90 protein-coding genes and 14 pseudogenes (1 of these 104 running past the window's edge) are annotated in these 115,343 nt (G+C 67.2%); 62 read left to right on the forward strand and 42 right to left on the reverse strand.

Going from position 1 to position 115,343, the window contains the following annotated elements:
• Positions 1-149: 149 nt before the first annotated feature.
• The 9 genes from Atro_RS08590 to Atro_RS08630 all read right to left on the reverse strand — a co-directional run bounded on the left by Atro_RS08590 (position 150) and on the right by Atro_RS08630 (position 11,470).
• Complete coding sequence (locus tag Atro_RS08590) at positions 150-1,355, reverse strand: hypothetical protein (RefSeq protein ID WP_497927241.1); 1,206 nt, start codon at positions 1,353-1,355, stop codon at positions 150-152.
• A gap of 20 nt (positions 1,356-1,375) precedes the next feature.
• The gene (gene pqqF, locus Atro_RS08595) at positions 1,376-4,015 is read right to left on the reverse strand and encodes a pyrroloquinoline quinone biosynthesis protein PqqF (protein ID WP_497927242.1); all 2,640 of its coding nucleotides are present in this window, start codon (positions 4,013-4,015) and stop codon (positions 1,376-1,378) included.
• 11 nt (positions 4,016-4,026) lie between these two features.
• Complete coding sequence (locus Atro_RS08600; protein ID WP_497927645.1) at positions 4,027-5,967, reverse strand: alpha/beta hydrolase family protein; 1,941 nt, start codon at positions 5,965-5,967, stop codon at positions 4,027-4,029.
• 116 nt (positions 5,968-6,083) lie between these two features.
• Complete coding sequence (gene pqqE / locus Atro_RS08605; protein WP_497927243.1) at positions 6,084-7,238, reverse strand: pyrroloquinoline quinone biosynthesis protein PqqE; 1,155 nt, start codon at positions 7,236-7,238, stop codon at positions 6,084-6,086.
• Positions 7,210-7,488 carry a pyrroloquinoline quinone biosynthesis peptide chaperone PqqD gene (pqqD, locus tag Atro_RS08610; protein ID WP_497927244.1) on the reverse strand — a complete coding sequence of 93 codons (279 nt, stop codon included), beginning with the start codon at positions 7,486-7,488 and terminating at the stop codon, positions 7,210-7,212. The genes pqqE and pqqD overlap by 29 nt, the downstream gene beginning before the upstream one ends.
• Positions 7,489-7,600: 112 nt before the next feature.
• A complete protein-coding gene (gene pqqC / locus Atro_RS08615) occupies positions 7,601-8,353 on the reverse strand; it encodes a pyrroloquinoline-quinone synthase PqqC (protein WP_497927245.1) in 753 nt (250 codons plus the stop codon).
• Positions 8,354-8,385: 32 nt separating this feature from the next.
• Complete coding sequence (gene pqqB / locus Atro_RS08620; RefSeq protein WP_497927246.1) at positions 8,386-9,294, reverse strand: pyrroloquinoline quinone biosynthesis protein PqqB; 909 nt, start codon at positions 9,292-9,294, stop codon at positions 8,386-8,388.
• A 40-nt stretch (positions 9,295-9,334) separates the two neighbouring features.
• On the reverse strand, positions 9,335-9,406 hold the full coding sequence (gene pqqA, locus Atro_RS08625; protein ID WP_072432761.1) for a pyrroloquinoline quinone precursor peptide PqqA: 72 nt from the start codon (positions 9,404-9,406) through the stop codon (positions 9,335-9,337).
• A 177-nt stretch (positions 9,407-9,583) separates the two neighbouring features.
• Positions 9,584-11,470, reverse strand: coding sequence for a sigma-54-dependent Fis family transcriptional regulator (locus Atro_RS08630; RefSeq protein ID WP_497927247.1), 1,887 nt, complete (start codon positions 11,468-11,470; stop codon positions 9,584-9,586).
• Between the two features lie 308 nt (positions 11,471-11,778).
• Between Atro_RS08630 and Atro_RS08635 the strand changes: the two genes are divergently transcribed.
• The 6 genes from Atro_RS08635 (at position 11,779) to Atro_RS08660 (ending at position 17,957) form a co-directional block, all read left to right on the forward strand.
• Positions 11,779-12,573, forward strand: coding sequence for an SDR family NAD(P)-dependent oxidoreductase (locus Atro_RS08635; RefSeq protein ID WP_497927248.1), 795 nt, complete (start codon positions 11,779-11,781; stop codon positions 12,571-12,573).
• A gap of 17 nt (positions 12,574-12,590) precedes the next feature.
• Positions 12,591-13,649, forward strand: a complete 1,059-nt coding sequence (locus Atro_RS08640; RefSeq protein WP_349616092.1) for an ATP-NAD kinase family protein — start codon at positions 12,591-12,593, stop codon at positions 13,647-13,649.
• A gap of 22 nt (positions 13,650-13,671) precedes the next feature.
• Positions 13,672-14,649, forward strand: a complete 978-nt coding sequence (locus tag Atro_RS08645) for a thiamine pyrophosphate-dependent dehydrogenase E1 component subunit alpha (RefSeq protein WP_497927249.1) — start codon at positions 13,672-13,674, stop codon at positions 14,647-14,649.
• A gap of 29 nt (positions 14,650-14,678) precedes the next feature.
• Positions 14,679-15,698 (forward strand): alpha-ketoacid dehydrogenase subunit beta, encoded by a 1,020-nt coding sequence (locus Atro_RS08650; RefSeq protein WP_090730683.1) that lies wholly within the window; start codon positions 14,679-14,681, stop codon positions 15,696-15,698.
• Positions 15,695-16,807 carry an acetoin dehydrogenase dihydrolipoyllysine-residue acetyltransferase subunit gene (locus Atro_RS08655; protein WP_497927250.1) on the forward strand — a complete coding sequence of 371 codons (1,113 nt, stop codon included), beginning with the start codon at positions 15,695-15,697 and terminating at the stop codon, positions 16,805-16,807. The genes Atro_RS08650 and Atro_RS08655 overlap by 4 nt, the downstream gene beginning before the upstream one ends.
• Before the next feature lie 91 nt (positions 16,808-16,898).
• Complete coding sequence (locus Atro_RS08660) at positions 16,899-17,957, forward strand: 2,3-butanediol dehydrogenase (protein WP_497927646.1); 1,059 nt, start codon at positions 16,899-16,901, stop codon at positions 17,955-17,957.
• 73 nt (positions 17,958-18,030) lie between these two features.
• On the opposite strand, the pseudogene Atro_RS08665 reads toward Atro_RS08660, so the two are convergent.
• Both Atro_RS08665 and Atro_RS08670 read right to left on the reverse strand, forming a co-directional pair.
• Positions 18,031-19,254 (reverse strand): annotated as a pseudogene (locus tag Atro_RS08665) (IS3 family transposase).
• Positions 19,255-19,362: 108 nt separating this feature from the next.
• On the reverse strand, positions 19,363-19,638 hold the full coding sequence (locus Atro_RS08670; protein WP_497927251.1) for a hypothetical protein: 276 nt from the start codon (positions 19,636-19,638) through the stop codon (positions 19,363-19,365).
• Between the two features lie 213 nt (positions 19,639-19,851).
• Here Atro_RS08670 and Atro_RS08675 point away from each other — a divergent pair, with 213 nt between their 5' ends.
• Complete coding sequence (locus tag Atro_RS08675; RefSeq protein ID WP_497927252.1) at positions 19,852-20,880, forward strand: IS5 family transposase; 1,029 nt, start codon at positions 19,852-19,854, stop codon at positions 20,878-20,880.
• A 207-nt stretch (positions 20,881-21,087) separates the two neighbouring features.
• On the opposite strand, the gene Atro_RS08680 is transcribed toward Atro_RS08675, so the two are convergent.
• Positions 21,088-21,420 carry a DUF2790 domain-containing protein gene (locus Atro_RS08680; protein ID WP_497927253.1) on the reverse strand — a complete coding sequence of 111 codons (333 nt, stop codon included), beginning with the start codon at positions 21,418-21,420 and terminating at the stop codon, positions 21,088-21,090.
• 1,144 nt (positions 21,421-22,564) lie between these two features.
• Here Atro_RS08680 and Atro_RS08685 point away from each other — a divergent pair.
• Positions 22,565-22,777, forward strand: coding sequence for a cold-shock protein (locus tag Atro_RS08685; RefSeq protein WP_012699820.1), 213 nt, complete (start codon positions 22,565-22,567; stop codon positions 22,775-22,777).
• A 96-nt stretch (positions 22,778-22,873) separates the two neighbouring features.
• A pseudogene (locus Atro_RS08690) lies at positions 22,874-23,350 on the forward strand (RDD family protein); the annotation flags it as partial.
• Between the two features lie 69 nt (positions 23,351-23,419).
• Here the strand turns inward: Atro_RS08690 and lptG are convergent.
• Positions 23,420-24,480, reverse strand: a pseudogene (gene lptG, locus Atro_RS08695) (LPS export ABC transporter permease LptG).
• Positions 24,473-25,594, reverse strand: coding sequence for an LPS export ABC transporter permease LptF (gene lptF / locus Atro_RS08700; protein ID WP_497927254.1), 1,122 nt, complete (start codon positions 25,592-25,594; stop codon positions 24,473-24,475). Before lptF ends, lptG begins: the two are co-directional and overlap by 8 nt.
• A 273-nt stretch (positions 25,595-25,867) precedes the next feature.
• Here lptF and Atro_RS08705 point away from each other — a divergent pair, with 273 nt between their 5' ends.
• The 7 genes from Atro_RS08705 to rlmF all read left to right on the forward strand — a co-directional run bounded on the left by Atro_RS08705 (position 25,868) and on the right by rlmF (position 34,362).
• Positions 25,868-27,358 carry a leucyl aminopeptidase gene (locus Atro_RS08705; RefSeq protein ID WP_497927255.1) on the forward strand — a complete coding sequence of 497 codons (1,491 nt, stop codon included), beginning with the start codon at positions 25,868-25,870 and terminating at the stop codon, positions 27,356-27,358.
• Positions 27,359-27,404: 46 nt separating this feature from the next.
• Positions 27,405-27,833 (forward strand): DNA polymerase III subunit chi, encoded by a 429-nt coding sequence (locus Atro_RS08710; protein WP_497927256.1) that lies wholly within the window; start codon positions 27,405-27,407, stop codon positions 27,831-27,833.
• 4 nt (positions 27,834-27,837) lie between these two features.
• A complete protein-coding gene (locus Atro_RS08715) occupies positions 27,838-28,173 on the forward strand; it encodes a DNA polymerase III subunit chi (protein WP_497927257.1) in 336 nt (111 codons plus the stop codon).
• A gap of 134 nt (positions 28,174-28,307) precedes the next feature.
• Positions 28,308-31,142: a valine--tRNA ligase gene (locus Atro_RS08720; RefSeq protein ID WP_497927258.1), complete on the forward strand. Its 2,835-nt coding sequence runs from the start codon at positions 28,308-28,310 to the stop codon at positions 31,140-31,142.
• Positions 31,143-31,543: 401 nt separating this feature from the next.
• Positions 31,544-32,113 (forward strand): PAS domain-containing protein, encoded by a 570-nt coding sequence (locus tag Atro_RS08725; RefSeq protein ID WP_497927259.1) that lies wholly within the window; start codon positions 31,544-31,546, stop codon positions 32,111-32,113.
• Between the two features lie 17 nt (positions 32,114-32,130).
• Positions 32,131-33,303, forward strand: a complete 1,173-nt coding sequence (locus Atro_RS08730; protein ID WP_497927647.1) for a putative bifunctional diguanylate cyclase/phosphodiesterase — start codon at positions 32,131-32,133, stop codon at positions 33,301-33,303.
• A gap of 69 nt (positions 33,304-33,372) precedes the next feature.
• A complete protein-coding gene (gene rlmF, locus Atro_RS08735; protein WP_497927260.1) occupies positions 33,373-34,362 on the forward strand; it encodes a 23S rRNA (adenine(1618)-N(6))-methyltransferase RlmF in 990 nt (329 codons plus the stop codon).
• A 65-nt stretch (positions 34,363-34,427) separates the two neighbouring features.
• Here the strand turns inward: rlmF and Atro_RS08740 are convergent, their stop codons facing one another.
• Entirely contained in the window at positions 34,428-35,138 is a 711-nt protein-coding gene (locus Atro_RS08740) for a GNAT family N-acetyltransferase (RefSeq protein ID WP_497927261.1), read from the reverse strand.
• 1,266 nt (positions 35,139-36,404) lie between these two features.
• Here Atro_RS08740 and Atro_RS08745 point away from each other — a divergent pair.
• On the forward strand, positions 36,405-37,961 hold the full coding sequence (locus tag Atro_RS08745; RefSeq protein WP_497927262.1) for a TerC family protein: 1,557 nt from the start codon (positions 36,405-36,407) through the stop codon (positions 37,959-37,961).
• Positions 37,962-37,965: 4 nt separating this feature from the next.
• On the opposite strand, the gene Atro_RS08750 is transcribed toward Atro_RS08745, so the two are convergent.
• From Atro_RS08750 to Atro_RS08775, 6 genes and pseudogenes are all read right to left on the reverse strand, one after another.
• Positions 37,966-38,196, reverse strand: a complete 231-nt coding sequence (locus Atro_RS08750) for a hypothetical protein (RefSeq protein ID WP_497927263.1) — start codon at positions 38,194-38,196, stop codon at positions 37,966-37,968.
• Between the two features lie 167 nt (positions 38,197-38,363).
• A pseudogene (locus tag Atro_RS08755) lies at positions 38,364-41,785 on the reverse strand (AAA family ATPase).
• A pseudogene (gene sbcD, locus Atro_RS08760) lies at positions 41,782-43,001 on the reverse strand (exonuclease subunit SbcD). The pseudogenes Atro_RS08755 and sbcD overlap by 4 nt, the downstream one beginning before the upstream one ends.
• Positions 43,002-43,083: 82 nt before the next feature.
• Complete coding sequence (locus Atro_RS08765) at positions 43,084-43,392, reverse strand: DUF2218 domain-containing protein (protein ID WP_497927264.1); 309 nt, start codon at positions 43,390-43,392, stop codon at positions 43,084-43,086.
• Between the two features lie 49 nt (positions 43,393-43,441).
• Positions 43,442-44,236 carry an SDR family NAD(P)-dependent oxidoreductase gene (locus Atro_RS08770; protein WP_497927265.1) on the reverse strand — a complete coding sequence of 265 codons (795 nt, stop codon included), beginning with the start codon at positions 44,234-44,236 and terminating at the stop codon, positions 43,442-43,444.
• Positions 44,237-44,261: 25 nt separating this feature from the next.
• Positions 44,262-45,074 carry a DODA-type extradiol aromatic ring-opening family dioxygenase gene (locus Atro_RS08775; RefSeq protein ID WP_497927266.1) on the reverse strand — a complete coding sequence of 271 codons (813 nt, stop codon included), beginning with the start codon at positions 45,072-45,074 and terminating at the stop codon, positions 44,262-44,264.
• Between the two features lie 105 nt (positions 45,075-45,179).
• Between Atro_RS08775 and Atro_RS08780 the strand changes: the two genes are divergently transcribed.
• The 5 genes from Atro_RS08780 to yejK all read left to right on the forward strand — a co-directional run bounded on the left by Atro_RS08780 (position 45,180) and on the right by yejK (position 49,887).
• Positions 45,180-46,091 (forward strand): LysR family transcriptional regulator, encoded by a 912-nt coding sequence (locus tag Atro_RS08780; RefSeq protein WP_497927267.1) that lies wholly within the window; start codon positions 45,180-45,182, stop codon positions 46,089-46,091.
• A gap of 72 nt (positions 46,092-46,163) precedes the next feature.
• Entirely contained in the window at positions 46,164-47,501 is a 1,338-nt protein-coding gene (locus Atro_RS08785; RefSeq protein ID WP_497927268.1) for a TAXI family TRAP transporter solute-binding subunit, read from the forward strand.
• A gap of 111 nt (positions 47,502-47,612) precedes the next feature.
• Positions 47,613-48,314 carry an HAD-IA family hydrolase gene (locus Atro_RS08790; RefSeq protein WP_497927269.1) on the forward strand — a complete coding sequence of 234 codons (702 nt, stop codon included), beginning with the start codon at positions 47,613-47,615 and terminating at the stop codon, positions 48,312-48,314.
• Between the two features lie 138 nt (positions 48,315-48,452).
• A complete protein-coding gene (locus Atro_RS08795) occupies positions 48,453-48,671 on the forward strand; it encodes a hypothetical protein (protein WP_497927270.1) in 219 nt (72 codons plus the stop codon).
• A 205-nt stretch (positions 48,672-48,876) separates the two neighbouring features.
• Positions 48,877-49,887, forward strand: a complete 1,011-nt coding sequence (gene yejK, locus Atro_RS08800; protein WP_497927271.1) for a nucleoid-associated protein YejK — start codon at positions 48,877-48,879, stop codon at positions 49,885-49,887.
• A gap of 15 nt (positions 49,888-49,902) precedes the next feature.
• Here the strand turns inward: yejK and Atro_RS08805 are convergent, their stop codons facing one another.
• Both Atro_RS08805 and Atro_RS08810 read right to left on the reverse strand, forming a co-directional pair.
• The gene (locus Atro_RS08805) at positions 49,903-50,838 is read right to left on the reverse strand and encodes a glutathione S-transferase family protein (RefSeq protein ID WP_497927272.1); all 936 of its coding nucleotides are present in this window, start codon (positions 50,836-50,838) and stop codon (positions 49,903-49,905) included.
• A 22-nt stretch (positions 50,839-50,860) separates the two neighbouring features.
• Positions 50,861-51,142 carry a GIY-YIG nuclease family protein gene (locus Atro_RS08810; RefSeq protein ID WP_497927273.1) on the reverse strand — a complete coding sequence of 94 codons (282 nt, stop codon included), beginning with the start codon at positions 51,140-51,142 and terminating at the stop codon, positions 50,861-50,863.
• Between the two features lie 264 nt (positions 51,143-51,406).
• Here Atro_RS08810 and Atro_RS08815 point away from each other — a divergent pair, with 264 nt between their 5' ends.
• From Atro_RS08815 to rhlB, 3 genes and pseudogenes are all read left to right on the forward strand, one after another.
• Positions 51,407-52,066, forward strand: a complete 660-nt coding sequence (locus Atro_RS08815) for an alpha/beta hydrolase (protein WP_497927648.1) — start codon at positions 51,407-51,409, stop codon at positions 52,064-52,066.
• Between the two features lie 26 nt (positions 52,067-52,092).
• Positions 52,093-53,250: a dipeptidase gene (locus tag Atro_RS08820; protein ID WP_497927274.1), complete on the forward strand. Its 1,158-nt coding sequence runs from the start codon at positions 52,093-52,095 to the stop codon at positions 53,248-53,250.
• A 100-nt stretch (positions 53,251-53,350) separates the two neighbouring features.
• Positions 53,351-54,830, forward strand: a pseudogene (gene rhlB, locus Atro_RS08825) (ATP-dependent RNA helicase RhlB).
• A 68-nt stretch (positions 54,831-54,898) separates the two neighbouring features.
• On the opposite strand, the gene moaE reads toward rhlB, so the two are convergent.
• From moaE to dmeF, 5 genes are all read right to left on the reverse strand, one after another.
• On the reverse strand, positions 54,899-55,345 hold the full coding sequence (gene moaE / locus Atro_RS08830; protein ID WP_497927275.1) for a molybdopterin synthase catalytic subunit MoaE: 447 nt from the start codon (positions 55,343-55,345) through the stop codon (positions 54,899-54,901).
• A gap of 1 nt (position 55,346) precedes the next feature.
• Entirely contained in the window at positions 55,347-55,595 is a 249-nt protein-coding gene (locus Atro_RS08835; RefSeq protein ID WP_497927276.1) for a MoaD/ThiS family protein, read from the reverse strand.
• Positions 55,596-55,618: 23 nt separating this feature from the next.
• Positions 55,619-56,089: a cyclic pyranopterin monophosphate synthase MoaC gene (moaC, locus tag Atro_RS08840; RefSeq protein ID WP_497927277.1), complete on the reverse strand. Its 471-nt coding sequence runs from the start codon at positions 56,087-56,089 to the stop codon at positions 55,619-55,621.
• Positions 56,090-56,188: 99 nt separating this feature from the next.
• Positions 56,189-57,583, reverse strand: coding sequence for a PhoH family protein (locus tag Atro_RS08845; protein ID WP_497927278.1), 1,395 nt, complete (start codon positions 57,581-57,583; stop codon positions 56,189-56,191).
• A gap of 326 nt (positions 57,584-57,909) precedes the next feature.
• The gene (gene dmeF / locus Atro_RS08850) at positions 57,910-58,893 is read right to left on the reverse strand and encodes a CDF family Co(II)/Ni(II) efflux transporter DmeF (RefSeq protein WP_497927279.1); all 984 of its coding nucleotides are present in this window, start codon (positions 58,891-58,893) and stop codon (positions 57,910-57,912) included.
• A 73-nt stretch (positions 58,894-58,966) separates the two neighbouring features.
• Between dmeF and yaaA the strand changes: the two genes are divergently transcribed.
• Entirely contained in the window at positions 58,967-59,746 is a 780-nt protein-coding gene (gene yaaA, locus Atro_RS08855; RefSeq protein WP_497927280.1) for a peroxide stress protein YaaA, read from the forward strand.
• A gap of 6 nt (positions 59,747-59,752) precedes the next feature.
• Here the strand turns inward: yaaA and Atro_RS08860 are convergent, their stop codons facing one another.
• The 4 genes and pseudogenes from Atro_RS08860 to coxB form a co-directional block, all read right to left on the reverse strand.
• A complete protein-coding gene (locus Atro_RS08860) occupies positions 59,753-60,577 on the reverse strand; it encodes a cytochrome c oxidase assembly protein (protein WP_497927281.1) in 825 nt (274 codons plus the stop codon).
• Entirely contained in the window at positions 60,568-60,903 is a 336-nt protein-coding gene (locus Atro_RS08865) for a hypothetical protein (protein ID WP_497927282.1), read from the reverse strand. The genes Atro_RS08860 and Atro_RS08865 overlap by 10 nt, the downstream gene beginning before the upstream one ends.
• Positions 60,900-63,412: pseudogene (ctaD, locus tag Atro_RS08870) on the reverse strand (cytochrome c oxidase subunit I). The gene Atro_RS08865 and the pseudogene ctaD overlap by 4 nt, the downstream one beginning before the upstream one ends.
• The gene (gene coxB / locus Atro_RS08875; protein WP_497927649.1) at positions 63,409-64,356 is read right to left on the reverse strand and encodes a cytochrome c oxidase subunit II; all 948 of its coding nucleotides are present in this window, start codon (positions 64,354-64,356) and stop codon (positions 63,409-63,411) included. The pseudogene ctaD and the gene coxB overlap by 4 nt, the downstream one beginning before the upstream one ends.
• A 63-nt stretch (positions 64,357-64,419) precedes the next feature.
• Between coxB and Atro_RS08880 the strand changes: the two genes are divergently transcribed.
• On the forward strand, positions 64,420-64,872 hold the full coding sequence (locus tag Atro_RS08880) for a DUF2231 domain-containing protein (RefSeq protein WP_497927283.1): 453 nt from the start codon (positions 64,420-64,422) through the stop codon (positions 64,870-64,872).
• A gap of 23 nt (positions 64,873-64,895) precedes the next feature.
• Here Atro_RS08880 and Atro_RS08885 read toward each other — a convergent pair whose 3' ends face one another.
• Complete coding sequence (locus tag Atro_RS08885; RefSeq protein ID WP_497927284.1) at positions 64,896-65,327, reverse strand: CopD family protein; 432 nt, start codon at positions 65,325-65,327, stop codon at positions 64,896-64,898.
• 260 nt (positions 65,328-65,587) lie between these two features.
• Here Atro_RS08885 and Atro_RS08890 point away from each other — a divergent pair, with 260 nt between their 5' ends.
• Positions 65,588-65,767 (forward strand): con-10 family general stress protein, encoded by a 180-nt coding sequence (locus Atro_RS08890; RefSeq protein ID WP_497927285.1) that lies wholly within the window; start codon positions 65,588-65,590, stop codon positions 65,765-65,767.
• 94 nt (positions 65,768-65,861) lie between these two features.
• Here Atro_RS08890 and algB read toward each other — a convergent pair whose 3' ends face one another.
• Both algB and Atro_RS08900 read right to left on the reverse strand, forming a co-directional pair.
• Positions 65,862-67,208 carry a sigma-54-dependent response regulator transcription factor AlgB gene (algB, locus tag Atro_RS08895; protein ID WP_497927286.1) on the reverse strand — a complete coding sequence of 449 codons (1,347 nt, stop codon included), beginning with the start codon at positions 67,206-67,208 and terminating at the stop codon, positions 65,862-65,864.
• Positions 67,209-67,635: 427 nt separating this feature from the next.
• The gene (locus Atro_RS08900) at positions 67,636-68,148 is read right to left on the reverse strand and encodes a DUF4142 domain-containing protein (RefSeq protein WP_497927287.1); all 513 of its coding nucleotides are present in this window, start codon (positions 68,146-68,148) and stop codon (positions 67,636-67,638) included.
• A gap of 262 nt (positions 68,149-68,410) precedes the next feature.
• Between Atro_RS08900 and Atro_RS08905 the strand changes: the two genes are divergently transcribed.
• On the forward strand, positions 68,411-68,920 hold the full coding sequence (locus Atro_RS08905) for a ferritin-like domain-containing protein (RefSeq protein ID WP_497927288.1): 510 nt from the start codon (positions 68,411-68,413) through the stop codon (positions 68,918-68,920).
• A gap of 88 nt (positions 68,921-69,008) precedes the next feature.
• On the opposite strand, the gene Atro_RS08910 is transcribed toward Atro_RS08905, so the two are convergent.
• Complete coding sequence (locus Atro_RS08910) at positions 69,009-69,869, reverse strand: SDR family oxidoreductase (RefSeq protein WP_497927289.1); 861 nt, start codon at positions 69,867-69,869, stop codon at positions 69,009-69,011.
• 771 nt (positions 69,870-70,640) lie between these two features.
• Between Atro_RS08910 and Atro_RS08915 the strand changes: the two genes are divergently transcribed.
• The 22 genes and pseudogenes from Atro_RS08915 to Atro_RS09020 all read left to right on the forward strand — a co-directional run bounded on the left by Atro_RS08915 (position 70,641) and on the right by Atro_RS09020 (position 97,942).
• A complete protein-coding gene (locus Atro_RS08915; protein WP_497927650.1) occupies positions 70,641-71,090 on the forward strand; it encodes a DUF421 domain-containing protein in 450 nt (149 codons plus the stop codon).
• 110 nt (positions 71,091-71,200) lie between these two features.
• Positions 71,201-72,633: pseudogene (locus tag Atro_RS08920) on the forward strand (cytochrome ubiquinol oxidase subunit I).
• A gap of 3 nt (positions 72,634-72,636) precedes the next feature.
• Positions 72,637-73,644, forward strand: coding sequence for a cytochrome d ubiquinol oxidase subunit II (cydB, locus tag Atro_RS08925; protein WP_497927290.1), 1,008 nt, complete (start codon positions 72,637-72,639; stop codon positions 73,642-73,644).
• Between the two features lie 422 nt (positions 73,645-74,066).
• Positions 74,067-74,243 (forward strand): hypothetical protein, encoded by a 177-nt coding sequence (locus Atro_RS08930; RefSeq protein ID WP_497927291.1) that lies wholly within the window; start codon positions 74,067-74,069, stop codon positions 74,241-74,243.
• Between the two features lie 16 nt (positions 74,244-74,259).
• The gene (locus Atro_RS08935; protein WP_152388792.1) at positions 74,260-74,427 is read left to right on the forward strand and encodes an Em GEA1 (EM1); all 168 of its coding nucleotides are present in this window, start codon (positions 74,260-74,262) and stop codon (positions 74,425-74,427) included.
• Positions 74,428-74,621: 194 nt separating this feature from the next.
• Complete coding sequence (locus tag Atro_RS08940) at positions 74,622-75,050, forward strand: KGG domain-containing protein (protein ID WP_497927292.1); 429 nt, start codon at positions 74,622-74,624, stop codon at positions 75,048-75,050.
• Positions 75,051-75,394: 344 nt separating this feature from the next.
• On the forward strand, positions 75,395-76,444 hold the full coding sequence (locus tag Atro_RS08945; RefSeq protein WP_497927651.1) for an AI-2E family transporter: 1,050 nt from the start codon (positions 75,395-75,397) through the stop codon (positions 76,442-76,444).
• 534 nt (positions 76,445-76,978) lie between these two features.
• A complete protein-coding gene (locus Atro_RS08950; protein ID WP_152388788.1) occupies positions 76,979-77,137 on the forward strand; it encodes a DUF1328 domain-containing protein in 159 nt (52 codons plus the stop codon).
• Between the two features lie 861 nt (positions 77,138-77,998).
• Positions 77,999-79,308, forward strand: a pseudogene (locus Atro_RS08955) (nucleotide sugar dehydrogenase).
• Between the two features lie 117 nt (positions 79,309-79,425).
• Positions 79,426-80,907, forward strand: a complete 1,482-nt coding sequence (gene alg8, locus Atro_RS08960) for a mannuronan synthase (protein WP_497927293.1) — start codon at positions 79,426-79,428, stop codon at positions 80,905-80,907.
• Between the two features lie 36 nt (positions 80,908-80,943).
• A complete protein-coding gene (locus Atro_RS08965) occupies positions 80,944-82,110 on the forward strand; it encodes a PilZ domain-containing protein (protein ID WP_497927294.1) in 1,167 nt (388 codons plus the stop codon).
• Positions 82,111-82,123: 13 nt separating this feature from the next.
• Positions 82,124-83,509: an alginate biosynthesis protein AlgK gene (locus Atro_RS08970; RefSeq protein ID WP_497927295.1), complete on the forward strand. Its 1,386-nt coding sequence runs from the start codon at positions 82,124-82,126 to the stop codon at positions 83,507-83,509.
• A pseudogene (locus Atro_RS08975) lies at positions 83,506-84,992 on the forward strand (alginate export family protein). Before Atro_RS08970 ends, Atro_RS08975 begins: the two are co-directional and overlap by 4 nt.
• Positions 84,993-85,288: 296 nt before the next feature.
• A pseudogene (gene algG / locus Atro_RS08980) lies at positions 85,289-86,862 on the forward strand (mannuronan 5-epimerase AlgG).
• A 19-nt stretch (positions 86,863-86,881) separates the two neighbouring features.
• A complete protein-coding gene (locus tag Atro_RS08985) occupies positions 86,882-88,333 on the forward strand; it encodes an alginate O-acetyltransferase AlgX-related protein (protein WP_497927296.1) in 1,452 nt (483 codons plus the stop codon).
• Positions 88,334-88,340: 7 nt separating this feature from the next.
• A pseudogene (locus Atro_RS08990) lies at positions 88,341-89,458 on the forward strand (mannuronate-specific alginate lyase).
• A 194-nt stretch (positions 89,459-89,652) separates the two neighbouring features.
• On the forward strand, positions 89,653-91,158 hold the full coding sequence (locus Atro_RS08995) for an MBOAT family O-acyltransferase (RefSeq protein ID WP_497927297.1): 1,506 nt from the start codon (positions 89,653-89,655) through the stop codon (positions 91,156-91,158).
• 12 nt (positions 91,159-91,170) lie between these two features.
• Positions 91,171-92,337 carry an alginate O-acetyltransferase gene (locus Atro_RS09000; RefSeq protein WP_497927298.1) on the forward strand — a complete coding sequence of 389 codons (1,167 nt, stop codon included), beginning with the start codon at positions 91,171-91,173 and terminating at the stop codon, positions 92,335-92,337.
• A 38-nt stretch (positions 92,338-92,375) separates the two neighbouring features.
• On the forward strand, positions 92,376-93,020 hold the full coding sequence (locus Atro_RS09005) for an alginate O-acetyltransferase AlgF (protein WP_497927299.1): 645 nt from the start codon (positions 92,376-92,378) through the stop codon (positions 93,018-93,020).
• Positions 93,021-93,114: 94 nt separating this feature from the next.
• Positions 93,115-94,560, forward strand: coding sequence for a mannose-1-phosphate guanylyltransferase/mannose-6-phosphate isomerase (locus tag Atro_RS09010; RefSeq protein WP_497927300.1), 1,446 nt, complete (start codon positions 93,115-93,117; stop codon positions 94,558-94,560).
• Positions 94,561-94,712: 152 nt separating this feature from the next.
• Positions 94,713-95,177 (forward strand): multidrug transporter, encoded by a 465-nt coding sequence (locus Atro_RS09015; protein ID WP_497927301.1) that lies wholly within the window; start codon positions 94,713-94,715, stop codon positions 95,175-95,177.
• 147 nt (positions 95,178-95,324) lie between these two features.
• A pseudogene (locus Atro_RS09020) lies at positions 95,325-97,942 on the forward strand (DEAD/DEAH box helicase).
• 110 nt (positions 97,943-98,052) lie between these two features.
• On the opposite strand, the gene Atro_RS09025 reads toward Atro_RS09020, so the two are convergent.
• Positions 98,053-98,550: a phosphate-starvation-inducible protein PsiE gene (locus Atro_RS09025; protein ID WP_497927302.1), complete on the reverse strand. Its 498-nt coding sequence runs from the start codon at positions 98,548-98,550 to the stop codon at positions 98,053-98,055.
• Between the two features lie 281 nt (positions 98,551-98,831).
• Between Atro_RS09025 and Atro_RS09030 the strand changes: the two genes are divergently transcribed.
• From Atro_RS09030 to Atro_RS09045, 4 genes are all read left to right on the forward strand, one after another.
• Positions 98,832-99,047, forward strand: coding sequence for a DUF3509 domain-containing protein (locus Atro_RS09030; RefSeq protein ID WP_497927303.1), 216 nt, complete (start codon positions 98,832-98,834; stop codon positions 99,045-99,047).
• A gap of 325 nt (positions 99,048-99,372) precedes the next feature.
• The gene (locus Atro_RS09035; protein WP_497927304.1) at positions 99,373-100,332 is read left to right on the forward strand and encodes a Bug family tripartite tricarboxylate transporter substrate binding protein; all 960 of its coding nucleotides are present in this window, start codon (positions 99,373-99,375) and stop codon (positions 100,330-100,332) included.
• Position 100,333: 1 nt separating this feature from the next.
• Positions 100,334-100,822 (forward strand): tripartite tricarboxylate transporter TctB family protein, encoded by a 489-nt coding sequence (locus Atro_RS09040; protein WP_497927305.1) that lies wholly within the window; start codon positions 100,334-100,336, stop codon positions 100,820-100,822.
• A 21-nt stretch (positions 100,823-100,843) separates the two neighbouring features.
• Positions 100,844-102,355: a tripartite tricarboxylate transporter permease gene (locus Atro_RS09045; RefSeq protein WP_497927306.1), complete on the forward strand. Its 1,512-nt coding sequence runs from the start codon at positions 100,844-100,846 to the stop codon at positions 102,353-102,355.
• A 54-nt stretch (positions 102,356-102,409) separates the two neighbouring features.
• Here the strand turns inward: Atro_RS09045 and Atro_RS09050 are convergent, their stop codons facing one another.
• The 4 genes from Atro_RS09050 to Atro_RS09065 all read right to left on the reverse strand — a co-directional run bounded on the left by Atro_RS09050 (position 102,410) and on the right by Atro_RS09065 (position 106,811).
• A complete protein-coding gene (locus Atro_RS09050; protein ID WP_497927307.1) occupies positions 102,410-103,513 on the reverse strand; it encodes a dihydrolipoamide acetyltransferase family protein in 1,104 nt (367 codons plus the stop codon).
• Positions 103,514-103,592: 79 nt separating this feature from the next.
• Positions 103,593-104,579, reverse strand: coding sequence for an alpha-ketoacid dehydrogenase subunit beta (locus Atro_RS09055; RefSeq protein ID WP_497927308.1), 987 nt, complete (start codon positions 104,577-104,579; stop codon positions 103,593-103,595).
• On the reverse strand, positions 104,572-105,660 hold the full coding sequence (pdhA, locus tag Atro_RS09060) for a pyruvate dehydrogenase (acetyl-transferring) E1 component subunit alpha (protein ID WP_497927309.1): 1,089 nt from the start codon (positions 105,658-105,660) through the stop codon (positions 104,572-104,574). Before pdhA ends, Atro_RS09055 begins: the two co-directional genes overlap by 8 nt.
• Positions 105,661-105,791: 131 nt before the next feature.
• Entirely contained in the window at positions 105,792-106,811 is a 1,020-nt protein-coding gene (locus Atro_RS09065) for a Leu/Phe/Val dehydrogenase (protein ID WP_497927310.1), read from the reverse strand.
• A 125-nt stretch (positions 106,812-106,936) separates the two neighbouring features.
• On the opposite strand from Atro_RS09065, the gene Atro_RS09070 reads away from it, so the two are divergent.
• Positions 106,937-107,740 carry a transglutaminase family protein gene (locus Atro_RS09070; RefSeq protein ID WP_497927311.1) on the forward strand — a complete coding sequence of 268 codons (804 nt, stop codon included), beginning with the start codon at positions 106,937-106,939 and terminating at the stop codon, positions 107,738-107,740.
• A gap of 137 nt (positions 107,741-107,877) precedes the next feature.
• On the opposite strand, the gene Atro_RS09075 is transcribed toward Atro_RS09070, so the two are convergent.
• Positions 107,878-108,636, reverse strand: coding sequence for a carbonic anhydrase (locus Atro_RS09075; protein ID WP_497927312.1), 759 nt, complete (start codon positions 108,634-108,636; stop codon positions 107,878-107,880).
• 372 nt (positions 108,637-109,008) lie between these two features.
• Between Atro_RS09075 and Atro_RS09080 the strand changes: the two genes are divergently transcribed.
• The 6 genes and pseudogenes from Atro_RS09080 to Atro_RS09105 form a co-directional block, all read left to right on the forward strand.
• Positions 109,009-110,004: a ribonuclease T2 gene (locus Atro_RS09080; RefSeq protein WP_497927313.1), complete on the forward strand. Its 996-nt coding sequence runs from the start codon at positions 109,009-109,011 to the stop codon at positions 110,002-110,004.
• 104 nt (positions 110,005-110,108) lie between these two features.
• A complete protein-coding gene (locus Atro_RS09085; protein WP_497927314.1) occupies positions 110,109-111,044 on the forward strand; it encodes a LysR family transcriptional regulator in 936 nt (311 codons plus the stop codon).
• Positions 111,045-111,234: 190 nt separating this feature from the next.
• Positions 111,235-112,739 (forward strand): annotated as a pseudogene (locus Atro_RS09090) (CoA-acylating methylmalonate-semialdehyde dehydrogenase).
• Positions 112,740-112,795: 56 nt separating this feature from the next.
• Positions 112,796-113,572 carry an enoyl-CoA hydratase gene (locus tag Atro_RS09095; protein WP_497927315.1) on the forward strand — a complete coding sequence of 259 codons (777 nt, stop codon included), beginning with the start codon at positions 112,796-112,798 and terminating at the stop codon, positions 113,570-113,572.
• Positions 113,573-113,615: 43 nt separating this feature from the next.
• Entirely contained in the window at positions 113,616-114,512 is an 897-nt protein-coding gene (gene mmsB, locus Atro_RS09100; protein ID WP_497927316.1) for a 3-hydroxyisobutyrate dehydrogenase, read from the forward strand.
• Positions 114,509-115,343 carry the 5' portion of an enoyl-CoA hydratase/isomerase family protein gene (locus tag Atro_RS09105; RefSeq protein WP_497927317.1) on the forward strand. 248 nt of this gene lie beyond the right edge of the window, so the window shows 835 of its 1,083 coding nt (coding positions 1-835); it begins with the start codon at positions 114,509-114,511; its stop codon lies beyond the right edge, outside the window. Before mmsB ends, Atro_RS09105 begins: the two co-directional genes overlap by 4 nt.

Consider the following 115,343-nt stretch of genomic DNA (forward strand, 5'->3'; position numbering starts at 1 on the left):
CCCCGGCCCCGGGCTCCCACGCAGGAGCGCGGGAGCCATCAAAGGACTACATCGTCAAGGATGGCGACGTGATGCACTTCCGCTTCAACGTCTGATCGCTCCCCGCTCAGCCAAGGCTCCAAATCCGGGGCCTTGGCCCGCTCTCCGCCTCACCCCCGCCCTACCAGCCCGGCCAACTGCCAGCCCAGCGACACCAGCGCCAGGCCGACGGCCATCAGGGTCAGGCGGTGGCGTCCAGCACCCTTATCCTGCGCCTCCTCCAGAAACTGCAGACGCGCCTCCGCGCTGTCCAGCGCCTCGGCCCTGGCCTTCAGCTCGCCCTCCAGGCGCACCAGCACCTTGCGCTGCACCTCCAGGACCCGGGCCTGCTCCTGCTGCCAGGCGCCCTGGCGCTGTTCGACAGTGCCGAACGCCTTGCGCAGCGGCAGGACGTTCTGCTCCAGCGTGACGACGACCTCCTGGCGAAACTGCGTCAGCCGCTCCGAGAGCGCCTCGCGCAGTTGCCGGGCCGCCGCTTCCTGGGCCTCGATGCGTGCCTGGCCGGCCTGCGCCTGCTGCTGCAGCTTCCGCTCCAGCGCTACCGCACCGGCGGCGGACCTGTCCGCAGCGGCCTCCAATTCGATCCGTACCTGATCGATATGGTCGCGGAACTCGTCGAACAGCTTCCTCTCCAGCCCGGCCTGACGCTGCGTGAAGTCGCGGCCCAGGTCGTCGAGTCGGATACGCCAGTCGCTGACCACGGTGACCAGATCCTCGGCCACGCAGACGACCATCTGCTGGTTGAGCGCCTCCATCTGCGACTCGGCCTGCTCCAGGCGCCTCACGCTGCTCACCAACTGGTCGGTCTGCTCCGCCGTGACGTCCCGGGCCTCCAACAATCCCCGGTTGGCCAGGTCGATCTCCTGCTGCTGCTGCTCGAGCGCCCGCTGCTGGCCGAGGATCTTGCGGTTCTGCTCCTCGAGGATGTCGGCCTGCTGCTTGAGCATGTTCTGCTGGTGCAGGAGCACCCGCTGCTGGTCGCTCAGGACCTTGGAGATCGCCGCATTGACGATCAGCAGTTGCGAGGACTTCTGCGACAGGCTGCCGATCGACTTCTGCAGATCGATCTGGGCGTCCTGCAGCTTGTCGTCGCGGTCCTTCCACCAGTTGCCGATCAGGCTGCCGCCCTTCTTCTCCTGGCGTGCCCGCTCCAGCTCCTCGGCGCTCCGGCCGACCTCGTCCTGGGCGGACAGCATGCCGCCGACCAGTTCCTTGATGTCGGCCGAGCGGATGATCTGCTCGGAAACCTCCACGGAGGAGAAGGCCTGCACGATCTGCAGCTCCTGTCCGCTCCGCTTGTCCGCGTCGTGTTCCACAAAAATCGCCTCGGAAAAGCTCAATGGTTACCGGTATTGTCCAGAAAACCACCGCTGCCTTTGCCCGGCCCGTTGGCAAATTCGTCACGTCGCGCGGCAGCCGGCCGGCCAGAATGTCGCACGGGCCGGTCCTCTCGACGGGACAGCAGCCACTGCCGGCCGATGTCCGCTCCCGCCAACGCCGCCAGCAGGTCGCCCACCTGCAGCGACTCCAGCTCGGCGCGCAGCCGCTGCGGCCAGTCGTCCGGCCGGGCGCCGAGCCAGGCCGTGGCGGCACGCTGCAAACGCGCCGGGCGACTGCTCTCGTCGAGCGCCTCCAGCACCGCCCGGCGGGCCGAAGCCAGTCGCCCGGCATCCAGATCGGCGAGGCGCTGCCGCTGCACGACGAGAAACTCCCGGATCGCCTGCTGCAGGCGCACGGCCGGAACGTGCGGCGATTGCACGCCCAACTGCAGCTCGGCGCCCTCCTCGGTCTCGACGAAACGGCAGAACAGCGCATAGCCCAGCCCCTGCTCGACGCGCAGGGCCTGATGGAAGGCGCCCGGCCAGAGGACCGCCAGCAAGCGCCACGCTGCCTCTCGGCGCGGCTCACCGGGCGGTGCCAGCAGACGCAGCAGGACTGCCTGCTCGCTCCCCGCGATCCCCAGATGCAGCTCGTGCTCGCCGCCCAGGAGCTGCACCTGCGATTGCATGGCCGCAGGACGGCCGAGCCCCTGCAGCAGCGGCAACACGGCCGAAGGCACCTCGCCCATGCACCAGCCGCACAGACCGGCACCGGCCAGGTAATCGCCAACCAGGTCTGCCAGACCGGCGCTATCCAGCGTCGTCAGCTGCCGGGCGAGGCCATCCTCATCCACCACCGGCACACGCGTCCGCGCTGCCGGATGCGCCACTAGACGGCGCAGCAGGATCTGCTGCGCCTGTGCATCGCGGCGCCGCTGCCAGGCAGCGCGCCAGCACGCCGCGTCGCCCTCGCGCAGCGCTGCCAGCAGAGGCGCCAGCACCGAAGGCAGCGCGGCCGGCGGCCCGCTCAGGCACAGGCTCAGGCGTCCAGCGTGGCTCGATACCTGGCAGTCGACGCCGAACGGCTGCGCTGCGCCGGCCAGCGTGTCCCAGCACTCGGCCAGCGCCAGCTCCGCCAGCTCGGCCGCCAGCTGCGCCTCCGGCCCCGGCGCTGCCGCCTGCCAGGCGAGCAGCAGTGCGGCGTGACCGGGACGCAGCAGCTCCGTGCCCGTGCTGCGCCACTCCGCCGGCCAGTCTCCCGCAGCGGCCTGAGGCGCTGGCGCCTGGAAAGGATTGATCGCCGCAAGCTGCCACACCTCCTGCACCGGCGGCAGCTCGGCCAGCGGCGTCACCAACCGGCGCACCGGAAAGCGCGGGGTGAACTCGCCCTGCGCCAGGGCAGCACGGCAGCACTGCAGGACCAGCGGCGGCTGTGCCAGCGGGCTCAGCCAGTCGCCCAGCACGGCGTTCGCCGCTGGCGCCGGCCACAACGCCGGCACGGCGCCGCCCTGGCGCTGCCAGCGCTCCAGCCAGCGCGCGGCACGCTCCAGCGGCGCCTGTTCGTACTCGTCCCAGGCCTGGCTGATGCGCAGGTTCTCGATCAGGGTCAGAGTGCCGATCCGCTCCGGCGCAGCCTGCAGCCAAGCCAGCCAGTCACGACAGAGGGCAGCGACCTGCGCCTCGCGGCCACTGCCCTCGTCCAGCAGCTCCAGATGCAAGGCCAGCAGCGCCTGCCCGGCATCCGCCGGATGCAGCTCCAGGCGAGCCGACCGGGCCAGACCGCGGGCGCGCAGCACGCCGAGCAGGCTGCCGAAATCGCTGCGCTGCAGCGCCTGGCGCAGCTGCTCCAGGGCCGGGTCGTCGCGCGCGGGGACATGCGCCAGCGCCCACCACAGACTCATGCGCCGCCGTGCCGGCTGCTCCAGCTCCAGACGCAGAGGGCCCTGTCCTGCCGGCCAGGGCGATGGCCAGGCGGGCGCCGGCACAGGGACGCCACCCGGCAGCGCGCCGGCGACGGCGCGGACCTGCGTCTCCAGCTCGTCCAGGGACTGCGGCCCGCAGACCAGCAGGCGCAGGCTCTCGCCCCGGTAATGCCGGGCATGCCAGGCACGCAGCTCGGCGAGAAAGGTTGGCGACTGCGGATCGAGGCTGTCGCGCGCGCCGGCATGAAAATGCGCCAGCGGATGGGCCGGATCGAGCAGTCCGGCCAGCGCGCCGAGCAGCTGGCTGTCGCCGTCCTGACAGCGCGCCAGATACTCGGCATGCAGCACCTCGCGCTCGGCGAGCAGTCGCTCGGGCAGCAGCAGCGGCCGCGCCAGCAGATCGCAGAACCGCTCGAGTGCCGGGGTCAGCTCGCCCGCCGGCACCTCCAGGTAGTACTGGGTGCAGAGACCAAGGGTGCGGGCGTTGTAGCGCCCGCCCTGGCCGTGCACGTACCCGGCGAAGGCGCCGACTTCGGCGAAGCCCTCGCTGCCGAGGAACAGGCAATGTTCGAGAAAGTGCGCCAGTCCCGGCCAGGACTCGGATTCGTGCAGGCTGCCGGCGTCCACCCCGGCGGCCAGGGCCACGCGGCGGGCTTGCGGGTCGTGCAGCAGGATCGCCTGCACGCCGTTGTCCAGGCGCAGGCTGCGCTGCTGCAGCGGCGGCAGTTCATGCATGGCCCGGCGCCTCAATCCAGCAGGCGCCGATAGAAGCGCCATTCGCGCTCCAGCGCATCGGCCAGATGGGCGGCCTGGCGAAAACCATGGCGCTCGTCGGGATAGAGCCGGTACTCGACCGACACCCCGTGCGCGCGCAGGGCGGCGACCATCGCCTCGGTCTGCTGCGGCACCACCACCGCATCCAGGCCGCCCTGGAAGAAGATCACCGGCGCCTGGATGCGCCCGGCGTGCAGCAGCGGCGTGCGCTGCCGGTAGCGTTCGGCGTCGCGCTCGGGATCGCCGATCAACCAGTCGAGGTAGTCGCCCTCGAACTTGTGGGTGACCCGGCGCAGGCTCAGGGGGTCGCTGACCCCGTACAGGCTGGCGCCGCCGCGGAACAGGTCGCGGAAGGCCAGGGCGCACAGCGCGGTGTAGCCGCCGGCGCTGGCGCCGCGGATGAAGGCCCGCGCCGGGTCGATCGCCCTCGCATCGCCCAGGTCGCGGACCAGGGCGCAGGCGTCCTCCACGTCGATCCGCCCCCACTCGCCCGCCAGGCGCAGCCGATAGGCGCGCCCGAAGCCGCTGGAGCCGCGGTAGTTGAGGTCGGCCACGGCGAAGCCGCGCTGGGTCCAGAACTGGATGCGCGGATCGAACACCGGATAGCAGGCCGAGGTCGGCCCGCCGTGGACGAACACCAGCAGCGGCGGCCGCCCGTGCTCGGGCTCCGGGCAGGCGGCATTGCGCGGCGGATAGAAGAAGGCCTGGGCCGACTCGCCCTCGCCGGTGGCGAAGCGCAGCGATTGCGGCCAGGACAACTCGACCTCGGCCAGCGGCGCGTCGCCCCCGGCGAGCCGGCGCACCGCCCCGCCGGCCCGCTCGATCGCCAGGACCGCCGGCAGCCGCGTCGGCGAACCGGCGATGCAGTAGAAATACCCCTCGTCCGCCGCCAGCTGGCGAAAGCGGCTGAACTCGGTCGCCAGATAGCGCTCGCGGCCCGCGGCATCGCGCTCGATCAGAAAGCCCCAGCCCTCCTCCTGGCAGGTGAGCAGCAGGCCGCCGTCCGCCAGCAGCAGGTAGCTGACCGTGCCCAGCAGCCAGGGCGCCGGGGCATGGTCGGCGGCGGCCAGGGGGCGCGGCTCGCTCCAGTCCACACCGCGGGTGGACAAGGCTGCGCCGTTGTCCACCCTATGTCCTGCGTCCTCGCCCACACGGTCAACAACCTGCAACCGGCCATCCAGCTCCACCCAGGGCTGCCACCAGCCGGCGCGGTCGGAGAGGCACCACAGGCGCCCGTCGGCGGCGAAGCAGGGCTGCTGCAGCGCCTCGTCGCCGTCGAGGCCGGCCAGGGTCACGGGCTGGCCGAGCGGGCCATCGGTCTCCACCTCGGCCAGGCACAGGCGAGTGGCGGTCCACGGCAGCTCGGGGCGGTCCCACTCGATCCAGGCCAGGCGGCGGCCGTCGGCGCTCAGCCGCGGCGCGCTGTAGAAGTCGGCGCCCTCGGCCAGCACCCGGCGCGTGCCGTCGTGCAGCGACAGGGCGACCAGCCGGTGCACCACCGCCTGTGCCGCGTGGCTTTCCTCGACCGCCAGCACCGCGCTCCAGCCCGGTGCGTAGTGCAGGTCGCCGTAGCGGCAGTCGGCCTGGGCGCTCAGCGCTTCGGCAGCGAGTGCATCGACGATGCGCGTGCGATAGACCTGCTGGTCGGCCTCGTCGACCCAGGCCACGCCGTCCTCGACGACGCAGAAGGCCCCGCCGCCGTATTCGTAGACCCGGCTGCGCACCGAGCGGCCCGGCGGGGTCAGGCACTGCACGGCGCCGTCGCGCCACAGCCACAGGCGGCAGCGTCCGTCGTCCGGGCGGTATTCCAGCCAGAGCAGGCCGCCGAGGCCGGCCTGCAGCCCGGCGAAGTCGCAGCTGGCCGCGGCGGCATCCGCCGCCAACCAGCGGCTGGGCCAGGAACCGTAGGGCATGGGTTGCGTGGACACGGGCAAACCTCCCGGAAAATGGCCAATCGAGGGCCGATGGCGAAGCCCATCGGCCGCCGGGTGGAGAGCCGCCGGCGCGGCCTCCCTCCTGACTCTGACCCCTACCCCTTGCAGATGATCTTCGAGGTCCGGGCATTGCGCCAGATCAGCCGCTCCAGGCCGAGCGGCGCCTCCTCCGCCTGGCGGCGGGCGTCGAGGATCAGGCCGTGCTGGGCCGACTTGCCGCACACCGGGTCGGTCGCCTCCGCGTCGCCGGTGAGCAGGAAGGCCTGGCAGCGGCAACCGCCGAAGTCGCGGCCCTTCTCGTCGCAGGAGCGGCACGGCTCGGGCAGCCAGTCGTCGCCGCGAAAGCGATTGAAGCCGAAGGAGTCGAACCAGATGTACCGCAGGCTGTGCTCGCGCACGTTGGGAAATTGCACCGGCAGCATCTTCGCGCTGTGGCAGGGCAGCGCCGTGCCGTCCGGGGCGATGTCGAGGAACAGGCTGCCCCAGCCGCCCATGCAGGCCTTGGGGCGCTCCTCGTAGTAGTCCGGGGTGACGAAGATCAGCTTGCACGGGTGCCTCTGCGCGGCGAGCTTCTCGCGCCATTCGTTGGTGATGCGCTCGGCGCGCGCCAGCTGCGCCTTGGTCGGCAGCAGCCCGGCGCGGTTCAGCTCGGCCCAGCCGTAGAACTGGCAGGTCGCCAGCTCGACGAAGTCCGCCTCCAGCTCGAGGCACAGTTCGATGATCCGCTCGATGTGGTCGATGTTGTGCCGGTGGGTGACGAAGTTGAGCACCATCGGATAGCCCTGGGCCTTGACCGCGCGGGCCATCGCCAGCTTCTGGGCGAAGGCCTTGCCGGAGCCGGCCAGCAGGTCGTTCACCTGCGCGTCGGCGGCCTGGAAGCTGACCTGGATATGGTCGAGGCCGGCCGCGGCGAATTCGGCGATGCGCGCCTCGCTGAGGCCGATGCCGGAGGTGATCAGATTGGTGTAGTAGCCCATGCCGCGGGCGGCGCGGATCAGCTCGGTCAGGTCCTGGCGCACCAGCGGCTCGCCGCCGGAGAAGCCGAGCTGGGCGGCGCCCAGTTCGCGGGCCTGGCGGAACACCTCGACCCACTCGGCGGTGGACAGCTCCTCGCCCTGCTTGGCGAAGTCCAGCGGGTTGGAGCAGTACGGGCACTGCAGCGGGCAGCGGTAGGTCAGCTCGGCGAGCAGCCACAGCGGCGGGCCGGGCACGAAACCGGGCTTAGCGAAGCTCGATCCAGAATCGCTCACGCGCCACCTCCAGAAACTCCAGGATGTCCGTCTCGATGTCCTCGGCCTCCGGGAAGCGCTCGCGCAGGCCGGCGACGATCGCGGCGACGCTGCGCACCCCGTCGACCTCGGCGAGGATCGCCCCGGCGCTGCCGTTGAGCTTGATCATCCCTTCGGGATAGAGCAGCACGTGGCAGTCCTGCGCCGGCTCCCACTGGAAACGGAAGCCACGGCGCAGCGCCGGGATCTTGTTCAGGACTTCGTCGCTCATCGGCACACCTCCGTAGGGTGGGAAACGCGCGCAGCGCTTTCCCACCAGGATGCGTGACGGTGGAAAAGACCTGCGGTCGTTTTCCACCCTACCGGAACCGCCTGCCGCGCGATCACAGCGCGATTCCCCGGTGCCAGACCCGCTCGCCGGTCACTGTGTGGTACGGCGGGCGGTTCAGCTCGTAGGCCATGCTCATGGCGTCGAGCATGCTCCAGAGGATGTCCAGCTTGAACTGCAGGATCTCCAGCATGCGCTCCTGGGCCTCGCGGGTGGTGTAGTGCGCGAGGGTGATGCGCAGGCCGTGCTCGACGTCGCGGCGCGCCTCGCTCAGGCGCTTGCGGAAGTAGTCGTAGCCGCCGGCCTCGATCCAGGGGTAGTGCTGCGGCCAGGTGTCGAGGCGCGACTGGTGGATGGTCGGGGCGAACAGCTCGGTCAGCGAGCTGCTCGCCGCCTCCTGCCAGCTGGCGCGGCGGGCGAAGTTGACGTAGGCGTCCACCGCGAAGCGCACCCCGGGCAGCACCAGTTCCTGGGAGAGCAGTTGCTCGCGCGGCAGGCCGACCGCCTCGCCGAGACGCAGCCAGGCCTCGATGCCGCCCTCCTCGCCCGGCGCGCCGTCGTGGTCGAGGATGCGCTGGATCCACTCGCGGCGGGTCTCGCGGTCCGGGCAGTTGGCCAGGATCGCGGCATCCTTGAGCGGGATGTTCACCTGGTAGTAGAAGCGGTTGGCCACCCAGCCCCGGATCTGCTCGCGGGTCGAGCGGCCCTCGTACATGGCGACGTGGAACGGGTGGTGGATGTGGTAGTAGGCGCCCTTGGCGCGCAGCGCCTGCTCGAATTCGGCAGAGCTCATGGCTGGCTCGGTCATCGTGGCTCCTCGAAGAGGCAGGCGAAAGCGCCCTACAGTTCGATATCCATCCCGTCCCGGGCGACCTCGACGCCGCGCGCGGTCAGCTCGGCGCGCTCGGGCGAGTCCTCGTCGAGGATCGGGTTGGTGTTGTTGATGTGGATGAGCACCTTGCGCCCGGCCAGACCGTCGAGCACCTCGAGCATGCCGCCCGCGCCGCTCTGCGGCAGGTGGCCCATCTCGCTGCCCAGCCTGCTGCCGCAGCCGGCGTGGATCAGCTCGTCGTCGCGCCACAGGGTGCCGTCGACCAGCAGGCAGTCGGCGCGGCGCATCCAGTCGAGCAGCGCCTCATCCACCTGGCCGAGGCCGGGGGCGTAGAACAGCACGCCGCCGGTGCGGCTGTCCTCGACCAGCAGGCCGATGTTGTCGCCCGGATGCGGGTCGTGGCGGTGCGGCGAGTACGGCGGCGCGGCGCTGCGCAGCGGAATCGGGGTGAAGCGCAGGGCCGGGCAGGCGTCGATCGCGAACGGCCGGTCCAGGCCGATGGGCTTCCACGCTAGTCCGCCGTTCCAGTGCTCGAGCATGTCGAACAGCGGGAAATCGGTGGTCAGGTCCTGGTGGACCATCGCCGTGCACCAGACCTCGTGCGGGCAGCCCTCGCGCAGGCTGAGCAGGCCGGTGGTGTGGTCGATCTGGCTGTCCAGCAGGATCAGCGCGCGGATCGCCGTGTCGCGCACCGCGCGGGCCGGCTGCAGGGCCGGGAAGGCCTCGATCTGCGCGCGGATGTCCGGCGAGGCGTTGCAGAGGATCCAGTTCTCCCCGTCGTCGGACAGGGCGATGGACGACTGGCTGCGCGGCGTGGCGCGCAGGCGGCCCTCGCGCAGACCGCGGCAGTTGCGGCAGTTGCAGTTCCACTGGGGAAAACCGCCGCCGGCGGCCGAGCCGAGAATTCGGATGTGCATGGGCGCATGGAAAGGCCCCGGCACGCCGGGGCCGGATCGCTCAGCGGTTGGCGAAGTACAGCGTCACTTCGAAACCGATGCGCAGGTCAGTGAAGGCGGGTTTGGTCCACATGACAGACTCCTTGCAGGTGCGTGCTGGTGAATGATTGATCCGGCGCCGCTTGTTTCGACGGGATCTGCAACGATCCGTTCGGAACAGTGCGCAGGAAACTCCCCGCGAGCGGCCTTGGCAGCCACGGCCCTTCCTTCCATTAAAGAAGAAAAGGCCCTGGGCAGCCGGCCCCCACCCTCAGCCGCGCCTTTTCCCCGGCATCTCGATGCCGTGCTGGTTCACCCGGCGGTACAGGGTGGCGCGGGAGATGCCGAGGGACTCGGCCGCCGGCCCCGGTTTCCAGCGGTGGCGGACCAGCGCGTCGAGCAGCGCCTGGCGCTCCGGATCGTCGGCCAGCGCGGCGGCGTCCTCGCCGGTGGCCAGGCGCCCGCCGCGCAGCTCGGCCGGCAGGTCGCCGGGCTGGACCACCCCGCCGGCGCACACCGCGCAGGCGTAGCGCAGGGCGTGGCGGAGCTGGCGCACGTTGCCCGGCCAGCGGTAGCCGAGCAGGCATTCCAGCGCCGCGCCGCTCAGGCCGACGGGCTCGCCGCAGGACTCCGCCTCCTCCTCCAGCACGCGGTTGATCAGCGCCAGACGGTCGCTGCGTTCGCGCAGCGGCGGCAGCTCGAAGCGCGCGCCGCCGATGCGGAAATACAGGTCCTCGCGGAAGCTGCCGTCCGCCACCATCCCCTTCAGGTCGCGGTGGGTGGCGCAGATCACCTGGATGTCCACCGCCTGCCGCCGCGCCGCGCCCAGGGGCGCCACCTCGCCCTCGGCGAGCACGCGCAGCAGGCGGGTCTGCAGGGTCAGCGGCATGTCGCCGATCTCGTCGAGGAACAGGGTGCCGCCGTCGGCCTGCTGCAAGAGGCCGCGCATGCCCTTGCTGGAGGCGCCGGTAAAGGCGCCGGCGGCATAGCCGAACAGCTCGCTCTCGATCAGGCTCTCGGGGATCGCCGCGCAGTTCAGGGCGACGAAAGGCTTGCCGCGGCGGGCGCTGGCCTCGTGCACCTGGCGGGCGAAGACCTCCTTGCCGGCGCCGGTCTCGCCCTGGATCAGCACCGGCAGGTTGCGGTCCTTGACCCGCACGGCCAGGCGCAGGTTCTCGGCGATCCGCGGATCGAGCTCGCTGGCGCACGGCGTACTGCGCAGCGCCACCCGCTGCGGGCGCTGCGGCACGCTCAGCCGGACGTGCAGGGCGAGGCTGTCGCCGCGTCCGCGCAACTGGCAGGTGGAGCCGTCCTCGGCGGCGTGCAGGGCGTCCGGGTCGAACACCTCGGCGACATGGGTCGGCACCTCGCCGAAGCGCTGGCCCAGGTAGCGGCGCGCCGCCGGGTTGAGCGCCAGCAGGCGGCCGTCGGCGTCCCAGGCGAACAGGTAGTCGGGCTGGCTGTCGACGTAGCCCGGCGCGGCGTGGGCGCGCAGTATCCAGTGCCCGCAGGCACTGTGCATGAAGAAGGCGTTCTCGATCTGCCGGGCGCTCTGCGCCACCAGTTGGCGGACCAGGGTCTGGCTGCGGCGGTCGTCGGGCGACTGCACCGCCGAGACGTCGAGCACGCCGAGCAGTTCGCCCTGCGGGTCGAAGACCGGCGCCGCCGAGCAGGTCAGGCCGATGAAGGCGGCGCGGAAATGGTCGCGCTTGTGCACCGTCAGCGGCATCCGGCTGGCCAGCACGGTGGCCACCCCGCAGGTGCCCTCCTCGCCTTCCGACCACCAGGTGCCGAGGTCGAGGCCGGCCTTGCGGCAGTCGCTGCGGATCGCCGAATCGACCCGGTAGTCGATGGTCCGCCCCTGGGCGTCGGCGAGCAGCACGCAGTAGTCGGCGTCGCGCACCTGGCCGTGCAGGCGCGAGACCTCCTCGCTGGCGATGCGCAGGAACAGCTCGGCGCGCTCGCGGCACTCCCTGAGCAGGATCTGGTCGAGGATGCGCGGCCCCTGCAGGGAGCCGGGATCGAGCCGGTGCTGCTCCAGCGAGCGGCGCCAGGAATCGAGGATGGGTGCGGGAACCGGCGCCTGGGGCAGGCGGGCGGCGTTCTTCACCACGCGACTGACACAGTCCACGTGGGCCTTCGAGTGTGCGGAAAGCATACCGTCTCCGTCTCTCGTCTCTTGTTGTTGTCTTCCCATTAAGCACCTTCCCCCACCCCGCGACAAGCGCCGGGACGGAGAAGTCCGGCGCTGAGACGGAGCGTCTCAGCGTCTCGCCGCCGCCGCCGCCGCGCTGACACCCGACGTCTCGCCGAGGCCTTCGCCAGGCTCGCCACCTCACCGGAAAAACCGCTCTAGAACGAGGCATACAGCCTGATTCCGACACTCTGGCACCGCCCTTGCTCTGTCCCCTGGCAGAAGCGGCCGGCAACGCAAGCCCGGCCCATAACAACAAGCACAGGTGCCCCATGTCCGAGTCACTCCTTCCCGAATTCTCCCTGTCCGGCAAAGTCGCCCTGGTCACCGGTGCCGGTCGCGGCCTCGGCCAGGGCATCGCCCTGAGCCTGGCCCGTGCCGGCGCCGACGTGGCGGTGGCCGACCTCGCCGGCGCCGAGGAAACCGCCGAGCAAGTCCAGGCCCTCGGCCGGCGCAGCCTGGCGCTGACGGTCGACGTCGCCCGCCAGGACAGCGTGCAGGCCATGGTCGCCCGGATCGTCGAGGAGTTCGGCCGCCTCGACGTGGCGGTCAACAACGCCGGGGTGATCGGCATCCACAAGGTCGGCGAACTGACCGTCGAGGAATGGGACCGGGTGCTGAACGTCAACGCCCGCGGCGTGTTCCTCTGCTGCCAGGCCGAGCTGGAGCCGATGCGCGCGCAGCGCTGGGGGCGGATCATCAACGTCGCCTCGATCGCCGGCAAGGTCGGCTTTCCCGACCTGTCCCACTACTGCGCCTCGAAGTTCGCCGTGGTCGGCTTCAGCAACGCCCTGGCCAAGGAGGTCGCCCGCGAGGGCATCACCGTCAACGCGCTCTGCCCCGGCATCGTCGGCACCGGCATGTGGCGCGGCGAGCAGGGCCTGGCCAGCCGCTGGCGGCAGGCCGGCGAGAGCGAGGCGCAGTCCTGGGAACGCCACCAGGCCAGCCTGCTGCCGCAGGGCGAGGCGCAGACCGCCGAAGACATGGGCCAGCTCGCCGTCTACCTGGCCTGCGCCCCGCACGTCACCGGCCAGGCCATCGCCGTCGACGGCGGCTTCTCGCTGTGAGTCCGCGGAGTCCCGTCATGAACCGTCCTCCGCTGACCGTGGGGATCATCCCCAACCCGGCCTCCGGCCGCGACCTGCGCCGCCTGACCGCCAACGCCGGGCTGTTCTCCAGCACCGACAAGGCCTCGGTGGTGCAACGCCTGCTCGGCGCCTTCGGCGCCACCGGCGTCCAGCGCGTGCTGCTGCCGACCGACATGACCGGCATCGCCGCCATGGTGCTCAAGGCCAGCCGCGGCCGCCACGCCCAAGACAACCGCTGGCCGGAGCTGGAGATCCTCGATATCCGCCTGCGCCAGACCGTCGAGGACACCCGCCAGACGGCGCGGCTGATGGCCGAGCGCGGCGTCGCGCTGATCGCCGTGCTCGGCGGCGACGGCACCCACAAGGCGGTGGCCGCCGAGGTCGGCGACATCCCCCTCCTGACCCTGTCCACCGGCACCAACAACGCCTTTCCCGAGCTGCGCGAGGCGACCGGCGCCGGGCTCGCCGGCGGGCTCTTCGCCAGCGGGCGGATTCCGCCGGAGATCGGCCTGCGCCGCAACAAGCGCCTGCTGGTGCGCGAGGCGCGCCGCGGCCTCTGCGAATGGGCGCTGGTGGACGTGGCGGTGTCGCCGCTGCGCTTCGTCGGCGGCCGGGCGATCAGCCGCGCCGAGGACCTCGCCGAAGTCTTCGTGACCTTCGCCGAACCCCACGCCATCGGCCTGTCGGCGCTCTGCGGGCTGTGGTGCCCGGTTTCCCGGCAGGCCCCCGAAGGCGCCTGGATGCGTCTGCACCCGCAGGCCCGCGACGCCCTACTGGCGCCGCTCGCCCCCGGCCTGCTGCAGGGCTGCGGAGTGGTCGCCGCCGGCACCCTGGAGCCGGGCGTACCCCATGCGCCCAGCCTGAGCGCCGGCACCCTGGCGCTGGACGGCGAACGCGAGATCGAGTTCGCCGCCGGCGACCGGCCGACCGTCACCCTCGATTCCCACGGCCCGCTGAGCATCGACGTGGAGGCCGCCCTCGCCTACGCGGCGCGCCACCGTCTGCTGTCCATCGGCCGCGAACACCCGCAACACCCCGTGAACCTTTCGTGTTGAAACAACCCAGGAGAACAACAAGATGACCTCCCACCTGTCAGCCGAGCAGCTGCTGCATGCCTACCGGGTGATGCGCACCATCCGCGTCTTCGAGGAACGCCTGCACATCGAATTCGCCACTGGCGAGATTCCCGGCTTCGTCCACCTCTACGCCGGCGAGGAAGCCTCCGCCGCCGGGGTCATGGCCCACCTGCGCGACGACGACTGCATTGCCTCCACCCACCGCGGCCACGGCCACTGCATCGCCAAGGGCGTGGACGTGCACGGGATGATGGCCGAGATCTACGGCAAGAAGACCGGCGTCTGCCAGGGCAAGGGCGGCTCCATGCACATCGCCGACCTGTCCAAGGGCATGCTCGGCGCCAACGGCATCGTCGGCGCCGGCGCGCCGCTGGTCGCCGGCGCGGCGCTGGCCGCCAAGCTCAAGGGCACCGACGCGGTCGCCGTGGTCTTCTTCGGCGACGGCGCCTCCAACGAGGGCGCGGTGTTCGAGGCGATGAACCTCGCCGCGATCATGAACCTGCCGTGCATCTTCGTCGCCGAGAACAACGGCTATGCCGAGGCCACCGCCTCCAACTGGTCGGTGGCCTGCGACCACATCGCCGACCGCGCCGCCGGCTTCGGCATGCCCGGGGTGACGGTGGACGGCTTCGACTTCTTCGCCGTCTACGAGGCCGCCGGCGCCGCCGTGGCCCGCGCCCGCGCCGGCGAAGGCCCGTCGCTGATCGAAGTGAAGCTGACCCGCTACTACGGCCACTTCGAGGGCGACGCCCAGACCTACCGCGACATGGACGAGCTCAAGGAAATGCGCGAGGTGCGCGACTGCATGAAGCAGTTCCGCGACGCCACCATCGCCGCCGGCCTGCTCGACGCCTCGCAGCTCGACGACATCGACGGCGAGGTCGAGCGGCTGATCGAGGACAGCGTGATCAAGGCCAAGAGCGATCCCAAGCCGCCGGCCGCCGATCTGCTCGCCGACGTCTACGTCTCCTATCCCTGAGCCCCATTCCAACAAGAAGGAAACCCATCATGGCGAGAAAAATCAGCTACCAGCAGGCCATCAACGAAGCCATGGCCCAGGAAATGCGCCGCGACGAAACCGTCTTCCTGATCGGCCAGGACATCGCCGGCGGCGCCGGCGCACCGGGCGAGCAGGACGCCTGGGGCGGCGTGCTCGGCGTCACCAAGGGGCTCTACCACCAGTTCCCCGGCCGGGTGCTCGACGCCCCGCTGTCGGAGATCGGCTATGTCGGCGCGGCGGTCGGCGCCGCCACCCGCGGCATGCGCCCGGTGTGCGAACTGATGTTCGTCGACTTCGCCGGCTGCTGCCTGGACCAGATCCTCAACCAGGCGGCGAAATTCCGCTACATGTTCGGCGGCAAGGCGGTCACCCCCTTCGTGCTGCGCGCCATGTACGGCGCCGGCCTGCGCGCCGCCGCCCAGCACTCGCAGATGCTCACCTCGCTGTGGACCCACATCCCCGGCCTCAAGGTGGTCTGCCCCGCCTCGCCCTACGACGCCAAGGGCCTGTTGATCCAGGCGATCCGCGACAACGACCCGGTGATCTTCCTTGAGCACAAGATGCTCTACGGCATGCAGGGCGAGGTGCCCGAAGAACTCTATACCGTGCCCTTCGGCGAGGCCAACTTCCTGCGCGAGGGCGACGACGTGACCCTGGTCACCTACGGCCGCATGGTCCACCTGGCCATGGACGCCGCCGCCAGCCTAGCCCGCCAGGGCATCGGCTGCGAGGTGCTCGACCTGCGCACCACCAGCCCGCTGGACGAGGACAGCATCCTTGAGAGCGTCGAGAAGACCGGCCGTCTGGTGGTGATCGACGAGGCCAACCCGCGCTGCTCGGTGGCCACCGACATCTCCGCGCTGGTCGCGCAGAAGGCCTTCGCCGCCCTCAAGGCGCCGATCGAGATGGTCACCGCGCCGCACACCCCGGTGCCCTTCACCGACTCCCTGGAAGACCTGTACATCCCCAACGCGGCGAAGATCGAAGCCGCGGTCCTGAAGATCGTCGACAAGAGGAAGGTTGCATGAGCCAGATCCATACCCTGACCATGCCGAAGTGGGGTCTGTCGATGACCGAGGGCAAGGTCAACGCCTGGCTCAAGGAAGAAGGCGCCCGCATCGCCAAGGGCGACGACGTGCTCGACGTGGAAACCGACAAGATCTCCAGCAGCGTCGAGGCGCCCTTCTCCGGCGTGTTGCGGCGCATCGTCGCCAAGGAAGACGAAACCCTGCCGGTCGGCGCGCTGCTCGCCGTGGTGGTGGAAGGCGAGGCCTCCGAAGAAGAGATCGACGCCGTGGTGCAGCGCTTCCAGGCCGAGTTCGTGCCCGGCGGCGAAGACGAGGAGGCCAGCGGCCCGGCGCCGCAGAAGGTCGAGCTGGACGGCCGTACTATCCGCTTCCTCGACCGCGGCGAGGGCGGCGCCCCGCTGCTGCTGATCCACGGCTTCGGCGGCGACCTGAACAACTGGCTGTTCAACCACGAGGCGCTGGCTGCCGGCCGCCGGGTGATCGCCCTCGACCTGCCGGGCCACGGCGAGTCGGGCAAGACGCTGAAGAGCGGCGACCTCGACGAGCTGAGCCGGGCCGCACTGGCCCTGCTCGACCACCTGGACATCCAGCGCGCGCACATCGCCGGCCACTCGATGGGCGGCGCGGTGTCGCTGAACCTGGCGCGCTTGACGCCCGAGCGGGTGCTCTCGCTGACCCTGATCTGCAGCGCCGGCCTCGGCGCGGAGATCAACGGCGACTACCTGCGCGGCTTCGTCGAGGCAAGCAACCGCAACGCCCTCAAGCCGCAACTGGTGCAGCTGTTCTCCGACCCCGCGCTGGTCACCCGGCAGATGCTGGAAGACATGCTCAAGTACAAGCGCCTGGAGGGCGTCGAGGCGGCGCTGCGCCAGCTGGTCGAGCGGCTGTCCGCCGATGGCCGCCAGCAGATCGACCTGCGCGGCGTGCTGGAACAGGGCCGCCATCCGGCGCTGGTGATCTGGGGCAGCGACGACGCCATCATCCCCGCCGCCCATGCCCAGGGCCTGCCGGCGCAGGTGGAGATCCTGTCCGGCCAGGCGCACATGGTGCAGATGGAAGCGGCCGACGAGGTCAACAAGCTGATCCAGGCCTTCCTCGCCAAACACTGAAACCGGCGGCGACCGGTCCCCGAGATCGGTCGCCCGCTCATCGCAAGCCCTGAAGGAGAAAAGAACAATGACAACATCCCTTGGCGAAACCATGCGCGCCGCCGTCTGGCACGGCCGTCAGGACATCCGCGTCGAAGACGTGCCGCTGCCCGCCGACCCGCCGCCCGGCTGGGTGCAGATCCGCGTCGACTGGTGCGGCATCTGCGGCTCGGACCTGCACGAATACGTCGCCGGCCCGGTATTCATCCCGGTCGAAAAGCCCCACCCGCTCACCGGCATCCAGGGCCAGTGCATCCTCGGCCACGAATTCAGCGGCGAGATCGTCAAGCTCGGCGCCGGCGTGAGCGGCTTCGCCCTTGGCGAGCGGATCGCCGCCGACGCCTGCCAGCACTGCGGCACCTGCTACTACTGCCGCAGCGGCCTGTACAACCTCTGCGAAAAGCTGGCCTTCACCGGGCTGATGAACAACGGCGCCTTCGCCGAACTGGTGAACGTGCCGGCCGAACTGCTCTACAAGCTGCCGGCCGGCTTCCCCGTCGAGGCCGGCGCGCTGATCGAACCGCTGGCGGTGGGCATGCACGCGGTGAAGAAGGCCGGCAGCCTGCTCGGCCAGAACGTGGTGGTGGTCGGCGCCGGCACCATCGGCCTGTGCACCATCATGTGCGCCAAGGCGGCCGGCGCGGCCCAGGTGATCGCCCTGGAAATGTCCTCGGCGCGCAAGGCCAAGGCGCTGGAAGTGGGCGCGAGCCTGGTGCTCGATCCCAAGGAATGCGACGCGCTGGCGGAAATCCGCGCCCGCACCCACGGCCTCGGCGCCGACGTCAGCTTCGAGTGCATCGGCAACAAGCACACCGCCAAACTGGCCATCGACGTCATCCGCAACGCCGGCAAGAGCGTACTGGTCGGCATCTTCGAGGAACCCAGCTCGTTCAACTTCTTCGAGCTGGTTTCCACCGAGAAGCAGGTCATCGGCGCCCTCGCCTACAACGGCGAATTCGCCGACGTGATCGCCTTCATCGCCGACGGCCGCCTGGACGTCAAACCACTGATCACCGGCCGCATCGGCCTGGAGGACATCGTCGGCCGCGGCTTCGAGGAACTGGTCAACAACAAGGAACACAACGTGAAGATCATCGTTTCGCCGCATTGAGGGCGGGGCCGGCGCGGGGCGGCGGGGGCCGCTTCGCGTGGACTTGCCCCTATCAAACCGGACACCGCCCCCGTTAAGTTGATGTTGCGGTCATCCGCCTGAACTCCCGCGGCAAGCGGTAGTTCAAGGCACTGTGCGGATGCTCCTCGTTGTAATGCTCGAAGGCAATCTCCAGGTTGCGTAGCGCCGTCAGGCGGTCCGGCCTGGGCATGTGGGCGATGTAATCGCGCTTCATTCATTTTCAAGAAGCTTTCCGCCATGCCGTTGCTCTGTCGGCTGCAGACCGGCGCGGTCAGCGGCAGCAAGCCAATCTCCCGGGCGAAGGCCTGGGTCTGCTCGGCGGTGTAAGCCGAACCGTTGTCGCTCAACCATTGGATCGGTGCGGGCGGCAACGTCTGGCCGAAGCGCCTCTCGACGGCCTCGAGCATGGCATCGCGAACATCGTCACCACGGTAGCGGTGAGGGCTGGTCACCCAACTGATGGCCTCCCGGTCGCAGCCATCCAGGGCGAAGGTTATGCGCAGGCGATCGCCATCGTCGCAGCGAAATTCGAAGCCATCCGAGCACCAGCGGGTATTGCTCGTCTCGACCGCCACGCGACCGTCATGGCGACGCGCGACGCCCGGCTGCTTGCGGCGCCGTCCCAGCAGCAACCCGTGATCACGCATTACCCGGTACACCCGCTTTGCGTTGACGGCCGGCTGAGCCTGTTGCTCGGCCTGTCGACGCCGAAGCGTCCACACTCGGCGGTAGCCGTAACTGGGCAAGTTGGAAACCGTGCCCCTGATCCAATCCGCCAATGCCGCATCGTCGAGCGTCTGTTGGGAACGAGGTCTCCGTTCCTCAAGAGCCTGGTTGATTCGAGCCGTCAGTTGCGAGCGCGACACACCGAGACTTCGTCTGACCCGCTTCACTGGTCGTCCCCCGGCAACCAGGGTGAGTGCGCAATCCATTTTCGCGAGCGGGCCGCCTCGACAGCTTCCTTGAGGATTTCCGCCTCCATCGTCTTCTTGCCCAGCAGCCGTTGCAACTCGCGAATCTGCTTCAACGCATCGACCAATTCGGAAGCCGGAACCACCGCCTCGCCAGCACTGACTGCCGACAGGCTGCTGTCCTGGTGAAGCTTGCGCCAATGGAACAGCTGGTTGGGGTTGATGCCGTTGCGCCTGGCCACCACCGAGACGCTTTGTCCCGGTTCCAGGCTCTCGCGCACCATGGCGAGCTTCTCCTCGACACCCCAGCGGCGACGCCGCTCCTGGCCGAGCACTTCGATGTGTCTGTCTTTGCTGGTAGTCATAAACACGACCGTTTGCCTATCCCTTATGGTAAGGGGGAAACGGTGTCCGGTGTTTCAGGGGGCTTGTTCAGGCCATTAGAGCCGGTTTTTTGTAGCGACCTACGATGCCTAGCCCTTTGCGTACTCTCTCAGGCGGGCCTGCAACCAAGCCCGTTCCTGCTCGGCAATCCGAGCCCGCACACGTCGCTGGTACATCGCCAACCGCTTCTTGCGCTCAATGACGGAAAGTGCATCCCATCCACAGAACAGGCCGGCATCATCCACCGTCTCCTCAAGCTCTGCCTCCGGCTTCGCCGAAGGACGCATCCAGCTTCCTAAATACAACCCGGCCGCAAACAGGCCGCAGCATGTGAGGACAAGAGAAAGAATCGAATTGATAGTCATCGGCTGCCCTTCCTGGCGTCGATCCCATACAGGGTTATGGTGGTTGCCGTTGTGACCGCACAACACACGCAAAGTGCCATTCGATTCATGCCTTCTCTTTCATCTTCATGGGGGGTGATTTAGAGGCGGGATCGTCATAGCGAGACCGGGCCATAACCCACCAAGGGGCACCTCTAAAAACCAGCCCGGCCGCCGGGTAAGATCATCCGCCTGTTGATCACCCGGAGCCTGCTGATGTTCAGCCTGTTTGCCGACCAGGAGCGAGAAGCCAAGCTCGATAGCCTGGGCGATCCACTGGCTCTACTGGACAAGCATGTGGACTTTGCCGCCCTGGCAGCCGAGATCGACCGCAGAGCGCCTCGCCCCAGCCGCGCCAAGGGCGGTCGGCCTCCCTATCCGACAGAGCTGATGACGCGCCTGCTGGTGCTCCAGCAGCTGTTCAACCTGTCCGACGAGCAGATGGAGTTCCAGGTGCTCGACCGCATGAGTTTCCAGCGTTTTGCCGGATTGAAGCACTCCGGCCGAGTGCCGGATCGCAACACGATCTGGGTCTTTCGCGAGCGCCTGGTACAGGCCAACGCCGAGCATCGGATCTTTGCCGAGGTGCAGCGTCAGTTGCAGGAGCACGGCTTGCGGGCCCGCGAGGGGCAGATCATCGATGCCAGCATTATCCGGACACCGATCCAGCACAACACGGCCGATGAGCGGGCCATGGTGAAGGCGCAGGCCGTACCGGTCGAATGGTCGCCCGCCAAGCGCCGACAAAAGGATGTCGAGGCGCGCTGGACGAAGAAGCACGGCAAGTCGTACTTCGGCTACAAGCTGTCGGTCAGCGTGGATCGCCGGCACAAGCTGATCCGCTGCGTGAAGGTGAGCGATGCCAGCGAGGCCGACACCCTGCATCTGGTGGATGTGCTCGACCGGGGCAACAGCAGCCGGGACTTCTGGGCGGATCGCGGGTATCACGACAGACCCCGGGAGCGCTGGCTCCAACTGATCGGCTGGAGGCCATCTATCCAGCGCAAGGGCCAGGCCGGCAAGCCGATCGGTGAACGGGACAAGGCACGAAACAAACGCATAGCCAGTCCCCGAGCCCGGGTCGAACATGTCTTTGCCAGCCTGGCCCAGATGGGCGGCAAGGCCGTCCGCAGCATCGGCCTGGCACGGGCTGAGTTTTGTCTGACGCTCAAATCGGCGGTGTACAACCTGAAAAGGATGAGCAGTCTGCTGGAAATGGCCTGATCCAGGCCTTTGGCCGGGCTGCCTCGGGCCGCTTTACCGTGTGAGCGTCGAGCCTGACGGGTAGCTCTGCTGCGAGCACGAGCGTATTTCATCGCTCAGCGTGATTCGGAGGGCGGTTTTTAGAGGTGCCCCAAGGGAGATAGAATTTGCCAATGCCCCACCCCGCCCCCGCCAGCAGCACTCACATGCTGCCACCTCGGCTCACCCCTAATTGTCATGGCATCCTGCAGTCTCTGGATATAAATACCGAATGGTATTGAGCTCACCCATAGAGTCCTCATAAGTCATTTGCGCTGGAATAACTCCACAAAAATCCGGTTCAGGAGGGAAATATTCCATTGCTACGACCTCAGCAATATCCAAGCGCATGCCATAGTGATAATCTTGAGCTTGGGGCATCTGCGAATAAACAACCATTTCCTCCAATTCTGTCGAACCCGCGGCAGGACGGCTTTCACTCTCAGCCATAGCCAAAGACGCCGGCAAAACTACTGCTCCCGCACAGATCAGCTTTACACACCTCAGACTAAAAAGAATCACGGAACATTCCTCCACAGAAGAAGAATTTAAAACGCACAACTTAGAATATTGGCTCGATATTTGACCTGCAGGTAGTCATAGAAAGCGGTACCGAATAAAAGCCGACTTAGTCAGTCAGTCGCCCAACTGGCAAAGATCTTATGAGAACTGCTTTTTTCGCATCATTAACGATAAGCTACTCGCCTCTAGTTGCTATGAAACCGCTACGATCAGAGTACATTCCCTCCTGCCAGCCCCCTCACCTCATCCCACTTCACGATAGCTACCCTAGCCGATAGTCGAAGCTCAGGCGCCGAAGACTTGAGGTAAATGCTTTACCAACCCACAAAGGCCCTACCATACCCACAGCCCAAGAAAAACCCTCATCTATCTACAACTAGTTACAAGCAAAGCCCCCCTCAACATCAGGGTCAAGGTAATATTTATTAATTAGAGATATTTCTATTCAGCCTCTTAAGATAAAAATCATCATATACAAACCCGCTGAGTCAAAATAAGAATAAAAAATAAATATTTAGAACATTCAAATCTAATTGACTGCATCATTCACTCTATTTTCAGAGCACAGATTACTTATAGATCTCACCTTAATTAAACTAAGGCTTGATCAATCAGCAAAATTCTTAAAATTTTGGCATTCTTTGAAAAATCATTTCAATCTTCGGAAAATTGGGGAAGCATCCTTCCTCTTAGATTACGGTAAAAGCAGTTCACCTCTCCCATAACCACATCATCAAAACGAAACGATGCGCTGCTACCGACCAAGGGCGCATGAAATGCCATCTAGGAACACCCAACCTATGGACAAGCCTCACTACGCCCCAGTCGAGAAAAGGACCGCAACCCGCCTCGCAAAAATGCTAAAAAATCAGCAAAAAAAGCCAATTTTGGAGAAAATAGTAGCAATTCTCCCACACAACCCTCCGCCACAAAAACCTTCCGCTCTAGGGCTTGGCTTTTTCTGCGAACTTGGCGTACAGTATCTAAACTGTGTTTGCGTGGGTCGCTGTTGAATCTTGACTTGGTGGCAGTAGGTCCTACAGGTCCGCTACATCCCGCTCGACTTCTCTTACTCTCTGCAACCAGTTCCAGCTCTCTGTTGTCACAGGGACTGCCATCAACTCCAGTTTCAAGGAAATAAGACATGTCGAATCGTCAAACCGGCACCGTCAAGTGGTTCAACGACGAGAAGGGCTTTGGTTTCATCACCCCCGAGAGCGGTCCGGACCTGTTCGTCCACTTCCGTGCCATCGAAGGTACTGGCTTCAAGAGCCTGAAAGAAGGCCAGAAAGTCAGCTTCGAAGCGGTACAAGGCCAGAAAGGCATGCAGGCTGACAAGGTTCAGATCCTGGGCTGAGTTAGGTCTGCCGAGAGCCCCTGATGGCGACATCAGGGGCTTTTTTATGCCTAATATCCCTTAGAATGCCGGCCTTTGCCTTATCGCGAGTCCGTCATGCCCAAACGAGCCCTGAACCCCCAAGGCAACTTTCCCACTGCGGGACTGCTCCGCCGTCTAGCAGCGATGTTCTATGACTTCTTGCTCTGCGCTGCCCTTCTAATCATCGTCACCTTTCTCTATAAGCTGGCCCAGATGACCATTATCGGCAGCGAGCGACTCAGACAACTGTCCGACGCCGGCGCCTTGGACGGTGATCCGCTGCTTTCCACTCTGCTGCTCTTCTGTCTGTTCGGCTTTTTCGCGAAATTCTGGACGCACAACGGCCAGACCCTCGGCATGCAGGTCTGGGGACTGCGCATCCAGAACAGTGACGGCACCGCCATCGACCTCTGGCAGGCCTTGCTGCGCTTCTTGATCGCTATCGTCTCTTGGCTATGTTTCGGTCTGGGCTATCTCTGGACACTCAAGGACAAGCAGGGGCGTACCTGGCAAGACATGTACTCCAATAGCCAGGTAGTCCGGCTACCGAAGAACACCCCAAGAAGCAGTAGCCGCCCTGCTCTCTTTCCCGACCTCGGACAAGGGGGCGACCTTGTCGCCCTATCCCGCCCGACGCAGCAAGTAGATCCCCAGCAGAGCACAGAATCCGGCCGGCAGCGCTACCGCCAGCAGAGGCGAGAAGCCGAACACCTGGCTAGAGGGACCCAGCAGATCCTGAAGGATACGGAAGACGAAGCCAACCAGCACCCCGGTGAAAAGCCGTTGACCGAGGGTAACCGAGCGCAACGGGCCGAAGATGAAGGAAATCGCCATCAGCACTAGTCCCGCAGTCACCAGGGGCTGCAGCACCTTGGTCCAGAAGGCCAGCCAGTAGCGTGCATTGTTCAGTCCCTGCTCATCCAGATAATGGATGTAGCGCCACAGCCCGCTCATCGACAGGGCATCCGGCTCCATTACAACGGTCCCGAGCAACTGCGGGTTCAGCTGGACATCCCACTGCTCGCCGGCCGCGTTGACGACCTCCGTGCGGCGCTCGAGGAAACGAGTAGTCGTCACCCCCTCCAGCTGCCAGTATCCGTCCCGATACTGCGCCCGCCTGGCGAAGCTGGAAGACAGCAGATGGCGCTGATCATCGAAGCGGTAGCGTGTCACCCCGTACAGCACCCCCCCGGCTGCACTGCGTTGATATGCACGAACTCATCGCCCTGACGATGCCAGAGACCGTGCTTGCTGGTTTGCGCTTCACCGCCCCCTTGGGCGAGGGAGCGATGGGCTTCGGCCTTGTTCTCCGTCCAAGGCGCCAGGTACTCGCCAAGCAGCACACCGAGCAGCATCAGCACCAACATGGGCTTCATCACCGCCCAAACAATGCGTCCGAGCGAAACGCCGGAAGCACGCATGACCGTCAGCTCGCTGCTGCTGGCCAGAGTGCCAAGACCGATCAGGCAACCAATCAGCGCCGCCATTGGCAGCATTTCATAAGTGCGCTGCGGTACGGTCAGAATGACGTACCAGGCTGCGGCGGCCAGATCGTAATTGCCCCGAACGTCGCCCAACTCGTCGACGAAGGCAAACAGCAGTGCCAGGCTAACGATCACCCCAAGCACCGCCAGGATGGCGAGGAACACACTGGCGCCGATATATCTGTCCAGCTTACCCATGTTTCAGACTCCGCATGGCACGCCGCTCTGCCAACCGCAGACACAAGGGCTCCCAGAACAACAATCCCAGGCCGATCAGCAAGAAGACCCCATGGACCCACCAGAGCCCGACCAGCATCGGGATCTTGCCCTTGTCCAGTTGCCCGCGTACGGCGATCAGCGTCGCCAGATACGCCATGTAGAGCAGGATCGCCGGCAGCAGCTTGAGGAAACGCCCCTGGCGGGGGTTGACCCTGGCCAGCGGCACCGCCAGCAGGGTGACCACGAACACCAGCAGGGGCAGGGAGAGACGCCACTGCAGCTCGGCCTGATGGCGCGGCTGCTCGCTGCCGATCAGCTCGCGGGTGGGAATCGCCTCGCGCTCGTTGATTTCGCTGCTTACCGCCGGTCGGGCCAGCAGCACGCCATAGGTGTCGTAGCGAATCACCCGATAGTTGGCCTGTCCAGGATTGCCGTCATAGCGATAGCCGTTCTGCAGGATCAGGTAGCGGCTGCCATCGGCCTGCACCTCTTGGCGACCACCTTCCGCCACCAGCACGGCAATGCCGCGCTCCTTCACACCATCGCGGGACATCCGCTTCTCACTGATGAACACGTTGGAAAGCTGGGTGCGATCGTCGGCCAGGTCCTCGACATAGGTCACTCGCGAGCCGTCCTTCATGGTCTGGAAACGGCCTGGTACCAAGGTGTCGAATTCGGTCAGAGCCTTCTGCTCGTTGAGCAGCTGCTCGACCATCCGAATCCCCTGGGGCGCCAGCCCGAGGCTCATCCAGGCGACCAACAGGGCGACCGGAATGGCCGGCACCAGGGTATACACGGCCAGACGCTGCGGACTCATGCCGGCCGCCGCCAGCACGGTCATCTCGCTGTCGAGATACAGCCGGCCGTAGGACAGCAGGATGCCGAGGAACAGGCCCAGCGGCAGGATCAGCTCCAGAAAGCTAGGCATCCGGTAGAACATGATCTGCAACAGCACACCGGGATCGAGCTGACCCTGGGCCGCCTGCGCCAGATACTTGATGAAGCGGCCGCTCATGATGATCGCCAGCAGCACGGCACTGACCGCGCTCAGCGTCATCAGCAGCTCACGGGAAAGATAGCGAGGGATGATCAAACCAGACACTCCAGGGTTGTCAGGCTCAGGCCGCTGTGCTCAAACTAGCCGCCTCGTTGCCGACCCACTGCCCCACAGGCCGTCGAAAAGGCCGCGTGCGAGGCCGGACCGGGCGAGGTCAGGCAAGGCTGTACAGTGCCCCTGACATGAAAGGACTCCAAACCCGATCCCACACCGATAGCCGAACGCAGCATTCTCAGCGGCCTGCAACGCGCCACAAAAAGACCGGCATTATCCTGCAAACCAGACCCTTTGTCTTGGGGACATCACGCCATGCAACTCGTTGTCAAAAGTGCCAGCCCGCAAACCCTGAAAACTGCCACGCTGGTGGTTGCCGTCGGCGAAGGCCGCAAGCTCGGCGCCACCGCCAAGGCTATCGACCAGGCCACCGACGGTGCCCTGTCGGCAGCCCTCAAGCGCGGCGACCTCGCCGGCAAGGTCGGGCAGACCCTGCTGCTGCAGCATCTGCCGAACATCAAGGCGGAGCGCGTGCTGCTGGTCGGCGCGGGCAAGGAGAACGAGCTGAGCGACCGCCAATTCCGCAAGGTCGCCGCCGCCGCCAATGGCGTGCTGAAAGGCCTGGGCGGCAGCGACGCCGCTCTGACTCTGGGCGAGCTTCACGTCAAGGGGCGCGATGCTTATGGCAAAACCCGCCTTCTGGCCGAGACCCTGCTCGACGCCACCTACGTGTTCGACCGTTTCAAGAGCGAGAAGGCCACTCCCCCTGCCCTGAAGAAGATCGTCCTGGTCTGCGACAAGGCCAGCCAGGCCGAAGTGGAACGTGCCGCCAACCATGCCCAGGCGATCACCAACGGCATGGCCTTGGCCCGCGACCTCGGCAACCTGCCGCCGAACCTCTGCCAGCCGAGCTACCTGGCCGACGAGGCCAAATCGCTGGCCAAAACCTACAACACGCTGAAAGTCGATATTCTCGACGAGAAGAAGCTCAAGGAGCTCGGCATGGGCGCCTTCCTCGCCGTGGCCCGCGGCAGCGAGCAACCGCCGCGGCTGATCGTGCTCAACTACCAGGGCGGCAAGAAGGATGAGCAACCCTACATGCTGGTCGGCAAGGGCATCACCTTCGATAGCGGAGGCATCAGCCTCAAGCCCGGCCCGAACATGGACGAGATGAAGTACGACATGTGCGGCGCCGCCAGCGTGCTCGGCACCTTCCGCGCCCTGCTCGAACTGGCGCTGCCGATCAACGTCGTGGGCCTGCTGGCCTGTGCCGAGAACATGCCCAGCGGCGGCGCCACCCGTCCCGGCGACATCGTCACCAGCATGAGCGGGCAGACCGTGGAGATCCTCAACACCGACGCCGAAGGCCGCCTGGTGCTGTGCGATGCGCTCACCTACGCCGAACGGTTCAAGCCGCAGGCGGTGATCGACATCGCCACGCTCACCGGTGCCTGCATCACCGCCCTGGGCAGCCATACTTCGGGCCTGATGGGCAACCACGACGGTCTGATCCATCAGATCCTCAAGGCCGGCGAGCATGCCGCCGATCGCGCCTGGCAATTGCCGCTGTTCGACGACTACCAGGAGCAGCTCGACAGCCCGTTCGCCGACATGGCCAACATCGGCGGGCCCAAGGCCGGCACCATCACGGCCGCCTGCTTCCTTTCACGCTTCGCCAAGAGCTACCACTGGGCGCACTTGGACATCGCCGGCACCGCCTGGATCAGCGGCGGCAAGGAAAAGGGCGCCACTGGCCGTCCGGTGCCGCTGTTGACCCAGTTCCTGCTGGACCGCAGCGCCGCGTAAGCGTCCGCGGGAGCGGCCGACCCGCTCCCGCACCGCCGAGGACCCCATGCCCCAGGTCGACTTCTATATCCTGCCCTCCGCCGATCCGGCGGCACGCCTGGACTTTGCCTGCAAGCTGGTGGAAAAGACCTGGCGCCTGGGGCACCGCATCTATCTGCACTGTCAGGATGCAACCCAGCGCGAAGCTGTGGACGCTCGACTGTGGAGCTTCAAGGCCGAGACCTTCCTGCCCCACGGCCTGGTCGAGGAGGATGTCGAGGCACCGATCGCCCTCGGCCTGGGCGACGACCCCGGCAGCCACCACGACCTGCTGATCAACCTGGCCCTGACCGTCCCGCCCTTCTGTGCGCGCTTCGAACGGATCGCCGAACTGGTGGTCGGCGATCCGGCCATCCGTCAGGCCACGCGCGCCAGCTACCGCTTCTACCGCGAGCGCGGCTATCCTTTGCAGGATCATCGCCTGCCTCGTATCTGATGCCATGGACAGCCTGAAACCCAAGCCGGAAACCGCCCACCTGCTGGACGACCTGCAATCGATCCGCGATCTGCTGGACGAGGACCTGCTGCCGCCCCTGCTCACCGATACCCTCGGCACAGACGGCATCCCGCTGCTCTCGGACATCGTCGTCCTCGACGAGGAAGAGGACGAGCCGCGCCCGACCGCCCTGCCGGCGCGCCTGAAGCAGAGCTTGCACATCGAGGCCCAGTTGATCCTGCAGGAAGTCGTCGACGACTTCGTGCCGCAGATCGAGGCCGAACTGAAGCGCCGCCTCGAAGCCCGTCTGGGACAACTGCTCGCCCTGCACAAACCCTAGCCAGCCCACAGCCCTCCCACTGCCGACCCTCACGGCATTCCGCCTAGACTTGCAGGGATGCAGCCCACAGGTACGGGTTTGCCTTTATACTCCCCGGCTTCCCAGATCAGCCGTCTTATAAGGGTTTCCTCCGCATGGACAAGACCTACCAGCCGCACGCCATTGAATCCCGTTGGTACGCCGAATGGGAGTCGAAGAACTACTTCGCCCCGCAGGGCAGCGGCGAGCCCTACACCATCATGATCCCGCCGCCGAACGTCACCGGCAGCCTGCACATGGGTCACGGCTTCAACAACGCGATCATGGACGCGCTGATCCGCTTCCGCCGCATGCAGGGCCGCAACACCCTGTGGCAGCCGGGCACCGACCACGCCGGCATCGCCACCCAGATGGTGGTGGAGCGTCAACTGGCCGCCCAGGGCGTCAGCCGCCACGACCTCGGCCGCGAAAAGTTCCTCGACAAGGTCTGGGAATGGAAGGAAGAGTCCGGCGGCACCATCACCCGGCAGATCCGCCGCCTCGGCAGCTCGGTGGACTGGTCGCGGGAACGCTTCACCATGGACGAGGGCCTGTCCGAAGCGGTCAAGGAAGCCTTCGTCCGCCTCCACGAGGACGGCCTGATCTACCGCGGCAAGCGCCTGGTCAACTGGGACACCAAGCTGCACACCGCGATCTCCGACCTCGAAGTGGAGAACCACGACGAAAAGGGCCACCTCTGGCACCTGCGCTACCCGCTGGCCGACGACGCCCGCACCGCCGAGGGTAAAGCCTACCTGGTGGTCGCCACCACCCGTCCGGAAACCATGCTGGGCGATGCCGCCGTCGCCGTGCACCCGGAGGACGAGCGCTACCGGGACCTGATCGGCCGCCATGTGCTGCTGCCGCTGGTCAACCGCCTGATCCCGATCGTCGCCGACGAATACGTCGACCGCGAATTCGGCACCGGCTGCGTGAAGATCACCCCGGCCCACGACTTCAACGACTACGAGGTCGGCAAGCGCCATCACCTGCCGCTGATCAACATCTTCGACAAGAACGCCACGGTCCTGCCCCAGGCCCAGGTGTTCGACATCGACGGCACGCCGAACACGCGCATCGACCCCAGCCTGCCGGACAGCTACGCCGGCATGGACCGCTTCGACGCGCGCAAAGCCATCGTCGCCGACTTCGACGGCATGGGTCTTCTGGAGAAGATCGACGACCACGCGCTGAAGGTGCCGCGCGGCGACCGCTCGGGCACCATCATCGAGCCCTGGCTGACCGATCAGTGGTACGTCGCCACCAAGCCGCTGGCCGAGAAGGCCATCGCCGCCGTCGAGGACGGCTCCATCCAGTTCGTGCCCAGGCAGTACGAGAACATGTACTTCTCCTGGATGCGCGACATCCAGGACTGGTGCATCAGCCGCCAGCTCTGGTGGGGCCACCGCATCCCGGCCTGGTACGACGAGGCCGGCAACGCCTACGTCGGCCGCGACGAGGCGGAAGTGCGCAGCAAGTACGCGATCCGCAACGACGAGCCGCTGCGTCAGGACGAGGACGTGCTGGACACCTGGTTCAGCTCCGGCCTGTGGACCTTCTCCACCCTGGGCTGGCCTGCACAGACCGAGTTTCTCAAGACCTTCCACCCCACCGACGTACTGGTCACCGGCTTCGACATCATCTTCTTCTGGGTCGCCCGGATGATCATGATGTCCCTGCACCTGACCGGGCAGATCCCCTTCAAGACCGTCTACGTCCACGGCCTGGTGCGCGACGCCCAGGGCCAGAAGATGTCCAAGTCCAAGGGTAACGTCCTCGACCCGCTGGACATCGTCGACGGCATCGACCTCGACACCCTGCTGTCCAAGCGCACCAGCGGCATGATGCAACCCAAGCTCGCCGAGAAGATCGCCAAGCAGACCCGCGCCGAGTTCCCCGAAGGCATCGCCAGCTACGGTACCGACGCGCTGCGCTTCACCTTCTGCTCGCTGGCTTCCACCGGCCGCGACATCAAGTTCGACATGGGCCGGGTCGAAGGCTACCGCAACTTCTGCAACAAGCTGTGGAATGCCGCCAACTTCGTCTTCGAGAACACCGAGGGCAAGGATTGCGGCGCCGCCGGCGAGCCGGTCGAACTGTCGCCGGTGGACCGCTGGATCGTTTCCCAGCTGCAGCGCACCGAACTCGAGGTGACCCGCCAGCTCGACGCCTTCCGCTTCGACCTCGCCGCCCAGGCGCTCTACGAGTTCGTCTGGGACCAGTACTGCGCCTGGTACCTGGAGCTGGTCAAGCCGGTGCTCTGGGACGAGAACGCCAGCATCGAACGCCAGCGCGGCACTCGCCGCACCCTGGTGCGGGTGCTGGAAACCGCGCTGCGCCTGGCCCATCCCTTCATGCCCTTCATCACCGAGGAAATCTGGCAGCGCCTCGCGCCGCTGGCCGGCAAGTCCGGCCCGACCCTGATGCTGCAGCCCTGGCCGGTGGCCGACGAGGCGCGCATCGACGCGGCCGCCGAGGACGACATCGAGTGGGTCAAGGCGCTGATGCTCGGCGTGCGGCAGATCCGCGGCGAGATGAACATCTCCATGGCCAAGCGCATCGACGTGGTGCTCAACAACGCCTCGGACAGCGACCGTCGTCGCCTCGCCGAGAATCAGCCGCTGCTGATGAAACTGGCCAAGCTGGAATCCATCCGCGTGCTGGGCGAAGGCGAAGAGGCACCGCTGGCCGCCATCGCCCTGGTCGGCGAGATGCAGGTGCTGGTGCCGATGGCCGGGCTGATCGACAAGGATGCCGAGCTGGCCCGTCTGGACAAGGAGATCCAGCGCCTGGAAGGCGAGGTCAAGCGCGTCGGCGGCAAGCTGGGCAACGCCAGCTTCGTCGACAAGGCCCCCGCCGAGGTGATCGCCAAGGAGCGTGCCAAGCTGAGCGAGGCCGAACAGGCCCTCGCCAAGCTGGGCGAACAGCGCGCACGCATCGCCAGCCTCTGAGGCCTCCGGTCGGCACACGCAAGGTGTGCCGGCCCTCCTGCCAGCGGAACGCCGGGGGCCAGGCCCCACCCACTGGCTGACCTACCCTTCCGAGCCCCATCACTTCCGTCATCCGCCCCTCCGGCTTCGCCGCTATCGCTCCCGACTGGGCTTCTCCCTGCATGTCCGCTGCCCGAGCGCCGGCTCGGCCATCGAAAAGCGTGCATGGTTCACATCTTCAAGCAGCATGGCCAAGTGATGTCAATGAGCCATCAATCCGTGTGACGCATGCCTCTTGCCCCATGGCATCATTCCTCCGGTCGCCCTCCCGAAAACCGCACCGACCTGCCCAACCGCTCGAGTCACCCAGGAGGCCCCTCCGACCGACCAGCGACGGCTGCCCGGAGTCGCACAGAAAAAGAATGAAGCAACAGTCCTCCCTCCCCCCAGCGTCCACCGAGCGGATGGAACTGCTCGCCGCCTTCGAGCAGGCCATGGCGATCGCCGAGTTCAGCCCGGACGGCCGCGTCCTGCGCGCCAACGACAAGTACCGGCAGCTCTTCGGTTACAGCGAGGAAGCCATCGGCAAACGCTGCCATCAGCAGCTCTGCGCCCCCGACCCGGCCAACCGCCATGACTTCGATGGTCTCTGGGCCGGGCTGAAACGGGGCCAGTCGGCGAGCGGCCGCTACCCTTATACGAACGCCGACGATCGGCGTCTCTGGCTGGAGGCGACCTATGTGCCCATTCTCGGCAGCGACGGGCAGCTCAAACGCATCGCACAGATCGCTACCGACGTCAGCACCAAGGCCGAACAGGAGGAAGCCGAGCGGCAGCGCTGCCGTCTGCTAACCCTGGAACGCGAGGAAAGCCACAACCGCATTCGCCAGCTGGCCTTCTACGACGCCCTCACCGGCCTGCCCAACCGCAGCCTGCTGCTGGTCCAGGCCAGCCAGGCGATTGCCCGGCCAAGCGCAACCGCACGGCGCTGAACGTACTGTTCTTCGAACTGGACCGCTTCAAGCAGGTCAACGACACCCTCGGCCATCCGGCCGGCGATGCCCTGCTGCGTATCGTCGCCCAGCGCCTGCGCGGCGAACTGCGCGCCGCCGACATCGTCGGCCGGCTGTCCGGCGACGAGTTCGTCGTGATCCTCACCGACTGCGATCCCCGGCAGACGGCCGAAACCATCCGGCGCATCCAGAAGCAGCTGTCGGCGCCCTGCCAGATCGCCGGGGCGACCCTCACCCCGTCGGCCAGCATCGGTATCAGCCAGTTCCCCGACAACGGCGAGGACATGGAAACCCTGCTGCACTATGCCGACCTCGCCATGTACCAGGCCAAGGCCAATGGACGTGGCCAGTTCAGCTTCTTCAGCGAAGAGCTGAACCGCCAGGCCCAGGAGCGGCGAATCCTCGAGGCCGCCCTGCGCGAGACGCTGCATCAGCGTCGGCTGGAACTCCACTACCAGCCGCAGGTCGACCTCAAGAGCGGCCGCCTGTGCGGCGTCGAAGCCCTGGCCCGCTGGACGCACCCGCAGCTCGGCAGCATCCCGCCGGACCGCTTCATCCCCCTGGCGGCCGAATGCGGACTGGCCGGCGAACTGGACCGCTGGGCGCTGGACGAGGCCTGCCGGCAGCTCGCCGCCTGGCGCAGCGCCGGGCTGGAGGTGGCGGCCGTTTCGGTGAACCTGTCGCCGTACAGTTTCCATAACATCGAGCTGCCCCGACAGATCGCCGACATCTTGCAGCGCAATGCCCTGCAGCCGGCCGATCTCAATCTGGAAATCACCCAGGAGGTGTTGCGCAGCGGCAATCCGAACAGTCTGAAGACCCTGCATGCCGTGCAGGCCATGGACATCGGCCTGACCGTCGACGACTTCGGCACCGGCTATTCCTGCCTCGGTTACCTGCGCCACCTGCCGATCCGTGCCCTGAAGCTGGACCGCAGCTTCGTCCGCGATCTCGAGCACGACGAGATCACCCGCGCCCTGACCGAGGCGGCCATGCGCATCGGCGACAGCCTGCGGATCGCGGTGTTCGCCGAGGGGGTGGAGAACGAGGAGCAGCGGCGCCTGCTCACCCACCGGGGTTACCAGGTGGCCCAGGGCTTCCTGCTCTCGCGCCCGCTGTCCGCCGAGCAACTGGCCGACTGGCTGAGAGAGCGCCACAGCGCCGGATAGTAGCGCCGGGCGGCATGCCGCCCCGAGTTGTGGGACAATCCGCGCCCAGCCCACCACCAGCCTCCTGCAATGCCGAGCAAGAACCCGCCGCAACGGCCCAGCCCGCTGCACCCGCGCAACCGTCACCAGGGCCGCTACGACTTTCCCGCGCTGATCCGCCGCCACCCGGCGCTGGCCGCCTTCGTGATCCTCAACCCCTACGGCAAGAAGAGCATCGACTTCGCCGACCCGGAGGCGGTGAAGGCCCTCAATCGCGCGCTGCTCGCCGACCATTACGGCATCCGCCACTGGGACATCCCGCCCGGCTACCTGTGCCCGCCGATTCCCGGCCGCGCCGACTATCTGCACGGCCTGGCCGACCTCCTGGCCGCCGAGCACGGCGGCAACATTCCGCGCGGCGCGGCCCTGCAGGTGCTGGACATCGGGGTCGGCGCCAATTGCATCTACCCGCTGATCGGCCATCGCGAGTACGGCTGGCGCTTTCTCGGCGCCGACATCGACCCGATCGCCCTGGCCTCGGCCGAGACCATCGTCCGCGCCAATGGTTTGGAAGGCGCCGTCCGGCTGCGCCGCCAGGCCGATCCGGCGCACATCTTCCAGGGCCTGCTGCAAGCCGACGAGCGCTTCGACCTGAGCCTCTGCAACCCGCCCTTCCATGCCACGGCCGAGGACGCCACCCGTGGCAGCCAGCGCAAGTGGCGCAACCTCGGCAAGCTCGATCCCAGGCGCAAGCTGCCGCTGCTGAACTTCGGCGGCCAGGGTGCCGAGCTGCACTGCCCCGGTGGCGAGGCCGCCTTCGTCGGGCGGATGATCGAAGAAAGCGCAGGGTTCGCCGGACAGGTCTGCTGGTTCAGCAGCCTGATCTCCAAGGTCGCCAACCTGCCTGCCGCCCAAGCCGCGCTGAAAAAAGCCGGAGCCTGCGAAGTGCGTGTCGTGCCCATGGCCCAAGGACAGAAGCAGAGCCGCTTCATCGCCTGGACCTTCCTCGCCGCCGAAACTCGCCGGCGCTGGCGGGACGAACGCTGGAAGGCCGCACACCAAGGACCTGTCCAGGCCTGACCCTGCTCGACCCACCCGCGCTGCCGACGGCACGGCAACGGCGCCCGGCGAGCGGAGGCAGCGCCTTACACTTCACGGACACGCCCGTCGTCGCTTGGCATCGGCGCCTCATGACGCAAGGCGAATCGATAGCGGCGGCAGGCAGGGCTGTACAGGCACAGGTTGTGACCGAAGAGGCGCAACAGGTAGATCGAGCCGAACGCCTGGTAGCCCAGGCGGAAGCAGGATTTGAGCGAGTCGAGGTTGGTCGACTCGACATAGGAAACGATCCCCCGTGCGCCCTCCTCCATATAACACTGCAGCGCCCGGTTCATGCCGATGGCGTGCAAGCGCTGCCCGCGATAGCGGGGGTTGGTCAGCCCCTTGTACATGTAGACATAATCCGGGTCGAAATCGAGCAGCATGTCCGGCGGATTGATGCGGGTCGGCTGGCGCGAATACCAGCCGTAGGCGGCCAGATTCTCACCATCGAGGATCGCATAGCAGCGATCGCCCTTGGCCAGGGCCTCGTCGAGAAAGCGGCCGTCGAGTTCGTTCTGCGGGTCGCGGGCGAAGTGGCGCAGCTGTTTCTCGTCGAGAAAGCCCGGCGTGTAACTAGCCGGACAAACGAGGAACGCCGGATCGACCTTGAGCAGCAGAATGCCGCGCAAAATTTTGAACAAAGCCAGATGATTGATGCCTTTCATCAGCAGCAAATGAAGAGTATGAGCAGGCCCCACCTGTTGCAGTTTGCGGCGTAGCCGAGTGACATAGCCATTCTGTTGCACGCTTTCCATGATAGCCTCATCACGCTTTCAAAAAATGTAGAAGTTACGACTCCAAAGACCGGGAAGTTTACGAATATTGTCAATCTGACATTTTATTTGTGAATGCTGCTGTTTGGCTCTCGAACACTCGAGCAGCATTCCTCATTGACTCTAGCTGCAAGTTTCAAAAACGAATATACATACACACATATCTGCTCTGCAGGCCAAAAGCATGCAGCCTGCCAGGATGCGCGGCATTGGTGGAGAGAGCGCCTTCATGCCGGGCCAGTTCTGCATGCGTTATGACCGACGCCCCCCAGGCCCTGTATGGCCCCAAGCCCATGAGAACATAGTGCCCTCACAGCGGAACACACTGAAATATCGGCTTATAGAAAATCCACTGCTCGAGTGGTGAGAAGAGCACCTAAGAGCTGCGTACGCTTTAGCATACGAACAAACCAACATATATCGATAATCAGTCAGCCCTGCCAACCAACTTGACAGATAAAAGACCACGAACCTTTCCTTTGATAATCTTGAAGCTTCCCTTTATGCCAAACCTCAATCTATTTACTTCCATGATCGAGAAAAGCTCCAATTAACCGTACGGCATAATTTTCGACGACAAGGCCGGCCGAGAGTCCGCCCCTGGCAGATAATTGCGTCCGATGAAGTTCTTTCGTGGAATGCAGGCACTGATACCGAACCTATAATTTCAAATCGCAATCCATTGAACGCAACGGAATCGATAAGCCCAAAGACTTACATTTTCTCGGCGAATACCGGGACGCTGACGGCTCATATAGCCCAGGGTGGGGATAGACGCTTTAACCGCTTCTGACCGGGTCAACAAGCCCTTGGCACGACAGACGCCTACCCGGCGCAACCGCATCCGGCAACGCGCCTGCGATTGCCCCCGTACGAGAAACCTCGCCTCATCGAGTGCGTATCAGCAGCGGACCGCTTCACGCCGAGATGAAGAAGGCCTCCGACCGGAAATACGGGCCTTTGCAGCCGCGCTGCCGTGGTTGTGCCGATGCCTGCCCTTAAAAAACGGTTACGTTTGCACGCTTAGCGGCACCGCGGCGCTGCCGTAACATGAAGCGCTCTTTCTCATCCATCGGTCGTTCATGGACCCCACTTGTCGTCAAGCGCTCCGCCCACCCGGAACGCACCTCCGCACCGGACCGGCCCCGCTCCATTCTCCTGCCACAGTCCTCGCGCCCGCGCTTCCCACTCCCGTGCCGGAAGACCGCAGACGCCCCGTCTCCTCCACAACGAAAAAGGTGACCGCCCATGGAATGGCTGGCTGACCCCACGGCCTGGCTGGGTCTTCTGACCCTGATCGTGCTGGAGATCGTGCTCGGCATCGACAATCTGGTCTTCATCGCCATCCTCGCCGACAAGCTGCCGCCCGAGCAGCGCGACCGCGCGCGGATCATCGGCCTGTCGCTGGCGCTGCTCATGCGCCTGGGCCTGCTGGCCAGCATCTCCTGGCTGGTGACCCTGACCGAGCCGCTGCTCGCGCTGTTCGGCAAGAGCTTCTCCGGGCGCGACCTGATCATGCTGTTCGGCGGCCTGTTCCTGCTGTTCAAGGCCACCATGGAGCTGCACGAGCGCCTCGAAGGCCATGCCCATATCCAGTCCGGCAGCCGGACCTACGCCCGCTTCTGGCCGGTGGTGGCGCAGATCGTGGTGCTCGACGCGGTGTTCTCCCTGGACGCGGTGATCACCGCCGTCGGCATGGTCGAGCAGCTGGGAGTGATGATGCTCGCCGTGGTGATCTCCATCGGCCTGATGATCGTCGCCAGCAAGCCGCTGACCGCCTTCGTCAACGCCCACCCCACGGTGATCATGCTGTGCCTGGGCTTTCTGCTGATGATCGGCCTCAGCCTCACCGCGGAAGGCCTGGGCTTCCATATTCCCAAGGGCTACCTGTACGCGGCGATCGGCTTCTCGATCCTCATCGAGCTGTTCAACCAGCTCGCCCGCTGGCGCCGCAAGAAGCAGTTGCAGGGCCGGCACACGCTGCGTGAGCGCACCGCCCACGCGGTGCTGCGCCTGCTCGGCGGGCAGCGGCTGGAAGCCGAGGAGGTCGGCGAGGAGATCGCCGACATGCTCAAGGGCGACGAGGCCGGCACCGCGCTGTTCGGCCGCCGCGAACGGGTGATGATCAGCGGCGTGCTGCACCTGGCCGAGCGGCCCATCGCCAGCGCGATGACCGACCGCATGCAGGTCGACCACATCGCCCTCGACGCCGACGAGGCGCAGATCCGCCGGCAGCTGCTCGACTCAGCCCACTCGCGGCTGGTGGTGGCACGCACCGCCGCCATCGACGAGCCGCTGGGCTACGTGCACAAGAAGGAACTGCTGCGCGCGCTGCTGCAGGACGAGCATCCGGACATCGAGCGGCTGGTGCGCCAGCCGCTCAACCTGCCGGACGGCTGCTCGGTGCTCAACGCCGTCGAACAGATGCGCCAGGCCTCGACCCACGTGGCCTTCGTGGTCAACGAGTTCGGCCATTTCGAGGGCCTGCTGACCCTCACCGACATCCTCGAGGCGATCGCCGGCGAACTGCCGGATGCCAGCGAGATGCAGGGGCCGGACGTGATCGAGCGCGACGGCGTCTACGAAGTCAGCGGCGCCATCGGCCTGGCGCTGCTCGGCCGGCGCCTGGGCTTCCAGGCCCAGGCCACCGACGACTACCAGACCCTGGCGGGCCTGGCCATGAGCCTGCTCGACCGCCTGCCGGCGACCGGCGACGAGCTGACCTATCGCGGCTGGCGGCTGAAGGTCAGCGAAGTGAAGGAGCGGCGGATCACCCGCATGCTGCTGCAGCCGCTCCCGGCCTGAGCGGTCAGCGCTGGGTGCCGCGCCGGCGCCGCTCGGGCCAGCTGTCGGCGGCATGGGCCCACAGGCGGCGGTCCTTCAGCTCGGCGGTGCGGATGTAGCGCGGCGCACCGCCGACCTCCTCCAGTTCGGTCATCCCGGCCAGTTCGTCGACCACGCGATAGCGCTTGCCGACCCGCTTGTCCTCCAGGGGATAGAGTTGGGCGATCTGTTGGACGAGTTCGGTCAGGGTGGACATACCACAGGGCTCCGCTTTGCGATGGCAGCTATTTACAGAAAATTGGTTACGGTTCCGCGACAGGGCGGCCAGTGCACGCTGCTGGTGCGACAAACCGGCCGGCCCCGCCGATTTGCAGGACCGGGCCGGCATTAAGCATATTTGATGCCATTTACGTAGAAACTGACTCAGGGCACGGCAAAGCGCCTTTCCAGGCTGCTGTAGCCCAGGCCCACCCCTTTGCTCACCTTGAGCTGCACCGGAATGCGCTCCTTGAGGGCCTCGACGTGGCTGATCACGCCGATGGTCTTGCCGCTGGCGTTGAGGCTGTCCAGGGCATCCAGGGCGATCTCCAGGGTTTCGCCGTCGAGGGTGCCGAACCCCTCGTCGAGGAACAGCGAGTCGATGCTGGTCTTGTGGCTGACCAGATCGGACAGCGCCAGCGCCAGCGCCAGGCTGACCAGGAAGCTCTCGCCGCCGGACAGGGTACGGGTGTCGCGGGCCGCGTCGCCCTGCCAGGTGTCGACCACCTCCAGCTCCAGCTCGCCGCCGGCCCGGCGCGCCAGCTGGTAGCGGCCGAGCAGGCGCACCAGCTGGCGGTTGGCCAGCCAGATCAGGTGGTCGAGGGTCAGGCCCTGGGCGAACTTGCGGTACTTATCGCCCTCCTTCGACCCGATCAGCCCGTTGAGGTGCTGCCAGAGGTCGTACTCGCCCTGACGCTGCTCGATCTCGGCGAACAGCGCCTGCCGGCTTTGCCGGCGTTCGTCGTCGGCGGACAGTGTGGCGCGGATCTCGCCCTGGCGCTGGGCCAGGCTCCTGAGCTGCTCGACCAGCGCCTGCAGCTGCGCCGCCAGCTCGCCGGCAGACAACTCGGTGGCCGGCGAGGCACGCAACTCGGCCAGCGCCTGCTCGGCGGCAACGCGCAAGGCCAGGGCCTCGGTCTGCGCCCGCTCCAGGCGGCCCCTGAGGGCCTGCAACCCGGTGTGCTCGGCCTCATCGAGCCGCGCGGCGAGAAAGGCCGCTTCGTCGGCGAAGGGACTCTGCGCCAGTTGCGTCAGCCAGTCGCTGGTGCAGGCCCCGAGTTGCCGGCGCTGCCCCTGCAGCGCCTCGTCCAGCGACTGCAGCCGACCGCCCAGTTCGTCGACCGAGCGCCGCGCCGCCTGCAGAGCGGCCTCCGCCTCGTCCAGCGCCGCCTGCGGCTCGTCGACCGCCAGCGGCGACCGCCCGGCCTCGCCGAGCGCCTGCCAGCGCTGTTGCCAGAACGCGGCCTGCACCTCGCCGCTCTCGACCGCGCGGCCCTGGAGCGCCAGACTGGACTCCAGCTGCCGCAGCCGCTCCTGGTCCGCCTGCCAAGCTTGCCACTCGGCCTCGCGGGCGACGAGCCAGCGCTCGCCGTCATCCTCCGGCAGCGCATGACCGAAAGCCTGCAGCTCGACGGTCAGAGCCTGTTCGAGATGCGCCAGCCGGCCGCGCAGCGTCGCCAATTGCCCGTCCAGCTCCTGCAGCAGCTCGCGGCCATTGCACTGGCGCTGGGCCAGCACAGCGATGGCCTGCTCTCGCTCGGCACAGCACTTGTCCCAGCGCTCACGAGCCTGGCGTGCCCGCTCCTGCTCCGCCTTGGCGGCATCCAGACGCTCAAGGCGACGGGTCATGGCCTGCAGCCGCTCGTCCTGCCGGCTGCGGTAATCGGCCAGCGCGGCGGCGTCGGCCAGCTCGCTCCCCAGCGTCCGGCAGCCCTGGCGCCAACGCTCGGCCAGTTCGCCCGACTCGCCCCGCACATCACCCTCTTGCAAGGCCAGTTGTTCGAGCCGTGCCGTGACGCTCGCCAGTGCCCGATCCGTTTCGTTGGCCTCGGCCTGGCAATGCTCCAATTCGACCTGACAGGCCTGTAATTCGCGCTCGGTCTGCGACAGGTCCAGCGCCTGATAGGCCGTGATCGCCGGATGCTCGCAGGAACCGCACAACGGACAAGCCTCATCCGGCTGCAGCTGGCGACGATAAACCTCCAGCTCCTGGATACGACGCTCCTGGGCCTGCAGCCGGAGCTTGTCGGCAACCTGCGCCTTCAGCTCGTCGCAACGCTGGCGCAACCGCTCGCCCTGGTGGCGAAACTGGCCTTGTCGCTGCAGCAGAGTCGCCTGTTCGGCGGCCATCGGTTCGAGACGCTCCGCGAGGCGCCGGCGCTGCCGCTCGATCTCCTGCAACTGGACCAGCGCCTGCTGCTGCTCGTGCAGACCTTGCCATTGCGCGCGCAACTCGTTCTCCGCGCAGCCCTGCAGCAGCGCATCGAGCTGCGCCGAAGCCAGGCGCTCACCGTCGCGTGCGGCCGCCAGCGCCGCCTGCCCATCGCGCTGCGCGAGCGCGGCGGCCTGCTCCTGCGCCACCAGCTCGGCCAGCGCCGCCTGGTAGCGTTGCCGCTTGCGTCCGGCCTCGCCGATTGCCGCAAGCTCCTGCCGGCGCCGCTCGAACTGCCCACGCCAGGCAGCGAGGCATTCCCCCAGCCCGGCATGCCGCGGCTGCGCAGCCAGGCGCTCCTGCAGTTCCTGCTGCTGCCGGCGCAGGACGGACTCCTTGGCGCGGGCGGCCTCGGCGATCTGTCCGGCAGCCTGGCTGGCCTGCCACAGCCGCAGGCCGACTTCCGCCACAGCCTGCTGGCGCTCGCCGAGGATCAGCTCGCGGCTGCGCTCGCTCTGCTGCAGTTGCTGGCGGGCCTGCAGCCAGGCCTGATAAGCCGGTTGCAGGCGCAGTGCCGGCTCGCCGGCGGCCAGCCGGGCCAGCTGCGGCGCAGCCTCGCCCAAAGCCTGCTCGGCTGCCCGGCAGTTTTCGCCGGCCTGCGCCTGATGGGCTTCGGCCTGGGCCAGGCGATCCAGCCACTGGCGCTGCGCCTGCAACTCATCGTGGCGCGCCCGCAGCGGCGCTTCCCGGTCGGTCAGGTCGGCGGCTTCGGCGAGCAGCTCGGCGCGTTGCCCCTCGTCGAGCAACTCGACGCCGCCGGCCTTGGCCTTGAGCAGTTCGAGCGCCTCTTCGGCCTGCTTGGCATGGGCATAGACCCGCCGGAGATCTGCCCGTAGATCTCGGTGCCGGTGAGCTGTTCGAGCAGTTCGGCGCGGCTCTTCGCGTCGGCCTCGAGGAAGGCGGCGAAACCGCCCTGGGCGAGCAGCATGGAACGGGTGAAGCGCGCGAAGTCGAGGCCGGTGAGCGCCTCGATCCGGGCAAGCTTGTCGCCGACCTTGTCGGCGAGGATGGTGCCGTCCGCTGCGGCCAGCTCCACTTTCGGAGCTTGCAAGGTGCCATCGGCCTTGTCGCGGGCACGGCGCTGGCTCCAGAAGGCCCGGTAGCCCTGCCCCTTGACCTCGAACTCCACCTCGGCCAGGCACTCGGCGGTGTGCCGGGTCATCAGCTCGTTGGCTTCCTTGGAAACCTTGTCCATGCGCGGCGTGCAGTGGTAGAGGGCCAGGCAGATGGCGTCGAGCAGGGTGGTCTTGCCGGCGCCGGTCGGCCCGGTGATGGCGAACAGGCCGTTGTCCTTGAACGGCGCTTCGCGGAAATCGATCTTCCACTCGCCCTTCAGCGAGTTGAGGTTCTTCAGGCGCAGGCTGAGGATCTTCATGTCCGCTCCTCCCGCAGCTCGTCGAGCACCTGGCGGTGCAGGCCGCGCAGGCGCCCGGCCAGCGCCTCGTCCAGCGCCTCGCCGGCCAGGCGCTGCTCGAACACCTCTTCGGGGTGCAAGTCGTCGAGGGTTTCCTGCGCCTCGCGCTGCAGGCGGGCGGCGGCACCGCCGCGCTCGCGGCGGATGCGCAGCACCTCCACCGGCAGCCCCACGCAGAGGGCGGCGATGCGCGCCGGCAGATCGGGCAGGTGCTCGTCGGTGGCGACCTGCACCTCCAGCCACACCGGACACTCGGCGCTGCCCTGCGCGGCCGCCTCGGCGATGGCGCCAGCCAACTCGGCAAGGGCGCCGCGCAGCGCGACCAGCGGCTGGAAACGGGGCACCGGCAGCGGCGTCACCGCCTCGAGGCCGTCCGCGTGCAGGTCGACCAGCAGCACTTCCTTCTGCTGGCGCGCCTCGTCGAAGGACAGCGGGATCGGCGAGCCGCTGTAGCGGATGTGCTCCCGTCCGCCGACCTTCTGCGGGCGATGGATGTGGCCGAGAGCGATGTAGGCCGCCGGCGGGAAGGCGTCGCTGGGAAAGGCCTCCAGACTGCCGACGTAGATCTCCCGCACCGACTCGCTGGCGCTGGCGCCGACGGTGGTCAGGTGCCCCGTGGCGACGATCGGCAGGGTGCCGCCCGGCTCCGCACGGCGCGCCTCGGCGAGGGCGAACAGCGCCCGGTAATGTTCGCGGATCGCCGCCTGCAGCGCCTGCAGCTTGTCGCCGGCACTCTGCCCGGCCTCGCTTTTCAGCACGTCGCGCGGGCGGATGAAGGGGATCGCGCAGAGCAACGCCCCCGGCGAGCCGTCGCGCCGCGGCAGCACCAGGAGCTGCTCGGCCGGGTCCGCCGCCACTCCCGGGATCACCCAGGTGTCCAGGCAGGCCAGCAGGTCGCGCGATTCGCCAAGCATGGCCACCGAGTCGTGGTTGCCGCCGAGCACCACCAGCCGCGCGCCGGTCTCGCGCAGCGCGACGATGAAGCGGTTGTACTGCTCGCGGCATAGCTGGGCGGCGCACCGCTGTCGAACACATCGCCGGCGACGATCAGCGCGTCGACCGCGTGCTCGCGCACCTGCTCGATCAGCCAGGCGCAGAAGGCCTGGTGCTCGGCCTGGCGGGTCTTGCCCATGAAGTGCTGGCCGAGATGCCAGTCGGAGGTGTGCAGGAGGCGCATGGCGGTCCGTCGTCCGGAAAAAGGCGGGGCACCTTGGCACCTCCCCGCCCTGACTGGCAAGCCCGAATGCGCCTGTCCGCTATCAGTCGGCCGTGTGCTGCCGGACCTCGTCGTCGCGCCAGGCGAAGTCCAGCGTTTCGTCGCCGGCCATGCGCTGCAGGTGCTCGGCGACCACCTGCTGGAAACGCTGGACCTGCTCGGCGTCGCTCGCCTGCAGGCGGATCTCCAGTTGCCCGTCGCCCGCCTGCAGCAGGCAGTGCCCCAAGGGCAGCCGGATCTCGCCCTGCCGCTCGTCGAGGCTGACGGGAAACTTGTGCGCCCAGTGCTTGCACAGGCGCCGGATCAGGCGGGGCGGGTCCTGGGTGGCGATGCGGGCGGATGAAACGGCCATGGCGGTACTCCTCGGCAGGTCGGCCGGGCGCGCCGGCCAGCGGTGAATGTCAGGCGATGCTCTCGACGATCCCGCCTTCCACGCGCAGCGCCGCGCCGGTGGTGGCGCTGGCCTGCGGCGAGGCGGCGTAGACGCACAGGTGGGCGACCTCCGCCGGCTCGGCGAAGCGCCGCAGCAGGCTCGACGGGCGATGGCGCTGGATGAACAGCCGCTCCATTTCCTCCGGGGTGACGCCCTCTTGGCGGGCCAGCTCGGCGATGAAGGCGATCACCCCCTCGGTGCGGGTCGGCCCCGGCAGGATGCTGTTGACCGTCACCCCGCTGCCGGCCAGCACCTTGGCCAGGCCGCGCGAGACGCCCTGCAGCGCCGTCTTGCTGACCCCGTAGTGGACCATCTCGCCGGGAATGTTCAGCGCCGACTCGCTGGAGATGAACTGGATACGCCCCCAGCCGCGGGCCTGCATGCCCCGGGCGTAATGGCGCGACAGGCGGATGCCGCTCATCACGTTGACCTGGAAGATCTCCTCCCAGTCCTCGTCGCCGAGCTCGAAGAACTCCTTGGCGCCGTAGATGCCGAGGTTGTTGACCAGGATGTCGGCCTCCGGCTCGGCGGCGATCAGCGCCTGGCAGCCGGCGGCCGTGCCCAGGTCGCCGGCCACGCCGCGGGCCGAGGCGCCGCCTTGGGTGTCGCGCAGCTGCGCCAGGGCCGCGTCGACCCGGGCCTGCTCGCGGCCGTTGACGACCACGGTGGCGCCGGCCTCGGCCAGCCCGCGGGCGATGGCCAGGCCGATGCCGCTGGTGGAGCCGGTGACCAGGGCGGTCTTGCCGGACAGATCGATGATCATGGGAAGCTCCTTGTTGTCGGTGCGGTTAGTCGAAACGGAAGGCCGACAGGGTGGTTTCCATCACCCGGTCGGAGAACACCCGCCGGCCGCGTCCGTCGGCCGCCGCGCCGGCGACCACCATGAGCGGCAGCAGGTGCTCCTCGGCGCGCGGCGGATGGCAGAGCCGCGCCGCCGGCGCCGCCTCCCAATGCGCCAGACGCGCCGCGCGCTCGGCCGGCGCGGCCTCCACCGAGGCGCTCAGCCAGCGGTCGAACTCGTCGGACAGCGGACCGAAGCGCGGATCGCCGTAGCCGCGCATGTTGTGGAAGCTCATGCCGCTGCCGACGATCAGCACGCCCTCCTCGCGCAGCGGCGCCAGCGCGCGGCCGGCCGCGAGGTGCGCGGCAGGATCCAGGTCGCTGCGCAGCGACAGCTGCACCACCGGGATGTCGGCGGTGGGGAACATCAGCTTCAGCGGGATGAACGTGCCGTGGTCGAAGCCGCGCAGCGCATCCTGACTGCAGGGCAAACCGGCCGCGCCGAGCAGGCCGGCGACCCGGGCGGCCAGCGCCGGATCGCCGGGCGCGGAATAACGCAGCTCGTAAGTGTGCAGCGGAAAGCCGTAGTAGTCGTAGATCAGTCCTGGCTGGCGGGCGCCGGTAACCGCGAACGCCGGCTCCAGCCAGTGTGCCGAGACCATCAGGATCGCCCGTGGCGGCTGTGGCAGCGTGCCGGCGACTCCGCGCAGGAAGGCGGCCATGGCATTCCAGGCATCCGGCGGATTCCAGTCCATGAAGAAGCAGGGACCGGCGCCGTGGGGCACGAACAGGGTCGGCTGGATGGCTTCGCGGGCGGACATGGGCGGGCTCCTAAGCGGTAAGTGGCAAGGAGTATGGACCTGCGCCTGGCAACGGATAATCTGCCAATCCGCAGCAGCAATTCTCACTAAGGGTAGGAAATGACCATGCTCGACCGCATCACCGGCATGCGCGTCTTCGTCCGTGCCGCCAGCGCCGGCAGCCTGTCCGCCGCCGCCCGCCGGCTGGAGATGTCGCCGGCCATGGCGACCAAGCACGTGGACGCCCTGGAGCGGCGCCTCAGCCTCAAGCTGTTCCAGCGCAGCACCCGGCGCCTGGTCCTCACCGACGCCGGCAGCCAGTACCTGGAGACCTGCCAGCGCCTCCTCGGCGAACTCGACGAGGCCGAGGCGGCGCTGCTCTCGCAGCGGGTCGAGGCCAGCGGCCTGCTGCGCATGAACGTGCCGCTGAGCTTCGGTAACCGCTTCATCGCCCCGCTGCTGCCGGCCTTCACCCGCCGCCATCCGGCAGTGCGCATCGAGCTGGGTCTGACCGACAGCCAGGTCGATCTTCTCGAGGGCCGCTGGGACCTGGCCGTGCGCGTCGGCCGGCTCGCCGACAGTCCGCTGCAGGCGCGCCGCCTCGGCGACTGCCCGACGCTGGTCTGCGCCGCGCCGGACTATCTCGACCGGCGCGGGGTGCCGCGGCGGGTCGCCGATCTCGGCCAGCACAACTGTCTGGGCTATACGCTGTCGTCCTGGGGCGGCAGCCGGGAATGGGCCTTCGGCCGCGACGGCAGCGTGCGCGTGGCGGTTTCCGGCGACCTGGCGGCGAACAACGGCGAGGCCCTGCTGGCCGCCGCGCTCGGCGGCCAGGGGCTGATCTACCAGCCGCTGTTCATCGTCGCCGAAGCCCTCGAGCGCGGCGAATTGGTGCCCCTGGAGCTCGACCATCCGCCGCATCCCTTGGGCGGCATCCATGCCCTCTACCCGCCCGAGCGCCGCCCGCCGGCCAAGGTCCGGGCGATGCTCGACTACCTGGTCGAGGCCTTCGCCGCCCGCCCGGCGTGGGTACGCTGAACGGCACCCAGCCGGCGACTTGGCTATGGTGATGGACAGGGACAGTGCATCCCGTTGCCACGGTAGCCGCCCATGACCCGCCTGCACGACCTGAAGATCTACCTCAAGGCCAATCTCTGGCTGATCCCCATCCTGCTGCTGATCGGCGTCCTGTTCGTCCTGGCCATCGATCCGGCCCCGCCGACCCGCCTGAGCCTGGCCACCGGTCCCGAGGGCGGCGGCTACCAGGCCTTCGGCGAGCGCCTGAAGGCCCGCCTGGCCGAGGAAGGCATCGAGCTGGAGCTGGTCGCCACGGCCGGTTCGCCGGACAACCTCCGGCGCCTGCTCGCCCCGGACAGCGAGGTGCAGATCGCCCTGGTGCAGAGCGGCACCGAGCAGCAGCTGACGGCGGAGGAGCGCCGCCGCCTGCACGGGCTCGGCGCGCTCTACCAGGAACCGCTGTGGCTGTTCCAGCGCTACGGCCTCGACATCCGCGAGCTGACCGAGCTGCGCGGCAAGCGGGTCGGCATCGGCCAGGACGGCAGCGGCACCCAGGCGGTGGTCCTCGCCCTCCTCGCCGCCAACGGCCTGGCCCGGGAGCCGGGCTGGCTGGCGCTGGGCGGCCGGCAGGCGAGCGCCGCCCTGGACGACGGCCATCTGGAGGCGGCCTTCTTCGTCGGTCCGCCGGGAAATCCCCTGATCCAGGCGCTGGCGCTCAATCCCGCCCTGCGCCTGGCCGACCTGCGCCGCGCCGAGGCCTACCAGGCGCATTTTCCCTTCCTCAAGGCGCTGCCCCTGCCGGAGGGCGTGCTCGATCTGGCCAGCAACAGCCCCGACCGGCCGCTCACCCTGCTGTCGCCGATGGCCACCCTGGTCGCCAACCGCAGCCTGCATCCGGCGCTGACGCCGCTGCTGCTGGAAAGCGCGCGGCGGATCCTGCAGCCGGGCAGCCTGCTCGACCCGCCGGACAGCTTCCCGCGCCCCGAGCCGAGCAGCTTTCCCCTGACCAAGGAGGCCGACAGCTACTACCGCACCGGCCTGCCCTACCTGCAGCGCTTCCTGCCGTTTCGCATCGCCTCGGTGATCGACCGCTACATCGTGCTGCTGATCCCCGCCCTCGCCATCCTGCTGCCGCTCGGCAAGCTGGTCTCGCCGCTCTACGAGTGGCGCATGCGCGCGCGGACCTACCGCTGGTACCGGCATCTGCACGAGATCGACGCGCGCATCCACGACGGCAGCATCCGCGGCCACGAGGCGGAGGAAATCGCCCGGCTCGAGGAGATGGAGAAACGCCTCGGCCGGGTCGAGCTACCGCTGTCTTTCTCCCACGAGCTGTACACCCTGCACCTGCACGTGCACTACATGATCGAACGGCTGCGCGGGCTCGCCGGCGAGGAACCGCCGCCCGGGGAAACGCTGCGGCCGCAGTGAACTCGCCGCCCTGCCGTCTCCCGAACCTTGCGCGCTGCCCCCCTGGCCGGGTTATATGCGTGGATCGTCTTCGAATCCTGCAAAACAAACTTAATGAAGAGGCCCGCGTATATGACCCGAACCAGCCATATCGACCTGTTGATCTGCGATTGCGACGGCGTGCTGATCGACAGCGAAATCATCACCGGCCGCGTGATCCGCGAGGCGCTCGCCGCGCTGGTGCCGGAACATGAGCTGGACGTGCAGCTGGCCGGCACCTTCGGCCTGCAGAGCCGCGACATCATCGCCCGGGTCGCCGCGCATTTCGGCCTCGACCTGCCGGCCGACTTCCATCCCAACGTGCGCCGCCGCGCCGAGACGATCATCCGTGCCGAAGTGCAGGCGATCGCCGGCGTGCGCGAGGCACTCCATGCCATCGACCTGCCGCTGGCGATCGCCTCGAACAGCCAGCACGAGGCGGTGCGCCACGCGCTGGAACGCACCGGGCTGACCGGGCGGGTCGACGTGGGCGTGTTCAGCGCCGATCGGGTCAGGCGCCCCAAGCCGGCACCGGACATCTACCTGCTGGCGGCCAGCACGGCAGGCGTGGACCCGCAGCGTTGCCTGGTCGTCGAAGACAGCGCTACCGGAGCCACCGCCGCCCTCACCGCCGGCATGCAGGTGATCGGCTTCCTCGGCGCCAGCCACATTCCGCCCGAGCAGGGCGAGATCCTGCGCGAATTGGGGGTCGAGCACCTGCTGCACGACATGCGCGAACTGCCGGCGCTGGTCGAGAGATTGCGCTACCTGGACCTTGCCGAAACCTCCCTCTGACCCCGCACCGCCACGCCCTCCTCCCGCCGGAGAGAGGGCCGGCGGAGCCCCGGCCCTGCGCCTCTCCCTCGCCCCTTCGCCTGACGAGCGGCGACCACCTGCTACAGTTACAGAACATCCCGACATGGAGAGCGAACGATGTTCACGATCAGCACCACTCTTGTCCTTGCCCTACTGGGCTGCGCCTTGATTGCCAGGAAGCTGTATCTGCATCACTGGATGCGAGCGAGGGCGTCGCATCGTCTCGACGGCACGCCGGACGACCTGTGGGCCCGCCAGGAAGCTGCCGCACAGGAGCAGGCCTGGCATCACCTGCAGCAGCTGGAACGGGCGGCGAGCCGGAAGAAAAGACGCTAGCCAGACCGCGAAAAGCCCGCAGGACGCGGGCTTCGCTCTTTGCACGACCCGCCTGCGTGCTTCTATAGGGCAGGCCGAACCCGCACCCCGCCATCCGCCATCCGCCATCCGCCATCCGCCATCGACGACCGGGCGCTTTTGCCGGAGCAGCGCCGCGCACCTCGGGTAAACTTCCGCGTCCCTTCCTCCACTGCCCGAGACCGCCGTGCCGATACGCCACTGCATCGTTCACCTGATCGAGAAGAAACCCGACGGCAACCCCGCCGTGCTATATGCCCGCGATTCGACGCTGGCCGATTCGCAGGCCCTGGAGAACCTGCTCGCCGACCTCAACGACAGCTACAACGCCAAGCAGGGCAAGGCCTGGGGGCTGTTCCAGGAGGAATCCGGCGCCTACCCCTTCAGCGGCTGGCTGAGCGCCTACCTGGAGGGCGGCAGCGACTTCGCCGCCTTCAGCCGCCAGGCCGTGGAGCACCTGAAGACGCTGATGGAGGAGTCCAACCTGTCCACCGGCGGCCACGTGCTGTTCGCCCACTACCAGCAGGGCATGACCGAGTACCTGGCCATCGCCCTGCTCCACCACAGCGAGGGGGTGGCCGTCACCGACAGCCTCGATGTCGCGCCGGCCAAGCACCTGGACCTCGCCCAGCTGCACCTGGCGGCGCGGATCAATATCTCCGAGTGGCAGAACAACAAGCAGTCGAAGCAGTACATCTCCTTCATCAAGGGCAAGAACGGCAAGAAGGTCTCGGACTACTTCCGCGACTTCATCGGCTGCCGCGAGGGCGTCGATGCGCCCGGCGAGACGCGCACCCTGCTCAAGGCCTTCAGCGACTTCGTCGAGAACGAGGACCTGGCCGAGGAAGAGGCCCGCGAGAAGACCAGCGCACTGGTCGACTACGCCAGCGCCCAGGCCCGCCTCGGCGCACCGATCGCCCTGGAGGAGCTGTCCGGGCTGATCGACGAGGAACGCCCGCGGGCCTTCTACGAGCACATCCGCAACAAGGACTACGGCCTGGCGCCGGAAATCCCGCCGGACAAGCGCACCCTCAACCAGTTCCGCCGCTTCACCGGGCGCGCCGAGGGCCTGTCGATCAGCTTCGAGGCGCACCTGCTGGGCTCGCGGGTCGAGTACGACGAGGCGCACGACACCCTGACCATCCGCCAGTTGCCGAGCCAGCTGAAGGACCAGCTCAAGCGCCGCCAGGAGCAATAGCCGCCGGGGCGCGGCTCAGCGCGCCTCGACGCGGAACCCCAGGCGCGGCAGGTGCACGTGCAGCAGCCCGGCGCGCGGGTCCTCGCGGCGCAGGATCAGCTCCTCGAGGCCGGCATGCAGCAGTTCGCCCTCCACCGGCTCGACGCCGTAGTCGGTGGCGGCGACGACCACCCGCTGGCCAATGCGCCAGTTGGTTCCCTCGATATCCGCCTCGGCCGGCAGCGGCGCCGGGGTCGCCGCGCGGGCGATCTCGATGGCCTCGGCCGCGGACAGCTCGCTGCACGAGCCATGGCCGAAGTCGAGCACCCGGTCGAGCCAGAGAGCCACCGCCGGCCAGGCATCGACCAGCACGGCGGTGAGCGGCATGGCGCGCAGCAGCCAGAGCGGGTGGGCCACCGCGAAGTCGGCCAGCGAGGGCTCGCCGAACAGGTAGTCGCCGTCCGCATGCGCCAGCTGCCGCTCCAGCCAGGCCATCAGGATCGGCCACTGCTGACGGGCCTGCTCCAGCGGCAGGCGGTCGAAGACGCCGCCGCTGAACAGCGCGGCGCGGTCCTCGATGAAGGCCTTGAGCTCGCCCGGCGGCGACTGGGCGAAGCGCTGGGCGACCGCTTCGGGCTGGAAGGCCAGGCTCGCCGCATGCAGGAACAGCTGGCCGTCGGCCCAGGCGGCAAGGCCGGCGACATTGAATTCCTGGCCCTCCGGCAACAGCGCCGGGGTGGCCTTCTCCGCCTCCAGACGCCGGGCGATCAGCGCGCTGTCGCAGTAGATGTCGGCGCCGACCTGCAGCACCGGGGTACGCCGGTAGCCGCCGGTCAGAGCCAGCAGGTCGGGCTTGGGCATCACCCGCGGAATGGTTACCGAGCGCCAGGACAGTTGCTTGAAGCCGAGGATCAGGCGCACCTTTTCGGCGAACGGCGAACTCGGGTAATGGTGCAGGACGGGCTCGTGCATCGCGACCTCCTCCGGGGTGAAGTCAGCTTTCCAGAACGACGGCGCCGGCGGCCACCAGGGCCTCCTTGGCCGGCTTGGCCAGGCGCTTGATCGCCCGCTCGCGGCGCAGGGCGGCGCCCTTGTCGGCGCAGGCCTCGACATAGGCCAGTTCGCGGGCCGGGCTGGTGTGGAAAAAGCGCGCGCCGCGGCCACTCTGGTGCACGGCGAAGCGCCGATGCGGATCGTCGCTGATGCCGCAGTAGAGCGCGCCGTTGGCGGCGCGTACCAAGTAGACGAACCAGGGCCGCGACAGTTCCGCACTCATGCCCGGCCCCCCACGGATCGCCCGCCGTCGCCGAAGTCGAGGCCGGCCGGGCGCCGGAAGGCCGTCGGCGCACGACGGTCGGGAAGGACGACGGGCGCGCCGCAGGCGACGGGAAACGGCTGGTGGGCAATCATGGGCATGGGCCGGCAAGGTGTCTGGGGCGAGGGTAGGCGATTATCCGGCGGATCTCCAATCGCCCCTGCCGCGCTGCTGCAAACAAACTTGTGTACCCTTGCGCCAGACCATCGCCCGGAGCCCACCATGATCACCGAACCCCTGATCCTCGAACCGAAGGCCGCCGCCGACGCTTGCGTCATCTGGCTGCACGGCCTCGGCGCCGACCGCCACGACTTCGAGCCGGTCGCCCGCCTCCTGCAGCACCGCGTGAACGGCGTGCGCTTCGTCCTGCCGCAGGCGCCGACCCGGCCGGTGACCATCAACGGCGGCTGGAGCATGCCCAGCTGGTACGACATCCTCGCCATGAGCCCGAGCTCCCGGGCCATCGACGAGGACCAGCTGGAGGAGTCGTCGCGCCAGGTCATCGCGCTGATCGAGGCGCAGCGCGCCGCCGGCATCGACCCGGCACGGATCGTCCTCGCAGGCTTCTCGCAGGGCGGCGCGGTGGTCCTGCACACTGCCTTCCTGCGCTGGCAAGGCCCGCTGGCCGGCGTGCTGGCGCTCTCCACCTATGCGCCGACCTTCAACCGGCTGGAGCTCGACGCAGAGCGGGCCCGCCTGCCGGTGCTGCATCTGCACGGCAGCCGTGACGAGGTGGTGCCGCCGGCCCTCGGCCGTGCCGCCCACGACGCCCTCGCCGCCCACGGCGTGCCGGTGGAATGGCGCGACTACCCGATGGGCCACGAAGTGCTCCCCGAGGAAATCCACGACATCAGCCTCTGGCTGGCCGAGCGCCTGGCGCGCTGACCCCTTCGCCCCGCACGGATGCCGTCATGCGCACACTGTCGATCGTCCTGCTCCTGCTCGTCCTGCTCGCGCTGAGCGGTTTCTTCCTGGCCCCGGTGGTGATCGACTGGCGCCTGAACGCCGTCGCCACCCCGCCGCCCTACCCGGTCAGCGCCGCGGCGCGCCAGCTGCACAAGCGCCTGTTCGTCGCCGACCTGCACAACGATGCCCTGCTGTGGAACCGCGACCCGCTCGAGCGCGCCCGCTACGGCCACAGCGACCTGCCGCGCCTGCTCGAGGGGAACGTCGCCCTGGAGGTGTTCTCCACCGTGACCAAGAGCCCGCACGGGCTGAACCAGGAGCGCAACGCCGCCGACAGCGACGACATCACCCTACTGAGCATTCTCCAGCGCTGGCCGCCGGCGACCTGGCGCAGCCTGCTCGAACGCGCCCTGTACCAGGCCGAACGGCTGAACGCGGCGGCCGCCGCCAGCGACGGGCGCCTGGTGCCGATCCGCAGCCGGGCCGACCTGCAGGGTTTCCTCGAGCGGCGCGCGAGCGACCGCGGCCAGGTCGCCGCGCTGCTCGCCACCGAGGGCCTGCATCCGCTGGAGGGCCGTCTGGAGAACCTCGACCGGCTCTACGACGCCGGCTTTCGCATCGCCGGGATCACCCACTACTTCGACAACGAGGTGGGCGGCTCGGCCCACGGCCTGGACAAGGGCGGCCTCACCCCCTTCGGCCGCCAGGTGGTCGCGCGCCTGGAGGAAAAGCGCATGCTGATCGACCTGGCCCACGCCTCGCCGGCGGTGATCGACGAGGTGCTGGCCATGGCCACGCGCCCCGTGCTGTTTTCCCACGGCGGCGTGCAGGGCACCTGCCCGGGACCGCGCAACCTGTCCGACGACCAGTTGCGGCGCATCGCCGCCAACGGCGGACTGGTCGGCATCGGTTTCTGGGATATCGCCGTCTGCGACAGCTCGGTGGCGGCCATCGTGAACGCGATCCGCTATACCGCCGGTCTGATCGGCGTCGAGCACGTGGCCCTGGGTTCGGACTTCAACGGCACCGTGCGCACCGCCTTCGACGCCAGCGGCCTGCCGATGCTGACCGAGGGTCTGCTCGCCGCCGGCTTCGGCGAGGACGAGATCGCCGCGATCATGGGCGGCAACGTGCGCCGCCTGCTGCTCGCCACCCTGCCCTGACCGACGCGCCACGGCGCCTCGAGGCCGGCGACCCTTCGCCCGACCGGCCTCTTGCTTTACACTGACGCCAATCCATTCCTCATCCATCGACGAGATAATCGTGCTCAAGGCACTCAAGAAACTCCTAGGCATGGGCGAGCCGGCGCAACCGCCCGTCATCGCCGACACGCCAGCTCCCGCGCCCCGCTCCACCGCACCCGCCACCCCACCCAAGCCGCCCCGGCAGAAAACCAAGCCCCCCCGCCGAAGGCAAGCCCGCGGGCAAGAAGATCGCCGGCGACAAACCCGCCGGCGAGCGCAAGAGCGCCGGCAAGCCCAGGGCCGAACGGCCGCGCCGCGAGCCGCCGCCGAGCAAGCCGGCGACCGAATGGACGCTGGAGGACTTCGTCGTCGCCCCCCTGCCGGGCAAGACCCGCTTCCACGACTTCGCCCTCGACCCGCGGCTGATGCACGCCATCCACGACGTCGGCTTCCCCTACTGCACGCCGATCCAGGCCCAGGTGCTCGGCTACACCCTCAAGGGCCAGGATGCCATCGGCCGCGCCCAGACCGGCACCGGCAAGACCGCCGCCTTCCTGATCTCGATCATCAGCCAGCTGCTGCAGACCCCGCCGCCCAAGGAGCGCTACATGGGCGAGCCGCGCGCGCTGATCATCGCGCCGACCCGCGAGCTGGTGGTGCAGATCGCCAAGGACGCCCTGGCGCTGACCCGCTACACCGGCCTCAACGTGATGAGCTTCGTCGGCGGCATGGACTTCGACAAGCAGCTCAAGCAGTTGGAGGAGAAGTTCTGCGACATCCTGGTGGCCACCCCCGGCCGCCTGCTGGACTTCAACCAGCGCGGCGAGGTGCACCTGGACATGATCGAGGTGCTGGTGCTCGACGAGGCCGACCGCATGCTCGACATGGGCTTCATCCCGCAGGTGCGGCAGATCATCCGCCAGACCCCCTACAAGGGCGAACGGCAGACCCTGCTGTTCTCGGCGACCTTCACTGAAGATGTGATGAACCTGGCCAAGCAGTGGACGGTCGACCCGGCGGTCGTCGAGATCGAGCCGGAGCACGTCGCCAGCGACACCGTCGAGCAGCACGTCTACGCGGTGGCCGGCAGCGACAAGTACAAGCTCCTGTACAACCTGGTGACCCGCAACAACTGGGAACGGGTGATGGTGTTCGCCAACCGCAAGGACGAGGTGCGGCGCATCGAGGAGCGCCTGAGCAAGGACGGCGTCAGCGCCGCGCAGATGTCCGGCGACGTGCCGCAGCATAAGCGCATCAAGGTCCTGGAGGGCTTTCGCGAGGGCCAGATCCGCGTGCTGGTGGCCACCGACGTGGCCGGCCGGGGCATCCACGTCGAGGGCGTCAGCCACGTGATCAACTACACCCTGCCGGAAGACCCGGACGACTACGTGCACCGCATCGGCCGCACCGGCCGCGCCGGCTCCAGCGGTACCTCGATCAGCTTCGCCGGCGAGGACGACGCCTTCGCCTTGCCGCCGATCGAGAAGCTGCTCGGCCGCAAGATCGACTGCGAGATTCCGCCCGCCGAGCTGCTCCAGGCGGTGCCGCGGCGCTCCTGACGCCTGATCGCCTCGCAGGGTGGACAACGCCGCAGGACCAGGGTGGATGGCTTCAGCCATCTTCCACCCTACCAGCGCCGCGCCGCTTCCTGGTCGCTGTCGCGGCCCTCGACCCAGCGCGGCCCCTCGCCGGTGTCCTCCTTCTTCCAGAACGGCGCGCGGGTTTTCAGGTAGTCCATGACAAACGCGCAGGCGTCGAAGGCCGCCTGGCGGTGGGCGCTGGCGGTGCCGACGAAGACGATCGGCTCGCCCGGCTCCAGGCGGCCGATGCGGTGGAGGATCTCCAGCCGGAGCAGCGGCCAGCGCTGCGCGGCCTCGTCGGCGATCTTGCCCAGGGCCTTCTCGGTCATCCCCGGATAGTGCTCGAGGAACATCCCACCGACCTCGCGGCCCTCGTTGAAGTCGCGCACGTAGCCGACGAAACCGACCACCGCGCCGACCCCGACGTTGGCCGCGTGCAGTGCGTTGAGCTCGGCCCCCGGATCGAAGGCTTCGACCTGTACCCGAATGCCCATCTCAGCCTCCGGTGACGGTGGGGAAGAAGGCGACCTCGTCGCCGTCGGCCAAGGGCTCGTCCAGACTGCAGAGCTCCTGGTTGCGGGCGCACATCAGGTTGCGCTCGCCGAGCACCGCCCAGTCCCCGCCGCGCGCCAGCAGATGGCGGCGCAGGTCGTCCAGACGAGCGAAGGACTCGCTCCAGTCGAGCTGCTCGGCGTCGAGGCCGAGCGCCTCGCGGTAGCGGGCGAAGTAATGCACGTGAATCATGGGAATACTGCTCTCCGTCGGAATCAGGCGTCGGCCTGGTAGTGGCCGCTCTTGCCTCCCCGCTTCTCCAGCAGGCGGATCTGTTCGATGAGCATGCCGCGGTCCACCGCCTTGCACATGTCGTAGAGGGTCAGCGCGGCGACGCTGGCCGCGGTCAGCGCCTCCATCTCCACGCCGGTCTGTCCGGCCAGCTTGCAGCGCGCGGTGATGCGCACGCGGTCCTCGCCCTCGGCGCTCAGCTCGACCTTGATGCCGGTCAAGAGCAGCGGATGGCAGAGCGGAATCAGTTCGTGGGTCTTCTTCGCCGCCATGATCCCGGCGATGCGCGCCACAGCGAACACGTCGCCCTTGGGATGGCCGCCCTGCTGGATCAGCCGCAGGGTCTCCGGCAGCATGCGCACCCAGGCCTCGGCCTCGGCCTCGCGGGCGGTATTGGCCTTGTCGGTGACGTCGACCATGTGGGCATGACCCTGGGAATCGAGGTGGGTGAGCATGGGCAGCGCCTCCTGGAACGAAAGGGGCCCATTGTATACCCGGCCGATTGCCGGCCGCAGAGCCGCGGGAGCGCCGGCGGGCGCCCCGCGGCCGCGCCGCTACATGTTCGCCTCGGCGTACTCGGCCAGGGCCGAGCGCGGCACCCCCTGCAGGGTGATGTGCACGCCGTGGCGGAAGTCCTTGAAGCGCTCGGTGAGGTAGGTCAGCCCGGAGCTGGTGGCCGACAGGTAGGGCGTGTCGATCTGCGCCAGGTTGCCCAGACAGACCACCTTCGAGCCGCTGCCGGCACGGGTGATGATGGTCTTCATCTGGTGCGGGGTGAGGTTCTGGCACTCGTCGATGAGGATCAGGCTCTGCTGGAAACTGCGCCCGCGGATGTAGTTCAGCGATTTGAACTGCAGAGGCACCTTCTGCAGGATGTAGTCGACGCTGCCATGGGTGTTCTCGTCGTCCATGTGCAGCGCCTCCAGGTTGTCGGTGATGGCGCCGAGCCAGGGCTCCATCTTCTCCGCCTCGGTGCCGGGCAGGAAGCCGATGTCCTCGTCCAGCCCCTGCACGCTGCGGGTGGCGATGATCCGCCGGTAGCGCTTGTTGACCATGGTCTGCTCGATGGCCGCGGCCAGGGCGAGGATGGTCTTGCCCGAGCCGGCGGCACCGGTCAGGTTGACCAGGTGGATGTCCGGCTCGAGCAGGGCGAACAGCGCCAGCGCCTGGTAGACGTCGCGCGGACGCAGCCCCCAGGCTTCCTGATGCAGCAACGGCTCCTGGTGTAGGTCGAGGATCAGGAGCTCGTCGCCCTTGATGCCCTTGACCCAGCCGACGAAGCCCTGCTCGTCGAGGATGAACTCGTTGAGGTGCAGCGACGGCAGGTTGTCGGTGAGCTGCACCCGGTGCCAGGCGCGGCCGTGGTCCTGGCGGGTATCCACCTTGCTCACCCGGTCCCAGAACGAGCCGCTCAGGTTGTGGTAGCCGCGCGGCAGCAGGTTGACGTCGTCGATCAGCTGGTCGGTGTGGTAGTCCTCGGCCGCTACCCCGCAGGCGCGCGCCTTCAGGCGCATGTTGATGTCCTTGGTGACCAGCACCACCGGCACGTCCGGCTGGCGCTTCTTCAGTTCCACCACCAGGTTGATGATGCGGTTGTCGTTGCTGTCGTCGCCCGGCAACCGGTCGTCAGCCCCGTCGCGGCGGCTCATCAGGATCGACAGCAGGCCGCAGGGACCGCTCTTGCCGCGCTGGATGGGGACGCCCTGCTCGACCTCCTCGGGCGTCGCCTCGCCGAGCACCTGGTCGATCAGCCGGATCGCCTGGCGGCACTCGGCAGCCACGGTGTGCTTGCCGGTCTTCAGCTTGTCCAGCTCCTCGAGCACCGTCATCGGGATGCCGACGTGGTGCTCCTGGAAATTCAGCAAGGCGTTGGGATCGTGGATCAGGATGTTGGTGTCGAGGACGTAGAGGGTCGCCTGGGTGGGATGGGCGCATCCGTGTTCATCCATATTCGGTCACCTTTGTCTGGCCGGGGGCAGGCGACGGAATGCCGGATACAGCGCTCCGCCGCGGGAAACCGCCATCCTCTCCGGCGCCGGGCGGGAGAGTCCGGGCACGCCGCCGGCCGGAGCCGCCGGGCGTGCGCGCATTCGACAGACCGTGGCGACACTCGTGACGCACGGGGCATCTTCCCTGGTCTGTCAGACGGTCTGGCTTCGTTGATACAGCAAAACGGATGACAGAAAAAAGTACTTTTCAGCACCAGCCAGGCTTTTTTTATGCCGCTGCCGAATGACCTTGGCGGCTCCTTCCGGGGCCGCTACAGTGAAAGGATTCACTCCCGCCCGCCTGCCTGCCTTGCCTCGCAGCGATTCACCTCCACGGTCGTGTGCACCAGCCCGGCAATGCCCGTCAGACAGGCCTTGTAGCGGTCCGCGCTGCGGTCGCCATGGGTCACCACGCTGAGGATGCAGGCGTACTGGGCACGACCGACGCGCCACAGGTGCAGGTCGGCCACCTCGGTGTCCGGCTCGTTCTCCAGGGTGGTGCGCACCCGTTCGACCAGCGGGCTGTCCATCTCCCGGTCGAGCAGCACCTTGCCGGTCTCGATCAGCAGGCCCTTGGCCCAGACGCCGATCACCAGCGCACCGACGATGCCCATCAGCGGGTCCAGCCAGCTCCAGCCGAAGAACTTGCCGCCGAGCAGCGCGACGATGGCCGCCACCGAGGTGAGCGCGTCGGTCAGCACGTGCAGGTAGGCGGCGTGGCGGTTGAGATCGCGGTGGGCGTGGCCGTGCCCGTGATGGTCGTGGTCGTGGTCGTGGCCGTGATGGCCGTGACCATGCCCGTGGTGATGGTGATCGTGCTGGTCGCGCAGCAGCCAGGCCGACAGCAGGTTGACCGCCAGGCCGATCGCCGCCACCCACAGCGCCAGGTCGAAGGCGATCTGGCGGGGTTCCCAGAGCCGCCAGAGCGACTCGACGAGCATCAACAGCGCCACCATCACCAGCAGCAGCGCGCTGGCGAAGCCGGCCAGCACCTCGATCTTCCAGGTGCCGAAGGCGAAGCGCGGGTCCTGCACGTAGCGCCGGGCGAGCAGGTAGGCCACCGCGGTCAGGCCGATCGCCACCATGTGCGAAGCCATGTGCCAGCCGTCGGCCAGCAGCGCCATGGAGTTGAAGGCATAGCCGGCGGCGATCTCCACCAGCATGGTGACCCCGGTCAGGGCCACCACCAGCCAGGCCTGGCGCTCGCTGCCCGCCTCCAGCGGGCGATAGTCGTGGGAGGACTGCCAGTGTTCGTGATTGCATTCGATCATCGGGTGACTCCGGGAAAACGTAGGGTGCTAGCCAAAGACGCTAGAATCACCGCAGATCCGAAGGAGAGCAACGATGCTGATGGTGATTTCCCCGGCCAAGACCCTCGACTACCAGAGCCCGCCGGTCACTGCGCGCCACACCCTGCCCCAGTACCTGGACCATGCCGCCGAACTCATGGTCCGGCTGCGCGAGCTGACCCCGCCGGCGATCGCCGAGCTGATGAGCCTGTCCGACAAGCTCGCCGGGCTCAACGCCGCGCGCTATGCCGAATGGACCCCCGACTTCACCCCGGCCAACGCCAAGCAGGCCCTGCTCGCCTTCAAGGGCGACGTCTACACCGGCCTGAACGCCGAGGACTTCGACGAGGCCGATTTCGACTTCGCCCAGACCCATCTGCGCATGCTCTCCGGCCTCTACGGCGTGCTGCGCCCGCTGGACCTGATGCAGCCCTACCGCCTGGAGATGGGCACCAAGCTGGCCAACGCCCGCGGCAAGGACCTCTACGCCTTCTGGGGCGAGCGCATCAGCCACTGGCTGAACGAGGCGCTGGACGACCAGGGCGACGACCTGCTGCTCAACCTGGCCTCCAACGAGTACTTCTCAGCGGTCAGGCGCCCGCTGCTGCGCGGCCGGGTCATCGACACCGAATTCAGGGACCTGAAGAACGGCCAGTACAAGATCGTCAGCTTCTATGCCAAGCAGGCCCGCGGCCGCATGGCCCGCTACGTGATCAAGGAGCGGCTGCGCGACCCGGAAGGCCTCAAGGACTTCGACGACCGGGGCTACCGCTTCTCGGTCAGCCACTCCACGCCCGAGCGCCTGGTATTCCTGCGCGACAAGCCGATGGACTGACGGCCGTCATGGCCGCGGGCCGGCCGCCGAGGCGCTGCGGCGCAGCAGACGCTGCCAGCAGCGCAGCCCGCACCCGAGGGCGGCGAGCAGGTAGACCAGGCCACCCGGTACCCACATCAGCAGGCCGGCCAGCTGCTGGTCGCCCAGCTCGCCGCCATCGCGGTAGAGCGGCACCCGGGCGAAGCTCAGCAACGCACCGAGCAGACCGGTATGCATGCTGGTCAGCAGCAGGGCCAGCAGCGCCTGCCCCTGCTGGCGCGGCCCGGCGCGCAGCACCGACCACCAGAACAGCCAGGCGCTGAACAGGAAGCAGGCATGCTCGACGAGGTGCCACCAGAGGTTGTCCAGCGCCAGCCGGTAGGCCCCCGGCGCGTGCCAGATCCAGATCAGCGCGCCGTGCAGTACGGCGCAGGCCAGCGGCCGCCGGGCCAGGCGCAGCGGGCCGCGCCACAGGCGACCCAGGCGCGGGCCGCACAGGCTGCGCCATTGCGGCAGCGGCCGGGCCAGCACGGCCAGCGGGGCGACGGCCAGCATCAGCAGCATGTGCTGCAGCATGTGCAGGGCGGCGCTGGTTTCCGCGGCGTCGTCAAGGGGGCCGAACAGGCTGAGGGCCGCGAGCAGGAAGCCTCCGTGCAGCAACAGGCGCTGGCGCAGCGCCGCCGGCCGGCGCCGGCAGCCTGCCACGTAGCCGGTCCAGGCAACGGCCAGCAGAGCGGCGCCGAGCAGCGCCAGCAGCCGCTCGCCCAGCAGCCGGCCGAGGCCCGCGTCGAACAGCCCGTGGGCCTGCGCCCCGGCCGGCAGCAGCAGGAGCAGCAGACCGCTCAGAGGCATGGCGGCAGCGCCAGGATCGGCAGGCCGACGTACAGCGTGGCGGCCCCCGCCAGCAGATGGACCGCGGCACCGACCCGCACCACGAAGCGCCGCGCCGCCAGCGCGGGCGGCGGCGACCGCCACAGCCGCCAGGCACAGCCGAACAGCCAGGCCGCGGTGAGCAGACTGAAGACGCCGAGCAGGCCGTTGAGCCAGGTGAGCGGCCCCGCTCCGGCGCCCGGCCAGGCCGACAGGCAGCCCAGCGACAGCCCGGCGTACACGGCGACCAGCCACAGGCTCCAGAGGATCAGGCCGAGCGCCAGCTGCAGCGGATGGCCCGGCCTCATGCGCCGATCCCCCGGGGAAACAGCACCAGGGCGCAGTAGCTCACCCAGAAGATCAGCAGGCAGTAGTCCCACCACTGCAGAATCACCCCCGGCTCGTAGGGCGCCCGCTCGCCGACCAGCCCCAGGCGCACCCGCCAGGCCTGCAGCGCAGTGAACAGCGGCGCCAGGGCGCAGTGCAGCAGCAGGTAGCCCAGGGTCGTGGCGATCAGCGCGTCGTGGGCGCTGGCGCCGGGCGTCAGCGGCATCGAGAAGAGCAGCCAGGCGAGCCCCGCCGCCTGCAGCAGGCCCAGCGCGGCAAGCGTCCAGAGCCCCGCCTCCAGACCGCACAGCGCGCCCCGACGCAAGCGCCGCACCAGCCAGCGGAAACCCAGCGCGATGGCACCGAGCAGCAGCCCGTCGAGCAGTAGCGCCCCTCCCGGCAGCGGCGAGCGCGCCGGCGGCTGCCAGTTCGGCGCCACGGTCCACAGGTAGAACCAGGCGAAGATCAGCGAGAAGAACAGCACGCCGTTGGCCAGCAGGCTGGTGCCCATGCCCCACCGGCCGGGACCGTCGAAGGTGCGCGAATGCAGCGGCGGATCGCCCGGCCGGGTACGCGCGTCCGGCGCCGCCAGAGGGTGCGCGCCGTTGACCCAAGACCAGCGCAGCAGGATGCCCAGGGCCGCCAGCGCCGCCACGCCGGCCAGGCCATAGGCGCCGTTCAGCAGGGACAGGCAGACCAGGCTCAGGGCCAGCGCCGCATACAGCGGCAGCCAGCTGTTGCCCGGCAGGTGGACGATCTCGCGCACCGCGGCAGTCAGCGGGTCGCTGCCCCAGGTTTCGCGCCGGCCGTGGTCGATGCTCGACAGTCCGTGGTGGCCGCGGCGAGGCTCCGGGCGAGGTCCGGGCTCTCCCACAGCGGATGGCGACCGGTGCAGGTCGGCAGACTGACGAAGTTGTAGGCGGCCGGCGGCAGCGCGGTGGCCCACTCCAGGGTGTCGGCCTGCCAGGGATTGTCGCCGGCGCGGCGGCCGAAACGGAAATGCAGGCCGATGTCCAGCAGCACCATGGCCACGCCCATGGCCATCACGAAGCTGCCCACCGAGGAGACCAGGTTGGGCAGGTCCCAGCCGAGCCCCGCCGGGTAGGTGTAGACCCGCCGCGGCATGCCCAGGAGGCCGGTCCAGTGCATCACCAGGAAGGTCGCGTTGAAGCCGACGAAGGTCAGCCAGAAACCCCAGCGGCCGAGGCGCTCGGACGGCAGGCGCCCGGAGAAGTGCGGCAGCCAGTAGTAGAGCCCGGCGATCAGCGGGAAGAGCATGCCGCCGACCAGCACGTAGTGCATGTGCGCCACCACGAAGTGGGTGTCGTGCACCTGCCAGTCGAAGGGCACCAGCGCCAGCATCACCCCGGTCAGCCCGCCGGCGACGAAGATCACCAGAAAGCCGACCAGCCAGAGCATCGGCACATTGAACAGCGGCCGACCGGTCCACAGGGTGGCCAGCCAGGCGAACACCTGGATGCCGGTGGGCACTGCCACCAGCATGCTGGCCGCGGAGAAGAACGCCTGGCCGAGCAGCGGAATGCCCACGGTGAACATGTGGTGCACCCACAGGCCGAAGCTGAGAAAGCCGGTGCCGATCACCGCCAGCACCACCCAGCGATAGCCCACCGCCGGGCAGCGGGCGAATACCGGCAGCAGGGTGCTGACGATGCCGGCCGCCGGCAGGAAGATGATGTAGACCTCGGGATGGCCGAACAGCCAGAACAGGTGCTGCCAGAGCAGCGGATCGCCGCCGCGGGCGACGTCGAAGAAGGCGAAGCCCGCGGTGCGCTCCAGTTCCAGGAGAAGGCTGCCGAGGACCAGCGGCGGGAAGCCGAAGACGATCATCAGCGCCGTCACCAGCATGTACCAGGCGAACAGCGGCATCCGGTCGAGGCTCATGCCGGGGGCGCGGCCGCGCAGGATCGACACCGCCAGCTCGATGGCGCCGGCCAGCGAGGAAACTTCCACCAAGGCGATGCCGAGCAGCCAGAAATCCGCGTTCACCCCTGGCGAATGGGCATCGCTGCTCAGCGGGGTGTACATGAACCAGCCGCCGTTCGGCGCCAGGCCCAGGGCCAGGCTGGAGACCAGGATGACGCCGCCGAACAGGTAGCACCAGTAGCCGAAGGCGCTGAGCCGCGGAAAGAGCAGGTCGCGGGCGCCGATCATCTTGGGGATCAGGTAGACGGCCAGCCCCTCGACCATCGGCACGGCGAAGAGGAACATCATCACCGAGCCGTGCAGAGTGAACAGCTGGTTGTAGGTCTGGTGATCGATCAGCGGCAGGTCGGGGCGCGCCAACTGGGCACGGATCAGCATCGCCAGCAGCCCGCCGATGAGGAAAAACACCGTCCCGGTGGCCATGAAGCGCAGGCCGATGCTGCTGTGGTTGACGACGGACAGCGCCCGCCAGCCGGTCGGATTGCCCCATACGGCATGGAAGTCCCGATGCAGCCGTTCGTGGTGCTGGAAGCGGGGATCGCTCATGGGACCAGGGTCTCCAGCCAGGCGGCGATGGCATCGAGGCTGGCCTCGGGCAGATGGTCGTGGCGCGGCATGCCGTTGTGCGGCTTGAGCTGCTGGTGCTCGCGCAGCCAGCGGCGCATGGCCCCCTCCCCCCTCGCCAGGGTGCCGGCGCCGAGGCTGGGCCGCGCGCCGACGTCGCTCAGATCCGGTGCCCGCTGGCCGCTGCTCACCCCGGCCACCCGGTGGCATGCACCGCAATAGGGACGGAAGGCCTCCACCGCCGCGGCATGTTGCGGCGCGATGGCTGGCGCGGTCCGGCGGGCCGCCTGCCAGGCCTCGAAGGCCGGCGCTTCCAGGGCTTCGACCGCCAGCGCCATGTGTGCGTGCTGGGCGCCGCAGAACTCCGCGCACTGGCCACGGTAGCGGCCGGTCCGGTCGGCCTGCAGGCGCAGGGTCAGGCGGCGTCCCGGCAGCATATCCAGCTTGCCGCCCAGGCGCGGCACCCAGAAGGCGTGGATCACGTCGGCGCTGGTGACTTCCACGTCCACCGGCCGGCCGACCGGCAGGATCAGCTGATTGGCGGTGACCACGCCGGTCGCGGGATAGCGCACCTCCCACCACCACTGATGGCCGGTCACCTCGATGCGCAGCGGCGGCGGCCCGTCCAGCGGCAGGGGCAGCATGCGCAGGCCCAGCGGGATGCCGAAGGCCAGCAGCACCAGGATGCTCAAGCCCGGCAGCAGCACGCCGCCGGCGAGCATCCAGCGCCGGCCCAGCTGGCGGGCCTGCCCGGGGTCGTACTGGCGCGGTGCGCGGCGCAGGGCCACCAGCCAGAGGACCACGACCAGCAGCAGCACCAGGCCGAACCAGGCGAACATGCCCCACCACAGCCAGGCCGCCGCCTGCGCCGCCGGACCGGCCGGGTCGAGGATCGACTGCGGCCCCTCGCAGCCGGCCAGGAGCATTGCCAGGCCGGCGGCGGTCAGATGCCCGTAGGCGGTCCGCCGCCGCTTGCCGAGGAACTCCCGATGCCCGAGCCGACCATCCGCAGCCGCGCCGCCCTGGGCGGCCACCCGTTGCATCCGATGCTGATCCACTTCCCGGTCGCCGCCCTGTTCGGGCTGGTCGCCAGCGACCTCGGCTACCTGCTGAGCGGCGACCCCTTCTGGGCGAGGGCCAGCCTGTGGCTGTCCGGCGTCGGCGCCTTCGGCGGCTGGATCGCCAGCAGTGCCGGCCTCGTCGACCTGTTCACCGTGCGGCGGATTCGCCGCCTGGTCACCGGCTGGTGCCATGCCGTCCTCGCCGTGATGATGCTCTCGCTGGCCTCGCTGAACTGGCTGCAGCGCTACCGGGAGGCCGAGCCCATCTACCCCTGGGGGCTGTACCTGTCCGTGCTGACCGCCCTGCTGATCGTGCTCGCCGCCTGGCTGGGCGGCCGCCTGGTGTACGAGCATGCGGTGGGCGTCGAGGTGGAAGGCTGAACGGTTCGCCACCGGGAGCCTCCTCAGAGCGGCCTGGCCAGCACCAGCCAGACCACGCAGAGCGCGGCCACCGCGGAGGCCGCCGCCAGGGCGACGCAGGGCACGGCCACGGCGCTCTGCGGCTTGCGCTCCAGATGCAGGATCAGCGCGCCGTAGAGGGTATGGCAGAGCACCATGGCGGCCACCGCCGTCAGCTTGAGGATCAGCCAGGTGCCGAGCGTGCCCTGCAGCAGAAACAGCAGGGTGCCGCTGAGGATGGTGAAGAGCGCCGCCGGGGTCGCCAGCAGGGTGAACAGCTGGCGGGCCGGCCGGCTGGGCTCGCCGGAGGAAACCTCGAAGTCGCCGGCAGCTATCAGGGCCGGCAGATAGAACAGCGCGCCGCACCACATCAGCAAAAAGACGATATGTACGACCAGCAACCAGGGCATGGCGAAACTTCCCGAGTTCCAGTGCATGGCATGTTTCCTGTTGCCTACCGACTGGCCGGCATGGTCGAAACAGTGCGCATTCAATATCCGCTGTGAGTGTAGTAGCCGACGGTGCATATAGCCGGCGCATATATTGAAAGTTGCCTGGCCTTTAATCCGCAGACTTGTACCGTTTGTCCGCTGCGTCTCGTTGCCATGGAAATTCCGGAACTCTCGCCAAGGGGTGTTTTCAGTATTCGTGCAGGGTGCATGAATACCTGCTTGTTCAGCCTTCATGGAGAAAAAACATGACCAAGAACAGCAACCCCGGCAACTTTGCCAATGACCGCCAGAAAGCTTCCGAAGCCGGCCGCAAGGGTGGTCACAACAGTGGCGGAAACTTTGCCAACGACCGTGAGAAAGCCTCCGAAGCCGGCCGCAAGGGTGGCCAGCGCAGTCACGGCGGACAAACGGGCAAGGGCCGTTAATCTCTGAGCCGGACCGAGAGCATCGCCCGATTCATCCATAATCGGGCGATGCTCTCGCCTTCTTGGATTCCCACCCTGGCGGTCCGTGCCCGCCTCACAAACCGAACTGCTTGCGCTTGCGATACAGCGTCGAGGCATCGATGCCGAGCGTCCTGGCGGCCTGTTCGAGGGTTTCGCTGATCGCCAGCACGGCGGCGATATGCGCCTTCTCCAGCTCGTCCAGACGCAGCGGCATGCCGACCCGCGGCACGCTGCCGACCGGCGGCTCGCCGAGCCCCAGATGGCTCGTCTCGATCAGTTCTTGGGAACAGATGATGCTGGCCCGCTCGACCACATTGCGCAGCTCGCGGATATTGCCCGGCCAGTGGTAGCCGAGCAGCGCCGCCTGCGCCGCCTCGCTGAAGCCGCGCGCCGGACGGACGTAGTTCTTGACGAACATGAGCAGGAAGCGCTCGGCCAGGTTGCGGATGTCCTCGGGCCGCTCGCGCAGCGGCGGCAGGTGCAAGGTGATCACGTTGATCCGGTAGAGCAGGTCCTCGCGGAACTGCCCGGCACGCACCATGGCCTCGAGGTCGCGGTTGGTGGCGGCGAGAATGCGCACATCGGCCTGGCGCGTCACCGGATCGCCGATCCGCTCGTATTCCTTGTCCTGGATGAAGCGCAGCAGCTTGGGCTGCAGGGACAGCGGGAAATCGCCGATCTCGTCGAGCAGCAGCGTGCCGCCGTCGGCCTGGTTGACCCGTCCCAGAGTGCTTTCCGTGGCGCCGGTGAAAGCCCCGCGGCTGTGTCCGAACATCTCGCTTTCCATCAGCTCGACGGACAGCGAAGGACAATTGATGGTCACGAAGGCCTTTCTGGCCCGCTGGCTCCAGCCGTGGATGGCACGCGCCAGCTCGCCCTTGCCGGTCCCCGACTCGCCGAGAACGAGGACGTTGGCATCGGTGCCGGCCACCTGCCGGGCGGTTTCCAGGACCGCCATCATCGCCGGGTTGTCCGAGCCGAAGACATCGCTGGGCGGGCGCAGCTCGCCCTCCAGCGCGCGCAGGCGCGTCGCCAGTTGGCCGATCTCCAGTTGCTTGGCCGCGGCCAGGCACAACTGGTCGGGACTGCACGGCTTGACCAGGTAGTCGGAGGCGCCGGCCTGGATCGCCTCGACCGCGGTGTCCACCGCACCCATCGCGGTGACGATCACCACGCGCATCCAGGGCGCCTGGCTGCGCAGGCGCTGCAGCACCTCCAGGCCGTTCTCCTCGCCCAGGCACAGATCGAGAAAACACAAATCGAAAACCTGACGTTGCAGCAGCGCTTCCGCCTGCGCCCCGCTGCTGGCGCTCATCACGCTGTAGCCTCGCTCCTCGAGGCAGGCGCGAAAACTGCGCAATATTGCCGGCTCGTCGTCCAGCAAGAGAACGCGGCCGGAAACCTCTGTCGATGGTTTCATTCTCCCCCTCGTTTGCATGCGTCTTCCCACATTCAGGATTTTCAGCGTAGTTGCAATCCTCCCGCAGCGTCGTCTCCGCGCGGCGAACGGAGCCGCTCCGGCGAAGGCCTTGGCAAGACCGAAGAAAGCGCCAATCTGGCGGGGAAATGAAAGCAATTTGCCGGCTATGCGCCTTGATCAGGAAAGCGGGACAGGGGCGATGCCGGGGTGCGGCACCGACCGGCGGCACCGCCGGTGCGGATGGGGCGGCAGGTGCCCCGGATCGAAGGGCCGGCTCCGAAACGTCGGGACCGGCCCGGTGCGGCGGAAAAGACGACGAACGGAACGAGTCATGCCCATGCGCTCGTGAACGCCGCTTCCTCGACCGCTTGATTCGCTGCGTTGCAGCTGACCTGGGCCATCCGCGCGCAAGCGCGCGAGCCGGCTCTCAGTCGTTCTTCTTGTGGGTCGCGGCCAGTTGCTTGGCCTCTTCCCAGTGCTTTTCCAGGCCCGGCAGGGCCTTGCTGGCGAAGGCCTTGAGTTCGGCGTCGTCGACCTTCTGCGCGGCATCGCGGAACAGCTGGATGGTATGCTCGTGGGAGACGACCTGGTTGTTGGCATAGGCCTCATCGAAGGACTCGCCTTCGCGCAGTTGCAGAATCCACTTCTTGGCCTTGCTCATCAGCTCGGCTTCGGTGGCCACTTCCAGCTTCTTGGTCGTGGCGATCTGTGCCAGTTGTTTGTTCATCGCGGTATGGTCGTCGATCGCTTTCTGGGCGAAGGCCTTGATATCCGCGGACGTGCTCTTTTGCAGGGCCAGCTTGCCGCTTTCGATTTCCGCTATGCCCTTGGCCGAAGCCTCGTCGACGAAATCGTCGGCATCCATGGTATCGGCGGCATATACGCTGCCGAATACGGCCAGCAAGAGCGCAGCGAAAAAGGCTTTATATATTCTTAACATGGCTTGTTACCTCTTTAGAAAAGATTCCCATATAAGAAGTTTTCCGACAGCGAACGACTTGTCCCGGCAAAGTTACGACTTACCCGGTCTGAGATAGTTCTGAAATATCGGACGCCCAAACAGGCCCCTGTCAATCGAGCGCTATTGCTGCATATCGGCAAGTGCCAGAAAGTTGAATCCCACCCGTCAGCCGGGATGAACTTTCGAAGGAACGGCGGATTCTACCCAATGCACCATCCACCCCCATCGAGGAGAACACCAAATGGCAACTGTTCACGAGAACCTGCTCGATTGGCTGCGCGACGCCCATGCGATGGAACAGCAGGCGGAAAACATGCTGGAGTCTCTTTCCGACCGTATCGAACATTATCCCCAGCTCAAGGTGCGCATCGATCAGCACCTGCAGGAAACCCGCTGGCAGAAAGCCCAGATCGAAAGCTGCATCAACCGCCTGGGCAGCAGCCCCTCGGCCTTCAAGGACCTGGCGGCCAAGGTCGTCGCCTTCGGCCAGGGCCTGAGCGGCGTGGTCATGAGCGACGAGGTGATCAAGGGCGCGATGAGTTCCTATGTCTTCGAGAACATGGAGATCGCCTCCTACCGGATCATCATCGCGACCGCCGAAATGGCCGGCGACACGGAAACCAAGCGGATCGCCCAGGAAATCCTGATGCAGGAGCAGGCCATGGCCGACTGGCTGCTGAACTACCTGCCGGAAATCACCACCCAGTTCCTGAGCCGCTCGGAAACCCCGGACGTGGCCGCCAAACGCTGACGCCCGCCGCCTCTTCCTTTCCAGTCCCCCCACCAACCAGCGACGCGCCCGGCACCGAGCGACAGCTCGGCACCGGGCGCCTGCCCGCTCAGCCGTTGACCACTGTCCCGCCGTTCACGTGCAAGACCTGCCCGGTCACGTAGGACGAGTCGCTGCAGGCCAGATACACATAGGCCGGCGCCACCTCCTCAGGCTGTCCGGGACGCTGCATGGGTGTCGAGGCGCCGAAATGCGCCACCTCCTCCTCGCTGAAGGTGGAGGGGATCAGCGGCGTCCAGATCGGCCCCGGCGCCACCGCGTTGACGCGGATGCCGCGCGGCGCCAGGTTGGCCGACAGGGCCCGGGTGAAGGCGGTGATCGCCCCCTTGGTGGAGGAGTAGTCGATCAGCTTGGGATTGCCCTTGTAGGCGGTGACCGAGGTGGTGTTGATGATCGCGTCGCCCTCCTTCATCGACGGCAGCGCCGCCTTGGTCAGCTGGAACATGCCGAAAATGTTGGTGCGGAAGGTCTTCTCCCACTGTTCCTCGCTGATGTCCTCGAGCCGCTCCTGGGGGTGCTGCTCGCCGGCGTTGTTGACCAGCACGTCCAGATGTCCCCATTGGCCGAGGGTTTCCTCGACCACCATGTGGCAGAACGCGGCATCGGCCACGTCGCCAGCCAGGGCCAGGCAGCGGCGGCCGTGCTTCTCGATTTCCCGGCGGGTTTCCTCGGCATCTTCCGGCTGGTCCAGATAGAGCAGGACGATATCGGCCCCCTCCTTGGCGAAGACCACCGCCACGGCGCGACCGATGCCGCTGTCGGCGCCGGTGATGACCGCGACCTTGCCTTCCAGCTTGCCGGCCGCCTTGTACTCCTCGGCCTTGTATTGCGGACGCGGATGCATCGCGCTTTCCTTGCCGGGCCGCTGCTCCTGGTGCTGCGGCGGCAGGGTTTGCTTGTTCTCAGCCATGGCGTTCCCCTTACGTCTCGAAGTAACAGGTGGATGGAATGGAGCGTGACCGGCGCGGCGGCGCCGGGGGCGATGGCGTGGCGCTCTCCCCTCAGCAGACTCGATGGGTTTTTCCGAGTTCGGGCGCAGCGCCGCGACGCGGCGGATATCGATGGCCGGCGCGACAAAAGCCGAAAATGGCGGTCACTCATTAATGAGCAGCAAGACGCACAGGCCACTGCCATGAGCGACGCCTCGCCCGATGCTTCCGCACAGCGCACGCCGCAGGACGACTTCGCCCCGCGCGACTACCCGATCGCCGACCAGATCGCCCGCCAGCGCAAGACCTGGAAACACGAGCGGATCGGTTTCGCCCTGCTGCTCGCCTTCGTCGCCCTGGCCCTGAGCGGTCTGTTCTCCGGCGGCCCGCTCAGCGAGCGCAGCGCCAGCAGCCCCGGACAGCGCCTGACGGTGCACTACGAGCGCTTCCTGCGCAGCGGCGCCGGCAGCCGGCTGATCCTCACGGCCAGGACCCGCCCCTCGGCAACCGCGACCCTGCGTCTCGACCCGGCGTTCCTGCACGCCTACACGATCGAACACCTGCAACCGCAACCCGTGGCGGCGCGCAGCCAGGCCGGCGGGCTGGAGCTCGTCGGCCGGGCCGACGGACAGGGCGAGCTGAGCTTCTACCTGACCATCCGCCCCGAGCGTCTCGGCCCGGTGCACGGCACGGCCTGGTTCGAAGGCGATAGCGTGGCCTTCCCCAGTTCATCTATCCGTGAGGAGGCAGCGATGGACGCCGTTCTGCGCGCCGCCGCGATCTACCTGGTCCTGCTGGTGCTGTTCAAGATCGCCGGCCGGCGCACCCTGGCGGAGATCAGCAACTTCGACCTGCTGCTGCTGATGATCATCGGCGAGGCGACGCAGCAGGCGCTGGTGGGCGAGGACTTCTCGCTGATCAACGCGATCATCGTGATCGTGACCCTGATCGCCATCGACGTCGGCCTGTCGCTCGTCAAGCTCCGCTTCGCCCGGGTCGATGCGCTGATCGAGGGCACCTCGACGCTGATCGTCGAGGACGGCCGGCCCCTGAAGAAGCGCCTGAGCGAGGCCCGCCTGCGCGAGGAGGACATCCTCCTGGCAGCACGCCAGAGCCAGGGCCTGGAGCGGATGAACCAGATCAAGTACGCGATCCTCGAGAAGAACGGCAAAATCTCGATCATCCCCTACTCGTCCGAATGATCCGCCCCGTCCACTGGCCGGGCAGTCGAAAAAATCATTGAACGTCGCGGCGCAGTTCCCCTCCAAACCAGGATGGACGTCCCTGCCGCCGCCGCTTGGGAGGACTTGTCATGTTCGGATGGGAAGCACTCGACCTGGCCCGTATCCAGTTCGCCTTCACCGTGTCCTTCCACATTCTCTTTCCGGCGATCACCATCGGCCTGGCCAGCTACCTGGCGGTGCTCGAAGGGCTCTGGCTGAAGAGCAAGGAACAGGTCTACCTCGACCTGTACCACTTCTGGCTGAAGATCTTCGCGGTGAACTTCGGCATGGGGGTGGTCTCCGGCATCGTCATGGCCTACCAGTTCGGCACCAACTGGAGCACCTTCTCCACCTTCGCCGGCAGCGTCACCGGCCCCCTGCTCGCCTACGAAGTGCTCACCGCCTTCTTCCTCGAGGCCGGCTTTCTCGGCGTCATGCTGTTCGGCCTGAACCGGGTCGGCCCGGGGCTGCACTTCTTCGCCACCCTGATGGTGGCGATCGGCACCCTGATCTCGACCTTCTGGATCCTCGCCTCGAACAGCTGGATGCACACCCGCAGGGCCACGCGATCGTCGACGGCAAGCTGATTCCGGTGGACTGGCTGGCGGTGATCTTCAACCCCTCGTTCCCCTACCGTCTGCTGCACATGGTGGTCGCCGCCTATCTGGCCACCGCCTTCTTCGTCGGCGCCTCGGCCGCCTGGCACCTGCTGCGCGGCCACGACAACCCGGCGCTGCGCAAGATGCTCTCCATGGCCATGTGGATGGCCCTGCTGGTCGCCCCGGTACAGGCGCTGATCGGCGACTTCCACGGCCTCAACACCCTGGAGCACCAGCCGGCGAAGATCGCCGCCATCGAGGGCCACTGGGAGAACCGCGGGAACGAGCCGACGCCCCTGATCCTGGTCGGCTGGCCGGACATGCAGCGCGAGGAAACCCGCTTCGCCGTGGAGATCCCGGTGCTCGGCAGCCTGATCCTCAAGCACAGCCTGAGCGAGCCGATCCCGGCGCTGAAGGAGTTCGCCCCGGAGGACCGGCCCGACGCGACCATCGTGTTCTGGACCTTCCGGGTGATGGTCGGCCTCGGCCTGCTGATGATCGCCACCGGCCTGTGGAGCCTGTGGCTGCGCCGGCGCGGCGAGCTCTACCAGTCGCGGCCCTTCCTGCGCCTGGCGCTCTGGATGGGGCCGTCCGGGCTGCTGGCGATCCTCGCCGGCTGGTTCACCACCGAAGTCGGCCGCCAGCCCTGGGTGGTCTACGGCCTGCTGCGCACCCGCGACGCGGTCTCGGCGCACGGCGTCGCCGCGATGAGCATCAGCCTGCTGTTGTTCGTGGTGGTCTATCTGGCGGTGTTCGGCATCGGCTTCGTCTATGCGCTGCATCTGGTGCACAAGGGACCGCAGACCGGCGAGGGCCGCGAGCCGCCGGTCAGCGGCGGGGCGGGCCGGCCGCGCACGCCGGCGCGGCCGCTGTCCGCGCCCGAGGAAGGGCTGGACGAAGGCGCGCCGAGCACGAGGAGCTGAATCATGGGCATCGATCTTTCATTGATCTGGGCGGCGATCATCAGCTTCGGCGTGATGATGTACGTGGTGATGGACGGCTTCGACCTGGGCATCGGCATGCTCTACCCGTTCTTCAAGGACAGCCACGACCGCGACGTGATGATGAACACCGTGGCGCCGGTCTGGGACGGCAACGAAACCTGGCTGGTGCTCGGCGGCGCCGGGCTGTTCGCGGCCTTCCCGCTGGCCTATGCGGTGATCCTCTCGGCGCTCTACCTGCCGCTGGTGTTCATGCTGATCGGCCTGGTGTTCCGCGGCGTGGCCTTCGAGTTCCGCTTCAAGGCCCGCGAGGCGCATCGGCACCTGTGGGACAAGGCGTTCATCGGCGGCTCGCTGGCGGCCACCTTCTTCCAGGGCGTGGTGCTGGGCACCTTCATCGACGGCATCCCGGTGGTCGACGGCCAGTTCGCCGGCGGCGCGCTCGACTGGCTGGCGCCCTTCCCGCTGTTCTGCGGCCTCGGCCTGGTCGTCGCCTACAGCCTGCTCGGCTGCACCTGGCTGATCATGAAGACCGAAGGCCGCCTGCAGCGCCGCATGCACGACCTGGCCAGGCCGCTGACCCTGGTGCTGCTGGCGGTGCTCGGGCTCCTCAGCCTGTGGACGCCGCTGGCCCACGAGGCCATCGCCCGGCGCTGGTTCAGCCTGCCCAACCTGATCTGGTTCCTGCCGGTGCCGCTGCTGGTGCTGCTGAGCGTGCGGGCGCTGCTGCGCTCGGTGGCCAACAACGATCACGTGCGGCCCTTCCTGCTCACCCTGGCGCTGATCTTCCTCGGCTACAGCGGCCTGATCATCAGCCTGTGGCCGCATATCATCCCGCCGTCGATCACTCTCCACGCTGCCGCCGCACCGCCGCAGAGCCAGGGCTTCGCGCTGGTCGGCGCGCTGCTGATCGTCCCGGTCATCCTCGGCTACACCGCCTGGAGCTACTACGTGTTCCGCGGCAAGGTGCGGCACGGCGAGGGCTACCACTGAGCACCGCCGACCGCGGGCCGAGCGAAACCGACGTTTTGCCCGCGCGACAGCTCAACCTGTCGCGCGGATAAACTTCCGGCACGCTCTTTCGAACTTCCAGACGCTCGACTGGCTGTTTGTCTTTCATGCGCCAAAAGTTCTGCCGGATCGAATCGGATAACTTGCGCCCGGTAATTAACCGCAACTTGAAACAACCTTTTCGGCACTAACCATTCGCCAAAAATAATATGAACGGCCATTCGTCGGTATTCGGAAACCTTGCCTGCCTGCCGTCATCGAACTTAGCAACTGTTTCCCAAGCGAGTATTCAGCGACTAACGGACACGCATACAGGTAGAGCAGCCGATATTGCATCGAGAGTGCACTTCCACTCGGGAAAATAGTTGCATGTTCAAACGAGCCGTATCGAGAGGAGGTGAGCCATGCGCAAAGCCAGAGGCCGCCGGAGCATCAAGCAGTCAGGCCGGAAAGGCGCCGCCTCTTCCGTGCTGCATGGACGCGAATTCTATGAGCAGCTCGGCTACCGGGGTGGTCCGCAAGAGGGAACGCGGATGCGCAACTCCATCGAAGAACGAAGGAAATTCCGAGGCAATCACTGAACCGAGAGGTAACGTCATGGCAAATGAAAAAGGTTCGATCAGTGTAAGCGAAGCCGGTCGCCGCGGCGGCGAGGCCCGCAAAGAGCAACTCGGGCCGGAAGGTTATTCCGAACTCGGCCATAAAGGCGGGCAGCGCGTTCGTGAACTCATCAAGGAAGGCAAAAAAGCCAAAGGCGAAAAATAGCCCATGACTTGATGAGTATTCGAGCGTCGATCCAAGGGAACTGAATCGGTTGAACAGGGAGCTGAAACAACCAGGCCCCAGATGCAAGTCGAAACGATCAGGAGAGCATTATCATGGCAACTTCACGTCAAGGCGGCTCCGGCTCCGACCGCAGCCAAGAAAAAGGCCAAGAAAAAGGCCAAGAAAAAGGCAGCATGAGCGTGCGGGAAGCCGGCCAGAAAGGCGGCGAAATCCGTAAGGAACAGCTCGGCCCGGAAGGTTACTCCGAACTCGGCCACAAGGGCGGCGAAGCCCGCAAGGAACAGCTCGGCCCGGAAGGCTACTCCGAACTCGGCCACAAGGGCGGCGAAGCCCGCAAGGAACAGCTCGGCCCGGAAGGCTATTCGGAACTGGGCAAGAAGGGTGGCGAGGCCCGCAAGGAACAGCTCGGCCCGGAGGGCTATTCGGAACTGGGCCATAAGGGCGGCCAGCGGGTACGCGAGCTGATCGAGGAAGGCAAACGCGCCGAGGGTCAACAGGGCGGCCGTCAGGAGGACGCGCAGGGCAGCCGGCGGGAAAGCGGCAGCCAGGAAGGCCGCAGCTCCAGCCAGTCCCGCCAGGAAGACCAGAACCGCAAACGCTAACGCATCGTTCGCGATAACAGGCGCTTGAACGAGGGGGGAACGTATCCCCCCTTTTCAAGCCGGGAAGAAAACGAAATGCGCCGACGGCATTAGCGATGTCCGCCAGCGGGTCGGCGCCGCACGCCAGCCCTGCACCTGCCGGCAGGTCCCCCGACGCCGGCGCTTGACGCCACCCTCTCCCTCCCCAACGCCCCCGCGCTTCGCAGACGCCTGCGTGCAGGCTTGCGGGCGCCGGCTATCCTCAAGTTCGCCACAGCACAGGAAGGCCTCACGATGGCGAATTCTCCCGCACCCGTCCCTGCCCGCCGCGGCATGCCGCACGCCCGGCCATGGCGCGACGCCCGATGATCAATCCACGCTTCGAGTTCCGGGTCTTCCTGTTCCTGCTGGTGCTGGTCTCCGTGGCCTTCGCCTGGATCATCCTGCCCTTCTATGGCGCCATCTTCTGGGCGATTGCGCTGGCCATCCTGTTCCATCCGGTGCAGCTTTATTTTCAGCGCCGTTTCGGCGGGAATCATCCGAACCTGAGCACCTCGCTCACCCTGTTCGTTTGCGTGATCGTCGCCGTCCTGCCGATCACCATCATCTCCATCTTGCTGATCCAGGAAGGCGCCGCTCTCTATACCCAACTCGAGGCGGGCGATATCGATTTCGCCGGCCTGCTCGAAGACTTCAGGAACCGTCTGCCCGAGCCCCTGCAACAGTTGATGGAGCGCTTCGGCCTGGACAGCCGGCGCGGCCTGCGCGACCGGATCGCCAGCGCCGTCATGCAGGGCAGCCAGTTCCTCGCCGGCAAGGCCTTCAACATTGGCCAGAACACCTTCGAGTTCGTCCTCGGCTTCTTCGTCATGCTCTACCTGCTGTTCTTCTTCCTGCGCGACGGCACCGTCCTGGTCGCCCAGATCCGCGAATCCATTCCGCTCAGCGAAATGAAGAAGAGCCGGCTGTTCCAGCGCTTCACCTGCGTGGTGCAGGCCACCATCAAGGGCAGCATCGTCGTGGCGGTCATCCAGGGCGCCCTGGGCGGCGCGATATTCGCCCTGCTGGGTATCCCCCGGGCCTTGCTCTGGGGCGTCGCCATGGCCTTCCTGTCGTTTCTCCCGGCCCTCGGCACGGGGCTGATCTGGGGGCCGGTCGCCATCTACTTCCTGCTCAGCGGCGCCATTCTGAAGAGCGTACTGCTCACCGCCTGCGGCATCTTCATCATCGGCTTGGTGGACAACATCGTGCGGCCGATCCTGGTCAGCAAGGACACCCGGATACCGGACTACCTGGTGCTGGTATCGACGCTGGGCGGCCTGGCCCTGTTCGGCCTCAACGGCTTCGTCATCGGCCCGGTGATCGCGGCCCTGTTTGTGTCGAGCTGGAATCTGTTCGCCTCGCAGACCCGCTGAACGCTCCGCCATCGTTGCGGCACTTGGCCATGTGCCGCTTCGTGCAAATTGCACAGGAAAACGACCGCCAATCCTGCACCCTGCAACGCACCTGATCGTGCCTTGCCAGGTTATCTGTTTGAAATGATGGGCAATCCCGAAGTTTCCCGGCTTGGCGCGTCGCTTGCTTCAATAATTATTACCGGGCGGTAAAAACAACAACGCATGAAACAACCGAGGGATTGTCAACATGAACCATGGCAAACTTCATTCTGTTCTGCGTCGCAAAAGCCTCCCTGCAAGTATTGTGGTTATCCTGACGCTGGGTGCGGCCATATACTGCGGGAATACTCTTTCGCTCGATAAGGCTGCCTCGATCCCCGCTCAGGAGTCCTCACTTTCCTTGCAACACCTGCCCACCGCGGACACTTCCAAAGCCACGGTTTCCAGAGGCAGTTATCAGAATCTGTTGATACCTCAGCCGCGTTGGATCTTTTGAGTCTCTGGATGTCTTATGGATTGTAGTCATCACACCCGTAAGCGAAGGAGCCTGACATGCTAACTTGGTCAATCATATTTCTGGTCATCGCCATAATTGCAGGGCTGCTCGGCTTCGGTGGTATTGCAGGAACCGCCACCGGTATTGCGAAGATACTCTTCGTACTCTTCCTGATTCTCTTCGTCGTTTCCCTGTTGTTCGGCCGCACCGGCTAGAACGAAGAGCCCCTTTATCTTCAGCGCCCCGGTGTATCGTTCAAAACAGCCCTGACGAAAAGCGGGCAAACGTTTCTCGCCCTTTCTCAAGCCTGCACTTCGCGGGGGAGCGCTCCCCCCGCCAAGTGCTGTCCGCCGGATTCCGCGCCAGCCATCTACTCGGCATCCCTACCGACCGACACCCCTGCCGGCCGCACGCAACGCTTGAACGCCGGCGATGTTCCCCTGCTCGACTCGAAACGCTTGCGAGCAGCCAAGTGATATCTAAATAGTATCAAATAGATATCAATAACCCCTTGCAACCCGCCTTTTTGACATCACCATGATATTAAAAAGACACTGCAAATGAGAAAATTTCGTTTATTCCATGCTGGCCAGCCAATAGCCATGGAACTTCTCTAAGTGCCTGCACTCTGTATTGGGCGAGACGGAGCGACTGCTGGCAAACTGCCGAAGACGCCACCGGAAAAACAAAACTCCCGGGGAACTATCCCTAGAAAAATGCTTCTTAGGGCTGCAACCGTTCGGTTCAGATAAAAACTTGCACAAGCACCATGGAAGGTCACACAAAGCAGCAAAAATACCAATCGATGCAACGAGTTGGATGCTGTAGTGGCAAATGGATGGCGGTCCGCGAAAGTGTGGGGCGAGTTATACCGAATGATCCGTTGCGGAACGCTTGAATAATTGATGAAGCATCCCTGAAAACCTGCCTTGCTTTAACGCCGACTTATTGGGCGTACTAACTTATTGACTTTTTCGGCCTGCAACTTCGGTTGAGGGCCGCCGGCAACCTGATGGCTAAGGTTTTTAGTCGTCGATTTTCTGTAAGCGTCATAAATAAAGGACGAGGTGAACGCGATGCGTATCAGCATTTTCGGACTGGGTTATGTGGGTGCAGTATGCGCCGGCTGTCTTTCGACGCGTGGGCACGACGTGCTCGGCGTGGATATTTCCGCCGCCAAGATTGACATGATCAACCAGGGCAAATCCCCCATTGTCGAACCGGGACTGGAAGAACTGCTGGCCGAAGGCATCAAGACCGGCCGCCTGCGCGGCACCACCAACGTGACCGAGGCGGTCCTCGCCACCGATCTGTCCATGCTCTGCGTCGGCACGCCGAGCAAGAAGAACGGCGATCTGGAGCTCGACTACATCGAGGAAGTCTGCCGTCAGATCGGCCTGGCCCTGCGCGACAAGAGCGAGCGCCACACCGTGGTGGTGCGCAGCACCGTGCTGCCGGGCACCGTGCACAACGTGGTCATCCCGACCCTCGAGCAGTTCTCCGGCAAGAAGGCCGGCGTCGACTTCGGCGTGGCGGTCAACCCCGAGTTCCTGCGCGAGAGCACCGCGATCAAGGACTACAACTTCCCGCCGATGACCGTGATCGGCGAGCTGGACAAGGCCTCCGGCGACGCCCTGGAAGCCATCTACGCCGAACTCGACGCCCCGATCGTGCGCAAGGACATCGCCGTCGCCGAGATGATCAAGTACACCTGCAACGTCTGGCACGCGGCCAAGGTCACCTTCGCCAACGAGATCGGCAACATCGCCAAGGCTGCCGGCGTCGACGGCCGCGAGGTGATGGAAGTGGTCTGCATGGACCACAAGCTGAACCTGTCGCAGTACTACATGCGCCCGGGCTTTGCCTTCGGCGGCTCCTGCCTGCCCAAGGACGTCAGCGCCCTCAGCTACCGCGCCGCCAGTGGGACGTCGAGGCCCCGCTGATCAGCTCGCTGATGCGCAGCAACGCCGTCCAGGTGCAGAAAGCCTACGACATGATCGACAAGCACGGCTCCCGCAAGGTCGCCCTGCTCGGCCTGAGCTTCAAGGCCGGCACCGACGACCTGCGCGAAAGCCCGCAGCTGGAGCTGGCCGAAATGCTGGTCGGCAAGGGCTTCAACCTGAGCATCTTCGACAGCAACGTCGAATACGCCCGCGATCACGGCGCCAACGGCCACTACATCAAGAACGAGATCCCCCACGTCTCCTCCCTGCTCCAGTCCGACCTGGACAAGGTCGTCGCCGAAGCCGACATCATCGTCCTCGGCAACGCCGATCCGCGCTTCGAGAAGCTGGCCAAGGAAGTTCCGGCCGGCAAGAAGGTCATCGACCTGATCGGCTTCATGCCCGAGCGCACCAACGGCGCCGCCGAAGGGATCTGCTGGTAATCCACCACCGGCCGCTCCCTGGCGGAGCGGCCCTTGGGAAGGGGCAGCGCGCACAAGAACAAGGACAGTGCCGCCCATTGCCGGCTTGCGAATACAGACGACGGATTCATAACGATTATGGACAGGCTCAAGCATGCCCTCGGGGAAGCCACCGGCTGGCTGCTCTTCCTCAGTTTCCTGATGCTGCTGGCACTCGGCTTGCCGCCGGAGGTGTTCGATCCTGAGTCGAAGCATTTCATCATGCTGATCGGCCTGATCGGCATCTGGCGCTACTCCATGGGGATCATCCACTTCCTGCGCGGCATGCTGTTCCTCTACGTGGTCTACCCCTACTACCGGCGCAAGGTGGAGAAGCTGGGCAAGGACGCCGATCCTTCCCACGTGTTCCTGATGGTCACCAGCTTCCGCATCGACGCCCTGACCACCGGCAAGGTCTACGGTTCGGTGATCCGCGAGGCGATCAACTGCGGCTACCCGACCACCGTGGTCTGCTCGATCGTGGAAATGTCCGACGAGCTGCTGATCAAGAGCCTCTGGGAAAAGCTCGCGCCCCCGGACCGGGTCAAGCTGGACTTCGTGCGCATCGCCGGCACCGGCAAGCGCGACGGCCTGGCCAACGGCTTCCGCGCCATCTCCCGGCACATGCCCGACGACAACGCGGTGGTCGCGGTGATCGACGGCGACACCGTGCTGAACGAAGGCGTGGTGCGCCAGACGGTCCCCTATTTCAAGATTTTCCCCAACATGGGTGGCCTGACCACCAACGAGTTCTGCGAAGTGCTGGGCGGCTACATCATGAGCGAGTGGCACAAGCTGCGCTTCGCCCAGCGCCACATCAACATGTGCTCGATGGCCCTGTCGCACCGCGTGCTGACCCTCACCGGGCGGATGTCGGTGTTCCGCGCCGCGGTGGTCACCGACCCCGAGTTCATCATCGACGTCGAGAACGACAACCTCGACCACTGGCGCCTGGGTCGCTTCAAGTTCCTCACCGGCGACGACAAGTCCAGCTGGTTCAGCCTGATGCGCCTGGGCTACGACACCTTCTACGTGCCCGACGCCTCGATCCACACCGTCGAGCACCCGCCGGAGAAGCGCTTCGTCAAGGCCAGCCGCAAGCTGATGTTCCGCTGGTACGGCAACAACCTGCGGCAGAACTCCCGCGCCCTCAAGCTCGGCGTCCAGCGCCTGGGCTGGTTCACCTCGGTGGTGCTGTTCGACCAGCGCGTGTCCATGTGGACCAGCGTGCTCGGCCTGACCGTGGCGATCATCGGCACCATCAAGTACAGCATCGCCATCTTCATCGCCTACCTGCTGTGGGTCTGCTCCACCCGCCTGGTCCTGACCCTGCTGCTGTCCCTCTCCGGGCACCCCATCGGACCGGCCTACCCGCTGATCCTCTATTACAACCAGATCGTCGGCGCACTGGTGAAGATCCACGTGTTCTTCCGCCTCGACCAGCAATCCTGGACGCGCCAGGACACCAAGCTCAACCGCGAACTCGCCAGCTTCCAGAGCTGGTTCAACAACTGGTCGTCGAAGGCCATGACTTTTTCAGCAGCCAGCATCTTCGTCGCTGTGCTGATGCTGTCGGTCTGACCGGGAATGAATGATCGAGAAGGAAGACATCCAACCATGAATACCGCGACCCTCAACGTAAATGTGGTCCACGAGTCGGAGGCGCAACGCCAGCATGCCCGGGTCAAGTTGCCCGGCAAGATCCGCTTCATCGGCCCCAACCGGGAAACCGTCGAGCAGCGCCTGATCGACATCTCCGCCGGCGGCTTCAGCTTCGCCAGCGGCAAGCCGATCACCCAGCAGGGCGCCTTCCACCGCGGCAAGCTGATGTTCCAGCTCGACAGCCTTGGCCTGGCCATGGACGTGGAGTTCCAGGTGCGCAACCTCGACCCGGAAACCGGCCGCACCGGCTGCCAGTTCCAGGGCCTGGGCGCCCGCGAGATTTCCACCCTGCGCCAGCTGATCACCTCGCACCTGAGCGGCGAGCTGGTCACCGTCGGCGACGTGATCTGCACCCTGCAGCGCGACAACTTCACCAAAGCCCGCAAGGGCAAGGGCCTGGCCCAGCAGACCGCCTTCGAGCGCCTGCGCGCGGTCAGCTTCAGCCTGGCGATCTTCATCGTCGGCCTCGGCGCCTTCGGCCTGATCCTCAAGCAGCTCTACGACCTCTACTTCGTCACCCATGCCGAATCGGGCATGGTCAGCGTGCCCGGCATGCAGGTGACCATGCCCCGCGAAGGCACGGTGCAGAGCCTGGTCGGCCCGGACGGCCTGGTCGCCAACGGCGCGCCGATCGCCGCCTTCTCCGCCTCCATGCTGGAAATGCTCAAGGGCCACCTAAGCGAGGAGCAGCTCAACCCGGCCAACGTCGAGAAGCTGTTCACCAAGCAGATGAAGGGCACCCTGACCAGCCCGTGCGACTGCAAGGTGGTCGCCCAGCGCGTCGCCAACGGCCAGTACGCCTCCAAGGGCGATGTGATCTTCGACCTGCTGCCGCGCGACGCCGCTGCCACCGTCGAGGCGCGCTTCCGCTACCACGACTTCGGCAAGCTCAAGCCCGGCACCGAGGTCACCTTCAGCGTGCCCGGCGAGGAGCAGGCACGCCACGGCCGGATCGTCAGCAGCGCCCTGCAGGACGAAAGCCTGTCCGGCGACATCCGCGTGATCATCCAGCCCGAACAACCCCTGGACAGCGCCCTGGCCGGTCAGCCGGTGGAAGTGGTCATCGACCGCGGCCCCTCCTACGACTGGCTGATCGACAAGGCCGTGACCGCCGGACTCTGAGAGGAACCCTCAGGTGAATCTGACCAAGCCCCTGCTGCTCACGGCGCTGGCCGGCCTGACGGCCTGCGCCAACCTCGACCTGCCCGACGAGCGTCTGGCGAAGGAAGCCCTGCAGCGCGGTGACACCCAGACCGCCGAGCGGCATTTCCGCCAGCTCGCCGAAATGGGCTTCACCGACGCCCAGCTCGGCCTGGCCGACATGCAGCTGGCCAGCGGCGATCCCGAGCAGCTGCGCAAGGCGGAACAAACCTACCGCATGGCGCTGGACGCCTCGCCGCGGGCCAAGGCCCGCCTCGGCAAGCTGCTCGCCTACAAGCCGACCAGCAGCGAGGCGGAAAAGCGCGAAGCCGCGCAGCTGCTCGGCGACGCCTTCGGCGCCGGCGAGGAAGGCGTGCTGCTGCCGCTGGCGATGCTCTACCTGAAGAACCCGCAGAGCTTCCCGGACGTCAGCCTGCAACAGCGCATCGACCAGTGGCGGGCCGCCGGGCATCCCCAGGCGGACATCGCGCAGATCATCCTCTACCGCACCCAGGGCACCTACGACCAGCACCTGGACGACATCGAGCGGATCTGCCAGCAGCGCCTGGCCGAGCACAGCGACTGCTACATCGAGCTGGCCACCGTCTACCTCAAGCGCAAGCAGGACGACCGCCTGCAGGCGCTGGTGCAGCAGCTGATGGCCGCCCAGCGCGCCGGCAGCGTGCCGGCGCAGATGGTCATGGACGTCGCCGGCGTGCTCGCCAACCCGCTGCTCGGCGTCTCCGACGAGAAGACCGCGCGCACCATGCTCGAGGAAATCGCGCCGACCTACCCGGCCGCCTGGGTCGCCCTGGCGCGCCTGCTCTACGACTTCCCCGGTACCGGCGACATCGACCAGATGCTCGGCTACCTCGAGCGCGGCCGCTCCGCCGCCCAGCCGGCGGCCGACCTGCTGCTCGGCCGGCTCTACTACGAAGGCAAGCTGCTTCCGCAGGACCCGTTCAAGGCCGAAGAGCATTTCATCAAGGCCCGCGCCACGGAAAACAGCGCCCACTACTACCTGGGCCAGATCTACCGCCGCGGCTTCCTCGGCGAGGTCTACCCGCAGAAGGCCGTCGACAGCCTGCTGACCGCCGCCCGCGGCGGCCAGGCGAGCGCCGACTACGCCCTCGCCCAACTGTTCTCCCAGGGCCGCGGCATCCGCATCGACCTGGCCAATGCCTACGTCTTCGCGCGCCTCGCCGTGCTCCAGGGCCGCCCGGACTCCGAAGCGCTGCTGCAGGAAATCGAGACTAAGCTCGCTCCTGCGGAGCGCACTCGGGGCGAACAGTTGCTGCACGCAGAACAGCAGGCTCGTTACGGCGCGTGGCAAGCCCCGACGCAACTGCAAGCCATGCAAACCGAACAGGAAGCACTATGAGAAGGAAGCAATACATCAGCGCCGGACTGGGACTGGGAGCCACCCTGCTCTGCACTCCCCTCCTGGCAGGCCCCGTGGGGCCCGACCGCAACTACGGCATGGACGTGAAGATCACCGCCGAGTCCGAGGATGATCGTGACCTCGACACCCGCAGCGGCGGCGACGCCGAGGGCGTCGCCCTCGACCTCAGGCCCTGGGTCTATGGCCGGCGCGGCAACTGGGGCGCCATGGTGATGCTGCAGGCGGTCACTGCCACCGACATCATCGAAACCGACCCGACCGACCCCAACGAAGAACCCCGGGCGACATCGGAAACGGTTTCAACCGCGACAGCAGCCGCGACCCGGACAAGAGCTACCTGGCCCTGCGCGAGTTCTGGATCGACTACGCCGGCCTCACCCCCTACCCCGGCGAGCACCTGCGCCTCGGCCGCCAGCGCGTGCGCAGCCCCACCAACGAAGGCACCTGGTGGGACATCCACATCGAGTCGCTGAACTGGACCATGGACACCAGCCTGCTGCGTGCCCAGGCCGGCGTCGCCGAGCGCTTCGACGAATACCGCACCGACCTCGACGACCTGAGCGCCGAGGACGAGGACCGCACCCACGTGTTCGGTGGTCTCGACTATCAATGGCGGCCGGGCCACTGGGCCGGCTTCAAGGTGCACCACACCAGCGACGACGGCGACCTGCCGGACAGCCAGCAGGAGGTCGACGAGGACCGCCAGAGCAAATCCTACACCGGCGACCTGACCTGGCTGGGCGTGCACCTGGACGGCGACTTCTTCAACTACCGCTCGACCATGCCGCTCAACTACTGGGCCGAATTCACCTGGCTGACCGGCGAGATGGACAAGCGCCACTTCGCCAGCGACGGCAGCCCCGACCACTACAAGGACATGGACGTCGATGCCTGGGCCCTGGATCTCGGCCTGCGCTGGAGCATCAACGACCGCTGGAAGGTCGGCGCGGCCTATGCCCGCGGCAGCGGCGGCGAGGGCGACGACGAGTCCGAACAGTTCATCCAGACCGGCATGCACAGCAACCGCTCGAGCTTCACCGGCATCCAGACGCGCATCCACCGCTTCGGCGAGGCGTTCCGCGGCGAGCTGACCAACCTGCAGGTCGGCACCCTGTTCACTTCCTGGAAGCCGCGCGAGGACTTCGAGACCAGCCTGATCTACCACCACTTCTGGCGCGTCGACGACGACGAGCAGCTCGGCCAGAACGGCGTCAGCCCGTTCGAGAAGGACGGCAAGGACGCCCTCAAGGCCGGCAAGAGCGATCTCGGCCAGGAAGTCGACCTGGTGATCACCCGCTACTTCAATGCCGGCATGCTGCCCGGCGGCTGGACCGGGGAACTGGACGAGGAGTCCGCGCTGATCCGTCTGCGCAGCGGTCTGTTCTTCCCGACCAGCGCCTACGCCAGCAAGGGCGACAGCCAGATGCATCGTGTCTTCGTCGACATGATCTGGCGCTTCTAGGGTCTGTTGATGCTTTGGCGCAGGCCGCGACGGAGATCCGTCTGGCGCAGAACAAGGAACGAGGAGAGAAGTTTGGTCATTCCAAATGAACGAGGAGAGACGCCGTGCTGCGCCAGACGGACCCCGTCCCTGCGGGTTGCGCGGCAAATGCCACCGTGCGGCGTTGCGGGTCTTGGCAAGGGAATGACCATTGCCGGCGACCCGCGCCTGGCCTGGCGGCATTTGGCGCGGCAACGCGGCCCACGCCAAAACGTCAACAGACCCTATGGTCCAGCGGCACGCTGAGAGGATCGAACATGAACATGCAACGAAAATTTGCATCCACCCAGCTCAAACCCGTGCTGCTCGGCGTGTTGCTGGCCACCAGCGCCTGGAGTCAGGCCGCTCCGCCGCCAGCGGCGGAGCAGTCTGCTCCCATCACTCTGAATTCGAAGCAGTACAGCGTCAGCAGCGCCTCGATCGAGGCGCTGCATATGGATGCGCCCAAGCTGCCGGATCTCTCCGGCTACACCCACGCCGCGGTGGAGGCCAAGATCCAGCGCAAGCCCGGCGGACAGATCGCCGTACGACGCATGCTGCAGCAGAACGCCCTGAAGGACTTCACCGGCGGCAGCGGGCGTCTGCGCGAGTGGATCGCCCGCCAGGGTGGCATGCCCCATGCGATCTTCGTCGAAGGCGGCTACGTCGAACTGAGCCAGCTGGCCCGGCAACTGTCGCCCAGCCAGCTCGCCGAGACCGCGCCGGGCGTCTACGTGGCGCGCCTGCCGATCGTCGTCGCCCCCGGCGCGACCCTGCACATCGGCAAGAACGTCAAGGAACTGCGCCTCTCCGAGGAGCGCGGTTCCTTCCTGGTCAACGACGGCAAGCTGTTCATCACCGATACCAAGGTGGTCGGCTGGAGCGAGAAGAACAACGCCCCGTCCGCCTACCGCGGCGAGGAGGTGTTCCGCCCCTTCCTGGTGTCCTGGGGCGGCACCGAGACCTACATCTCGCGCAGCACCATCGCCAGCCTGGGCTACAACACCAGTAAGGCCTACGGCGTGAGCATCACCCAGTACACCCCGGAGATGCACAAGCGCCTCAAGCGCTCGCGCCCGACCGGCTGGCTGATCGACTCGACGTTCGAGGACATCTACTACGGCTTCTACTGCTACGAGGCCGACGACGTGGTGCTCAAGGGCAACACCTACCGCGACAACATCGTCTACGGCATCGACCCCACGACCGTTCGGAACGCCTGATCATCGCCGAGAACCATGTCTACGGGACGAAGAAGAAGCACGGCATCATCGTCTCGCGGGAAGTCAACAACAGCTGGATCATCAACAACCGCACCCACGACAACAAGCTGTCGGGCATCGTCCTCGACCGTAACAGCGAGCACAACCTGGTCGCCTACAACGAGGTGTTCCAGAACCACTCCGACGGCATCACCCTCTACGAGAGCTCGAACAACCTCATCTGGGGCAACCGGATCATCGCCAACGCGCGCCACGGCATCCGCATGCGCAACAGCATGAACATCCGCATCTACGAGAACCTCTCCGCCGCCAATCAGCTGACCGGCATCTACGGCCACATCAAGGACCTCAGCCACACCGACCGGAACTTCAAGCTCGACCCCTTCGACACCAAGGTGTCGATGATCGTGGTCGGCGGCCAGCTGGCCGGCAACGGTTCGGCGCCGATCTCGGTGGACTCGCCGCTGAGCCTCGAGCTCTACCGCGTGGAGATGCTCGCCCCGACCAAAAGCTCCGGCCTCTCCTTCACCGGCGTCCTCGGCGACAAGCAGGAGGAGATCCTCGACCTGCTGGTACGCCGCCAGAAGGCCGTGCTGATCGATCCGGTCGACGCCCAGGCCGAGCTGTAGAAACGACGAGACTGCACCCATGAAGACCCACAAGCGCAAATGGATTGGACTCTCCACGCTGGCCGCGGCGATCGCCCTGGCCGCCACCGGCGTGCGTGCCGAAACCCCCGCCGGGCTGCCCACCTACCGGGCCGAGCCCTGCTGCAACCTGTGCCCGGCCGCCGCCGATCCCAACGCCTACAGCAGCAGCTACATGAAGGACTTCGTCACCCTAGTGCAGGGTAACGAGAGCGACTGGCTGTTCCGTACCAACGAGGACCTGCGCACCGAATTCGGCACCACGCCCGACGGCTACCGCAAGCTCAAGGCCCTGCACGACGCCTTCAAGAGCCGCGGCGTCGAGCTGGTGATCGTCTACCAGCCGACCCGCGGCATGGTGCAGCGCAACAAACTGCTGCCCGCCGACTACGCCCGCTTCGACTACGACAAGGCGGTGAGGAACTTCCGGGCGACCCTGAAGCACTTCGAGGAGCTCGGCTACTGGGTGCCCGACCTGACCCCGCTGACCGACGAGAAGGTCGAGCCGGCCTTCTACTTCCGCGGCGACCACCACTGGACCTCCTACGGCGCCGAACGCAGCGCGCGGATCGTCGCCGAGACCATGAAGAAGGTCCCCGGCTTCGCGGACATCCCGAAGAAGGAGTTCGTCACCAAGAAGATGGGCCGCATGGGCAAGCGCGGCACCCACCACCGGGTCGCCGGCCAGCTGTGCAACACCACCTACGCCTTCGAGCACAGCGACCAGTTCTTCACCGAGCCCAAGGGCGAAGGCGGCGGCGACGACCTGTTCGGCGACAGCGGGCTGCCGCAGATCACCCTGGTCGGCACCAGCCACAGCGGCACGAACTACAACTTCGCCGGCTTCCTCTCCGAATACACCGGCGCCGAGATCCTCAACGTCGCCTTCCCCGGCAGCGGCCTGGAAGGCTCGATGCTCGAATACCTGGCCAGCGAGGAGTTCCAGAAGAACCCGCCGAAGATCCTCGTCTGGGAGTTCTCGCCGCTCTACAAGCTGGACGAGGACAAGTTCTACCGCCAGGCGCTGTCCATGCTCGGCAATGCCTGCGAAGGCGAGAAGACCCTGCTCGCCGGCAAGGCCACCCTGCGCCCCGGCGAGGCCGGCAAGGAAGTGCTGATCAACGGCGCCGGCCGGCTGGTCGAGGCCAGCAACGCCCGCCATCAGGTGGACATCCGCTTCAGCGACCCCTCGGTGAAGAAGCTGCAAGGCACCATCTGGTACATGACCGGCCGCCGCGAGCAGTTCCAGTTCGACAAGCCGGTCACCACCGAAACCAACGGCCGCTTCGCCTTCAACATGCGCGACGAGGCCGACTGGGGCGGATTGAACTTCTTCGCCATGGAAATCCAGCCGCCGGAAGGGCTCAAAGAGCCCGTCGAAGTCGAGGTGCGCCTGTGCAAGCGCCACGACTACCGTGCCCCGGCCAACCTGACCGCCCGCAGCGGCAACTGAGGCTCCCATGAAGACCAGACTCGCCCTCCCCTGCCTGCTCGGCAGCCTGCTGCTGAGCCAAGCCGTTCACGCCGCCAGCCTGGTTCCGCCCAAGGGCTACTACGCGGCCGTCGAGACCCGTGGCGGCGAGGCGCAAGCCTGCCAGATGGTGCCCGAGCCCTACACCGGCGAGCTGGTCTTTCGCAGCAAGTACGAAGGCTCGGACTCGGCCCGCTCGACCCTCAACAAGGAGGCGGAAAAGGCCTTCCGTGCCAAGACCAAGCCGATCACCGAGATCGAGCGCGGCGTCAGCCGGATGGTCATGCGCTACATGGAAAAGGGCCGCACCGGCGAGCTGGAGTGCGCCCTGACCTGGCTGGACGCCTGGGCCGAGGACGGCGCGCTGCTGTCCCCGAGTACAACCACACCGGCAAGTCCATGCGCAAATGGGCCCTGGGCAGCCTGGCCGGCGCCTACCTGCGCCTGAAGTTCTCCACGTCGCAGCCGCTGGCGGCCTACCCGGAGCAGGCGCGGCGCATCGAGGCCTGGTTCTCCAAGCTAGGTGACCAGGTGGTCAAGGACTGGAGCGACCTGCCGCTCAAGCAGGTCAACAACCACTCCTACTGGGCGGCCTGGGCGGTGATGGCCGCCGCCGTGGCGACCGACCGCCGGCCGCTGTTCGACTGGGCGGTGGAGCAGTTCCACATCGCCGCCAAGCAGATCGACCCGCAGGGCTTCCTGCCCAACGAGCTCAAGCGCCGCCAGCGCGCCCTCGCCTACCACAACTACGCCCTGCCGCCCTTGATGATGGTCGCCGCCTTCGCCCAGGCCAACGGCGTCGACCTGCGCGGCGACAACGACGGCGCCCTGGGCCGCCTGGCCGGCAACGTGCTGGCCGGCGTCGAGGATCCCGATCCGTTCGCCGAGCGGGCCGGCGACGAGGACCAGGACATGGAGGACCTGGAGACCGACGCCAAATTCTCCTGGCTGGAGCCCTACTGCGCGCTCTACGCCTGTTCCCCCGCCCTGCGGGAAAAGAAGGCCGAAATGGGCCCGTTCAAGAATTTCCGCCTGGGCGGCGACGTGACGCGGACCTTCGATCCGCCGGAGAAACCGTCCAAATCGACCGTCGGCAAGCGCGACTAGCGCAGGCCGCCACATCGAGCCAAAGCAGCCGGCAGTTCGTCCGTCGCCGGCCGCCACGCCCTCTCCGGGCCGGGCGGGATGCCCCGAAATGCGCACAAGACGCAACCGGGAACGGACCTCTTCGGGTGTTCCCGGGGGAGAGGCCGGGCTCATGAGGAGCCTGAACAATTGGTGCTAGAAGCGAGACACGGGTAATGGTTTTTTCATCCAACGTCTTCCTGTTTTTATTTCTGCCGCTGTTTCTCGGGTTGTACTACCTGAGCCCGGCGCGCTATCGCAACCTGTTGCTGCTGACCGCCAGCTATATCTTCTATGCCTGGTGGCGCATCGACTTCCTCGGCCTATTCGCCGCCGTCACCGTCTTCAACTACTGGATCGGTCTGCGCATCGGCGCCGCCGGCGTGCGCAGCAAGAGCGGCCAGCACTGGCTGATCTTCGGCGTGGTGGTCGACCTCTGCGTGCTCGGCTACTTCAAGTACGCCAACTTCGGTGTGGACAGCCTGAACGCGATCATCGCCTCGTTCGGTCTGGAGCCCTTCGTGGTCACCCACATCCTGCTGCCGATCGGGATTTCCTTCTACGTCTTCGAGTCGATCAGCTACATCATCGACGTGTACCGCGGCGATACCCCGGCGACCCGCAACCTGATCGACTTCGCCGCCTTCGTGGCGATCTTCCCGCACCTGATCGCCGGCCCGGTGCTGCGCTTCCGTGACCTGGTCGACCAGTTCAACCACCGCACCCACACGCTGGACAAGTTCGCCGAAGGCTGCACCCGCTTCATGCAGGGCTTCATCAAGAAGGTGTTCATCGCCGACAGCCTGGCGCCGATCGCCGACCACTGCTTCGCCCTCAGCGATCCGACCACCGGCGACGCCTGGCTCGGCGCCCTGGCCTACACCGCCCAGCTGTACTTCGACTTCTCCGGCTACAGCGACATGGCCATCGGCCTCGGCCTGATGATGGGCTTCCGCTTCATGGAGAACTTCAACCAGCCCTACATCAGCCAGTCGATCACCGAGTTCTGGCGCCGCTGGCACATCAGCCTGTCCACCTGGCTGCGCGACTACCTGTACATCAGCCTGGGCGGCAACCGCGGCAGCACCTTCCAGACCTACCGCAACCTGATCCTGACCATGCTGCTCGGCGGCCTGTGGCACGGCGCCAACTGGACCTTCATCATCTGGGGCGCCTGGCACGGCACCTGGCTGGCCATCGAGCGCGCCCTGCGCATCGACGCCGCGCCGAAGAGCATCCGTCCGCTGCGCTGGGCCTTCGCCTTCCTGCTGGTGGTGATCGGCTGGGTGATCTTCCGCGCCGAGAACCTCGACGTGGCCTGGCGCATGTACGCCGCCATGTTCAGCTTCGGCGACTGGACCCTGTCCGAACTGAACCGCGCGCAGCTGACCAGCCTGCAGATCGCCACCCTGCTGCTCGCCTACGTGGTGATCGCCGTGTTCGGCATCCGCCAGTTCTACGCCCAGCCGCTCACCGGAGCGCCCAAGGCCAAGGCCAACGAGCAGGCCGACGCGCCCCAGGGCATCGTCGCGGCCGCGAACGGCACCCTGACCTATGCGCCGTCGACCGCCATCGACCTGCCGATGCTGGCGACCCGCGTCGCGCTGCTCCTGCTGTTCGCCGCCTCGGTGCTCAAGCTTTCGGCGCAGAGCTTCTCGCCCTTCCTCTACTTCCAGTTCTGAAGAGGGATCGCCATGAACAGAACCTCCAACCTGCTCTACGCCGGCACCTTCACCGGCACCCTGCTGGCCCTCAGCCTGTGGTCGCTCAAGGGCGCCAGCGACTTCTCCGCCGCCGCCGACACCCCGGTGCTCAACGGCAAGCTGGCCCTGGCCTTCGAGAAGCACTACGACGAGGAATTCCCGATCAAGCGGCTCGGCACCAACCTCTGGGCCGCGCTGGACTTCAGCCTGTTCGGCGAAGGTCGTCCCGGGGTGATGATCGGCGCCAACGACTGGCTGTACAGCGACGAGGAATTCAAGCCCACCGCCGCCGGCCAGGACAACATCCGCAGCAACCTGGCGCTGATCCAGGGCGTGCGCGAGAGCCTGGCGCAGCACAACGTGCAGCTGGTCATGGCGATCCTGCCGGCCAAGGCGCGCCTGTATCCGGAACACCTCGGCGAACGCCGCCCGGCGGCGCTGCATCAGGGGCTCTACCAGAGCTTCCACGGCGCCATGGGCGCGGCCGGCATCCAGGCGCCGGACCTGTTCGGCCCGCTGACCCAGGCCAAGACCGAGGGCCAGGTGTTCCTGCGCACCGATACCCACTGGACGCCCTACGGCGCCCAGGTCGTCGCCGGCCAGCTGGCCACGGCGATCCGCCCGAGCGGCCTGCTGCCCGAGACCGGCAGCGTCTACGTCACCGAAACCGCGCCGGGCGGCCCGCACAAGGGCGACCTGACCAACTTCCTGCCGCTCGACCCGCTGTTCGAGGAGATGCTGCCGCCGCCGGACCAGCTGACCAAGCACAGCACCCGCGCCCAGGACGAAAACGGTGCCGGCGCCGGCGACCTGTTCGCCGAAACCCAGGTGCCGGTGGCTCTGGTCGGCACCAGCTACAGTGCCGACCAGCGCTGGAACTTCGCCGGCGCGCTGCGCCAGGCGCTCGGCAGCGACCTGGTGAACTTCGCCGAGGACGGCCGCGGGCCGATCCTGCCGATGCTCAAGTTCCTGCAGAGCGACGACTTCAAGAACGCCCCGCCGCGCCTGGTGATCTGGGAGTTCCCCGAACGCTACCTGCCGGTGGCCTACGACCTGAGCGAATTCGACGCCAACTGGATCGCCCAGCTCAAGGGCGCCGGCCGCCAGGACAAGCGCCTGGCCGACAACACCGCTACCCCGCAGGGCGCGCGCCCCTGAGCGCCGTCCCACTACCGCCTCGCTAAGGAGTACAAGCAATGATCCGACTGCAACGCAAGCACCGCATCGCCCTCGGCCTGAGCCTGCTGCTCGGCTTCGCCGGTTCCCAGGCCCAGGCCGGAGACGCGGCGCTCTACGAAGCCGTGGCGCCCAAGGGCTCGGCGTTCGTGCGCCTCTACAACGCCGGCAACCAGGAAACCAGCGCCAGCGTCGGCAGCGTCGCGCTGGAGGACATCTCGCCGCTGTCCAGCAGCGGCTTCGAATACCTGCCGGCCGGCCAGTACAGCGCCCGCATCGGCTCCCAGAGCCTGCCGGTGAACCTCTCGGCCGACCACTACTACACCCTGGTGACCCAGGCCGGCGGCGCCCCGCTGCTGGTCGAGGAGCCGGCCTTCAAGAGCAAGCAGAAGGCCATGCTGCGGGTGCAGAACCTCTCCGACAAGGCGCTGACCCTGAAGACCGCCGACGGCAAGACCGAAGTGGTCAAGAGCGTGGAACCCAAGGGACGCGGCGACCGCGAGATCAACCCGGTGAAGGCCAACCTGGCGCTGTTCGACGGCGAGCGCAAGGTCGCCGACCTCAAGCCGATCAGCCTGGCCCGCGGCGAAATTGTTTGTCTGTATGTGACCGGCTCGGCGAACCAGATCAACCCCGTCTGGGTCAAACCTCCGGTGAAAGAGTGAGCGGTCCATCACATACCACCCGCAAGACCAGTGCGGAACACCAGCAGGGACACAGCAAGCAGTGCAGTACCCCATTTCCAAAGGAGCGCAATCTATGATTCCGGTGATCTTGTCAGGCGGCAGCGGCTCACGTCTCTGGCCTCTTTCCCGCAAGCAGTATCCCAAGCAGTTCCTCGCCCTGACCAGTGAGCGGACCCTGTTCCAGCAGACCCTGCAGCGCCTGAACTTCGAAGGCATGCAGAGCCCCATCGTGGTCTGCAACCAGGAGCACCGCTTCATCGTCAAGGAGCAGCTCGAAGCGGTCGATCTGCACGTGCAAGGCCTGATCCTCGAGCCCTTCGGCCGCAACACCGCGCCGGCCATTGCCCTGGCCGCCATGCAACTGCTCGCCGAGGGCCGCGACGAACTGCTGCTGGTCCTCCCGGCCGACCACGTGCTGGCCGACCAGCCGGCCTTCCAGCAGGCCATCAAGGTAGCCGCCCAGGCCGCTGAAAAGGGCGAGCTGGTGCTGTTCGGCATCCCCGCCCACCGTCCGGAGACCGGCTACGGCTACATCAAGTGCGACCTCGCCGTGCAGGGCAGCCTGCCCGAGGGCGCCAACCGCGTCCTGCAGTTCGTCGAGAAGCCGAACCTGGCCCGCGCCAAGGAATTCGTCGAGTCCGGCAACTACTTCTGGAACAGCGGCGTCTTCCTGTTCCGCGCCAGCCGCTTCCTCGAGGAACTCAAGGAGCACGACCCGGACATCTACGACAACTGCCTGCTGACCCTGGAGCGCAGCGAGCGCAACAACGACGAGCTGAAGGTCGACCCGGCCAGCTTCGCCTGCTGCCCGGACAACTCCATCGACTACGCGGTGATGGAGAAGACCCGCCAGGCCGCCGCGGTGCCGCTGTGCGCCGGCTGGAGCGACGTCGGCTGCTGGGCCTCGATCTGGGAAGTGCACGACAAGGACGAGAACGGCAACGTCACCAAGGGCGACGTGATCCTCCACGACACCCACAACAGCCTGGTACACGGTAACGGCAAGCTGGTCACCGTGATCGGCCTGGACAACGTGGTGGTGGTGGAGACCAAGGACGCCACCATGGTGGTCCACAAGGACCGCGTGCAGGACGTCAAGAAGCTGGTCAAGACCCTCGACGACCGGGGCCGCCCGGAAAGCCAGAACCACCGCCTGGTCTACCGTCCCTGGGGCGCCTACGACTCGGTGGACATGGGCAACCGCCACCAGGTCAAGCGCATCACCGTCAAGCCGGGCGCCAGCCTCTCGCTGCAGAAGCACCACCACCGCGCCGAGCACTGGATCGTGGTGTCCGGCACCGCCCAGGTGACCTGCGACGAGAAGACCTTCGTGCTCACCGAGAACCAGTCCACCTACATCCCGGTCGCCGCCGTGCACCGCCTGACCAACCCCGGCAAGATCCCGCTGGAGATCATCGAGGTGCAGTCCGGCAGCTATCTGGGCGAAGACGACATCGAACGTCTCGAGGACGTCTACGGGCGTACCGAAGGCGTGCAGAGCCGCTCCGTGGCCGGTTGACCGCTCCACCCTTCCGGACGCCCGCGCGGGCGTCCGGACAGCCCCTCCGCCGGGCAATCCGGCGGACCTCCCTCCCGAACGCACTCCCCCGTAGAATGCCGGCAGCCTCCTGCGCCGAGACCGCCCATGTCCCGCCTTCGCCTCACCCGCCCATGCTGATCGGTGCCCTGCTCCTGCTCGTCTGGCTGGCCCTGCTGCTGCGCTATCCCGACAAGGTCGCCACGGTCTCCCTCGGCGCCGCGCTCGGCGTGGCGCTGATCGCCGCCGCAACGCTCTGGCAGGAGCAGCGCACCGCGCAGCACCTGGCCCGGCTGGAACTCCGCCTGTACCACGCGCCCGCCGAATGCCCCGCCGACCGGCCGCTGGCGGCGCACCTGCACAACGGCAGCCGCCTGCCGCTGCTCGAACTGCGCTGGCGGGTCGCCGCCTACGCCCCCGGCGACAGCGCCGACCTGGTCGAGGAGCGCTACGACAGCCCGCACTACAGCGCCCCCGGCGCCCTCCAGCCGGGCAGCGACTGGCGCGCCTGCCTGCCGCTGCCGCCGCTGCGCCACGGCTACCGGGCGCAGAGCCTGGAATTTCGCGCCGAACGCCTGGACGGCCGTTTCGCCGACTGACGCCCGGCGCCGTTTCCGGCCGAACGCCGCCCGTCAAGGCTGCCCAATGCGCTCCGCTGTGAGAGAATCGGCGGTTTCCATCGATTTTTCACGGCCCATGTACAGCATCGCCCTCCCCATGCAGCGTCCGCCACGGCAGGACTGCTGATGCCGCCGGATCTCCTGCGGTTGCGCCAGGAAGACTGGCGCGACCAGTTCGACCCCGGCACCCTGCAACGCGGCCAGGACTATGCCAGCCAGGGACGCTGCACCCTGCTGCAGGTTGCCGCCGATGCAATCGACGCCAGCTGCCGGGGTGCGGCGGCCCTGCGCTACCGCCAGCGCATCCACCTGCAGTCCCATGCCGGAAACTGGCGCATCGAGGGCAGCTGCAGCTGCCCGGTGGGCCACAACTGCAAGCACGTGGTCGCCGCCCTGCTCACCCTGCAGCGTCAGGCGCCCCCCGCCGAAGCCGCTGCGCCGCGGCCCGAGCGGCGGATCGACGACCTCGAGCCCGTCCCCCAGCTGACCCTCGGCAGCCACGTGCGCCTGCACTACGACGCGCGCAAGGGCCGCATGGTGGAGCAGACCCAGCACCGCGCGGCACTGGCCTTCCGCTACGGCGAGCAGCGGACCTTCGGCAAGCCGGCCAAGGACCTGCTGGTGCCCGGCGCCACGGAAACCCTGCGCATCCGCCGCCATCCCGAGGCCGAGGCGCGCCATCGCCAGACCCTCGCCGCGCAGGGCTTCCACATCGCTCTGCGCAAGAGCGAGGCGCTGCCGGAGACGGCCGGCGAACTGCTCGAACTGCTCGACGACGACAGCTGGCTGCACTGGGTGCGCCACGACCTGCCGCGGCTGCGCGAGCAGGGCTGGCAGATCGAGATGCGCCCGGACTTCCACTACAACCTGCTGGACATCGACGACTGGTATCTGCAGCTGGAACCGGCCGCCGGGCAGGACTGGTTCGAGCTGGAAATGGGCATCGAGGTGCAGGGCCAGCGCCTCAGCCTCCTGCCGATCCTGCTCCACGCGATCCGCCACAGCCCCTGGCTGCTGACCCCCGAGGCCCTGGCCCGGCGTGCCGACGACGAGCTGCTGCTGGTGCCGGTGTCGCGCGCGCCGGGCGCCAGCCAGCGCATCGCGCTGCCCTTCGGCCGCCTGCGCCCGCTGCTGGCCAGCCTCGGCGAGCTGTTCTTCCAGGTGCCGGACGAGGCCCCGCAGCGCCTGCGCCTGGCGCGTCCCGACGCGGCCCGGCTAGCCGCCCTCGAAGAAGCCTTGCCGCTGCACTGGCAGGGCGGCGAGGCGCTGCGCGACTTCGCCCGGCGCCTGCGCGACCTGCCGCAACAGGCCGTGCAGGCGCCCGCCGGACTCCGCGCCGAGCTGCGCCCCTACCAGCTGCAGGGCCTGGCCTGGCTGCAGACGCTGCGCGAGCTGCAGGTCGGCGGCGTGCTGGCCGACGACATGGGCCTGGGCAAGACCCTGCAAACCCTGGCGCACATCCTGCTGGAAAAGGAAGCCGGGCGCCTGAGCGCACCGGCGCTGATCGTCATGCCGACCAGCCTGATCCCCAACTGGCAGGACGAGGCCGCCCGCTTCGCTCCCGACCTGCGCGTGCTGGCCCTGCACGGCTCCCGGCGCAGCGCCCTGTTCGAGGAGATGGGCAACGCCGACCTGCTGCTGACCAGCTACGCCCTGCTCGCCCGGATCTCAAGGCCCTGGCCCGCCAGCCCTACCACCTCTTGATCCTCGACGAGGCGCAGAACATCAAGAACCCGCGCAGCAAGGCCGCCCAGGCCGCGCGGGAACTCGACGCCCGGCACCGCCTGTGCCTGACCGGCACGCCGATGGAGAACCACCTGGGCGAACTCTGGTCGCTGTTCCACCTCTTGATGCCCGGCTGGCTGGGCGACCAGTTGGCCTTCAAGCAGGATTACCGCCTGCCCATCGAGAAGCACGGCGACCTCGTCCGCCTGGCCCACCTCAAGGCACGGGTGCGGCCCTTCCTGCTACGCCGGACCAAGGAGCAGGTGGCCCCCGAACTGCCGCCCAAGAGCGAGATCACCCAGTACCTGGAGCTGACCGAAGCGCAGCGCGACCGCTACGAGGCCCTGCGTCTGGCGATGGACGACAAGATCCGCACGGAGATCCAACGCCAGGGCCTGGCACGCAGCCAGCTGCTGATTCTCGAGGCCTTGCTGCGCCTGCGCCAGGTGTGCTGCGACCTGCGCCTGCTCGACGACGAGGCGGCGGCCGGCTACAAGGCCGCCGACTCGGCCAAGCTGAGCGCGCTGCTGCCGATGCTCGAGGAATTGTTCGCCGAGGGCCGCCGCGTGCTGCTGTTCTCCCAGTTCACCGGCGTGCTCGAACTGATCGCCGCGGAACTCGAGGCACGCAAGATCCCCTACGTCCAGCTGACCGGCGCCACCCGCGACCGGCGCACACCGGTGAAGGAATTCCAGGCCGGCCGGGTGCCGGTGTTCCTGATCAGCCTGAAGGCCGGCGGCGCCGGCCTGAACCTGACCGCCGCCGATACCGTGATCCACTTCGATCCCTGGTGGAACCCGGCCGCCGAAGCCCAGGCCAGCGACCGCGCCTATCGCATCGGTCAGGACAAGCCGGTGTTCGTCTACCGGCTGATCGCCCGCGGCAGCGTCGAGGAGAAGATCCAGCAGTTGCAGAAGGCCAAGGCCGAGCTGGCCCGCGGCCTGCTGGAGGGCGCTATCCACGGGGAGTGGCGGATGGGCGAGGAGGACATCGCCGCGCTGTTCGCGCCGCTGGAGTAAGGAGGCTGCGGCAGCGCCGCAGCGGGAGGCGTGTGTCGTGGCGTGCCTCCCTGCACGCCTGCCCGGGAAGGGCACGAGCCGCCCAAGGCGAGCCCGTCAAGGTGACCCCGTCATTCGGCCGTGGCGGCTTTTTCCTTCGAGGTCATGAAGCGCCGGCGCACCGACGACGGGCTGTCCGACTGCTCGGACGGGAAACGCGAGGAGGCGTAGCGCACCACCAGGTTCGACAGGGCCAGCAGCAGGATCGCCCCGGACACCATGACCACGCCCCAGGTGGGCGTGTGGTTGTGGGAAATGTCGCCGATCATCAGCCGGGTCAGCGCGGTGATCGCCACGTAGATGAGGAAGCGGATCGGCATGTGGTTGGTCTTGAAGTAGATCCCCACCATGGCGCCGAGTTCGAGGTAGATGAACAACAGGAGGATATCGTCGATGGTGATGTGACCCTTTTCGACCATGTCGAAGAAGGCATGCACCGCCGCCCAGGCCGTCACGCCGCCGATGGCGAACAGCGCCAGGTAGTGGAAGCCCTCCACCAGCAGGTTGCCCATCGACTCGGCCAGCCCATGCATCTGCTGGCGTAACACTTCAGCTTTATCGATCTTCAATTTACAGCCCTCGCGTAAGCGCCCGACGGAGACGGCCCGGCAGGCGGCCTTGAATTGATGCATATGACATGCAGAAAATAGACCAGATATCCCGAAGAAATCCGTAGGGGCATTATCAACGGCCCGACGCCGAAACGCACTAGCACAGGTTTTGCAAATCGTCGAATCGGACTCAAGGTCATTGATCGGAAAAATATTCGGACCAGGGTGGTCGCGCACGAACTTGCCTCGCGGCTGCCTGTCCACTCCTTCATCAGCCACTCGTGCAGGGAATACGCCCCATGGACAGCCCTTTCGATACCCTCAGCGCGGCTTTCCAAGCGGAATTCAACGTGAATTTCTGCGTGAAAGGCCCCGACGGTAGCATTCTTATGACGCTTTCCGATGACACCGGCATCGCCCTGTGCCACCTCATCGAGGCTGCGCAATGGCGGGATCCGCAGCGCCTGCAGGGCTGCATTGCCGCGATGAAAGGAGCGTTGGCGAGCGGAAGATAAGGCCCTTCCTGCTTTGCTCATTGGCTGTGCTCGGGACGTTGACACGCCGGATCATGCCCGGACTGCCTGTCCCGCACGGGCGACACAGCGTCAGCAGCCCGGAAACAGCGGATCCGTGGCCGGCCGCCCTCTTCAGCATGCCAGCGAAAGCCGCAGTCCAATGCCTTGAAGCCCTCCTGAGCCGAGGCTGCCCCACGCGCCGACCTACACTTATCCACGGGCGCACATTCGACGACTGACGCTCGCCCCTTGGTCAAGACCCAACTGCAATGGATGACAAACACTCACTCGGCATCAATGGATCACTGGTGCCTGGAGACAATCCATGTTCGTCTCGCTCCGTCGATTCGGTGTGTTGACCGTCACAGCCCTCACCCTGCTCGCCACATCGGCCTTTGCGCTGGACACCGTCAAATTCATGATCCCTGGCCCCAACGGCGGTGGTTATGACCAGACCGCACGCATGTTGGGCAAGGCCTTGCTCGAAGCCGGAGCGGCAAAAGCGGTCAGCTTCGAGAACAAGGGCGGCGCCGGAGGAACGCTCGGGCTGGCGCAATTCGCCAACAGCACCCGGGGCAACCCGAATGCTTTGCTCATCGTCGGCGCGGTCATGGTCGGTGCGGTGGTACAGAACAAGCCGCCAATCACCCTGGAGAAGGTGACGCCGATCGCACGGCTTTTCCACGAATACAATGTGATTGCCGTGCGTAACGCATCCCCGCACAAAACATTGGACGACTTGCTGGCCGAATTCGAGGCTAATCCGCCTACCGTCAAATGGGCTGGCGGCTCCAAGGGTTCGGTGGATCACATCGGAATCGCCGAACTGGCGGGCAAGCTGAACATCCCGATCGACAGGGTGAACTACATCGCCTTCGGCGGCGGGGGCGAAGCCGTCGCGGCGGCCCTGGGAGGCCATGTCACGGCGATCACCGGCGGCTATGCCGAACTCTCGAAATACATCGGGTCCGGTCAGTTCCGCGTACTCGCCGTCGGCTCGCCCAGCCGCATGGCCGGTGTCGATGCCCCGACGCTTAAAGAGCGGGGACTGGACATGACCATCGGCAATTGGCGCGGTGTCTATGGCGCAGCCGACCTCACGCCGGCACAACGCCAGGAAGTGACCGACGCCGTTCTGGCCGCTACCAACACCAACCTGTGGAAAGAAAGTCTCCAAGCCAATGCCTGGCTACCCAGCGTCATCAGTGGGGATGACTTTGCCAAGTTCGTCGAAGACGAGCACTCGCGCCTGCGCGACATGCTGATCAAGGTCGGTCTGCTCTGATATGCCCCGACCCCGGAAAGTATTACCGGCACAACTGGCGGTCGGCGCAACCCTCATCCTCATGAGTGCGGTATTGGCGGTCGGCGCATCCCGCTTTCCGGTGGAGAAGGGATTCACCATCCTGGGTGCTCACGTCTATCCCTATGCCGTGGCAGTGTTCCTGGGGATCGTAGGTGTATTGACGAGCCTTCAGGCTGCCACCGGTGGCTCCCGAAATCCCGCAGACGACAGCGACAGAATTACCAAGCCCGGCGGCAAGAGTGGAGCCGCCTGGGTTACCGCGGGTCTTGCGATCTGTGCCCTGCTCATCACGCATATCGGGTTCGTACTGGCTGCGGCGCTGCTGTTCGCCTGTTCGGCCCATGGATTCGGCAGTCGCCGTCCGGCACGGGACCTCGCCATCGGCATCGCTCTGGCACTACCGGTCTACTGGCTTTTCAGCATCGGGCTTGGGGTTTCCCTTCCACCTCTCGTCAACGCCTGGATCTGAGCCGGGCTCAAGGAGGTCAACATGCCGGAGATTTTCTCAAGCCTGGCCACAGGCTTCGCCACTGCACTTGTGCCGATCAATCTGCTATGCGGGTTTATCGGCTGCCTGCTTGGCACTGCGATCGGTGTCCTGCCGGGTATCGGACCGGCACTGACGATTGCCCTGCTGCTGCCGATCACGGCCAAGGTCGATCCCACCGGTGCCCTGATCATGTTCGCCGGCATCTATTACGGCGCCCAATTCGGAGGCTCCACAACCTCCATTCTGCTCAATGCGCCAGGGGAGTCGGCCTCCATGGTCACGGCCCTGGAGGGCAACTCGATGGCACGTCACGGACGGGCAGGCCCCGCCCTGGCAACGGCAGCCATCGGCTCATTCGTGGCCGGAACGATCGCCACGGTCTTGCTGACCCTCTTTGCGCCTGTCATTGCTGACTTCGCCCTGAAATTCGGCCCCGCGGAATACTTCGCGATTCTGGTGCTCGCCTTCACGACCGTGTCCGCGGTGCTCGGATCCTCCATGCTGCGCGGCCTCGCCTCGCTGGGCCTTGGACTGACCATCGGCCTGATCGGCCTGGACTCCCTCTCGGGCGTTGCCCGCTACACATGGGGGATACCCGAGTTGATCGACGGCATCGAGGTCGTACTCGTTGCCGTCGGGCTGTTTGCCGTCGGCGAAGCCCTGTACGGTCTGCTCTACCAAGGGGAAGAAGCGGGCAGTCCACAGCGCTTGACTTCCGTATGGATGACCCGCGCCGACTGGAAACGATCGGTTCCAGCCTGGCTACGGGGAACGCTCATCGGTTTTCCGTTCGGATCGATTCCGGCAGGCGGCGCTGAAATTCCGACTTTCCTGTCCTATTCGGCCGAGCGCAAACTCAGCAAGCATCCGCAAGAATTCGCGGCCCACCAAGGCGAGGGGGCCATCGAGGGCGTTGCCGGCCCCGAGGCGGCCAACAACGCGAGCGCAACGGGCTCGCTGGTTCCGCTGCTGACCCTGGGCATACCAACCTCTGCCACCGCAGCGATCCTGCTGGCCGCCTTCCAGAACTACAACCTGCAGCCGGGTCCGCTGCTCTTCCAGACCTCGGGAGAACTGGTCTGGGCCCTGGTTGCCTCTCTGTACATCGGCAACACCATCCTGCTCATCCTGAATCTTCCCCTGGTGGGCCTCTGGGTCAAGCTTCTGCGGATTCCCCGCCCCTACCTGAATGCCGGAATCCTGGTGTTCGCCACCATCGGCGTGTACGGCATGCGCCAGTCCTCCTTCGACCTCTTGCTCATGCTGGCGATCGGCTGGCTCGGGGTAGCGATGCGCCGTCTCGATTTTCCCATCGCCCCCGTGATCGTGGGCATGCTGCTGGGTCCCATGGCCGAAAGGCAGCTGCGCAATGCCCTGTCCATCAGCCAGGGAGACTGGCTGGTGTTCGTGACGCAACCCATTTCCGCCGTGCTCCTCGCGTTGACGCTGCTAATCCTGATCGTCCCTCCCCTGCTGCACGCCCGCGGCATTCGTTTGCAGGAGCACGATTGAGCGTACTCGGCAGCTCTGTCGGCAAGGTCGAAACCCGGGTGTTCGCCGCAGGCGTCATGCCTGCTCCAGCGCCGCGACCAGCGCCTTGAGGAAGCGCGCCGCCTCGCCGCCGGTGACCGCGCGGTGGTCGAAGGTCAAGGACAGCGGCAGCAGCGGATGCACCACCACCTGGCCGTCGACTGCCACCGGCTCCTCGCGGATCGCGCCGGCGCCGACGATGGCCACCTGCGGCGGCACCACCACGGGACTGGCGTAGCGGCCGAACAGCGTGCCGTAATTGGACAGGGTGAGGGTCGCGCCCATCATCTCCTGGGGCGGGATGGAGCGCGCCTGAACGTCGGCGCGCAGCCGCGCCATGCCCTCCTTGAGATCCTCCGCGCTGCGCGCGCCGACGTTGCGCAGCACCGGCACGAACAGGCCGTCCGGGGTGTCCACGGCGATGCCCAGATCGAGCTGCTCATGCTGGCGCAGCGACAGGCCCTTGCCGTCGAACCAGGCGTTGAGCAGCGGCTCGGCGGCGCAGGCGGCGGCGATCGCCATGGCCAGGCGCACCAGCGGGTCGCGGGCCTGCGCCCAGCGGTGCAGGTCGGCGTCGGCGAACAGGCTCACCGGCACCACCTCGGCATGCGCGCGGGCCATGTTGATCGCCATGCTGCGCCGCACGCCGCGCAGCTTCTCGCCGCCGAAACGCTCGCGCGCGCCTTCCGCGGCGGCCTCGACATCGGCGCGGGTGACCAGCCCGTCCGGCCCGGAGCCGCTCAGACCGGCCAGCTCGACACCGAGCCTCTGCGCCAGTTGGCGCACCGCCGGGGTCGCCCGCGGCGCTAGGTGCTCGCGGGTCGAAGGCGCGGCGCCGACGCAAAAGCTGTCGGCCTGGCCCTCGGCGCCGCCCTCCAGGCGGCCGACCACGGTGCCGGCATCGCCCTCCCCTTCATAGCCGAGCAACGGCTCGCCGACGTGCAAGAGATCGCCCACCTCGCCGAAGGTCTTGGCCACCACGCCGTCATGGGGCGCCGGGATGTCGACGATGGCCTTGGCGGTCTCCACCGAGACCAGCAGCTGGTCGGCCTTCACGCTATCTCCGGCCTTGACGTGCCACTCGACGATCTCGGCTTCCTGCAGGCCTTCGCCGAGGTCGGGCAGTTTGAAATATTTCATTGCGTTCACTCCCATTCTTCTGCATCCCCCGCATCGCCGCAGGAGCCAGCGTGCTGGCTCCTGCACGAGGAGGCGCGATTCAGGCGTAGTCCAGCACCGTCTCGCAGGCGGCGAGGATGTCCTCGACGCCCGGCAGGTAGTACTGCTCCAGGCGGTACAGCGGCGGCGGGATGTCCGGCGCGGCAACCCGCTGGATCGGCGCGTGCAGGTCGAGCAGGACGCGCTCGTAGAGGCTGGCGGCGATCTCCGCGCCGACCGCGCAGCTCTTCGGCGCCTCGTGGACGATCACGCAGCGCCCGGTCTTGCGCACCGAGGCCTCCAGGGTGTCGAGGTCCAGCGGCTTGAGGCAGGCGACGTCGATCACCTCGGCGTCGATGCCGCGCTCGGCCAGGGCGGCCGCGGCCTGCAGGCTCTCATGGACGCTGGCGCCCCAGCTGACCAGGGTCAGGTCGCGGCCCTCGCGTAGGGTGAAGCAGCTGTCCAGCGGCAGGCGCCGGCCGTCGTCGGCCAGGGGCTGCGGGTTCATCCGGTACAACCGGGTCGGCTCGAGGAAGATTACCGGGTCGGGGTCGTCGATGGCCGCCAGCAGCAGGCCGTAGGCTCGCGCCGGGGACGACGGCACCACCACGCGCAGACCGGGAACGTGCGCGAACAGCGCCTCGGTGCTCTCGCTGTGGTGCTCCGGCGCGCGGATTCCGGCGCCCATCGGCGTGCGCAGCACCAGCGGGCAGCCCAGCCGGCCGCGGGTGCGGTTACGCAGCCGGCTGGCGTGGGACACCAGATGCTCCATGGCCGCGTAGATGAAGCCCATGAACTGGATCTCGACCACCGGCTTTATGCCCTGGGCGGCCATGCCCACCGCCAGGCCAGCGAGCATGGTCTCGGCCAGCGGCGTGTCGAGCACCCGCTTGAAGCCGAAAGCCTCGCGCAGCCCGAGGGTGGCGCGGAACACCCCGCCGTTGACCCCCACGTCCTCGCCGAGCACCACCACGTTCTCGTCGTCGCGCATCGCCCGGTGCAGGGCCAGGTTGACCGCCTCCACCAGGGTGTATTTGCCGTTACTCATGATCTTCGCCTCCCCGACGGCGGGCCAGCCGTTCCTCGAGCATCTCGCGCTGCTCGGCCAGGGCCGCCGGCCAGCGGGCGTAGACGTGTTCGAGTACCGAGGGCAGGGGCTGCACGCCGGCCGCCTCGAAGCGCTCCACGGCGCGCAGCACCTCGGCCTGGCAGTCGGCGACCAGCGCCTGCTCGCGGCCTTCGTCCCATACGCCCTGGGCGGCGAGGAAGGCCTGCAGGCGTCTGACCGGCTCCTCCTCCCAGGCGTGGCGGACCTCCTCGGCGCAGCGGTAGCGGGTCGCGTCGTCGGCGGTGGTATGGTCGCCCAGCCGGTAGCTCAGGCACTCCAGCAGCACCGGCCCCTTGCCGTGGCGGGCGCGCGCCAGGGCCTGGCGCATGCGGTCGCAGACGGCGAGGATGTCGTTGCCGTCGACCTGCTCGCCGTGGATGCCGGCGCCGAGCGCCTTCTGCGCCAGGGTCGGCGCACCGCACTGGATGCGCCGCGGCACCGAGATCGCCCACTGGTTGTTGTTGACCACGAAGACCACCGGCAGCTGCCAGGCGCCGGCGACGTTCAGCGCCTCGAGGAAGTCGCCCTTGCTGGTCGCGCCGTCGCCGCAGGTGGTGACGGCGACGCGGTGCTCGCCGCGGATCTTGAACGCCGTGGCCACCCCGCAGGCATGCAGGGCCTGGGTGGCGATCGGCACGCAGATCGGGAAGTCCTGGGCGGCCAGCGGATCGACGAAGTCGCTGCCGCGCTCGTCGCCGCCCCAGTAGAGGAGGATCTCCTCCATGCGCACCCCGCGCATCAGTTGCACGGCGGTGTCGCGGTAGTAGGGCACCAGCACGTCCTCGGCCTGCATCAGGCTGCCGATGGCCACGCCGATGGCCTCCTGGCCGAGGGTCGGCGCGTAGGTGCCGATCCGGCCGGTGCGCTGCAGGGCCACCGCCTTCTGGTCGAACAGGCGGGTCAGCACCATCTGCCGGTAGAGCCGGGTCAGCAGGTTGAAGTCGTCGGCCCAGCCGGGCAGCTCGGCCAGCGGGCGGCCGTCCGGCGCCAGATAGCGGGTATAGGGAAGATCGGGTGACATTCTGGGCTCCTCAGCGCCTTGTGGGCGCATCCGAACCCGCCGCTCGTGACGGCGGCAGTGCACGAAATGCATGTCGAAACTCGCGGGGTCGCAGGTGGCGCGGCCTACCCGGCGCCTGCGCCTCCTGAACTCTAGCCGTAGATCAGCCGCTCCGCCTCCTCGTCGGCGATGCGCGCCGGCGAGCGCCCCTCGGCCTGGGCCCGCGCGTAGATGGCGCTCAGCCGCTGGCGGATGCCGCCCAGGTGGGCGCCGATGCTCTGGTCGCTCTCGCCGCGATGGCGCAGCGCCACGTAGACCAGCCCGCCGGCGTTGATGACGTAGTCCGGCGCATAAAGGATGCCGCGCCGCAGCAGGAGATCGGCGATCTCCGGGCCGGCCAGCTGATTGTTGGCCGCGCCGGCCACTGCGGCGCAACGCAGCGTGCCGACCGATTCGCCGCTGAGGATGCCGCCCAGGCCGCACGGCGCCAGGATGTCGCAGGGTTCGCGCAGCAGTGCGTCGCTGGCCACCGGACGCGCGCCCAGGTGCTCGACCGCCTGCTGCACGCGGCTCTGGTCGAGGTCGCTGACCAGCAGTTCGGCGCCGGCCGCGGCGAGCCGCTCGGCCAGCGCATAGCCGACATGGCCGAGGCCCTGCACGGCGATGCGCAGGCCCTCCAGCTCCTCGCAGCCGAGGCGCGCCCGGGCCGTGGCGCGGATGCCGGCGAACACCCCCGCGGCGGTGTGCGGCGAGGGATCGCCCTCGTCGGTGGTGCTGGTGACGTGGCGGGTCTCGCGGGCGATGCAGTCCATGTCGACGCTCGAGGTGCCGCTGTCGACGGCGGTGATGTAGCGGCCGTTGAGGGTTTCGATGAAGCGCCCGAAGGCCTGGAACAGCGCGCAGCGGTCGCCGATGTGCGGCGGGCGGATCAGCACCGCCTTGCCGCCGCCGAGCTCCAGCCCGGCCAGCGCGGCCTTGTAGCTCATGCCCTGGGCCAGGCGCGCGGCATCGCGCACGGCGCTTTCGGTGTCGGCGTAGTCGAGGAAGCGGCAGCCGCCGAGCGCGGGGCCGAGGCGGGTATTGTGGATGGCGACGATGGCTTCGAGGCCGGTGACGGGATCCCGCGCCAGATGCAATGCCTCGAGGCGGGCGGCCTTCATCAGGGCGAACATGGTGATACTCCCTGGCAGATGTTCATCCTGAGTATAGGCGCGGCCCCCGGCCTACCGCGGCCGGCGCGCTCTGGACGGATGCCCCGCAGCGGCTAAAAACAGGACAAGAGTGCAGGAGTATGTCCATGAATTCGCGTCAAGCCTGTTTTGCCTGCCTGCAACACGACCCGCCGGCCCTCTTCGAGGCGGCCTTGTGGATCGCCACCGAGCACGACCCCGCGCTGCGCCCCGAGCTGGCCCTGCGCGACCTGAACGGCCTGGTGCAGCAGGCCGCCGCCGGCCTGCCCGATCTGCCGCCGCAGGAGCTGGGCCAGCCGCTGCTGCGCCTGCTGCACGACCTGGACTTCCACGAAGAAGACCCCCTGTCCCTGCGCCCGTCCGCCCTGCTGCTGCACAAGGTGCTGCAGCAGCGCCGCGGCCATCCGCTGGCGCTGGCGCTGATCGCCCTGGAACTGGCCCGGCGCCTGGAGATCCCCCTGCACGGTGTGGATTTTCCCGGCCAGGTCCTGCTGCGCGTGGACAACGCCGACCACCTGCTCGACCCGGTCAGCGGCCGCCGCCTGTACAACCGCGACTGCCGCGAGCTGCTGCTGCGCCAGCAAGGCACGCCGGTGCAGCTCGAAGGCCGCCACCTGCAGCCCTGCGCCGCGCATTGCCTGCTGCAGCAACTGTCGCGCCAGCTGTGCCAGCTGCACCGGCAGGCGGACGACCCGCTGGCCGCCCTGAAGGATGCCGAGCGGGTCCTGCTGCTCGGCCCGCCCAGCGTCGCCGACCACCTGGCCCGCGCCGATCTCTACCAGCTGCTCGCCTGTCCCCAGGGCGAACGCTTCGACCTGCAGCGCGCCCTGCTGCTTTGCGACGACCCGGCCGAGCGCCTGCGGCTGAGCCAGCGCCTGCGCCAGGTGGAGGTGGTGGCGGCGGTGCATTGAACGTGTGGCGGTGAGGCGGCGACAGGTTCGTCGCCAGTCGGGCGGCCGGCGGATCGCGAAGAGTGCCGGCCCGAGGGAGCGGGGAGCGACCGAAGGCGTCGTGACGCGGACTTGCCCGGTCCTCCCCGCGCTGCGGATTACAGGCGGGCTTGCACCGGACGGCCGTTGAGCGGCTGCACCGGGCGGGCATTCATCGGATAGAGCTGCTTGAACGCGGCGATCTGCTCGGCGGAAACCTCCACCGGCTGCCTGAGCACGTGCCAGCGGACGCCCTCGGTGCACGGCGGCGTGGTCAGCGAACCGATGTAGTGGTAGTAGTCCTGCTCCTCCGGCAGCAGATGGGCCGGATGGAAGGCTTCGGCCAGTTCCGCCTTGCCGTGGATCTCGTCCGGCATGGCGGCGAACACCTTGTCGAGCGCCTCGTGCTTGCGTCCTTCCTTGAACAATACGGCCACCACGGCCAGCTCGCCCTCGTCGCTGCGATGCACCATGTGCGCGACCAGGGGATGGGTTTCGCCGTTCACCCGCTCCTCGCTGGGGGTATGGAAGTGGAACTGGTGCAGCCGGTAACTCTCCTCGCCCAGCCGGATATGCCCGGCGGAATCGAAATCGATCTGCACGGTATGCCCGTTGTTGGCGACCTTCGCCGGGCTCGGCGAATAGTCGAAGCCGATGGGCGGCAACTCGGCCGCGGCGACGGCGCTGTGGTGGATATCGATGGGCGACTGGGCCTGACCGTGCTTGCAGGCCGCATAGTCGCTGTGCAGGTTGCCCCACTGTTCGGCGCCGTTATGTCCTTCGTAAGTCCAATGAGGCTGGTCCTGACGGTTTTCGGAAGCGACGGCGCTGGAAATGGCCAGCGCGAGCAGAACCGGCGCGGCAATGAGTTTTTTCATAGATGACCTTGTTGTTTTATATATTGGTTTCGAATGTTCGAAGTTCGCCGGGACCACTCTCGAAAGTCGAAAGACGCGCAGCCGAATGCCTGCCGGGGCTTCTTGCGAAGCACCAACTCGCAAACTTTGGTCGACAACTTTCCGTAGTAAAACTACATGAAGCGATACCTGTCCCGACACGACCGGTAATAAAAGGAAATCCATTCCATCAGCCGGCCTTATTATAGTGGCACGATTATAGCATTGGCCCTTTTAAAGGAAACATTTAAACAACTTTTGCAACATTTAGACATACATACAAAATTATTACCAAAAACTACGCCAAAACCGTGGTGTAGACACTTCCCCTGCTTTTCCGACCATAAGCACCCCATGAAAAGATCCGCTCTGCCCCTGCTGCTCTGCCTCCTGACCCACGCCGCCTGGGCCAGCCAGCCCGCTTCCGGCACCTTCGTCGCCAACCAGAACTGCGAGGCCTACCAGTCGTTCCGCAAGAAGACCAACCCCGGCCCGACGAAGGCCGAACCCGGCCGCGAATACCGGATTCGCGAGATCGACGAGCACGATTACCAGTGGCTGCGCATTGAAATCCCCGGCGTCGCCGAACCGCTGCGCTGGGTGTCGAGGGAGTGCGGCGACGTCAAGAACCTGGAACAGGCCAAGCCGGCCGGTCGAGAACAGCGGCAGCAGTCCGCCGGCATCTGCCAGACCCCGGGCCTGCAGGACAGCTATGTATTGGCCATCACCTGGCAACCGGGCTTTTGCGAATACAAGCTGGATAAAAGCAAGAGCAAACAGAAACCCGAATGCCGGGCCCTGGACAGCGGCGCGTTGCATATCGCCAACTTCACCCTGCACGGACTCTGGCCGAACAAGAAAGAGTGCGGCAAGAATTACGGCAACTGCTCCAAGTCCGATATCCAGCTCAGCGAAGAGACACTTTCATTCATCAAACCCTGGATGCCGAACTTCCAGTTCGAAAACAGTTTCGGCAACTACGAATGGAAGAAACACGGCACCTGCCAGACGCATATGGACGACGACACTTACTTCCGTCAGGCGGTGACGGCCGTGCGCACGGTCAACGACTCGGAACTCGGTCAGTACATCCGGGCGAACATCGGCAAGAGTGTCGAGCGCAGCAAACTGCAGGAGATCCTCAAGCGCACCCACCCCGATGCGCCCAACAGCTTCAGCTTCCTGTGCAGCGACAACCGGCTGCACGAAATCCAGGTACGGCTGCCGGTGGACTTCCGCGATGGCCCGACCCTCGCCGGGCTGATCGGTCCGCAACCGCCCGGCACGCGCAGCGCCGTCCCGGGCGAATGCGCCCAGGAACGCATCCTGATCGAGCAGAGCGGCCGCTGAGCGGACGGACCAGGCCGTCGCCGGCGCTTGTTGAGCGATTTTCAAGGCAACAAGCGCAGCGGCTATGCGCATAATCGGCAGGTTTCTGTCTCGGAGCGACGGTCATGGACATTCTGCAAGCGATGCGCGCCTTCGTGCGGGTGGTGGACAGCGGCAGCTTCACCGCCGCGGCCGCCTCCCTGCAGCTTTCCAACGCCCAGGTGTCGCGGCTGGTGTCCGATCTGGAGGCCAGCCTGCAGGCGCGCCTGCTGCACCGTACCACCCGCCGCCTGGCGATGACCGAGGCCGGCGAGCGCTACCTGCAGCGCTGCCGGAGCATTCTCGCCGAGGTGCACGACGCCGCCGTCGAGGCCAGCGGCGCGCACCTGACGCCGCGCGGTCGCCTGCGCGTGCACTCGATCACCAGCCTCGGCACCCTGCAGCTGGCGCCGCTGGTCGCCCGCTACACCGTGCTCTACCCCGAGGTCACCCTGGAGCTGACCCTGTCGCAGCGCACGCCGGACCTGCTCGAGGAAGGCCACGACGTGGTCATCACCCTGTGCCGCGACCTGCCCGATTCCGAGCTGGTCGCCCAGCGCCTGGGCGATCTGCACAGCGTGGTCTGCGCCGCGCCGCAGTACCTCGAACGGCACGGCATCCCCCGGCAACCCCAGGACCTGCACGAACACCGCTGCCTGCGCCTGGTCGACCCGCTGTTCCCCGACCGCTGGGTGTTCCAGGACGGCGACAGCGAGCTGATCGTGCGCCCCGGCGACCACTTCCAGGTCAACGTCGCTGAAGCCATGGCGCAGACCGCGGCGGCCGGCATGGGCGTCTGCCTGCTGCCCAGCTTCGTCGCCGCCAAGGCCCTGCGCCAGGGCACCCTGAAGCGCCTGCTGCCGCGGTTCCGGCTGCACCAGCGCAGCATCTACGCCCTCTACCCTTCGCGCAGCTTCCTCGACGCCAAGACCCGCACCTGGATCGAACTGCTCCGCGAGGAGTTGCCCCGCGCCTTCGCCCAGGACCAGCAGATCCTCGACGACGCGGCCTACTGGGCCTGACCCGTCCGGGCCCGGCATCGGCCCCGCGGGCGGGACGCCGCCTCCCCTTCGAGATCGTGCATTTCTGCAGAGCCGCTCTGCAGATATCGCCATTGTGGCGGGCAAATTCGCACTGCTAGGCTCCAGGTATCCCTCGCAGCGCTCGGTGAGCGCCATGACAACAACAATGCCCAGCAGGCGGAGACATGCGATGACCCATTCCATCCCCACTATCAAGCTGCTGATCGACGGCCGGTTCGTCGAATCCACCACCAGCCAATGGCGCGACGTCGTCAACCCGGCGACCCAGGAGGTCCTGGCGCGGGTGCCTTTCGCCACGCCCGAGGAAATGCACGCCGCGGTGGCCAGCGCCAAGGAAGCCTTCAAGAGCTGGCGCCGGACGCCGATCGGCGCCCGCGCGCGGATCTTCCTCAAGTACCAGCAACTGATCCGCGAGCACCTCAAGGAGCTGGCGGCGATCCTCACCGCCGAGCAGGGCAAGACCCTGGCCGACGCCGAGGGCGACGTGTTCCGCGGTCTGGAGGTGGTCGAGCACGCCGCCGGCATCGGCAACCTGCAGCTCGGCGAGCTGGCCAACAACGTCGCCGCCGGCGTCGACACCTACACCCTGCTGCAGCCGTTGGGCGTGTGCGCCGGCATCACCCCCTTCAACTTCCCGGCGATGATCCCGCTGTGGATGTTCCCGATGGCCCTCGCCACCGGCAACACCTTCGTCCTCAAGCCCTCCGAGCAGGACCCGATGGTCACCATGCGCCTGGTCGAGCTGGCCCTGGAGGCCGGCGTGCCACCGGGGTGCTCAACGTGATCCACGGCGGCGCCGAGGCGGTGAACCTGCTCTGCGACCACCCGGACATCAAGGCGATTTCCTTCGTCGGCTCGACCCGCGTCGGCAGCCACGTCCACCAGCGCGCCAGCCAGGCCGGCAAGCGCGTGCAGTGCATGATGGGCGCGAAGAACCATGCCATCGTCCTGCCTGACGCCCACAAGGAGCAGACCCTCGCCAACCTGGCCGGCGCCGCCTTCGGTGCGGCCGGCCAGCGCTGCATGGCGATCTCGGTGGCGATCCTGGTCGGCGAGGCGCGGGACTGGCTGCCGGAGCTGGTGGAAAAGGCCAGGACCCTCAAGGTCGGCGCCGGCACCGAGCCGGGCACCGACGTCGGCCCGCTGATCTCCTGCGCGGCGCTGGACCGGGTCGGCGGCCTGATCGAGCGCGGCGCGGCCGAAGGCGCCCGCCTGGAGCTGGACGGCCGCCATCCGCCGGTGCCCGGCCATCCGCAGGGCAACTTCGTCGGCCCCACCGTGTTCTCCGGCGTCACCGCGGACATGAGCATCTACCGCGAGGAGATCTTCGGCCCGGTGCTCTGCGTGATGCACGCCGAGACCCTCGACGAGGCCATCGCGCTGACCAACGCCAACCCGCACGGCAACGGCACGGCCCTGTTCACCCGCTCCGGCGCCGCGGCCCGGCACTTCCAGGAGGATATCGACGTCGGCCAGGTGGGCATCAACGTGCCGATCCCGGTGCCGGTGCCGATCTTCTCCTTCACCGGCTCGCGGGCCTCCAAGCTCGGCGACCTCGGCCCGTACGGCAAGCAGGTCGTGCAGTTCTACACCCAGACCAAGACCGTCACGGCGCGCTGGTTCGACGAGAACGAGGTCGGCGGCCCGGTCAACACCACCATCACCCTCAAGTGAAACCGTGCGCGGCGGGCCGTCCGGCCCTGTCGCGCGCCGAGAAAGGAAACCATGCCATGAGTTACGAGAACCTGCTGCTGGAAAGGCACGGCAAGGTCGCGCTGATCACCCTCAACCGCCCGCAGGCCCTGAACGCCCTGTCGCCGGCGTTGACCGCCGAGCTGAGCGCCCTGCTCGATGCGCTGGAAGCCGACGACGGCGTCGCCGCGCTGGTCCTCACCGGCAGCGAGAAGGCCTTCGCCGCCGGCGCCGACATCAAGGCGATGAAGGACTGGAGCTACATGGACGTCTACACGTCCGACTTCATCACCGCCAGCTGGGAACGCCTGGCTAGCTTCCGCAAGCCGAGCATCGCCGCGGTGGCCGGCTACGCCCTGGGCGGCGGCTGCGAGCTGGCGATGATGTGCGACTTCATTATCGCCGCCGACAGCGCCAAATTCGGCCAGCCGGAAATCACCCTCGGCACCATTCCCGGCGCTGGCGGCACCCAGCGCCTGACCCGCTTCATCGGCAAGGCCAAGGCCATGGACATGGTCCTCACCGGGCGCCTGATGGACGCCCAGGAAGCCGAGCGTTGCGGCCTGGTCAGCCGCCTGGTGCCGGCCGACAAGCTGATCGAGGAAGCCCTCGCCGCCGCGACGAAGATCGCCCAGATGTCCGCGCCCATCGCCATGATGGCCAAGGAATCGGTCAACCGCGCCTTCGAGACCAGTCTTGCCGAAGGCATCCGCTTCGAGCGCCGGCTGTTCCATTCCACCTTCGCCACCGAGGACCAGAAGGAAGGCATGGCCGCCTTCGTCGAGAAGCGCAAGCCCGACTTCAAGGATCGCTGAGACTCGCCACCGCGCATAACAAGAACAACAAGAGGACATCACCATGCATATCGGCTTTCTCGGCCTCGGCAACATGGGCGCGCCGATGGCCCGCAACCTGCTCAGGGCCGACCATCGGCTGAGCGTCTTCGACCTGTCCGAGGCCGCCGTGGCCGGCCTGGTCGAGGCCGGCGCCACGGCCGCCGCCTCTCCCGCCGCCCTGGCGCAGACGGACGTCGAGCTGATCGTCAGCATGCTGCCCGCCGCCGCCCAGGTGAAGGGTGTCTATCTCGGCGCGGACGGCCTGATCGCCCGGGTCCGCCCCGGCGTGATGCTGATCGACAGCTCGACCATCGATCCGCTGAGCGCCCGGGAAGTGGCCGCCGCGGCCCGCACGCACGGCAACCCGATGCTCGATGCGCCGGTGTCCGGCGGCACCGCCGGCGCCGCGGCCGGCACCCTGACCTTCATGGTCGGCGGCAGTGCGGAGGATTTCGAGCGCGCCCGGCCGATCCTCGCCGCCATGGGCCGGAACATCGTCCACTGCGGCGCCGCCGGCAACGGCCAGGTCGCCAAGGTGGCCAACAACCTGCTGCTCGGCATCTCGATGATCGGCGTCGCCGAGGCCATGAGCCTGGGCGTCGCGCTGGGCATGGACCCCAAGGTGCTGGCCGGCATCCTCAACAGCTCCAGCGGCCGCTGCTGGAGCTCGGATACCTACAACCCCTTCCCCGGCGTGATGGACGACGTCCCCGCCGCCCGCGGCTACACCGGCGGCTTCGGCACCGACCTGATGCTCAAGGACCTCGGCCTGGCCAGCGAGGCCGCCCGCCAAGTGCGCCAGCCGGTGTTCCTCGGCGCCCTCGCCCAGCAGCTCTACCAGGCGTTCAGCGCCCGGGGCCACGGCGCCCTGGACTTCTCGGCGATCATCGACCTCTACCGCAAGGATGCCCAGGCATGAACGAAGCCCCGGTACTGGCGACGGTGCGCAACCGCGTCGGCCACCTCACCCTCAACCGTCCGAGCGGCCTGAACGCCCTCAGCCTGCCGATGGTTCGCCTCCTGCACCGGCAGTTGCAGGCCTGGGCCGACGACCCGCAGATCCTCGCCGTGCTCCTGCGCGGCAGCGGCGAGAAGGCCTTCTGCGCCGGCGGCGACATCCGCTGGCTGTACGACAGCTACCGCCAGGCCGACGGCCAGCACGAGGTCTTCTTTGTCGAGGAATACGCCCTCGACCAGTACATCCACGCCTACCCCAAGCCGGTGCTGGCGCTGCTCGACGGCTTCGTCCTCGGCGGCGGCATGGGCCTGGCCCAGGGCGCCGCGCTGCGGGTGGTCAGCGAGCGGGTACGGATGGGCATGCCCGAGGTCGGCATCGGCTACTTCCCGGACGTCGGCGGCAGCTACTTCCTGTCGCGCATGCCGGGCGAGCTGGGCACCTACCTGGGCGTCACCGGCGTGCACATCCGCAGCGCCGACGCCCTGCACGGCGGCCTGGCCGACTGCCATCTGCCCGTCGAGCAGTTCGCCGAGCTGGATCGCTGCCTGGACGGGATGCACTGGAACGTGCACCCCGCCGAGGCCCTGCGCACCCTGCTCGCCACCCTGACCTCGAACCAGTTGCCGGCCTCGGAGCTCGCCGCCCTGCAGCCGGCCATCGACACGCACTTCTGCCTGCCGGACATCGCCGCCATCCGCCTCTCGCTGCAGGCGGAGCGGCGCCCGGAGTACCGCGACTGGGCGGAAAAGACCCTCGAGCTGCTGGAGGGCCGCTCGCCGCTGGCCGTCTGCC

It is taken from the genome of Azotobacter tropicalis (genome assembly GCF_059739045.1).

What these genes read in the sequence shown, in the direction of transcription:
- pqqF (WP_497927242.1), bottom strand. Translation starts at nt 4,015, where the DNA reads ATGCATGAACTGCCGCCGCTGCAGCAGCGCAGCCTGCGCCTGGACAAC.
- Atro_RS08600 (WP_497927645.1), bottom strand. Translation starts at nt 5,967, where the DNA reads ATGCCCTACGGTTCCTGGCCCAGCCGCTGGTTGGCGGCGGATGCCGCC.
- pqqD (WP_497927244.1), bottom strand. Translation starts at nt 7,488, where the DNA reads ATGAGCGACGAAGTCCTGAACAAGATCCCGGCGCTGCGCCGTGGCTTC.
- pqqC (WP_497927245.1), bottom strand. Translation starts at nt 8,353, where the DNA reads ATGACCGAGCCAGCCATGAGCTCTGCCGAATTCGAGCAGGCGCTGCGC.
- pqqB (WP_497927246.1), bottom strand. Translation starts at nt 9,294, where the DNA reads ATGCACATCCGAATTCTCGGCTCGGCCGCCGGCGGCGGTTTTCCCCAG.
- Atro_RS08630 (WP_497927247.1), bottom strand. Translation starts at nt 11,470, where the DNA reads ATGCTTTCCGCACACTCGAAGGCCCACGTGGACTGTGTCAGTCGCGTG.
- Atro_RS08635 (WP_497927248.1), top strand. Translation starts at nt 11,779, where the DNA reads ATGTCCGAGTCACTCCTTCCCGAATTCTCCCTGTCCGGCAAAGTCGCC.
- Atro_RS08640 (WP_349616092.1), top strand. Translation starts at nt 12,591, where the DNA reads ATGAACCGTCCTCCGCTGACCGTGGGGATCATCCCCAACCCGGCCTCC.
- Atro_RS08645 (WP_497927249.1), top strand. Translation starts at nt 13,672, where the DNA reads ATGACCTCCCACCTGTCAGCCGAGCAGCTGCTGCATGCCTACCGGGTG.
- Atro_RS08650 (WP_090730683.1), top strand. Translation starts at nt 14,679, where the DNA reads ATGGCGAGAAAAATCAGCTACCAGCAGGCCATCAACGAAGCCATGGCC.
- Atro_RS08655 (WP_497927250.1), top strand. Translation starts at nt 15,695, where the DNA reads ATGAGCCAGATCCATACCCTGACCATGCCGAAGTGGGGTCTGTCGATG.
- Atro_RS08660 (WP_497927646.1), top strand. Translation starts at nt 16,899, where the DNA reads ATGCGCGCCGCCGTCTGGCACGGCCGTCAGGACATCCGCGTCGAAGAC.
- Atro_RS08670 (WP_497927251.1), bottom strand. Translation starts at nt 19,638, where the DNA reads ATGACTATCAATTCGATTCTTTCTCTTGTCCTCACATGCTGCGGCCTG.
- Atro_RS08685 (WP_012699820.1), top strand. Translation starts at nt 22,565, where the DNA reads ATGTCGAATCGTCAAACCGGCACCGTCAAGTGGTTCAACGACGAGAAG.
- Atro_RS08705 (WP_497927255.1), top strand. Translation starts at nt 25,868, where the DNA reads ATGCAACTCGTTGTCAAAAGTGCCAGCCCGCAAACCCTGAAAACTGCC.
- Atro_RS08710 (WP_497927256.1), top strand. Translation starts at nt 27,405, where the DNA reads ATGCCCCAGGTCGACTTCTATATCCTGCCCTCCGCCGATCCGGCGGCA.
- Atro_RS08715 (WP_497927257.1), top strand. Translation starts at nt 27,838, where the DNA reads ATGGACAGCCTGAAACCCAAGCCGGAAACCGCCCACCTGCTGGACGAC.
- Atro_RS08720 (WP_497927258.1), top strand. Translation starts at nt 28,308, where the DNA reads ATGGACAAGACCTACCAGCCGCACGCCATTGAATCCCGTTGGTACGCC.
- Atro_RS08725 (WP_497927259.1), top strand. Translation starts at nt 31,544, where the DNA reads ATGAAGCAACAGTCCTCCCTCCCCCCAGCGTCCACCGAGCGGATGGAA.
- rlmF (WP_497927260.1), top strand. Translation starts at nt 33,373, where the DNA reads ATGCCGAGCAAGAACCCGCCGCAACGGCCCAGCCCGCTGCACCCGCGC.
- Atro_RS08740 (WP_497927261.1), bottom strand. Translation starts at nt 35,138, where the DNA reads ATGGAAAGCGTGCAACAGAATGGCTATGTCACTCGGCTACGCCGCAAA.
- Atro_RS08745 (WP_497927262.1), top strand. Translation starts at nt 36,405, where the DNA reads ATGGAATGGCTGGCTGACCCCACGGCCTGGCTGGGTCTTCTGACCCTG.
- Atro_RS08750 (WP_497927263.1), bottom strand. Translation starts at nt 38,196, where the DNA reads ATGTCCACCCTGACCGAACTCGTCCAACAGATCGCCCAACTCTATCCC.
- Atro_RS08765 (WP_497927264.1), bottom strand. Translation starts at nt 43,392, where the DNA reads ATGGCCGTTTCATCCGCCCGCATCGCCACCCAGGACCCGCCCCGCCTG.
- Atro_RS08770 (WP_497927265.1), bottom strand. Translation starts at nt 44,236, where the DNA reads ATGATCATCGATCTGTCCGGCAAGACCGCCCTGGTCACCGGCTCCACC.
- Atro_RS08775 (WP_497927266.1), bottom strand. Translation starts at nt 45,074, where the DNA reads ATGTCCGCCCGCGAAGCCATCCAGCCGACCCTGTTCGTGCCCCACGGC.
- Atro_RS08780 (WP_497927267.1), top strand. Translation starts at nt 45,180, where the DNA reads ATGCTCGACCGCATCACCGGCATGCGCGTCTTCGTCCGTGCCGCCAGC.
- Atro_RS08785 (WP_497927268.1), top strand. Translation starts at nt 46,164, where the DNA reads ATGACCCGCCTGCACGACCTGAAGATCTACCTCAAGGCCAATCTCTGG.
- Atro_RS08790 (WP_497927269.1), top strand. Translation starts at nt 47,613, where the DNA reads ATGACCCGAACCAGCCATATCGACCTGTTGATCTGCGATTGCGACGGC.
- Atro_RS08795 (WP_497927270.1), top strand. Translation starts at nt 48,453, where the DNA reads ATGTTCACGATCAGCACCACTCTTGTCCTTGCCCTACTGGGCTGCGCC.
- Atro_RS08805 (WP_497927272.1), bottom strand. Translation starts at nt 50,838, where the DNA reads ATGCACGAGCCCGTCCTGCACCATTACCCGAGTTCGCCGTTCGCCGAA.
- Atro_RS08810 (WP_497927273.1), bottom strand. Translation starts at nt 51,142, where the DNA reads ATGAGTGCGGAACTGTCGCGGCCCTGGTTCGTCTACTTGGTACGCGCC.
- Atro_RS08820 (WP_497927274.1), top strand. Translation starts at nt 52,093, where the DNA reads ATGCGCACACTGTCGATCGTCCTGCTCCTGCTCGTCCTGCTCGCGCTG.
- moaE (WP_497927275.1), bottom strand. Translation starts at nt 55,345, where the DNA reads ATGGGCATTCGGGTACAGGTCGAAGCCTTCGATCCGGGGGCCGAGCTC.
- Atro_RS08835 (WP_497927276.1), bottom strand. Translation starts at nt 55,595, where the DNA reads ATGATTCACGTGCATTACTTCGCCCGCTACCGCGAGGCGCTCGGCCTC.
- moaC (WP_497927277.1), bottom strand. Translation starts at nt 56,089, where the DNA reads ATGCTCACCCACCTCGATTCCCAGGGTCATGCCCACATGGTCGACGTC.
- Atro_RS08845 (WP_497927278.1), bottom strand. Translation starts at nt 57,583, where the DNA reads ATGGATGAACACGGATGCGCCCATCCCACCCAGGCGACCCTCTACGTC.
- dmeF (WP_497927279.1), bottom strand. Translation starts at nt 58,893, where the DNA reads ATGATCGAATGCAATCACGAACACTGGCAGTCCTCCCACGACTATCGC.
- yaaA (WP_497927280.1), top strand. Translation starts at nt 58,967, where the DNA reads ATGCTGATGGTGATTTCCCCGGCCAAGACCCTCGACTACCAGAGCCCG.
- Atro_RS08860 (WP_497927281.1), bottom strand. Translation starts at nt 60,577, where the DNA reads ATGCCTCTGAGCGGTCTGCTGCTCCTGCTGCTGCCGGCCGGGGCGCAG.
- Atro_RS08865 (WP_497927282.1), bottom strand. Translation starts at nt 60,903, where the DNA reads ATGAGGCCGGGCCATCCGCTGCAGCTGGCGCTCGGCCTGATCCTCTGG.
- coxB (WP_497927649.1), bottom strand. Translation starts at nt 64,356, where the DNA reads ATGCTCCTGGCCGGCTGCGAGGGGCCGCAGTCGATCCTCGACCCGGCC.
- Atro_RS08880 (WP_497927283.1), top strand. Translation starts at nt 64,420, where the DNA reads ATGCCCGAGCCGACCATCCGCAGCCGCGCCGCCCTGGGCGGCCACCCG.
- Atro_RS08885 (WP_497927284.1), bottom strand. Translation starts at nt 65,327, where the DNA reads ATGCACTGGAACTCGGGAAGTTTCGCCATGCCCTGGTTGCTGGTCGTA.
- Atro_RS08890 (WP_497927285.1), top strand. Translation starts at nt 65,588, where the DNA reads ATGACCAAGAACAGCAACCCCGGCAACTTTGCCAATGACCGCCAGAAA.
- algB (WP_497927286.1), bottom strand. Translation starts at nt 67,208, where the DNA reads ATGAAACCATCGACAGAGGTTTCCGGCCGCGTTCTCTTGCTGGACGAC.
- Atro_RS08900 (WP_497927287.1), bottom strand. Translation starts at nt 68,148, where the DNA reads ATGTTAAGAATATATAAAGCCTTTTTCGCTGCGCTCTTGCTGGCCGTA.
- Atro_RS08905 (WP_497927288.1), top strand. Translation starts at nt 68,411, where the DNA reads ATGGCAACTGTTCACGAGAACCTGCTCGATTGGCTGCGCGACGCCCAT.
- Atro_RS08910 (WP_497927289.1), bottom strand. Translation starts at nt 69,869, where the DNA reads ATGGCTGAGAACAAGCAAACCCTGCCGCCGCAGCACCAGGAGCAGCGG.
- Atro_RS08915 (WP_497927650.1), top strand. Translation starts at nt 70,641, where the DNA reads ATGGACGCCGTTCTGCGCGCCGCCGCGATCTACCTGGTCCTGCTGGTG.
- cydB (WP_497927290.1), top strand. Translation starts at nt 72,637, where the DNA reads ATGGGCATCGATCTTTCATTGATCTGGGCGGCGATCATCAGCTTCGGC.
- Atro_RS08930 (WP_497927291.1), top strand. Translation starts at nt 74,067, where the DNA reads ATGCGCAAAGCCAGAGGCCGCCGGAGCATCAAGCAGTCAGGCCGGAAA.
- Atro_RS08935 (WP_152388792.1), top strand. Translation starts at nt 74,260, where the DNA reads ATGGCAAATGAAAAAGGTTCGATCAGTGTAAGCGAAGCCGGTCGCCGC.
- Atro_RS08940 (WP_497927292.1), top strand. Translation starts at nt 74,622, where the DNA reads ATGAGCGTGCGGGAAGCCGGCCAGAAAGGCGGCGAAATCCGTAAGGAA.
- Atro_RS08945 (WP_497927651.1), top strand. Translation starts at nt 75,395, where the DNA reads ATGATCAATCCACGCTTCGAGTTCCGGGTCTTCCTGTTCCTGCTGGTG.
- Atro_RS08950 (WP_152388788.1), top strand. Translation starts at nt 76,979, where the DNA reads ATGCTAACTTGGTCAATCATATTTCTGGTCATCGCCATAATTGCAGGG.
- alg8 (WP_497927293.1), top strand. Translation starts at nt 79,426, where the DNA reads ATGGACAGGCTCAAGCATGCCCTCGGGGAAGCCACCGGCTGGCTGCTC.
- Atro_RS08965 (WP_497927294.1), top strand. Translation starts at nt 80,944, where the DNA reads ATGAATACCGCGACCCTCAACGTAAATGTGGTCCACGAGTCGGAGGCG.
- Atro_RS08985 (WP_497927296.1), top strand. Translation starts at nt 86,882, where the DNA reads ATGAAGACCCACAAGCGCAAATGGATTGGACTCTCCACGCTGGCCGCG.
- Atro_RS08995 (WP_497927297.1), top strand. Translation starts at nt 89,653, where the DNA reads ATGGTTTTTTCATCCAACGTCTTCCTGTTTTTATTTCTGCCGCTGTTT.
- Atro_RS09000 (WP_497927298.1), top strand. Translation starts at nt 91,171, where the DNA reads ATGAACAGAACCTCCAACCTGCTCTACGCCGGCACCTTCACCGGCACC.
- Atro_RS09005 (WP_497927299.1), top strand. Translation starts at nt 92,376, where the DNA reads ATGATCCGACTGCAACGCAAGCACCGCATCGCCCTCGGCCTGAGCCTG.
- Atro_RS09010 (WP_497927300.1), top strand. Translation starts at nt 93,115, where the DNA reads ATGATTCCGGTGATCTTGTCAGGCGGCAGCGGCTCACGTCTCTGGCCT.
- Atro_RS09015 (WP_497927301.1), top strand. Translation starts at nt 94,713, where the DNA reads ATGCTGATCGGTGCCCTGCTCCTGCTCGTCTGGCTGGCCCTGCTGCTG.
- Atro_RS09030 (WP_497927303.1), top strand. Translation starts at nt 98,832, where the DNA reads ATGGACAGCCCTTTCGATACCCTCAGCGCGGCTTTCCAAGCGGAATTC.
- Atro_RS09035 (WP_497927304.1), top strand. Translation starts at nt 99,373, where the DNA reads ATGTTCGTCTCGCTCCGTCGATTCGGTGTGTTGACCGTCACAGCCCTC.
- Atro_RS09040 (WP_497927305.1), top strand. Translation starts at nt 100,334, where the DNA reads ATGCCCCGACCCCGGAAAGTATTACCGGCACAACTGGCGGTCGGCGCA.
- Atro_RS09045 (WP_497927306.1), top strand. Translation starts at nt 100,844, where the DNA reads ATGCCGGAGATTTTCTCAAGCCTGGCCACAGGCTTCGCCACTGCACTT.
- Atro_RS09050 (WP_497927307.1), bottom strand. Translation starts at nt 103,513, where the DNA reads ATGAAATATTTCAAACTGCCCGACCTCGGCGAAGGCCTGCAGGAAGCC.
- Atro_RS09055 (WP_497927308.1), bottom strand. Translation starts at nt 104,579, where the DNA reads ATGAGTAACGGCAAATACACCCTGGTGGAGGCGGTCAACCTGGCCCTG.
- pdhA (WP_497927309.1), bottom strand. Translation starts at nt 105,660, where the DNA reads ATGTCACCCGATCTTCCCTATACCCGCTATCTGGCGCCGGACGGCCGC.
- Atro_RS09065 (WP_497927310.1), bottom strand. Translation starts at nt 106,811, where the DNA reads ATGTTCGCCCTGATGAAGGCCGCCCGCCTCGAGGCATTGCATCTGGCG.
- Atro_RS09070 (WP_497927311.1), top strand. Translation starts at nt 106,937, where the DNA reads ATGAATTCGCGTCAAGCCTGTTTTGCCTGCCTGCAACACGACCCGCCG.
- Atro_RS09075 (WP_497927312.1), bottom strand. Translation starts at nt 108,636, where the DNA reads ATGAAAAAACTCATTGCCGCGCCGGTTCTGCTCGCGCTGGCCATTTCC.
- Atro_RS09080 (WP_497927313.1), top strand. Translation starts at nt 109,009, where the DNA reads ATGAAAAGATCCGCTCTGCCCCTGCTGCTCTGCCTCCTGACCCACGCC.
- Atro_RS09085 (WP_497927314.1), top strand. Translation starts at nt 110,109, where the DNA reads ATGGACATTCTGCAAGCGATGCGCGCCTTCGTGCGGGTGGTGGACAGC.
- Atro_RS09095 (WP_497927315.1), top strand. Translation starts at nt 112,796, where the DNA reads ATGAGTTACGAGAACCTGCTGCTGGAAAGGCACGGCAAGGTCGCGCTG.
- mmsB (WP_497927316.1), top strand. Translation starts at nt 113,616, where the DNA reads ATGCATATCGGCTTTCTCGGCCTCGGCAACATGGGCGCGCCGATGGCC.